The organism is Kitasatospora sp. NPDC004289, assembly GCF_053602875.1.
In genome coordinates, this window is the sequence record NZ_JBSGEL010000002.1 from 56,797 (window position 1) to 171,727 (window position 114,931).

Consider the following 114,931-nt stretch of genomic DNA (forward strand, 5'->3'; position numbering starts at 1 on the left):
GCCCCGCGCGGTGTCGGCGCGGCTCGCGCCGACCGGTCCGCCGCCCGGTCACTCCCTGCCCGCGTCAGGATACGGTGCGGGGGCAACGGCGGGTGCACCGGGAACACCGTGGGCGCCCGCCGCCGCACGTCTGTGACCAGCACGTACCGAGGAGTTGTATGTCCACCCGCAACAGGCTGCCCGGGACCGTCACCACCGACCACGTCTTCCAGCTCCCACTCGACCACCAGGCGCCCGAGGGAGAGCAGATCGAGGTGTACGCCCGCGAGGTGGTGGCCTCGGGCCGTGAGCACGACGAGCTTCCCTGGCTGCTCTTCCTCCAGGGAGGGCCGGGCGGCAAGGCCAACCGCCCGATCGGCCGGGACGGCTGGGTCGACCGCGCGCTGGACGACTACCGGGTGCTGCTGCTCGACCAGCGCGGCACCGGCCGGTCCACCCCCGCCACCCGCCAGACCCTGGCCCGACGCGGCGGCCCCCGCGAGCAGGCCGACTACCTGACCCTCTTCCGGGCCGACTCGATCGTCCGGGACGCCGAGCTGATCCGCCGTCAGCTGCTCGGCGAAGCCGGCCGGTGGAGCCTGCTGGGGCAGAGCTACGGCGGCTTCTGCATCCTCACCTACCTCTCGATCGCCCCCGAGGGCCTGCGCGAGGCCTTCGTGACCGGCGGACTGGCCGGGCTGCGCAGTTCCGCCGAGGACGTCTACCGGGCGGCCTACCCCCGGACCGCCCGGAAGAACAGGGCCTACTACGCGCGCTACCCGCAGGACGTGGCGGCGGTGCGGCGGATCGCCGCCCACCTGGTCGAGCGGCCGGCCGAGCTGCCGGACGGTGGACTGCTCACCGTGCAGGCCTTCCAGGGCCTCGGGATGCTGCTGGGCAGCGGCAGCGGTGCGCACGTGCTGCACTACCTGCTGGAAGAGGCCTGGGTGGAGGGTGCGGAGGGCCCGGTGCTCTCGGACACCTTCCTGGCCGGGGTGCAGTCCCACCTCTCCTTCGCGCAGGGGCCGCTCTACGCGGTCATGCACGAGTCGATCTACGGGCAGCGTTCCGTGGACACCGGTGGGACCGAGTGGGCGGCGGAACGGGTGCGCAAGGAGTTCCCCGAGTTCGACGCCGAGGCGGCGCTGAGTGCGGGCGAGGCCGTGTTCTTCACCGGGGAGATGATCTACCCCGCGCTGTTCGAGACCGATCCGGCGCTGCGGCCGCTGCGGGAGACCGCGCGGCTTCTCGCCGAGCGCACGGACTGGCCCGACCTCTACGACCCGTCCCGGCTGGCGGCCAATCAGGTGCCGGTGCTGGCGGCCGTCTACCACGACGACATGTACGTGGACACCGCCGACTCGCTGGCCACGGCGGACGCGGTGGCCGGGGCCCGGGTCTGGGTCACCAACGAGTGGGAGCACGACGGCCTCCGGGTGAGCGGCGGCGCGGTGCTCGACCGGCTGATCAAGATGGCGCGCGGGGAGGTCTAGCCCCCGCAGCGCGCCCCGGCCCGGCGTCCGGGGCGCCCGGCACGGCGACCACGGAGCCGCACCGGGCGGGTTGGCCCCGGTCGTCGAGGGGTGGTCCGGCGCCGTGGGCCGCCGTACGGCCGGGCCGTGGCGCCGGTGCCCGTGCCCGTGCCCGGCCGGAGCGGACCGGACCCGGCCGGCCCGGCCGCTCCACTGATGCTCCGTCATGCGGAGCGCCCCGACCGGCGGGCGCGGGCCGTCGGCTCCGGCTGGTGGTGGCCGGCCGCCCCGTCACCGGGCACCAGGGGTGGCACCGGAGCCGTCCCCAGGCTCCGGCCCCCGTTGCGGCGGCCCTTGCGGCGTGCGGTGCGCGGCGGTTGACGGGGCGTCCGGCTGGCTCCGGGCGGCTCGTCCCCCGGCTCCGGTGCCGTGGCCGCACCGCCCTGCCGACCGGCGCGGCCGCGGGGACCGCCTCTGGTCCGGCCCCGGCTCCGCCCGCCGGCCGCGGGCGGGGGCGCTCCGGGGCCACCGCTCTTCCGGCCACCCCCGTCCGACGGCCCCGCGCAGTCGGCCGGGGGCGGCCGCTCACCGCGCGGCTCGGACGGATCGTCAGGGCCGGACACGCCGTGGCCGGCCCACGGCTCCGCGTCCTCCCCGGGGGACGGTGCCCTGCGGTCCGCCGACGCGGAGGCCGCCGGACCGCCTCCGGCACGCACCCCCGGCACCGCTCCCGCGCTCGGCCCTGCCCCGGCCCTCGGGCCGCGCACCCCGTAGAGCCCCAGCCCGTCGCCGGCCGGGCGCTGGAGCCCGGCCAGCTGCTGCCGGGCCAGGCGCTCCCGGCGGACCCGGTCGAGCAGCTCCCCGGGATGGAGACCGCCGTTCAGCGATTCGTAGAGCAACTGGGCCAGCGTGTACGCCTGGTCGAGGTCGAGCACCCTGGCCAGCACCACCCTGGCCGTGGCGGTGTCTCCGGCCAGCCAGGACGTCCAGGCCAGCAGGGTGAGCGGCGGGGCCGCGTAGTGCTCGAACGGCGGGACGCAGCGGCGGGCGAGGTAGCGCCACAGGCGCTGGGCCGGGACCAGCTCGTCCGGCTCGGCGTACTCCGCGCCCCGGTCCCGGGCCAGCTTGTCCTGGAGGCCGACCAGCAGGCGGGCCGTCCTGGCCGGGTCGAGCTCGCGGGCTCCGGCGCCGAAGTCGGCCAGTGCTTCGGCCAGCAGCCCGGCGGTGCGCTCCAGGACCGCGAACCGGCCCCCGGGCCCCGCGAGTTCGCCGATCAGCTCGGGCCCGGCCAGCTCCAGGGCCTCCCTCTGCGCGTCATCGCCCGGCGGGCCGATCGGGGCGAGGCCGGCGGCGATCGCCTTGCGGCTGCCCCGCGGCGCCACGCCCGCGTAGGCGGCCGCCGCCGCGACGGGGCTGGGCAGCCGGATGGACCGGATCGCCACGCCGGCCGGATCGCAGCAGCCCGCCTCACCGCAGAGGAAGGACCACCACCTCCCGTCCGAGACGCACAGGGACTCCTTCACCACGACCCCCACGGCGCGGAACTCCTGTGCCAGCTGCTCGGCCAGCGGCCGCAGCAGTGCCACCACCCCCGGGCCGGCCACCGGCTCCGCCGACGGCCCGTCAGGAGGGCCCGGCTCCGTCGGCCCCTCGGCTCCGGGCGGCCAGACCCGGTCGAAGCCGGGTGCACCCCGGGAGAGCACCAGCGGGAGCGGCCCCGGGGCGGTCGGCGGTGCGGGGTCCGGCGGCGGTGCGGCGCCGGGCGGGTCCGCGGCGTCCCGGCAGAGGTAGAGGAGCACCTGCTCGGGCCGCCTGTCCCGCTGCTCGGAGAGCCCGACCAGCAGCCGGGCGGTGTCGGCGGCGACCGTCGGCCACGTCGCCGGGTCGGCCGGGATGTCGAGCCGGATGACGCCGCCCTGCTGGAGGGCCGGCCCCTGGAGACCGACCGCGACGATGCTGTCGTCGGGGAAGAAACCGAGGAGGTAGGGGAGCATCTCGGCCATGTCGGCCGGGCCGCGCATCCGGAGCGGGAACTGGCCGGAGAGCGGGGCGGAGGACTGGATGACGTGTTCCTCGTTCATGTCCGGAAGCGTGCCGCGCCGAGGGTGCCGGCCCCGGCGAACCGGCCGTTCCTGTGGATAACCCCGGGGGGTCAGCAATTGCTCACCCGTTCGGGTCAGCCGTATATCGACTCAAAAGTGGTCAAACAGCACCGACTTGGATGATGTGCTGATGAACCGACCACAGGGGTCTCGCCGCCGCTGTTCGCGGACTGTCGCTCCGAACCTGTATCCATGAGCCATGACCCAGCCGCCGCAGCACCCCGCCACCGCCACCGACCGCCCCGAGGCCCCGACGACGGACCGCGCCGCCGTCCGGGCGCGGGCCGAGGCCGTGCTCCGCGAGCTGGCCGGCCCGGCCGCCGTCCTGCGCGAGGACCAGTGGCTGGCGATCGAGGCCCTGGTGGTCGACCACCGCCGGGCCCTGGTGGTGCAGCGCACCGGCTGGGGGAAGTCGGCCGTCTACTTCATCTCCACGGCGCTGCTCCGGGCCCGGGGCGCCGGGCCGACGGTGATCGTCTCCCCGCTCCTCGCCCTGATGCGCAATCAGGTCGACTCCGCCGCCAAGGCCGGCATCCACGCCCGCACCATCAACTCGGCCAATCCGGAGGAGTGGGACGACATCCAGGCCGAGGTGGCGGCCGGTCAGGTGGACGTCCTGCTGGTCAGCCCCGAGCGGTTGAACAACCCCGACTTCCGTGACCAGGTGCTGCCCAAGCTGGCCGCCTCGACAGGCCTGCTGGTGGTCGACGAGGCGCACTGCATCTCCGACTGGGGCCACGACTTCCGCCCCGACTACCGCCGCCTCCGCACCATGCTGGCCGAGCTCTCCCCCGGCGTCCCGGTGCTGGCCACCACCGCGACCGCCAACGCCCGCGTCACCGCCGACGTCGCCGAGCAGCTCGGCACCGGCGGCGTCGGAGCCGCCCGCGGCTCCGACGGCACCGCCCTGGTGCTGCGCGGCCCGCTCGACCGCGAGAGCCTCGGCCTCGGCGTGCTCGACCTGCCCGACCCCGCCCACCGCCTCGCCTGGCTGGCCGACCACCTGGCCGAGCTCCCCGGCTCGGGCATCGTCTACACCCTCACGGTGGCCGCCGCCGACGAGCTGACCGCCTTCCTCCGCCAGCGCGGTTACCCGGTCGCGTCCTACTCCGGCCGCACCGAGGACGCCGAGCGCCGCACCGCCGAGGCCGACCTGCTGGCCAACAGGGTCAAGGCCCTGGTCGCGACCTCCGCCCTGGGCATGGGATTCGACAAGCCGGACCTCGGATTCGTGGTGCACCTCGGCTCGCCCGGCTCCCCGATCGCCTACTACCAGCAGGTCGGCCGCGCCGGGCGCGGGGTGGACCGGGCCGAGGTGCTGCTGCTGCCCGGCCGCGAGGACGAGGCGATCTGGCGCTACTTCGCCTCGCTCGGCTTCCCCGCCGAGGAGCAGGTGCGGCGCACCCTGGACGCCCTGGCCGAGGCCGGGCGTCCGCTCTCCACCGCCGCCCTCGAGCCGCGGGTCGACCTCCGCCGGGCCCGGCTCGAGACCATGCTCAAGGTGCTCGACGTGGACGGCGCGGTCCGCCGGGTGCGCGGTGGATGGACGTCCACCGGCCAGGAGTGGACGTACGACGCGGCCCGCTACGCGAAGGTCGCCGAGTCCCGCACCGCCGAGCAGCGGGCCATGCGGGAGTACGCCACCACCGGCGCCTGCCGGATGGAGTACCTGCGCCGTCAGCTGGACGACGAGCAGGCCGCCCCGTGCGGCCGGTGCGACAACTGCACCGGGGTGCGCCGCTCCCCCGAGGTGTCGGACGAGGCGATGGCCGCGGCCCGGGCCGCCCTCGGCCGACCCGGCGTCAGTTTCGAGCCGCGCCGCCTCTGGCCGACCGGCATGGAGGCGATCGGGGTGCCGCTCAAGGGCCGCATCCCGGCGGGCGAGCAGGCGGAGACCGGCCGGGCCCTCGGCCGGCTGTCGGACATCGGCTGGGGCACCCGGCTGCGGAGCCTGCTCGCCGACGACGCCCCCGACGGCCCCGTCCCGCCCGAGGTGCTGGACGCGATGGTCAGCGTGCTGGCCGACTGGGCGCGCGGCCCGGGCGGCTGGGCCGGCCCGGAGGACGCCGAGGGCGGGCGGGCGGCCCGCCCGGTCGGCGTGGTCACGATGGACTCGGCCCGCCGCCCCCGACTGGTGGCCTCGCTGGGCGCCCGGATCGCGGAGGTGGGGCGGCTGCAGCTGCTCGGCCGCGTCTCCTACGTCGACGGCCGCCCGCCGCACGGCCCGCGGAGCAACAGCGCCCAGCGCCTGCACTCGCTGGCCGGTGCCCTGGTGCTCCCCGACGAACTGCAGCAGGCGATCGCGGCCAACCCCGGTCCGGTCCTGCTGGTGGACGACCTGGTCGACTCGGGCTGGACGGTCACCGTGGCGGCCCGCCTGCTCCGCCGCGCCGGTACGGGCCCGGTCCTCCCCCTGACCCTCGCGGTCCAGGCCTGAGCACGCGGAGGACGCCCACGGAGAGGACCCACGGAAGGAGCCCAGCGGGACGAGTCGTCCGGAGCGAGCCGCACGGGGCCGAGCCGTACCGCCCCGACCGGCGGGACAGGGCGGTCGGACGGGAGCGGGCGGGAACGGAGGTGCGCGAGGAGCGGAAGGGGCCCGGCGAAGCCCTTGCCCGGCGGCCGACCTGACGCCCCGTGACCGCGAACCTGACAGATCCGATCCTCCGTCAGCCGAATGGCAGTCAGCCCGAGGTGGAATATATCCGGCAGACCATAGGCATTCGGGCGGCGTTCGTCATTTCATCGTTGCCGCTCGGCCGTTCTGACCTGAGAATTGGGAGGTACCCAGAGCCCGGTCCGGTGGACCCGGCCTTCGGCGTACGCAGATACCCGCCTGCCCCGCGACACGCGGGCGACGGGCCGGGAAGGAGGATCGTGATCAGCGGCAGCGACCGACCCCGGTTCTCCCGGAGACGCATGCTCGACCTCGAAGGCTGGGCGGAGGCCGACGTCCCGCTGCTCCGCGACCCGCGCGAGTTCGTCTCCGAGCTGCACCAGCGCCACCTCCCGCAGCCCGGCACCACGGTGGTCGCGGTGCTGGACCCCCTGCACCAGGTCACCGCCTCCGCCTCGTTCCCCTCCCGACTGCCCGTCCAGGACGGCTGGCAGTACCGGAACGAGATCCTCGCCCACCTCCGGATGGTCACCCCGCACGACCTCCGCTTGGCCCGGCCGAACCGGACGGCGGTCCTGCTGCGCTGCCGCGAGGGCTCACCGGGCTGGACGGAGCAGGACGGGGCGTGGATGTGGGCCCTGCGCGACGCGGCCGCGCTGCACGGGCTGCGCTGCGGCTCGTACATCGCGCTGACGCCGACCGGCTGGCAGTCGCTCGGGGACGGCCGCAACGGCCGGACCCCCAACTCGGCCTCCTGGACCGACGGCCCGGTGCACACCGTCACCGAGCTCGCTCCGCGCTCCACCCGCAGCCACCCGGGCCAGGTCGCCCCGGTCAGCCCGCTGCGCCGCACCGCGACCGGCTGACGCCGACCCCGAGCCGGTCATCCGGCGCGACGGTCAGCGCTGCCGGTGGACCATGGGCATCGGCACGGGAGAGCACACCGAACGGCGGTGGCCCCGGTATCACAGGACCACCGCCGTCGACCGAACGGGAACGGACGGCTCAGACGCCGACCGGGCTCTTCGCCCCCGGGAACAGCGGGCCGACCACGGCGGCCTCGCCACAGACCACCAGCAGCTCGCCGGCCAGCGCCTGCGCGCTGCGGGCGGCTGCGGTCAGCCGCTCCCCGTCGGCCGAGTTGGCCACCAGGACCACCACCGGACGGCCGACCGCCCGGGTCGCCGCGGCGTCGGCGTAGAAGACGTCGCCGCCTTCGGTGAGCTGCGCCCAGTAGCGCTCCTCGCCGAAGGTGAGTTCGTGCTGCTGCCAGGGGTGCGGGTCACCCACCGTCAGGACCAGGACCGTCTCCGGCCCGCGGCCCGACTCGAGCAGCCCGTCCACGGTCTCGTCGGCCCGATCGAGCGCGTCGTGCGCGGTGGCGGGCACCAACTGCACCGCGACGCCCGGCTTTCGGGACGCGGTGGCCGGCGGCGGGCCGGGTCGGGGCCCGGGCTTGGGAGCCGGACGCGGCCCGGGCAGCGGAACGGGTCGGATGGAAGCGGCGGAAGGGACACCAGCGGACTGGGCATCAGGCATACGGGGGGAAGACTCTCGCGGGAGGGGGACACCGGGGCCCGGGACACTCTCGTGGATCTCCGGCCCCACGCGCACGTGGTTTTCCGGATCCTCGGGGGAAACAGGCATGACCCGATGTCTATCAAATGGCGCCCGAACGCGCACGGGCACCCCACCAGTTGGGATCGAGTGGTCATCCGCCCGACACCGTGTCAGAAGCCCAGCGTCAGCTGCTCGTCCTGGGGCTCCGGCTCGCGCACCCGCTTGAGGTGGCTCCACCGGGGCAGCGCGTCCATGTAGGCCCAGGAGAGCCGGTGGTGACGGGTCGGTCCGTGCTCCTCCAGCGCGGCGCGGTGCACCGGTGAGGGGTAGCCCGCGTTCTCGGCGAAGGCGAACTCGGGGTACTCCACGCCGAGCTCGGCCATCATTGTGTCCCGCTCCACCTTGGCGAGGACCGAGGCGGCGGAGACGCAGATGCAGGACTGGTCGCCCTTGATCACGGTGCGGACCCGCCACGGGCCGCCGAGGTAGTCGTGCTTGCCGTCGAGGATCACCGCGTCCGGCGTGACCGGCAGGGCCTCCAGCGCGCGCACCGCCGCCAGCCGCAGGGCGGCGGTCATGCCGAGCTCGTCGCACTCCTCGGGCGAGGCGTGGCCGAGCGCGTAGGCGGTGACCCACTCGGCGAGCACGGGGGCGAGTTCGGCCCGGCGCTTCTCGGTGAGCAGCTTGGAGTCGGTGAGCCCGGCGGGTGGCTTGCGCAGCCCGGTGACCGCCGCGCCGACGGTGACCGGCCCGGCCCAGGCGCCCCGGCCGACCTCGTCCAGCCCGACCACCACCTGGGCGCCCGCCCGTCGCAGCGAGCGTTCGACCGAGTGGCTGGGCGGGTCGTACGGCATGGCGGGTCCTTCGGTTCCGGGGCGGCTCGACGGAGACCAGCCCCGTGCACCGTCCAGCCTAGGACACTCCCGACCGCCCCCGGGGACGGTCACGGAGACGGCACCGGACGAACGACCACCGGCGCGACGACCGACACGACGGCACCGGGCAGACCGCCGCGGACGTGCCCCCCGGCACGCCCACGGCGGTCTGCCCGACTCGGCACCACGGCCGAACCCGACGCCCCGGCCTCACCTCGCCCCGGCCCAGCCCCCGACCCCCAGCCCCAGCCCCAGCCCCCAGAACCCAGAACCCAGAGCCCAACCCCACCACCCGCTACGGCAGTTGCTCGCCGTCCGGGTAGCGGCTGCTGCCGCACCGCGCCAGCATGTCCACCGGCCGCTCCCGCAGCACCTCCTTGGCCCGGCCCTCCGAGAGGCTGGACGCGTACCAGGGGGTGTCCCGGCCTCCGAGCGACTCGGCGATGGCCTGGAGGGCGCAGGTGCGCCGGTCCGCCGGCAGCCGGTCGAGCGCCGGGACGGCGTCGGCGGAGAGGCTGCTGAGGTAGGCGAGGTCGATGGTGCCGAGGCGCTCGAAGCGGGCGACGTTCTGCTCGGCGATCAGCGCGTCCGGCCGCACCAGGCCGAAGACGGCCACCCCGGCGACCACGCTGAACGCCACGGCCCGGGGCAGCAGCCGCGCGACCGAGGCCCCGGCCAGGACCGCGGCCAGCACCAGCAGGAAGACCGCCCCTAGCCAGAGCTCCGCCGCCGTGACCGTCACCCGCAGCCGGGTCAGCCCGAAGACGTCGACGTAGCGCTGCATCCGGTAGTACGCGGAGGCGACCACGACCAGGGTGAGCACGCAGAGCAGGCCGACCAGACCCTTGGCCAGCAGCCGGTCGGAGGCGTTCTGCCGGGGCGCCCAGCGCTGCGCCAGCGCCACCACGGCGAGGGCCAGCACGGTGACCCAGAGCAGCTGCCAGAACCCCTGCCGGGCGTACTCGGCCGGAACGAGCCCGGGCTTGCTCATCACGGCCTCGTAGCCGCCGAAGAAGACCACCGCCTGGATGGCGACGAAGCCGCCGAAGAGCAGGTTGAGCGCGACCATCGGCAGGGCCCACTCGGTCCGGCCGCGCTCGCGGCCGGGCCCGACCGGGAGCCGGTCGAAGCGGCGGGGTGCGGCGGCCAGGTGGGCGGCGGCCAGGGCGATCGCCGCGCCGACACCGAACAGGATGACGCGCAACGGGAGTTCGCCCAGGTCGAAGGTGGGCACCAGGTCGTCGACCAGCTCGCCCACCGCCGCGTCGGCGCTGGCGAACAGCGCACCGAAGACCAGCACCAGCAGACCCGTCACCACCACCGACCCGGCCAGCGGCAGCGCCTTGGTCCGGGCCGAGGCCGGGACCGAGCGGCCCTTCAGGCCGCGGGCCGCCCACGGCAGGGCGGTGAAGAAGTGCGGCAGCAGCCAGATCGGGCCGAGCAGCACGGACGCCCACCGGGTCCCGCCGTGCAGGGCCAGGGTGGCCGTGCCGATCGCGGCCGTGACGGCCAGGAAGCTGGGCCAGCCCGCGTCGCTCAGCACCGGCACCAGCAGCAGCGCGAAGGCCGAGAGGCCCCAGACCAGCGTCCACGGCCTCGCCCGCCGTCCGCGCGCCACTGCGGCCGACCCGGCCGCCACGGCGGCGGCCAGCGCGACCAGCAGCAGGTTCACGCCCGCGCCGTCGCTGAGTACGGTGGCGGCGACCACCCCGCTCAGCAGGACTCCGAGCAGCACCCGCCCACCGGGCGGGGCCGGCCGCTCGGGCGCGGTGCCGGTGTCCCACAGCGGCTTCGGAGCGGGCTTCGGCGGTGCCCAGACGTTCCCCGCCGGAGGCCGCTGTCCCTGCGGAGGAACCGGCCCGGAGGCCCTCGGCGGAACCGCCTCGGACGCCGCCCCGGGAACCACCCCGGACGCTGCCCCGGGCGCCGTCGCGGAAGCCTTCGGAGGAACCGGCGCAGAGGCCGACTCCGGAGCCTTCGGAGGAACCGGTACGGAGGTCGACTCGGAAGCCTTCGGAGGAACCGGCGAACCGGGGCTGGAAGGTGTGGACATGACGCTCCCTCAGAGTTCGACGGGCACGGCGCAGCACCACTCAGGGATGCTGCGCCGTGCCCGAGACCCTTGGAGACTATCCACCTATCTGAACAGGTTCAAAACCCTGTCGGCTTCTGTCACGGAGCTGTGACGAAGCATCAAGCCCGCACCTCAGTACGTCCCGTACAGCGAGTACGACAGCGAGGTCCGGTTGGCCGGCCCGAAGCTGCCGGGCCAGGTGCCGAACGGCACCGCCGCGCCCTGGTACGCCCCGTCGCCGAAGCTGCCCGCGCTGTAGTGCATGTTGTTCAGCGCCGGCCCGGTGCCGTTGGTGTTGTAGACCAGCCAGTACGCCGTCCCCGCCGTCAGCGTGACGTCCACCGGCAGCGAGTTCCACGAGTCCGCCGTCAGCGTCCCGGTGCCGGTGCTGACCACCAGGTCGCCCGGCACGCCGCCGGCGTCGCTGTAGACCGCCATCTGGTACTGGTTGTTGGGTGCGGCGCTGATCGACCCGACGTGCACGCTGAGCTGCTTGAGGGTCACCGGCGAGGAGCCCGTGACGATCCGGCTGCCGTTCAGGTGGTTGGCGTCGTTGTCGTCGGTCTGGACGCCGATGCCGGCGTTGCCGATGGTCAGCGGCGGCGGCGCGGCCGTGGTGAAGGAGATGGTGTACGGCGCGGCCAGCGCGTTCCCGGCCACGTCCTTCACCCCCTGCACGGTGGCGGTGTAACCGGTCGTCACCTCCAGCGGCGCGGACGGGGTGAAGACCACCCCGCTGGTCGTGGAGTCGTACGACACCGTGCCGCTCACCGCCGCACCACCGGCGGTCGGGACCACCGTGACGTCACCGGAGCCCACCGAGGAGCCGTCCAGCGGCTCGCTGAAGGCGAAGCGCAGCGCGTTCTGCCCCGGCACGTTGACGGCGCCGTTGGCCGGGGTGGTGCCGGTGACGGTCGGCTTGGTGGTGTCCTGGCCGTAGGTGGCGGTGAAGGAGCCGACGTTGCCGTCGAAGAAGGCGTAGTTGACGCCCTTGACCGTCTCCACCCGGTAGGGCACCGACACCCCGCCCTGCTTGATCCCGACCAGCGTGCCGCTGGCGGCCTGCACCGGCAGCATGGACCGCAGGCCGTTGACCCCGCCGGTGATCGAGAAGGACAGCGTGGTGCCGTTCCAGCTGATCCCGCTGAAGGCCGAACCGTTGCGCCCGTCCAGCCAGTTGAGCAGCTGGCGGCTGGAGACCACCGGCGCGCCCTTGGCCTTGGCCGCCGCCACGATCTGGTCGGCGGTCTGCGAGGGGGCGAAGTCGGTGTGGATGTTGGCGGTCAGCGCGGCGTAGTAGCCCTGCGCGCCGTAGGCCGCGTTCAGCAGGGTGTTGACGGTGCCCGGCTCGGACTGGCCGGACTCGTCGGTGAGCTGGGTGGTGGCCTGGTAGACGTCGATGAGGCTGCCGTCGGTGTCGGCGAACTTCATCGGCAGCCCGGTGCCGTTGAAGTAGCCCGGCCGGTCGTTCACGAAGGAGGCCGGGTAGTAGTAGTAGTCGTGGTCCATCCGGATGCCGTTGGCCAGCTTGGTCTTGGCCTGGGTGGCCCAGTCGTCCCACTCCACGCAGTGCGTCCGGCTGCTCGAAGGCGTCGGCAGCGCCGGGTACTTGGCCTTCCAGGCGTTCAGCTGGGTGGTGTACATCGACTGCAGGTTGGCCGTGGTGCCCCACGGGCGGCAGTCGGTGGTGATGTGCGAGCCGATCTCGAAGCCCTCGTCGGAGTAGGCCTGCGCCTGTGCCGCCGTCAGCGGGCCGCCGCTGTAGAGGTACGAGGAGGCGCGCACGCACTCCCAGTCGGCCACCTTGCAGCCGGCCGGGCTCTGCGAGATGAAGCTGTCCCAGCGGCCGGAGGTGCCGCCCACGCCGTGGTCGTCACCGGTCATCACCACGACCGCCTTGACGTCCCGGGGGAAGTACCAGAACCGCGGCAGCGGGGCCTTGGAGAGGTTCATCCGGGTCACCAGGTTGGCGAGCAGGCGCTGCTGCTCGTCGGCGATCGGGATCAGCGCCTTGTCGAGGTTGTTCCAGTTCGCCTGGCCGGTCTGGCCGAAGAACATCTCGCTGGCCTCGTAGCCGTCCACGCCGTCGCGCTGCTGGCCGGCCCAGGCGACGTTGCCCTGCCGGGTCTGCACCACCGAGCGGGCCAGGTCGAAGGTGAACGCGGCCGCCTGGCCGCTGCCGGCCGCCCGGAGCGAGACCGCCGGGTTGGCGGTGGCGCTGGAGACGTCGCTGTAGAGCGTGGCGACGGCGGTGGCGCCGTTCAGGGCGTACCGGTCGGCGGTGCCGTGGAAGCCCATGGTGTCGGCGGTCAGCCCGGCGCCGGGGGCGGCCGAGGTGTCGATCTTCAGGTAGGTGTCGGCCAGCGTGTCCGGGGTGGCGGTCAGGCCCAGCAGCGGGGCCAGCTTCTTGTCCGGCCGCATCGCGATCAGCCGGCCACCCGTGTTGGTCCAGGAGGTGAACATCGAGACCTGGGCGTCCGTCAGGGCGGTCTCGCCGAGCAGCACCAGGCTCTGCTGGGTCAGCATCAGGCTGTTCACCTGCGAGAGGTCCACGGTCTTGAAGCTGTTCAGCCCCTCGGCCTTCAGGATCTCCGCGAGGTACTTGGAGTACGGGTTGGCCGCGGTGGTGACCAGCAGCACCGGACCGCTCGCGCCCGGCCCGGCGCCCGGGGTCCAGGCCGGCGGGTTGCCGGGCGTGTAGGTCGCGTTGATGGAGAAGTCCAGGCCGGTGTTGGTGGACGCCCCGAAGCTGGACGGCCAGCTCCCGTACGGGGACGAGGAGTTGCTGTACGCGCCCTTGCCGCCGGTGGAGTAGCGCAGGTTGTTCACGGCCTGGCTGGAGCCGTTGCTGTTGTAGGCCAGCCAGTACGCGGTGTTCGGGCTCAGGTTGGCCGAAACCGGCAGCGAGTTCCAGGAGTTGGCGGTCAGCGTGCCCGCCGCGCTGTTGGCCAGCAGGGTGCCCGGCTTGCCGCCGGCGTCACCGTAGACGGCCACCTGGTACTGGTTGTTCGGCGCCGCGTCGACCGCGCCGACGTACACCGAGATGCTGCTGACCTGTCCGCCCTTGCTGCCGATCACGTAGCGGGAGGCGTTCAGGTGGTTGGAGTCGCCGGAGTCGGTGGCGGTGCCCGTCGTGGTGTTGCCGAGCTTCGCCGTTGCGTCCAGGGCGGACGCGTTGGTCGGGGTGGCCAGGCTGGCCGCCGCGAGCAGGGCCACCAGTAGGCCCGAAAGTCGTTCTCTGTACCGCACGCACTGCCCCCAGGTCTGTCAACGGCGAAATGCCGCCACCCTGTGTACCTGGTGGAGCGGGCGCATGTCCGCAGAATCCACACATTCCTGCGCCATGACAGTTCGTCAGCCGGTCATCCCTTGACAGAACCGGCCAACAGACCTCGCACGAAGTACCGTTGCAGCGCAAAGAAGACGAGCAGCGGAACGATGAGCGACAGGAAGGCGCCGGCCGTCAGCAGCTCCCAGCGGCCGCCGAAACTTCCCGACAGCTGGGCCAGCCGCACCGTCATCGGGGCCACCTCGGCGAGGCCGCCGGAGAAGGTCAGCGCGACCAGCAGGTCGTTCCAGACCCAGAGGAACTCGAAGATGGCGAAGGAGGCCAGCGCGGGGGTGCAGAGCGGCAGCACGATGGAGCGGAAGATCTTGAAGTGCGAGGCGCCGTCCACGATCGCCGCCTCCATCAGGTCCCTGGGCAGCTGGGAGACGAAGTTGTGCAGCAGGAAGGTGGCCAGCGGCAGGGCGAACATGGTGTGCGCCAGCCAGACCGGGACGTAGGTGTCGCTCAGGTTCACCGCCGGGATGATGGTCACCGAGCCCAGGTGGGCGCCGCCGGAGAAGAGTTGGAGCAGCGGGATCAGCGCCATCTGCAGCGGGACCACCTGCAGCGCGAAGATCACGAAGAAGACCGTGTCGCTCCCCCGGAACCGCACCCAGGCCAGCGCGTAGGCCGCCATCGAGGCCAGTACCAGCGGGAAGACGGTGGCCGGGACGGCGATCGCCAGCGAGTTCACCAGGAAGGGCATCAGGCCGTTGCTGTTGCCGAAGCCGCCCTCGAACAGCACCGCGTGGTAGTTCCCGAAGCCGATCGACGGATCGGAGAACACCTCCCACCACCCCGTGGTCGCCACCTGCTGCTTGGGGCGCAGCGAGGTGACCAGCAGGCCGAGGGTGGGGATGGTCCAGAGCACCGTCACGGCGATCACGAAGACCGAGCCGAGCGGCCCGCCGAAGGCCTTGCGCACGGACTTCACCTGGTCTCACGCTCCTTGCGCAGCTGGACGATGTTGTAGGCCACCAGCGGCAGCACGGCCAGGAAGAGGATGACCGCCAGGGTCGAACCGCGGCCGACGTCGAACTGGACGAAGGACTGCGAGTACATCTCGTTGGCCAGCACCTGGGTGCCGAAGTTGCCGCCGGTCATGGTGCGGACGATGTCGAAGGCCTTCAGCGTGGTGATCATCACCGTGGTGAGCACCACCACCAGGGTGGTGCGGATCATCGGCACGGTGATGTCCTTGAACAGCCGGAAGCCCTGCGCGCCGTCCAGCCGGGCCGCCTCGGTGACCTCGTCCGGGATGGCCTTGATGGCGGCCGACAGCACCACCATGGCGAAGCCGGTCTGCACCCAGACCATGACCGCCATCAGCAGGAAGTTGTTCAGCGGCTGGCTGAGGATCCAGTTCGGCGGGTCCTCCCAGCCGAGCGAGACGGCGAGCTGGCTGAGCAGGCCGATCTGCGGCTGGCCGGCCCCGCGGGACTCGTAGACGAACTTCCAGATGATGCCCGCGCCGACCAGCGAGACGGCCATCGGCAGGAAGATCAGCGACTTGTAGACCGCCTGCCAGCGCATCCGCTCCACCAGCAGGGCCAGCACCAGGCCGAGCCCGGTGGCGGTCAGCGGGGCGACCAGGAGCCAGAGCGCGGTGTTCAGCAGCACGCTGTGGATGGACTCGGTGGTGAACGCCCAGGCGTAGTTGTCGAAGCCGGTGAACCGCGAGCTGTCCGAGCTGTAGAGGCTCAGGAAGAGCGTGCGGACCAGCGGGGCGACCAGGCCGACCACGAGCAGCAGCACGGCCGGGCCGAGCATCACCGCGATCGCCAGCGGTCTGCCGAAGCGGCCGCTCGCCCGGCCGGCGGCGAAGAAGACCACCAGCAGGATGCCCAGGAAGCCGGCCACGGCGCCCAGGCTGTTGCCGAACTTGATCCCGGCGTCGGTCCACGCGGAGGCGGCCAGGCCGACGGTCATTCAGGAGTCCTTCCCTCGGCGGTCCTTGGTCGGAGCGGACTGGGAGAGTGTCGGGCGGGCGGATGGGCGGGCAGGCGGGGGGACCGGCGGCGGTCGGAGCCGGACGGCGGGAGCGCGCGAAGGGTGAGGGCGGCGCGGGCGGGTGGACCCGCGCCGCCCGTGGCGACGGTCCTACTGCGGCCAGGCCGCGTCGATGTCCGCCGCCACCTTCGGGATGGCCTGTCCCTCGGCGAACCAGGCGGTGAGCGCCTTCCACTCGGCGCCCGCGCCGACGGCGGCGGGCATCAGGTCGGAGGCGTCGAACCGGAAGGTCGCCGCGGGGTCGGTCAGCGCGGCGGCCGAGAGCTGGTCGATCGGGTCGGTGTAGAGGCTCTTGTCCACGCCCTGGTTGGCGGAGACCCAGCCCTTGGAGACCTTGACCCGGCTGCTGGCCCACTCGCTGGTGGAGAGGTAGTTCTGCACCGCCTGCACCTCCGGGCGGTTGCTGAAGGCGGCCAGGAACTCGCCGCCGCCCTCCACCGGGCTCGCCACCGCCGGGTTCACCGCCGGGAAGCGGAAGGCGAAGACGTCGCCGTCCGGGCCGACCGCGGTGCCCTTGGGCCACTGGGCGGCGTAGAAGGACGCCTGCTGGAGCATGGCGCACTTGTTGGTGAGGATCGGCGCCCCGGCGTCCTGGAAGGTGGTGGTGGCGATCGACTTCACGTCGCCGATGCCGCCGTTGACCCACGCCGGGTTCTGCATCCAGCCGGCCACCGTCTGCATCGCGGCGGTGATCTTCGGGTCGCTGAACTTCACCTGGTGGCTGACCCACTGGTCGTAGACCTCGCCGCCGTGGGTGCCGAGCACGACCTCCTCCAGCCAGTCGGTGGCCGGCCAGCCGGTCGCGGTGCCGGAGCCGATGCCGCCGCACCAGGGCTTGGCGCCGTTGCCGGCCGCCGCGATCTTGTCGCTCAGCGCCGTCAACTCGGCCCAGCTCTTCGGCACTTCGTAGCCGGCCTGCTTGAAGTACTTGGGCGAGTACCAGACCAGCGACTTCATGTTGGCGCTCATCGGGGCCGCGTAGAAGGTGCCGTTGACCGAGCCGTAGGTCTTCCAGACCGGGCTCCACTTGGCCTGGTTGGCCTCGGTCTCGGCCGGTGGCTTCACGACCTTTCCGGTCTTCACCATCTGCGCCAGCAGCCCGGGCTGCGGGATGATCGCGAAGTCCGGGGCGTTGCCGCCGGTCACGCGCACCTGGAGCTGGGACTCGAAGTCGCTGGAGCCCTCGTAGGCGATCTTGATGCCCGTACAAGAACTGAACTCGGCCCAGGACTTCTCCAGCGAGTCCGACTCCGGGCTGAGGATCGAGGCGTACATGGTGACCTTGGTGCCCGAGTGACCGGCGTAGGCCTGGTACTTGGCGCAGTCACCGGTCAGCGGGGCGGCCGATCCGCCACCACCGCCGCCCGAGGAGGAGGAGTTGGAGCAGGCGGCCGTGAGCGCGAGCAGCAGGGCGGCCGGAACGGCCAACTGCCGGGGGCGGAGCGTCATCGGCGGCCTCCGGTCGCGGTCAGGGTGGTGGTCAACGAAGTCCTCCTAGCCAGGGCATGACATGCCAGCGGTGGGACGAACAACACTGCGCTGTACCGGAATCCGTGCGCCCGGGGGTCGGGCTGGCTCGAAGACGTTAACCCAACCGTCATCCCGCGCCAAGGTGTGCGTTCGACCTTCATCGGCCGGTGCCGCAGTCGTGACCCGGCCGTGTCACCCGGCCGGGTCAGGACCGACGCCCGGTCAGAGCACGACCGGCAGCTCCCGAAGGGAGTTGACCACCATCGACGGGCTCGGCCGCAGCTCCGCGTCGTCCACCGCCAGCCGGAGCCCGGGGAAGCGCGCGAAGAGCGCGGGCAGCGCGATGCCCGCCTCCAGGCGCGCCAGCGACGCCCCGGGGCAGACGTGCGGGCCGTGGCCGAAGGAGAGGATCCGGGACGGCTCCCGGGTCACGTCGAAGACCTCGGCGGTGACGCCGTGCTGCGCCGGGTCCCGCCCGATCGCGTTGTACGAGACCAGCACCGCCTCGCCGGCCGGTATCACCACGTCCCCGTACACCACCTCCTCGGTGGTGAAGCGGAACAGGAAGTTGGAGGTGGGCGGGGTCCAGCGCAGCGACTCCTCGACCACCGCGGCCCACTCGACCTCACCCTTGCGGACCAGCTCCAGCTGGTCCGGGTGGGTGAGCAGGGCCCGGACGGCGTTGGTGATCAGGTTGACGGTGGTCTCGTGCCCGGCCGCGATGATCACCCGGAGGGTGGCGGCCGCCTCCGCGTCGGTGAGCGCCCCGCCCTCCACGTCGGCGGCCAGCAGAGCGGTCGTCAGGTCGTCCCCCGGGGCCGAACGCCGCTTCGCCACCAGGTCGTTCACGAAGGCGTTCAGCGCGGCGATGATCGCGGGCACCTCGGCCGGGTCCTTCACGCTGCTGAAGAAGCGCTCGTACAGCTCCCGGATCCGGACGTGGTCCTCGACCGGGACGCCCAGCAGGGTGCCGATCACCGTCATCGGCAGCGGGAAGGCGAAGACCGTCTTCAGGTCCACCTCGGGCCCGAGCTCCGCGACCCGGTCCAGCAGTTCGGCGGTCATCCGCTCGATGCCCGGCCGCATCGCCTCCACCCGGCGCGGGGTGAAGGCCTGCGCCACGATCGAGCGCAGCCGCCGGTGCTCGGCCCCGTCCGTGGTGACCATGCTCGGCCCCGGCACCGCCAACCCGATCAGCGGCCAGGTCTTCGGCACCTCGCCGCGCTGGTACGCGGCCCAGTGCTGCGCGTTCTTCACCAGCCGGTCGTCGGTCAGCAGGGCCCGGGCGGCCTCGTGCGAGGTGACGGCCCAGCCGCGCACCCCGCCCATCAGCTCGACCGGCACCACCGGGCCGGCGGCGCGCAGCAGCGCGCCCTCGGTGGCGTTGTCGGTGGCCAGCGGGTCCATCGGGACCGGGATGACGGGGGTGGTCGCGGCGATCGGGGCGGTGGTCATGCTTCCTCCGGTGGTTCGGGGAACGGGGGACGACGGGGGACGGGTGGAGGGAGCCGGGCGGAGCGGGGCGGAGCGGGATCTGACGCGGGCTCAGCCCGCGTAGCCCGGGGTGAAGGCCACCGGCAGCGCGACCAGCGCGCGGACCCAGGCGGACGGACGCCAGACCAGCGCCGACTCGGTGACCGCCAGCCGCAGGTCGGGCAGCCGGTCGAGCAGCACCTCGATCGCCGTGGTGGCGATCACCTCGGCGGTCTCCTGGGCGGGGAAGGGGCAGCTGTGCGGCCCGTAGGAGTAGCTCAGGTAGGCGCGGTTGCCCTCGGCCGCGGCGCCGTCGGCCTGCCGCACCGAGGGGTCGGTGTTGGCCCCGGCGATGCCGAGCAGCAGCATGTCCCCGGCGGCGATCCGCTGGCCGCCGAGCTGGGTGTCCCGGGTGGCCCAGCGCCCGGCGAAGATCTGCGTCGGGGTGTCCTCCCAGAGCGCCTCGGACAGCGCCTGGCCGATCGACCGGCGGCCGCCGGAGAGCGAGGCGGCGAAGCGCTCGTCGGTGAGCATCAGCCGCAGCGCGTTGGAGATCCAGTAGGCGGAGGGCTGGTGACCGGCGATCAGGATCACCCGCATGTCGCGCATGACCTCCTCGTCGGTCAGCCCGGCCTCGTGGGCGACCAGCCGGGAGGTGATGTCCGGGCCCGGCTGCTCGCGCTTGCGCAGCACCAGCTTGAGCATCACGTCGAGCAGCCGCTGCGCACCCGCCTGGGCCTCGGCCCCGCCGTCCAGCATCGCGACCAGCCCGGCGATCAGCACCGGGGCCTCGTCCTCGTCCAGCCCGAACAGCCGGCAGAGCACCAGCAGCGGCAGCCGGTGCGCGTAGTCGGCGACCAGCTCGGCCTCGCCCTTCCCGGCGAAGCCGTCGATCAGCCGGTCCGCGACCTCCTCGCAGTACTGCTTGAGCTCGTACTGGTCCACCGCCGCCAGCGCCTCGGTGATCGCGGCCTTGCGGCGCTGGTGCTCGGCGCCCTCCGCGTACAGGATCGAGGGGACGGGCGCCATCATCGGCTTCAGCGGCCAGTCCGCCGGGATGTGCGGCCACTGGTTCCACCGGCTGGAGTCCCGGCCGTAGACCTTGGGCTGACTGGTCATCAGCTGGAGCTCGCGGTAGCCGATCACCAGCCAGGCCGGCACCCCGCCGGCCAGCTCGACCGGGGCCACCGGGCCGTGCTTCTCGCGCAGCTCCTGGTAGACCCCGCGCGGGTCGGTCTGGAACCGCGGGCCGTACAGCGGGGCGGCTTCGGTGTGGGCCGGGCAGCCCGGTGGCGGGGTCGGCGCGGGCTCGGTCACGGGGTCTCCTCGTACGCTCTGGGGGCCGGCTGCCGCGCGTGCGCCTGCTCGGCCAACTGCTGGATGTGGCGGACCAGTCCGATCAGCACCTGCTTGCCGGACTCCCGGTCGCGGGCGTCGCAGTCCACCAGCGGGACGTGCTCGGGCAGGTCGAGGGCGGCCCGGACCTCGGCCAGGCCGTGGCCGGGCGGGCCGAAGTTGTTGCGGGCCACGATGAACGGGGTGCCGTGCTGCTCCAGCCGGTCGATCGCGTACCAGGACTCCTCCAGGCGGCGGGTGTCGATCAGCACCACCGCGCCGAGCGCGCCGCTGAACAGCCGGTCCCAGAGGAACCAGAACCGCTCCTGGCCGGGCGCGCCGAACAGGTAGAGCACGTTGCGCTCGTCCAGGGTGATCCGGCCGAAGTCGAAGGCCACCGTGGTGGAGCGCTTGGAGCCGACCAGCGTGAGGTCGTCCACGCCCTCGCCGGCCCGGGTCATGGTCTCCTCGGTGTTCAGCGGACGGATCTCGCTCACCGAACCGACCAGGGTGGTCTTGCCGACGCCGAAGCCACCGACCACCACGATCTTCAGCCCGCTGGCGGCGGTGGAGCGCAGCGGGGCGACCGCCCGACCGCGCAGCAGGGCCCGGTCAGAGCCGTTGGAGTCCATTCAGCACCTGCTTCAACGTGTCGAGGTCGGGCAGCCGCGCCTTGCTGGGCGCGAACCGGGGGTGGCGGGCGGTGATCCGGCCGCCCTCCAGCAGGTCGCCGAGCAGGATCTTCACCACGCTGACCGGCAGGGCGAGTTCGGCCGCCAGCTCGACCACCGCGGTCGGCGAGGCGGCCAGCTCCAGGATCCGGGCCAGCTCGGACTGCATGCCCGGCACCGGGTCCTGCTCCGCGACGATCAGCGTCACCAGGTCGAAGGCGTCCTGGGACGGACGGCTGCGGCCCCCGGTCACGGTGTAGAGCCGGTCCGGCGAGTCGTCCGGCCCGGGGACGGCCCTCGCGGCGCTCATGCCGAGGAGGTCGCGCGGGCCGGGGAGGTCAGGTAGGTGCCGATCTGCTCGACCAGGCCGTGCATGTTGTGGCCGACCACGCCGACGTCGGCGCTCTCCTCGGTGACCACCGCCAGGTGGGCGCCCTCGCCCGCCGCGACGATGCACAGGATGCCGCCGTGGAACTCGGTCATCGACTGCCGAACCCCTCCGGTGCGGTCGCCGAACTCGATCGAGGCGCCGTGCGCCAGGCTCTGCATGCCGGAGGCTATCGCCGCCAGCTGGTCGGCCTGATCGACCGTCAGGCCCGCGCTGTGGCAGAGCTTGAGGCCGTCGGCCGAGAGCACCAGGGCGTGCCGGGCGCCGGGGGTGGAGGCCAGCAGGTTCTCCAACAGCCAGTCGAGGTCGCGGTCGGTGCTGCTGCTCATCGGGGGTCGTCCTTCGGGGAGGCGTCGTCGGAGGTGGCCGCTGTGGTGGCGGCCTCCGTCTCCCGGGCCGGTGTGGCGGCCGGACCGGGGGCGGTCTCAGGGGCGGTCTCGGGGTCGGCCGCCTCGGCGGCCTGCAGGGCCCGGCGGAAGGCGCCGAACCGGGAGGCCGCCACCGCCGCGTCGGCGCGCGGCGCGGGCACCACGGCGGGCGCGGAGGCGGGCGTCGGCCCGGCCTCGGACCTCGGCGAGCCGGTGGCGGCCCGGGCCGTGCTCAGCGTCTGGCCCCGGCGGCGCTGCGGCAGGCCGTGCTCGGTGGTCGCGGTGACCACCGGCTGGGCCGCCGGACGCTCGTGCACGGGGGTCGGCTCGACGGCCGGGACGACCTGGACGGGCGGCTGGGAGCGCTCGGGCGCCGGGTGGGTGATCAGCTGCTCGGGGATCAGCACCACCACGCCGGTGCCGCCCCGGGCGGACGGCCGGAAGGAGACCTGGAGCCCGTGCTTGCGGGCCAGCACGCCGACCACCGCGAGGCCCAGCCGGGTGCCGGAGGAGAGCGCGGCGAGGTCCAGCGGCTCGGCGGAGACGGCCTGTTCGGCCCGGCGCAGCCAGCTCTCGCCGAGGCCGAGGCCGCCGTCCTCGACGGTGATCACCAGGCCGGAGTGCACCTCCTCCACGTAGACGTGCACCTCGGCGGGCGGGGCGGAGAAGTTGGCCGCGTTGTCCAGGATCTCGGCCAGCGCGTGCATCACGCCCTCGGCCGCGAAGCCGGCCACCGCCGCCGTGCTGGCCGAGTGCAGCCGGACCCGCTGGTACCCGCCGATCCGGCCGAGCGCGCCGCGCAGGATCGACTCCACGCCGATCGGCCTGGTCCACCGGCGGCCGGTCCTCGCCCCGGTGAGCACCGCGATCGAGTCGGCCATCCGTCCGGCCTGGGCCGTGGAGTGATCGAGCGTCAGCAGGTCGCCGAGCACGTCCTCGCCGTGCCGGTGCTGCATCTCGCGCAGCTCCGCGTGCATGCTGGTGGCCAGCGCCTGGACCCGTCCGGCGGCGGTCGCGCAGACCGCCAGCGCGGCGGCCCGCTGCCGCTCGCCGCGGCCCACCTCGGTGGCCACGGTGCGCAGCAGCGCGGCGTGCGGGATCCCGGCGTGGCCGGCCAGCACCGTCTCCACCGAGCTGCCGGAGCGCAGCCGGCGGAGCACCCCGGGCAGCACCTCCCCGGTCAGCCGGTCGAGCGCGGTGCGCTCCTCGTGGGCCATCCGGGCCAGCCCGTGCAGCTCGTGGGCCTCGGCCCGGCTCTCGTGCAGCGCCTCGTTGGCGGCGTGCAGGTCGCCGCGCAGGGCGTCGGCCTCGGCCTGGGCGGTGGCCAGCGCGGCGCGCAGCTGGGCGGCCGCGGCGTGGGTGGCGCCGAGCTCGGCGTGCAGGGCCACGGCCCGGCCGGTCGCCTCGGTGAGCTCGTACCGGGTGGCGTCCAGGTCGGTCTCGGCGCGCTGCCGCCGGTCGAGCTGACGGCAGGTCAGCGCGAGCAGCGCGAACCAGAGCAGCAGGGCCCCGGCCACCGTGGCGGACACGGCGGCCCGGTGGCCGGAGGGGGCGGACGCGATCGCGGCGGCGCCTGCGGCGGCACCGGTCAGCAGGCCGACCGCGGCCCACCTGGCCGTGCTGCTGCGACCGCCGGTGGCACGGCGGGGCTGAGCTCTCATCAGACTGATCCTCGGGGGCGGACGGCTGCTGCTGGGCGGTCGACCAGCGCACCGCACCCGTCACGCTCCGGGTGGTTGATCAGTACACGCGGTCAGCAGATCATATCCATTCACCACTTGTACTCAAGACGGCATCTGACGCACCGTCCGTCTTTCGGACACCGTCCGTCACGTTCGGCGGACGGTGTCCGAACGACCCGTGGAATCAAGCCGTACGGGACTCCAACTCCCGGCGCAGCAGCGCCAGGTCGATCCCCCGGTCGGCGATCACCCGGGCCCCGAGGCCGCCGCCCTCGCGGAGCAGGCCGAGCAGCAGGTGACGCACCGCGATCTCCCGGTCCTTCAACCGCAGCGCCTCCCGCAGCGACAGCTCCAGCACCTTCTTGGCCCGCGGAGTGAACGGGCTGCGGTCGACCACCGCGCTGCGCAGCCAGCCGCGCCGCTTCGGCTCCGCCTGCCCGCCGTCCAGCGCCCCCGCGCCGAACTCCGCCTCCACGGCGGCCCGGACGGCGTCCAGGTCCACCCCGATCGAGGCCAGCGCCTCGGCGTCGCCGTCCGGGCCGCCGACCAGCCGGACCACCTCGGCCCGCGCCGCGGCGTGGTCCAGCCCCAGCTCCACCAGCAGCGCGGCCGCCGGGTCGGACGGATCGGCCAGCATCCCGAGCAGCAGGTGCTCGGTGCCGGTGTACGCGTGGCCCAGCTCCTCCGCCTCGGCCCGGGCCCGCACCACCACCTGACGGGCCGGCACCGTGAACCGTTCGAACATCCCTCAGCCTCCGTCCCGCTTGGCGTGCTTCTTGTGGACGGCCTGCCGGCTGACGCCGAGACAGACCGCGATCTCCTGCCAGGACCACCCCTGGCTCCGCGCGTTCCCGACCTGGAGGTCCTCCAGCCGGTCCGCCAGGTCCCGCAGGGCCCGCACCGCGCGCAGGCCGACCGCCGGGTCACGACTGCCCGCGGCTGCCGCGAGCTGCTTGGTGTCGCTCATGACGTCAACTTTGGTTGACGGCTCGGCATCTGTCAACCCTGGTTGACAAAGACCCCCGCCCGCGCGGCCACCAGTGCGGCCTCGGCCGCCCGGTCGGCGTCCCGCCCGTCCAGCGGCTCGCCGGTCAGGAACAGGCAGTGGTAGAGCGGCGCGGTGGCCGCCCGGACCACCGCCACCGGGTCGGTGCCGTCCGGGAGTTCGCCCCGGACCACGGCCCGCGAGACCAGCGCGGCCGCCTGGCGGTGGCGGGCGGCGAAGAAGGCGTGCAGCGCGGCGGCGCCGCGCTCCGAGCGGAGGGCGGCGGCGATCAGCGCCCTGGGCGTGGCCCCGGCCTCCGGATCGGCGAACACCCGCTGGACCTCACCGGCGAGCAGCCGCAGGTCGCGCTCCACCGAGCCGGCGTCGGGGACGGGCCACTCCCGCTCGGCGGAGCTCTCCAACGCCTGGGCGACCAGCCCGTCCACCCCGCCCCACCGGCGGTAGAGGGTCGCCTTGTGGACGCCGGCGCGGACGGCGACCGCCTCGGCCGTCAGCTGGTCGTAGGGCTTCTCGGTCACCTCCGCCAGGGTCGCGGCGACCACATCGGCCAGGACGCGGGCGCTCCGGCCGCCGGGGCGCTTCTCGGCGGGCTTCGGCTCAGGCTCGTCAGACAAAGTCGACTCCAGTCGCATTAAGGCTTGCCAGCCCTCGGCCGAGCTGGCAGGCTCAGATTAACGCGACGCCCGTCGCCTTAACGAGAGGCACTCTTTGACCGCCACCACCTCCACCACGACCGCCACCGCGACGACCGCCACCGCGACGACCGCCACCGCCGAGATCCATGTCGACGGCCCGGCCGGCCGCCTCGCCGTCCTCGACCACGGCGGCACCGGCCCCGACGTCCTCCTCCTGCACGGCGCCACCCGCACCGCCCTCGACTGGGAGCCGCTGCGCCCACACCTCCCGGGCCTGCGCCTGGCCGCCCCCGACCTGCGCGGCCACGGCCGCTCCGACGGCGACGGCGACCACGGCTGGCCCGCCCTGCTCGCTGACCTGGACGCCGTGATCGCCGCCCTCGGCCTGCACACCCCCTGGCTGGTCGGCCACTCGCTCGGCGGCATGCTCGCCGTCCGCTACGCGGCCACCCGCCCCGGCGCCGTCCGGGGCATCGTCGACCTGGACGGCTTCGGCCCCGGCGTGCCGTCCCTCTACCCCGGCCTCACCGCCGCCGAGGTGACCGAGCGCCGGGCCGAGCAGCTCGCCCTCTTCGCCGCCCTGCCCGCCGAACCCCTCACCGCCGAGGAGTGCGCGGCCCGCGCCCGGGCCCGTGCCGCCCTGCTCGGCACCGACCCCGGCGCCGAGGAGGCCACCGCCCTGCGGGCCCGGACCGCCGACGGCGGCGCCCGCCCCGCCCCGCCCCCGCCGAACTCCCCGCCCTGATGGCTCCCCTGGACGGCTGGGACATGTTCGCCGAGGCCCGCGCGCTGACCTGCCCGGCCCTCTTCGTCCGCGGCGCGGTGCCACCCGCCGTCGACCACCTGCCGCCCCGGCTGGCCGAGTTGACCACCGCCCTGGTCGCCGGGATCGACCGCGAGCTCGCCACCCTCCCGCACACCGCCGACGTGGCGGCCGGCCACCTGCTCCACCTGGAACGCCCCGTCGAGACGGCCCGGCTGATCAGGGAGTTCATCGGGTAGGTTGCCCGGCATGACTGGTACCGCGACCACCGACACGGGAACGGCCACCGGGGCGGGGGCCCTGCTGCGCGGCTGGCGCGAGCGCCGCGGCCTGAGCCAGCTCCAGCTCGCCCTGGGCGCCGACTCCTCCGCCCGGCACATCAGCTTCATCGAGACCGGCCGCTCCCGGCCCGGCCAGGAGCTGCTGCTCCGCCTCGCCGAGCACCTCGACGTCCCGGTCCGCGAGCGCAACTCCCTGCTGCTGGCCGCCGGTTACGCCCCGCACTACGCGGAGACCCCGCTGGACGACCCCGCCCTGGACGCCCTCCGCGAGGGCATGGAGCGCCTGCTGGCCGCCCACGAGCCCTACCCCGCACTGATCGTGGACGGCGGCTACCGGGTGCTGGCCGCCAACCGCGGGATCGGGCTGCTGCTCGACGGGGTCGACCCGGAGCTGCTCACCGAACCGCTGAACGCCATGCGGCTCACCCTGCACCCGCGCGGCATCGCCCCGCGGATCCGCAACCTGCGCCAGTGGCGCGCCCACCTGCTGGAGCAGATGGAGCGTCAGATCGCCCTGGTCCGCTCCGAGACGGTGCGCGCCCTCTTCGAGGAGGTCAGCGCGTACCCGCTGCCCGACACCGTCGACGAGCCCCAGGACGCCCACGAGGTCTTCCCCTTCGCCCTGCCGCTGCGGATCGAGCACGGCGGACGGGTGCTGTCCTTCCTCTCCACCATCGCCACCTTCAACACCCCCACCGACGTGACGGTCTCCGAGCTGGCCATGGAGACCTTCCTCCCGGCCGACCCGGAGACCGCCGCCCACCTGCACTCCCTCATGCCGAGGTAGCCCGCAGCGCCCTCCACTGCAGCACCGCGAAGCCGGCCACCGTGGCCGCCTGCACCGGGATCCACACCATCCCGGCGGTGGTCGGCTCCAGCCACAGCTCCATCGCCACCACGCTCAGCACCGGCCAGACCAGGTTCGCGTCGATCACCGCCTTCACGCCCAGCGGCGCGGGCCGCCGCTGCCCGGCCAGCACCGCGACCAGCGCCGCGTACCCGACCAGGAACACCCCGATCTCCCGGAGCACCCCCTCCGAGACCCCCAGCAGCTCCCCCAGCGGACCGGCGAACACCGCGTACGCCAGCCCGTTCCCACCCGTCACCACCGCGTCCAGCCCCAGCACCTGCCGCAGCCAGCGCTGCGGAGCAGCGACCGAACGGACCACACCGGCAACCGAGTTCACAGCCATGCCGAACCCACCCTCTCGGGACACGATCTCCTTGGAGCCGCTCCCCGGGAGACCCCCGGGGCGGCTGACACCAACTCTGCCGCGCGGCCGGACGGGGGTCGATTACGTCCGAGGTAATGCGGGCCCGCCCAGCTCAGCGGCCCGCCGGGCACCTCACCGGCCCGCCGGGTACCGCTCCCGGGAGACCACCCGGGCCAGGCTCCGCCGCCCCGGATGCGGCCGGTTCTCCGCCGGGTGCCCGAGCGCGACCAGCAGCGCCACCGCGATGTCCTCCCGGCCGCCGACCCCGACCGCGGCCTTCACCGCCTCCTCCTCCCAGCCGTTCATCGGCGAGGTGGCCAGGCCGAGTTCGGTCGCGGCCAGCAGCAGGAAGGAGGCCGCGATCACCGCGTCCTTCACCGCGTACTCCCTGGTCAACCCCCGCTCCTCCAGGTCCAGTTGGAACGCCGTGGACGCCTCCGCGAAGGCCGCCGCGAACTCCTCGTTCCACGCTCCGCTCGCCACCGCCCGGCGCCGCACGTCGGCCCGGTCCTCCCGCCAGGCCTGCGGCTCGGCCAGGAAGACCAGCAGCACCGGCGCCTCCAGCGCCTGCGGCTGCCCTCCGGTGGCGGCGGCCAGCGCCGCCCGGCCCTCCTCGGAGCTGACCACCACGATCGAACGGTCCTGCAGGTTCCAGCTGCTGGGCGCCTCGGCGGCCAGCTCCAGCAGCACGTCCAGATCTCGCTCGGAGACCGGATCGGGCCGGTAGTGACGGACGGTACGGCGGGTGCGGATGGCCTCGGCCACGGACAGCGTCTGCTGAGTGATCGTCATGCCGTCCACTCTCCGGGAGCCACTCTCCAACGGGAAGTAGGCACCTGAAAGTGCGTTACTCTCCGGGCATGACCACCTTCGTGGAAGCCTCCGGCCTGCCCGCCGACACGTACTCCGCCAAGTGCCCGACCCGCCAGGTCATCGACCACATCGCCGGCAAGTGGACGGTCCTGGTGGTGGACGCCCTGCTCGACGGCGGGACGATGCGCTACACCGAGCTCAGCCGCCGGATCGAGGGCGTCTCGCAGAAGATGCTCACCCAGACCCTGCGCACCCTGGAGACCGACGGCTTCGTCACCCGCACCGTCCACCCCACCGTCCCGCCCCGCGTGGAGTACAGACTCACCCCGCTCGGCCTGAGCCTGGCCGAACCGATCAGCGCACTGCGCCGGTGGACCGAGACCCACATCAACGAGATCCTCCGGGCCCGGGCCGGCCACCCGGAGGGGCACTGAGCCCGCGGTCAGAGCGCGGTGAGCCGGAAGGCCAGCCGCCCGAACCGCACCCGGTCACCAGCCCTGACCACCACCGCGCCGGCCACCCGCCGCTCGTTCACGAAGGTGCCGTTGCTGGAGCCGAGGTCGTGCAGCACCCACTCGTAGCCCTCCAGCCGCAGCTCCGCGTGGTGCCGGGACACGGTGGCGTCGCCCAGCCGCAGCCCGGAGCCGGAGATCCGGCCGATCCGCAGCACCGTCACCCCGGGCCCGGGCAGCCCCAGGCCCGGCAACTCCTCCGCCCGCCAGCTCCGCCGCAGCCCGACCCGCAGGGCCGAGGCCCGTGCCACGGTGCGCAGCAGGAACCGGGAGACCGGATCGTGCGCGTCCAAGTCGCCGACCACGTCGTCGAGTTCGGCCTTGGTCCGGGCGGTGAGCACCAGCTCCATCCGCCGGATGAAGGTGTCGTGGGAGAGCCGCCCCACGCCCACCCCTTCGCGCAGCACCTCCAGCGCACGGTCCCGCTCCGCTTCGGACGGCCGTACCAGCGCGGTGCGGAACTCGAGTGACGCCATGTCAGCGATTCTCCGCGCCGCCCACCGGCCCTGTCCAGCACCGGTCGGCACGACGGAGGCGGGCCCCGACCACCAGGTGGTCGGGGCCCGCCTCGACGGTCCGGCTCGGGGTCAGCTGCAGCCGCTGGTGGAGCCGCAGCCCTCGCAGAGGTAGCAGCTGCCGGCCCGGCGCATCTTGGTGCCGCAGGAGAAGCAGAGCGGCGCGTCGGCGTTGAGGCCGAGCTGGATCTCCATCAGTTCGGTGGAGTTGTGCGCCTGCTTCGGGGCGGCGGCGGCCGGGGCGACCGGGGCCGCCTGGATGACCACCGGGGCGGGGGCCGGGACGGACTGGGCCAGGCCCTCGACGTCCACGTCCTCCGAGTCAATCGGCTCGTAGGAGCCGGTCTCCAGGTGCCGGGTGCGCTCCTCGACGGAGTGGATGCCCAGCGCGGAGCGGGTCTCGAAGGGCAGGAAGTCCAGCGCCAGGCGGCGGAAGATGTAGTCGACGATCGACTGCGCCATCCGCACGTCCGGGTCGTCGGTCAGACCGGCCGGCTCGAAGCGCATGTTGGTGAACTTCGCGACGTAGGTCTCCAGCGGGACCCCGTACTGCATGCCGACCGAGACCGCGATCGAGAAGGCGTCCATCATGCCCGCGAGGGTCGAGCCCTGCTTGGACATCTTCAGGAAGACCTCGCCCAGACCGTCGTCCGGGTAGGAGTTGGCGGTCATGTAGCCCTCGGCGCCGCCCACCGTGAAGGAGGTGGTGATGCCGGGACGGCCCTTCGGGAGGCGCTTGCGGACCGGGCGGTACTCGACCACCGGAGCCGGAGCGGCCGCGGCGGCCGGGGCCTCGACGGCCGGGGCGTCCTTCTTCTTGGCCGAGAGCGGCTGGCCGACCTTGCAGTTGTCACGGTAGATGGCGAGTGCCTTGACGCCGAGCTTCCACGCCTCGAAGTAGATCTCCTCGATCTCCTCGACGGTGGCGGCCTCGGGCATGTTGACGGTCTTGGAGATGGCACCGGAGATCCACGGCTGGATCGCCGCCATCATCCGCACGTGGCCCATCGCGGAGATGACCCGCTCGCCCATCGCGCAGTCGAAGACCTCGTAGTCGGCCGGCTTCAGGCCGGGCGCGTCCACCACGTTGCCGTGCTCGGAGATGTGGGCGACGACCGCCTCGATCTGCTCCTGCTGGTAGCCGAGGCGCTTGAGGGCGCGCGGCACGGTGTTGTTCACGATCTGCATCGAGCCGCCGCCGACCAGCTTCTTGAACTTCACCAGCGCCAGGTCCGGCTCCACGCCGGTGGTGTCGCAGTCCATCATCAGGCCGATGGTGCCGGTCGGGGCCAGCACGGAGGCCTGCGCGTTACGGAAACCGTTCTGCGCGCCGAGGCGGAGCACGTCGGCCCAGGTCTCGGTGGCGGCGGCCCAGACGGGGGCGTCCAGGTCGTCGTAGGAGTGCGCGGCGGCGTTGGCGTCGGCGTGCTGCCGCATGACCTGCTGGTGCGGGGCCGCGTTGCGGGCGTAGCCGTCGTACGGGCCGACCACGCCGGCCAGCTCGGCGCCGCGGCGGTAGGCGGTGCCGGTCATCAGCGAGGTGATGGATCCGGCCAGCGCGCGGCCGCCCTCGGAGTCGTAGGCGTGGCCGGTGGCCATCAGCAGGGCGCCGAGGTTGGCGTAGCCGATTCCCAGCTGGCGGTAGGCGCGGGTGGTCTCGCCGATCTTCTCGGTCGGGAAGTCGGCGAAGCAGATGGAGATGTCCATCGCGGTGATGACCAGCTCGACCACCTTGGCGAAGGTGGTGGCGTCGAAGGAGTCGTCGTCGCGCAGGAACTTCATCAGGTTGAGCGAGGCGAGGTTGCAGCTGGAGTTGTCCAGGTGCATGTACTCGGAGCAGGGGTTGGACGCGTTGATCCGGCCCGACTCCGGGCAGGTGTGCCAGTGGTTGATCGTGGAGTCGTACTGGATGCCCGGGTCGGCGCAGGCCCAGGCCGCCTCGGCCATCTTGCGGAAGAGCTTCTTGGCGTCGACGGTCTCGATGACCTCGCCGGTCATCCGGGCCCGCAGGCCGAACTCGGTGCCGTTCTCGACCGCGGTCATGAACTCGTCGGAGACCCGGACGGAGTTGTTGGCGTTCTGGTACTGGACGGACGTGATGTCGTCGCCGCCCAGGTCCATGTCGAAGCCCGCGTCGCGCAGCGCGCGGATCTTCTCCTCCTCCTTCACCTTGGTGTCGATGAAGGCCTCGACGTCCGGGTGGTCCACGTCCAGGACGACCATCTTGGCCGCGCGGCGGGTGGCGCCACCGGACTTGATGGTGCCGGCCGAGGCGTCGGCGCCGCGCATGAAGGAGACCGGGCCGGAGGCGTTGCCGCCGGAGGAGAGCAGCTCCTTGGAGGAGCGGATGCGGGAGAGGTTCAGGCCGGCTCCGGAGCCGCCCTTGAAGATCATGCCCTCTTCCTTGTACCAGTCGAGGATCGACTCCATGGAGTCGTCGACGGCCAGGATGAAGCAGGCCGAGACCTGCTGGGGCTGCTTGGTGCCGACGTTGAACCAGACCGGCGAGTTGAAGCTGAAGACCTGGTGGAGCAGCGCGTGGGTGAGCTCGTGCTCGAACACCTCGGCGTCCTCGACCGTGGCGAAGTAGCCGTTCTTCTCGCCGGCGGCGCGGTAGGTGAGCACCACGCGGTCGATGATCTGCTTGAGGCTCCACTCGCGCTGCGGGCTGCCCACCGCGCCGCGGAAGTACTTCGAGGTCACGATGTTGACCGCGTTCACCGACCAGAAGTCGGGGAACTCGACGCCGCGCTGCTCGAAGTTGACCGACCCGTCACGCCAGTTGGTCATGACGACGTCGCGGCGCTCCCAGGTGACCTGGTCGTAGGGGTGCACGCCCGGAGTGGTGTAGATGCGTTCGATCCGCAGGCCGCCCTTGGGAGCCTTGCCGGCCCCCTTGGCAGCCTTCGACCCGCGTGCGGACCCGCTCGTGGTGTCGGTCACTTCTCGCTTCTCCTCTAGGGCAAATCCCCCAATGTCCCATTATCAGATGGGTCTGGGGGTGGACGGCAGTGTTCAGCGCACCGTTTTCGGGCACGCCTGACACCCGGGCCGACTGGCTAGGTCAGTAGGTCAGGGCGCGGTGGAGAGGACAGCGACGTCACCCTCCACGGGAAGAGGCTGCTCGGCGCGGAGCTCCGCGATGGCGGCCTCGAAGTCTTCGAGATCGTTGAAGGCCCGGTACACCGACGCGAAGCGCAGGTAAGCGACCAGGTCGAGTTCCTTGAGTGGGCCGAGTATGGCAAGCCCCACGTCGTGGGTCGAGAGTTCGGCGCTGCCGGATGCCCGGACGCACTCCTCGACCCGCTGCCCGAGCTGGGCCAGCGCGTCCTCCGTGACCGGACGACCCTGACAGGCCTTGCGGACACCGGTGATCACCTTCGACCGGGAGAACGGCTCGGTCACCCCGCTGCGCTTGACCACCATCAGCGTGGCGGTCTCGACGGTGGTGAAACGGCGGCCGCAGTCGGGACACTGGCGGCGACGGCGGATGGAACTCCCGTCGTCACTGGCTCTGCTGTCCACGACCCGGCTGTCCGGATGCCGACAGAAGGGGCAGTGCATCGGGAACTCCCTCGACGGCGACAGCGGACTGGACCAGCCTACACCGACCACAAGGGGTGGGCTCGACCGCGAACCTATGCCCTAGATGTTGTGGTCGCATCCCGACGCGCCGCTGTGTTCTAGACTTATCGAGTCGAACACTTAAGCGATGTACACCCAAGGCCTTGATCGAGTCAGCCCGACTCGAATAAATTCACTCGAACGTGTGTTTGGCGCAACCTTTCGATCGGTGCCCCTGTTGAGCTGGGAAAGAGGGCCAGCAGTCGGAAGGAACCGCCGTGAACACTCTCGAAGCCAAGACCTCCATCCCGGTGCAGGAGCGTTCCGCGCGCACCGCCGACCAGGAGAGCGTGGACCACACCATGAGCCGGAGCCAGCCGATCGAGCACTCCGCCGCCCAGGACGACGTCCTCGGCCAGCCCGCCCCGACCCGCGCGATGCCGGGCCGCCCGCCGGGCATCCGCACCGACGAGGCCGGGCTGACGGAGCGCCAGCGCCGGGTCATCGAGGTCATCCGGGACTCGGTCCAGCGGCGCGGCTACCCGCCGTCCATGCGGGAGATCGGCCAGGCCGTGGGGCTCTCCTCCACCTCCTCGGTCGCCCACCAGCTGATGGCCCTGGAGCGCAAGGGCTTCCTGCGGCGTGACCCGCACCGGCCCCGCGCCTACGAGGTCCGCGGCGTCGAGGTCGCCCGGCCGAACACCGCCGAGGCGGCGGGCCGGCCCTCCACCTCCTACGTCCCGCTGGTCGGCCGGATCGCCGCCGGCGGTCCGATCCTGGCCGAGCAGACGGTCGAGGACGTCTTCCCGCTGCCCCGTCAACTGGTCGGCGAGGGCGAGCTGTTCGCGCTCACCGTGCGGGGCGACTCGATGATCGAGGCCGCGATCTGCGACGGTGACTGGGTCACGGTGCGGCGCCAGCCGGTCGCCGAGAACGGGGACATCGTCGCGGCGATGATCGACGGCGAGGCCACCGTCAAGCGCCTCAAGCGCGAGGACGGCAAGATCTGGCTGATGCCCCACAACCCGGCCTACGAGCCCATCCCGGGCGACAACGCCACCATCCTCGGCAAGGTCGTCGCGGTCCTCCGCCGCCTCTGAGCTGCGCAGGCGGTAGTGGTTGCACCAGGGGCGCGGGACTCTGCTCATGTGCGGCTCCGCCGCGCGGGCGCGCAGAGGACCGGCAGCACCACCAAGCGGTAAGTGGTTACACCAGGGGCGCGGGGAACTGCGCGCGGTGGAAAGGCAGCACCTGCAACTGGCCGACGGTGGGTCAGTTGCAGGTGAGTTGCCTTCCGCCTCGCGCCGTTCCTCGCGCCCCTGGCGTAACCACGTACAGCCTCGCGCCCCTGGCGTGTGCCTACTGGCTGGTGCGCTTGGCCACCGGCTTGACCGGGGGTGCGGAGGCGTCGATGGCGGCGAGGGAGCGGCGGACCTGGTTGCGGTCGTCGGTGTACCAGAAGTCGGGCATCGAGGACTTGAAGAAGCCGCCGTAGCGCTTGGTCGCCACCCGCGGGTCGAGCACCGCGACCACGCCGCGGTCCTCCGCCGCACGGACCAGTCGGCCGGCGCCCTGCGCCATCAGCAGCGCCGCGTGGGTGGCGGCCACCGCCATGAAGCCGTTCCCGCCCCGTGCCTCGACGTCCTTCTGACGGGCGCTCATCAGCGGGTCGTCCGGCCGCGGGAACGGGATCCGGTCCATCACCACCAGCTGGCAGGCGGAGCCGGGCACGTCGACGCCCTGCCAGAGCGACAGCGTCCCGAACAGGCAGGTCGAGGAGTCCGAGGCGAACTCCCGGATCAGCTCGCCCAGGGTGTCCTCGCCCTGGAGCAGGATCCGGTGGTCCAGCCGCTCCCGGAGCGCCTCCGCCGCCGCCTTGGCGCCGCGCATGGAGGAGAACAGCCCGAGCGTGCGCCCGCCCGCCGCGTCGATCAGCTCGGCCAACTCGTCGAGCATCTGCGGGCGTTCGAGGTCCCGCCCGGGCTCGGGGAGGTGGCGGGCGACGTACAGGATGCCCTGCTTGGGGTAGCTGAACGGGGAGCCGACGTCCAGGCCCCGCCAGTACGGCGGGGTGGTCTCGTCCTGGACCAGCTCCGGCTCGTCCTCGCGCCGGACGTCCGGGAGGCGGCCCTCGGCCGGGAGGCCGAGCGAGGCGGCCACGCCGGTGAAGTCGCCGCCGAGCTTGAGGGTGGCGGAGGTGAGGACGACCGAGCGTTCCTTGTACAGGGCCTCCCGGAGCAGGCCGGAGACGCTCAGCGGGGCGACCCGCAGGGAGGCGGTGCCGGGGCCGAAGCGGTCGGTGCGCTCGATCCAGACGACGTCGTACTCGGAGCCCTCCAGCAGCCGGTCGGCGGTCTCGTGCAGGCTCTCCGCCGAGGCCATCGCCTGCTTGCGGACGGCGTCCTCGTCGGTGAGCGCCTTGTCCCTGGTCTCGCCCAGGGAGGTGATGATCTGGCGGGCGGCGTCGCGGATGGCGGTGACCGCGTAGCCGAGGTACTCGGGGAGCTCGCCCTCGACCCGGCCGGGCTGGGCGGTCTCCATCAGGCCGTGGTAGTTCTCGGCGGCGGCCTGGAGGGCGTCCACCGCCTTCTCGTTGGCCAGCCTGGCGGCGCGCTTGACGGCCCGGTTGACGGCGCCGACGGTGAGCTCGCCGGTGGCGGCGCCGGTCACCCGGTTCACCAGCTCGTGGGCCTCGTCGACGATCAGCAGGCCGTGCTCGGGGAGGACCGGGGCACCCTCGATGGCGTCGATGGCGAGCATCGCGTGGTTGGTGACCACCACGTCGGCCAGCTTGGCCCGCTCACGGGCCTGCTCGGCGAAGCACTCCTGGCCGTAGGCGCACTTGGTGGCGCCCAGGCACTCCCTGGAGGTCACCGACAGCTGGGCCCAGGCCTTGTCGGAGACGCCCGGCGACATGTCGTCGCGGTCCCCCGTCTCGGTCTCCTCGGCCCACTCGCGCAGCCGCAGCACGTCCTGGCCGAGCTTGCCGGTGGGGCCGCCGAGGGCCTCGACCGGATCGAAGAGGCCCTCGCCCTCGTCGCTCGGGGTGCCCTCGTGGACGCGGTGCAGGCAGACGTAGTTGGAGCGCCCCTTGAGCATGGCGAACTGCGGACGGCGCCGCAGCACCGGGTGCAGCGCCTCCACGGTGCGCGGCAAGTCCCGCTCCACCAGCTGGCGTTGGAGCGCCAGCGTGGCGGTGGCCACCACCACCTTGTCCCCGTGCGCGAGCGCGGGGACGAGGTAGGCGAGGGACTTTCCGGTGCCGGTGCCGGCCTGCACCAGGAGGTGCTCGCCGCTGCCCACCGCGTCGGCGACGGCGGAGGCCATCGCGACCTGACCCGGGCGCTCGACACCCCCGACGGCCTGGACGGCGGTGTGCAGCAGCTCCGGGAGCGCGGCGCGGGTGACGGGCGCCGGGGCCTCGGCGGTGCCGGGCAGGGCCTGGGGTGCGGAGTCGTTCGTCATGGCCCGCCCAGCCTACGGCGTGGGAGTGACAATCCGGTCCTGCCTGGCCGGGGCCGGAGCGGGGACCGAGCCGCCGAGGTGGAGCGGATTGGGCACCTGGCCGTGCACGGCGGCGTGCGGACGCTCCGGGCGGTCCCGGTAGCCGTCCAGCAGCAGCCGGTTCCGGTTCAGGCAGAGCCGGTCGATCCGCGGGGTGAAGAGGTCGAAGAGCCGGAAGCGGTCGCCGAGTTCGGGGAAGCGCCGCTGGTGGGCGGTGATCCGCTCGCGCAGCAGCTCCCAGAACTCGCTCTCCGGGACGCCGAGCTGACGCTCGAACAGCGGGGCCAGGTAGCGGAAGACCCCGATGAACAGGCCGGAGTGCAGGAACTGGCAGAGGAAGGCCGGGGGTTCGCGCAGCAGCACCCCTCCGACCTCCTCCGGCAGGCCGTCCAGTTCGGGCAGCGGCTGGTCGCTGATGTTGACGTCGTCGACGAAGTCCTTGACCGCGAGGCGGGCCGGGGCGTCGTGCTGGTCGAAGACGATGATGGCGTTCTCGCCGTGCGGGGAGAAGACGGTGCCGTACTTGTAGAGGAAGTGCAGCAGCGGCGGCAGCATCACGGCGAACAGCCGGCGCAGCCAGTCCCGGGCGGGCAGCCCGGAGCGGGCGACCAGCTCGGCCACCAGGGCGCGGCCGTCCGAGCCGGTCTGGAGCAGCGAGGCCAGGGTGCGGGCCCGCTCGTGCGGGGCCAGGTGCCGGCCGAGCGGCTCGCGCCAGATGGCGCCGAGCAACTCCTTGTACTGGTAGGGGACTTCCGGCAGGTCCCGGTAGAGCGGATGGTCCACGGTGACGGAGGCGATCTCGCCCAGCAGGATCACCCGGCACTCGTCGCGCAGGAACGGGTCGCCGTCCCGCAGGCCGTGGATCCAGGAGGTGACCGCGGGGGCGGCCAGCGTGCGCTCGGTCGGCAGGCCGCGCCAGACCAGGGTGTTGAGCACCGAGAGCGGGAGCTTGACGGTGCAGCGCTCGGGGTGGCTGAGGTTGAAGAAGCTGCGGATGGACTGCTGGGGCAGCCGCAGGTCCCCGTCGCTGGGCAGCGGGACGATCAGGCCCTCGGCGATCCAGGGGGCGAAGAGCGGCAGCAGCACCTCGTCCCACTGCCAGGGGTGGACCGGGAGCAGCAGGAAGTCCGGGCCCGCCAGCGCGCGGAACTCCGGGCTCAACTCCTGCTCGTAGAGCTCGTCCTGGCCGCGGTACTCGGCCAGGCTGCGGTGCACCGCCAGCCAGGGCAGCCGCTGCGGCTTCCGGGCCTCCGGGGTCCAGTCGGCGGAGTCCCGGGCGGAGAGGCCGAGCCGGCCCTTGTTCGGCACGATCCAGGGGTGACCGCCCTGCCGCCCCTCCAGGCCGACGTGGTCCAGGTCGGCCAACTCGGCGGCGGTGAGCTCCTCGGCCAGCAGCCCGGCGTCGGCCATCAGGGTGGCGGTCAGCTCGCGGACCAGGTGGCCGACGGTGTCCCCGGAGAGCCCGAGGGTGGTGCGGGCCAGCTGGAGCAGCCGCAGCGGGTCCCCCGCCGGGTCGGCCGCGCAGACCACCGACGCCGGGTCCACCAGCCAGCTCCCGTAGGCGCCCCGGCGGGCGGTGAACCGGTAGACGGCGCCCGGGAGTTCGAGCCGGTAGCCGTCGCCGTCCGGCTCGGGGACGAAGAGCTCCTCGTAGGCGAACTCGCCGATCATCTTGGCCAGCATCGCCCGGCGGGCCCGTTGCCAGAGCGCTGCGGTGAGCTGCGCTGGTCGGTGGAGCTCAGTGGGTGACAGCGGCACGGTTCGCCTCCTGCGGGCGTGGGAGCGCGGGGACGGGCACACCGCCGGGTCGGGCGGTGTGGACGGGCGGGGCGAAGCTGGTCCAGGCGGTGCGGTCGGGCAGCTGGTGCACGGTGCGGCCGGTGACGGCGTTCAGGATCACGGCGGCCCGGTGGGCGCCGAGCCCGAGGTCGGGTGTGCCGACCCCGTGAGTGTGCAGCTCCGCGTTCTGCACGTACAGACCGCCGGTCAGCCCGGGCCGGGTGGCGACCCGGTGGTCCAGGTCCACCTTGAACCGGCCCTGCTCGTCCCAGTCGATCAGCTCGGCCACCGGGTCCAGCGCGGCCGGGCGGACCGCCCGGTAGCCGGTGGCCAGCACCACGGCCTCGGTGCGGACCACGTGCGCGGCCCCCGAATCGCCCTGGCGGCAGACCAGTTCGAAGCCGCCGCAGGGCCCGGCCAGTGCCTCGGTGACGGCGGTGCCGGGGCGGATCTCCACCGGGTCGGCGTCCATCGGGCGGCCGATGGTCCGCTCGTAGAGCAGGTCGTGGATCTCGGCCAGGGTCTCCGCGCTGGCCGCCTTGTGCAGCTGCCACTGCTCGTGCACCAGCCGGTCGCGGACCTCACCGGGCAGGGTGTGGAAGTGCCGGGTGTAGTCGGGGGTGAAGTGCTCCAGGCCGAGCTTGGAGTACTCCATCGGGGCCAGTGCCCTGGTCCGGGTGAGCCAGCGCAGGCGGGTGCCGTCGGTGCCGCGGGTGCGCAGCAGGTCGAGGAAGACCTCGGCGCCGGACTGGCCGGAGCCGACCACGGTGACGTCCTTCGCCCCGTCGAGGCGGTGACGGTTGGTCAGGTAGCCGTCCGAGTGCCAGACCTGCGGGTGGCCGCGGAGCGCGGCGAAGGCCTCCGGGACCACCGGTTCGGTGCCGACGCCGAGCACCAGGTTGGCCGCCCGGTGCTCGGCGCCGCCGGCCGTCACCCGGTAGAACCCCTCCTCGGGCTCCCAGTGCACGGCGGTGACGGGAGCGCCGAAGCGGCAGTTGGGCAGCCGCTCGGCGGCCCAGCGGCAGTAGTGGTCGTACTCGCGGCGGGCCAGTTGGAAGCGCTCGGCGAAGTAGAACGGGAAGAGCCGCTGCTGCTCGCGCAGGTAGTTGAGGAAGGACCAGGGGTTGGTGGGGTCCACCAGCGAGACCAGGTCGGCCAGGAACGGCACCTGCATCCGGGCCCCGTCCACCAGCATCCCGTGGTGCCAGCGGAACTCCTCCCTGGCGTCGCAGAACAGCGTGCGCAGCCCGTCCACCCGGTCGGCCAGCGCGGCCAGCGAGAGGTTGAACGGGCCGATGCCGACGCCGAGCAGGTCGTACGGTTCGGGCTGCGGGTTGTCCATCTCGTCCTAGCCTCGGCAGGTCACGGGAGCGGGGTGCGGGGTCGTGGGGCAGCGGGTCGTGGAGCGCGCCGTCGCGGGGGCGCCGGTCACTGACGCAGCATCAGCGCGGCGCGCTTCTCGGGCAGCTCCAGCTCGGCGACGGCGGTGAAGCCGGCCCGCTCGAAGGCCCGCAGCGACGCGGTGTTGGTCAGGTCCGGTTCGGCCACCAGGCGGCTGTGGTCCGGGGCGGCCAGCAGCTCCTCGGCCAGCGCGGCCAGCAGCACCGCGCCCAGCCCCCGCCCCCGGTGCTCAGGCGGGCCGATCAGCAGGTGCAGGCCGGTGTCCCCGGGCTCGGCCGGGTAGTGGTCGGCCAGCCGGTCGGCCTCGGCCCGGTAGAGCTCCCAGTAGCTCATCGGGGTGCCGTCCAGCAGCCCCAGGTACGGGGTGCTGTGGCTGCCGGGGGCCAGCTGCGGGGCGAGGTGGGCCGCGGTGGTCTCCGGAGGTCCGGCCAGTTCCCAGTAGCGGCTGACCGCCGGATCGTTCATCCAGCCGGCCAGCAGCGCCAGGTCGCGCTCCAGGGCCACCGGGCGCAGCTCGAACTCCCCCGCCGGGGTGGACGTCACCAGGGTGGAGGTCCTCACCGGGCCGCCACCGGGTTGGGGATGTCCACGTAGACGGACTGGGTGGCGACCGGGCCGACCAGCTCGTCCATCCCGTTCAGCCGGGTGAGCAGGTTGGCCTTGCAGTGCAGCTGCTCGCTGCCGAGCAGCAGCGCGGGCAGCCCCGAGCCGGTGGCGGCGGCCTGCGGGCCGGCCAGGAAGCCGCGCAGCGCGGCCAGCAGCACGGGCTCCTCGGCCAGGCCCTGGGAGCCGAAGGCGCCGATCAGGCCGAGCACGTGGTTGATGCCGAGGTAGTAGGCGAAGTGCTTGTCGATCACCCGGTCCGGCAGGAAGGTGTCGCTCTCCCGTCCGATCCCCGGCAGCCTGGCCTCCAGCCGGGCGGCCGCGGACTCGCGGAAGTAGTAGCCCTGGTTGTCCCGGTAGCGGCCGCCGACCGGCCAGCCGGCCTGGTCCAGCAGCACCAGGCTGTTCTGCTGGTGCGCCTCCAGGGCGATGCCGCCCCGCCCGTCCAGCCAGAGCACCGGGAGCACCACGGCGTCCAGGTAGCGCAGGAACCACTCGGTGGCCACGGTCTGCACCGTCCGCCCGCTGACGGCGGCCAGACGCCGCACCACCGTGCCGAGCCGGGAGGAGACCCGCTCCCCGTACGGGCGCTCGGCGACCAGCCCGGCCACGCAGAGCGCCCGGTCCCGCAGTCCGAACGGCTGCTGACGGAGCACCACGTCCAGCCCGTTCGGGTCGGCGCCGCCGGGCAGGTCCACCCCGAGCCAGGCGGGGTCGCGGACGATGTCGAAGCCCGGGTGGGCGGCCTGCCACTCGGCGGCCAGGCCGGTCTCCAGCAGGCGGTGCACCTCCAGGCCGCGCAGCAGCTCCTTGCGGAGGTTCTCCCGGCGGGAGTTGGTGATCCGCAGGCCGAGCGAGAGCTTGAGCATCCACGGGGTGCCGGGGCGGCAGACGGTGCGCACCGAGGAGGTCGGGTGCCAGGGCTCGCCCTGCTCGCCCAGGTCGTGCAGGGCGCCGCTCGCCAGCAGCCCGGCGATCTCCGGCCGGAGCGCCAACTCGCTTGCCTGCCAAGGGTGCAGGGGAAGCGCGGCGGTACCATCCGGCAGCCGGACGCCGTCCCCGAGCAGCCGGGCGGTGAGCTGCTCGGCCGGGACGCCGACCGCCGAGCCGGAGGCCAGCAGCTCCTGGGAGACCGCGAACCAGTGCAGCCGGAAGGAGCCGCGCAGCTCCGGCGAGTACGCGGCGCTCTGGGCCGGCCCGAGACCGTCGCGGCTCTTCGGGGTCGGGTGCAGCGGATGCCCGAGCAGCAGCGCCTGCTCCGCCTCCAGGAAGGGCCAGGCCTCCTCGGCCGCGTCCGCGGCGCTCCCCCGGTGACCCAGGATCTCGGCGGTGCGCAGCACCGAGTCGGCCACCCGGGCCGCCAGATCGGTGAGTTGGCCGGCCTCGGGCCGTTCGGCGGTGGCGCCCGCCACCAGGGTCGCCACCGTGACCACGTCCACCGGCAGCCCGGCCAGGGTCACCTCGCCGAAGCGGTGCCACCCGGCCGGCGACCAGTACCGGACCGGCGCGGCCAGCTCGGCCGCCCCTCCCAGCACCGGCACCCGGAGCACCCCGTCCGGCCCCGGACGTGCGCCCGTCTCCCTGGTCCAGCAGCGCAGCAGGCTCTCCGTCCCGGCCTGCTCGGCGGCCACCGCGGGGTCGGCATCGAGCAGTCTGTCCCGGACCGGCCGCACGGCGGCGGACCCGGCGGATCGGACGGACGGGGCTCCGGCGGAGGCGGCAGTGCTCAGGACGGTGCTCAAGGCTGCTCCTTGGGGCGAGCGGAGGTGCGGGCGCCGGGAGTACGGGAGAACGGCTTCGGGGCGACGCCGGAAGCGGCGTCGGGGGAACGGCCGAGGCGCGTGGGGCCGAGGGCGCCGACGTGCCCAGCGAACTGCCCGCTGCCGGGTGATCACAAGATCAGCTCACTCGTTGTGGTGAACCTCAAGCGATCACTCACCCGTTGGAGTGGCCCGCTCCGGACCGACACGGTGCCGCACCGAGCCGCTCCGTACCCCGCTCCGTGACCTGGCGGTGGGAGAATCTCCCCGCAGTGTCCACGGGGGACGACGGGGGGACGGACAGTGGGATCGACGTCGATACGCACCGCGGTGACGGCAGTGGTGGTGGGGGCCGCCCTGCTCACCGGGTGCGGCAGCACGACCGGGGGGACGTCGCACGACTGGAAGCTGCCGGCCGCCGAGCGCAGCCGGTGGCAGGGTGAACTCTCGGAGCGCTGGGCCAAGTTGAAGGACTGGCGGCCGGAGGACTGGGACCGCTGGGCCCGCGAGCACGTCTTCCGCAACCCGGTGGTCCGCGACCTGTGGGAGCCGGAGCGGATGACCACCGCCGAGCCCCAGCAGCCCGGCCCGCCGCTCACCGAACCGGCCGCGGGCCGCGACCCGGCCGGACGCGACCTGAGCGACCCCGAGCCGACCGCCGTGCAGGCCGTCCCGGTGGAGCGCCCGTACACCCGCTACCCGGCCTCCGGGAAGGTCTTCTCCACCGCCCCGGGCGGCGGCACCGGCCAGTGCTCGGCCACCGTGGTCGCCGACCCGGCCCGGCCAGGGAAGAGCAACCTGGTCTGGACGGCGGGGCACTGCGTCCACGAGGGGGCGGGCGGCGGCTGGTTCCGCAACCTCATCTTCGTTCCGGCCTACAACAGTTCGGGGGCCGCGAGCAGCAAGAAGAAGCCCACCATGGCCGAGGTGGCACCGCTCGGACAGTGGTGGGCGGACCAGGTGATCAGCTCCCCGCAGTGGATCGCCGAGGGCGGCCACAGCGGCAGCGCGGCCAACCAGTACGACTTCGCCGTCCTGCGGGTGCACAACCCGGATGGCGACGGGCGCTCACTGGAGGAGACGGTCGGCACTGCGGTACCCGTCTGGTTCGACGCGCCGCGGGACCAGCTCTCCATCTCGGCCTGGGGCTACCCCTCGTCGAAGCCGTACGACGGGCGGGAGTTGAACCGCTGCGACGGCGGCCGTCCGGTCCGGCTGTCGTTCGATCCGGCGAGGCCGCCCATGCTCAGCATCGGCTGCACCATGACCGCCGGCTCCAGCGGCGGCGGCTGGTTCGCCACCATGCCGGACGGTCGCACCGCCCTGGTCAGCAACACCTCGATCGGCAACCTCGCCCACACCGCCCTCAACGGCCCGTACCTGGAGTCGGTCGCCCGCCAGGCCCTGGAGTACGTCTCGCGGAAAACGTGAAGCCGGGGGCGCAAGGAAGGTACGTGGTAATGCCGGGGGCGCGAGGAACTGCGCGGGCTGGAAAGGCAGCACCTGCAACTGGCCGATGATGGGTCAGTTGCAGGTGAGCTGCCTTCCACCCCGCGCAGTTCCTCGCGCCCCTGGTGTAACCACTACCCGGTGCGCTGCCGCGAACGTCAGCTGGTGACGACCGCGTAGCGCTCGAGCTCGGCGGCCAGTTCGGCCGCGACCTTGGCGTGCAGCAGGGTGCCGTCGGCGGTGTGCTCCGCGGAGATCGGCTCGCCCTCGGCGTGCACCCGGGAGACCAGGTCCCCACGGGTGTACGGGATCAGCGCGCGGACCTCGATGGCCGGCCGCGGCAGCTCCTTGTCGATGAGCTGGAGCAGCTCGTCCATGCCCTGCCCGCTGCGGGCCGACACCACGATGGCGTGCGGCTCGCGCCGCAGCAGCCGCTGGAGCACCAGCGGATCCGCCGCGTCGGCCTTGTTGATCACCACGATCTCCGGCACGTTCTGCGCGTCGACCGAGACGATCACCTCGCGGACGGCGGCCAGCTGGGTCTCCGGCTCGGGGTGCGAGCCGTCGACCACGTGCAGGATCAGGTCGGCCTCGGCGACCTCCTCCATGGTCGAGCGGAAGGCCTCGACCAGGTGGTGGGGCAGGTGCCGGACGAAGCCGACCGTGTCGGCCAGGGTGTAGATCCGGCCGCTCGGGGTCTGGGCCCGGCGGACGGTCGGGTCCAGGGTGGCGAACAGCGCGTTCTCCACCAGGACGCCGGCCCCGGTCAGGCGGTTGAGCAGCGAGGACTTGCCGGCGTTGGTGTAGCCGGCGATGGCCACCGAGGGGATCTGGTTGCGACGGCGCTCCTGGCGCTTGGTGTCGCGGCCCTTCTTCATGTCGGCGATCTCGCGGCGCAGCTTCGCCATCTTCTCCCGGATGCGGCGCCGGTCGGTCTCGATCTTGGTCTCACCGGGACCACGGGTGGCCATGCCGCCGCCGGAGGAGCCGGAGCCACCACCACCCATCTGCCGGGACAGCGACTGACCCCAGCCGCGCAGGCGGGGCAGCATGTACTGCATCTGGGCGAGCGAGACCTGGGCCTTGCCCTCCCGGCTCTTGGCGTGCTGGGCGAAGATGTCGAGGATCAGGGCCGTCCGGTCGACGACCTTCACCTTGACGACGTCCTCCAGCTGGATCAGCTGGCCCGGGGTCAGCTCACCGTCGCAGACCACGGTGTCGGCGCCGGTGGAGGCGACGATGTCGCGCAGCTCCTTGGCCTTGCCGGAGCCGATGTAGGTGGCGGGGTCGGGCTTGTCACGGCGCTGGATCACGCCGTCGAGCACCTCGGAGCCGGCCGTCTCGGCGAGGGCGGCGAGCTCGGCCAGCGAGTTCTCCGCCTCCTCGGCCGTGCCGTCGGTCCAGACCCCGACGAGCACCACGCGCTCCAGGCGGAGCTGGCGGTACTCGACCTCGGTGACGTCCTGGAGTTCGGTGGAGAGTCCGGCGACGCGGCGCAGCGCGGCGCGCTCGCTCCGGTCGTACTGCTCACCGTCGTACCGGTCGAAGGCCTCGTCGTTCGCCGCGAGGTCCTCGTCCATCAGGGCTTCCGCCCGGAGGTCCGCGATCCGGCTGGCGGAGTCGCGGTTTTCGTTGCGGCTGTCGAACGTGGAGGTCAATCTCATCCTTAGGTAGAGCGGGAGGGGCCGGTGCGGCCCGCGCACCGAGGAGTCTGCCCCGTATGTCGCCCCGATACCACGTGGCGAGTCGAGCTACCCCTCAAGGCCGTGACCGGCACCGGAACCACTTCGTCCGGTGAACGCCACGGACCGGCCGTGAATTCCCCCCGATGGTCGCACGCCCGCCGCCACCCGGTCACCCTCATTTCGCCGGGCCACTCCCACCCGGTACACGTCGTAGACCCCGGAGACCCGCAGCATCGCCCGCATCAGCACCGGCAGCACGGCGGCGTCCGGCAGCTCGACGGTGTAGGTGTGCCGGACCCGGAGCTGCTGCGGGGGCTCCACCTCGGCCGCCGTGATGCCGACGCCCTCGGCCGACATCGCCGCCGTCAGGTCGGCCAGCAGGCGGGGGCGGTTCAGCGCCTCGGCCCGCAGGGTGGCCCGGAAGCCCTCGGCCGGGCGGGCGCCCGGCACCCAGCGGGGCCGCACCGGCACCCGGCCCTCGGCCCGCAGCTGCTCGGCCGCCGGACAGCCCGTGCGGTGCACCGCCACGGTGCCTCCCCGGATCGGGTAGCCGGTCACCTCGTCCGGCGGCACCGGAGTGCAGCAGCGGGCCAGCCGGGCCTGCACCCGGGGCAGGCCGGGGACCGTGACCGCCGGCTCGCCCCGGTCGGCGGCGGGCGGCGCGGGCGGGACGGGGGGCTGCACCGGCTCCGGTGCCGGGTCCTCGGCCACGGCCGGGTGGCCGGCCAGCCAGCGCTCGATCGCCAACCGGGCGGCCGGGGTGCGGGCGTGCTCCAGCCACTCGGCCGCAGGGCCGGACGGCTCCCCGCTCTCCTCGGTCAGCACCGCGACCACGTCCCCGTCGGCCAGCGGGGTGCGCAGCGCCACCAGGCGTCCGTTCACCCGGGCGCCCAGACAGCGGTGGCCGGTCTCCTCGCCGAGCAGGTACGCGGCGTCCACGCAGGTGGCCCCGGCCGGCAGGTGCAGCGTCTCGCCCTGCTCGGTGACGGCGGTGATCTCCCGGTCGTCCGAGAGGTCGGAGGTGAGCGCCGACCAGAAGGTGTCCGGGTCCGGTGTCTCCTGCTGCCACTCCAGCAGCCTGGTCAGCCAGCCCGGGCGTCCCGGGTCGGTCTCCTCGCCGCCCTCCGCCGCCTGGTGCGGGTCGCCCAGCGCGACCACGCCCGTCTCCGCCACCCGGTGCATCCGCCGGGTGCGCACCAGCACCTCGGCCACCTCACCGCCCGGCAGGGCCACGGCGGTGTGCAGCGACTGGTAGAGGTTGAACTTGGGCGCGGCCACGAAGTCCTTGAACTCGCCCGGCAGCGGGGTCCAGCAGGTGTGCAGCTCGCCGAGCACCGCGTAGCAGTCGGCGTTCTCCTCCACCACCACCAACAGCCGCCCGAAGTCGGCCGGTTGGAGCTGCTGGGGCAGTCCGTCCGGGCCGGCCGCGGCGGTCCGCTTCAGCAGCACCCGGTGGACGGAGACCGCGTGCCGCGGCCGGACCGTCACCTCGGCGGCGACCTTGGCCTCGGCGAGCTGACGGGTCAACGCCTCGGCGAAGGGCTGCAGCAGCTCGTCCGGCCGCTCCTCGTAGGCGGTGATCAGCGCCCTGGTGCGGGCGTACTCCTCCGGGTGCAGGGTGGCGAAGACGATGTCCTCCAACTCCGCCTTCAGCACCTGGATCCCGAGCCGCTCGGCGAGCGGGATCAGCACGTCGCGGGTGACCTTGGCGATCCTGATCCGGCTGGCCGGCTTCATGTGACGGATCGTCCGCATGTTGTGCAGGCGGTCGGCCAGCTTGATGACCATCACCCGGACGTCGTCGCCGGTGGCCACCAGCATCTTCCGGAAGGTCTCCGCCTCGGCGGCGGCGCCGAAGTCCACCTTCTCCAACTTGGTGACGCCGTCCACCAGGTAGGCCACTTCCGGGCCGTACTCCTCGGCGACCTGATCCAGCGTCACCTCGGTGTCCTCGACCGTGTCGTGGAGGATGGACGCCACCAAGGTCGTCGTCCCGGCGCCGAGTTGGGCCAGGATCATGGTGACGGCGAGCGGGTGGGTGATGAACGGCTCACCGCTCTTGCGGGTCTGGCCGCGGTGGCTCTCCTCGGCGGTGCGGTAGGCCCGTCCGAGCAGGGCCAGATCGGCGTTGGGGTGGTGGCGGCGGTGGGCCTGCACGATCGGCTCGATCGCGTCCGGCAGCGGGGTCCGGTCGGTGGCCAGCAGCGCGGCCCGCCCCGCCCGTCCCAGGGCGACCCGGTTGAGGCGCACCAACGCGCGCCTCCCCACCTCGGCATCGACGGTCATCCGCACCTCCGGCAGCGATGGTCCATGCTACCGAGCACAGCACGTTCCGCACCCGCCCGCCCCCGTACCGTCACCTCCACCACCCGAACGGGCGGATTCACGACGCCGACAAACGGGAAGCGGGGCGCTCGCCGCCCGGCTCGCGAGGAACGTACGTGGCGATGCCGGGGGCGCGGGGAACTGCGCGCGGGGGAACGGCAGCACGTGCAACTGGCTGACGGTGGGTCAGTTGCCGGTGAGCCGCCTTCCGATTCGCGCAGTTCCTCGCGCCCCTGCGGGGCGCTCCCCGGCGGGTGCGGCCGGGACTCAGATGGCGAGCGTGCCGGAGGCGACGATCTCGGCGGGGCCGGTCATCTCGATGCGGGAGTCGGGGTGCTCGGTGATGCGGAGGGTGCCGCCGGGGAGGTCGACGGTGTAGGTGACGGGTGCGCCGGTCTCGGCCGGAGCGAGGTGGTGGCGGCGGGCGGCCGCGACGGCGACGGCACAGGCGCCGGTGCCGCAGGAGCGGGTCTCGCCGGAGCCGCGCTCGTGGACCCGCATCGCGACGTGCCGCGGTCCGCGCTCCACCACGAACTCGACGTTGACGCCCTCCGGGTAGACGCCCTCGGTGACGCCGGGGGCGTCGTACAGGGTGCCCGCGTCGGCGAGGTCGTCGACGAAGGCGACGGCGTGCGGGTTGCCCATGTTGACGTTGAGCGCGGGCCAGCTGTGGTCCCCGACCGTCACGTCGACCGGGCCGGAGTCGGGCAGGGCCGCGTACCCCATGTCGACGGTGACCTCACCCGATTCGGCCACCACGACCTCGCGGACTCCCGCCCGGGTGGCCACCGCGAAGGCGCCGGTTCCGGCCAGTCCGGCCTCGACCAGGTAACGGGCGAAGACCCGGACCCCGTTGCCGCACATCTCGGCGATCGAACCGTCGGAGTTGCGGTAGTCCATGAACCACTCGGCCCGGTCCGCCATGCCCTCCGCCGCCGGGTCGGCCGCCGAGCGGACCACCCGGAGCAGCCCGTCCCCGCCGACGCCGGCCCGGCGGTCGCAGAGCAGGGCGACCTCGTCCGCGCCGAGGTCGAGCTTGCCGTCCTGGTCGGGGATGATCACGAAGTCGTTCTGGGTGCCGTGCCCCTTGAGGAAGGGGAGGCCGAAGGTCTGGGAAACCGATGCCGATGCGCTCACAGCGCCGATGGTACTGACCCGGGCCGCTCAGGCGGCGAGCCGTACCACCCGCCAGACGGCGAGGCCGACCGCGACCACGGCGATCAGGGTGTAGATCAGGATGGAGCGCCGGCTGGCCCGCAGCCCGCTCCCCCGGCGCGGCACGCCGGGCCACTTGTACCCGGCCATCCGGGCGGCCATCGCGCCCCAGCCGACCGAGGCGGCGGTGAGCAGCATGCCGAGCATCCCGATCATGGCGGCGCCGCGGTCCCCGGAGCCGAAGGCGAGCGGGAAGGCGAACATCATCGAGCCGAAGGTGGCGACCGCCGCGATCGGCAGGGTCTGCCACCAGCGCAGCCGCTTGCGGGGCCGGATCTCGCGCTCGTGCACCACTCCGGGTGCGGCGAGGTCGGCGAGCACGGGGAGCGCCACGGCGTAGGAGGTCGGCTCGGGCAGGGCGAGCTCGGCGCTCAGACTGCTCAGCTCCTCCGTCTCCGGGCCGGTTCCCGTGGACACGCGGCCTCCCCTGACGGTGCGACACGGGCCCGCGGGCCCGCTGCTGGTGAGGCGGATCGAACGACCTGCCTCCGGATGCTCTCGATGATGGCATGTCCGATCCGGCCGACAGCCGGTTCGACGGGCCCCCGGGTGATCCGTGGCCAGGACGTGATGTGCCCGTAACCCTCAGTTCGTCGTGCACCCGCAGCTGCACCGGCAGCGTGGCCGGAAACCGCCCCGGCCTGGTCAGATCTGACGGGCGGTCAACTCCAGCGAGCGCTCCAGGAGCTCCACCGGGTCGGCCCCGGCGGGGCGGGAGAGCCAGTGGATCCGGTCGTCCCGGCGGAACCAGGACTCCTGGCGGCGGGCGAACCGGCGGGTGGCACGCACGGTCTCGGCCTTGGCCTCCTCCTCGGTGCACTCCCCCGCGAAGAAGGAGAGCACCTGCTGGTAGCCGAGCGCCCGGGAGGCGGTCAGCCCGTCCCGCAGGCCCCGGCCCTCCAGGGTCCGGACCTCGTCCAGCAGGCCGGCCTCCCACATCCGGTCCACCCGCAGCTCGATCCGCTGGTCCAGCTCCGGCCGGGGCACCTGGACGCCGATCTGGACCGTCTCGTAGACGGCGGTGTTGCTCGGCAGGTTGGCTGTGAACGGCTGCCCGGTGATCTCGATGACCTCCAGCGCCCGGACGATCCGCCGGCCGTTGCTGGTCAGCACCGCCTCGGCGGCGGCCGGGTCGAGCGCGGCCAGCCGCTGGTGCAGGACGTACGGGCCCTGTTCGGCCAGCTCGGCCTCCAGCCGGGCCCGGACCGCCGGGTCGGTGCCGGGGAAGTCCATCTCGTCGATGGCGGCCCGGACGTACAGGCCGGAGCCGCCGACCAGCACCGGGGTGCGGCCCTCGGCCAGCAGCCGGTCCATCTCGGCCCGCGCCAGCCGCTGGTACTCGGCCACGCTGGCGGTCTCGGTGACGTCCCAGACGTCCAGCAGGTGGTGCGGGATACCGCCGCGCTCCTCCTGGGTGAGCTTGGCGGTGCCGATGTCCATGCCCCGGTAGAGCTGCATCGAGTCGGTGTTGATCACCTCGCCGCCGAGGCTGCGGGCGATGGCCACCGCGAGGTCGGACTTGCCGGCGGCGGTGGCGCCGACCACCGAGACGACGCGGGGCTGGGGAGTGGAGGAGGAGCTGCTCACGGGCCAAGTCTCGCAAAGATCGGGAGTGGCGCCGTGTCGTCGGCGGTCACCCTGGGGAAGTATGAGTATGGAATGACCGATTTGCCCCGCCCCGAGTGGTGGGGCCCGCCGAAGGAGAGCGACTGACCATGGGCCTGATGGACAACCTCAAGGGCAAGGCCGAGGAGCTCAAGGGCAAGGCCAGCGAGCTCGCGGGCAAGCACGGCGACAAGATCGACCAGGTGGTGGAGAAGGCCGGGGCGGCCGCGGACAAGGCCACCAAGCACAAGTACACCGACAAGATCGAGACCGGCACCAGCAAGGCCAAGGGCGCGGTCGACCAGTTCGCCGCCAAGCCCAAGGACGACGGCCCGAGCCAGAACTGACCGCCCGTCAGCTCCAGGAGGCGACGAAGTACCCGACCCCGTACGGGGCCTCGTCGTACCGGAGCCGCCCGCTCAGCCCGGCGCCCTGCGCAGCTCCCGCGAGGACCTGCCAGGGCGCCCGGCCGTCCGCCTGCAGCTCGGCCGAGAGTGCCGGGTCCAGCGCATTGAGCGCCTCGGTGTCGGCCTCGGCCAGCGCCTTGGCGGCGTGCACGTCGTACGGCTCGGCCCGCTCGTCCAGGTAGCCGGGGGCCTTGACGGTGCGGCAGGCGCTGCCGCCGCCGAGCACCAGCAGCCCGACCCGGTCGGCCAGCTCGGCCAGGCCCTCGCCGAGGCCGGTCAGCCGCTCCACCGGGGCGTCCGCGGGGACGGCGCAGGCGTGCGTGGGCACCGTGATCCCGGCCTGCTCCAGCAGCCAGGCCCCGACGGTCAGCGAGGGCGCGAGCTCCGGACCCTCCGCCACCGGCCCGGGCAGCCGGACCACCCGGGGCACCCCGTAGCGGTGGAACGACCCGATCCCGCCCTCGGTCCACACCCCGGGCTCCGGCCCGGCGCCGACCACCACGACCAGGTCGACCTCGCCGAGCTCCCGGACCGCCTCCAGGCACTGCTCCCGGAGGACGTCGAGCTCGGACGCGGCACCGGCGGCCACCTCGGGCACGAGCAGCGGCGGGCAGGGGCAGACGGCGGCGGCGACAAGCATGTCGATCACTCTACGGCCAAGGCCCCGGGAGCACGGAGCTCCCGGGGCCTCGGAGGCGCGTCAGCGGTCAGGCGTCGCAGCAGCCGCCGGCCGGCGCGAGCGGCAGCGGGGCCGGGGCGCCGATCTTGGGGAGGCCGAGCAGCACGCCGGCCGGCTTGGCCGGCGGGGTGCCCTGGCGCTTCTCCCAGGCGTCGCCCGCGCGGGTGCGGCGGACCGACAGGGTCGGACCCTCCGCCAGCAGGTGGTGCGGGGCGGCGTAGGTGATCTCGACCGTCACCACGTCGCCCGGGCGGACCGGCTCGACGGGGCGGGTGAAGTGCACCAGCCGGTTGTCGGGCGCCCGGCCGGAGAGCCGGTCGGTCCTGTCGTCCTTCTTGCCCTCGCCCTCGGCGACCAGGACCTCCAGCACCCGGCCGACCTGCTTCTTGTTCTCCTCCCAGGAGATCTCCTCCTGGAGGGCGACCAGCCGCTCGTAGCGCTCCTGCACCACAGCCTTGGGGATCTGGCCCTCCATCTCGGCCGCCGGGGTCCCGGGGCGCTTGGAGTACTGGAAGGTGAAGGCGTTGGTGAAGCGGGCCTCGCGGACCACGTGCATGGTCTGCTCGAAGTCCTCCTCGGTCTCGCCCGGGAAGCCGACGATGATGTCGGTGGAGATCGCCGCGTCCGGCATCGCCTCGCGCACCTTGCGGATGATCCCGAGGAAGCGGTCCTGCCGGTACGAGCGGCGCATCGCCTTGAGCACGGTGTCCGAGCCCGACTGCAGCGGCATGTGCAGCTGGTGCATCACGTTCGGCGTCTCGGCCATCGCGGCGATCACGTCGTCGGTGAAGTCGCGCGGGTGCGGCGAGGTGAAGCGGATCCGCTCCAGGCCCTCGATCTGCCCGGCCGCCCGGAGCAGCTTGGAGAAGGCCTCCCGGTCGCCCAGGTCGGAGCCGTAGGCGTTGACGTTCTGCCCCAGCAGGGTGACCTCGATGACGCCCTCGCCGACCAGCGCCTCGATCTCGGAGAGCACGTCGCCGGGGCGGCGGTCCTCCTCCTTGCCGCGCAGCGCGGGGACGATGCAGAAGGTGCAGGTGTTGTTGCAGCCGACCGAGATCGCCACCCAGGCCGCGTACGCCGACTCGCGCCGGGTCGGCAGGGTGGACGGGAAGGTCTCCAGCGACTCCAGGATCTCCACCTGGGCCTGCTGCTCGATCCGGGCCCGCTCCAGCAGTGCGGGCAGGTGCCCGATGTTGTGGGTGCCGAACACCACGTCGACCCACGGGGCCTTCTTGACGATGGTGTCGCGGTCCTTCTGCGCCAGGCAGCCGCCGACGGCGATCTGCATCGCCTTGTGCTGCTGCTTGTCGGCGGCCAGGCGCCCGAGGTTGCCGTACAGCTTGTTGTCGGCGTTCTCGCGCACGGCGCAGGTGTTGAACACCACCAGGTCGGGCTGCTCGCCGTCCTGGTCGGCCTTCACGTACCCGGCGTCCTCCAGCAGCCCGGAGAGGCGCTCGGAGTCGTGCACGTTCATCTGGCAGCCGTACGTGACGACCTTGTAGCTCTTGGAATCCTGGCTCGTACCCACGGACCTAGGGTACGTGGAAGCGGATCGGGCTCCTCGCCCCTCTCCCCATCCGGCGCCCGGCCTGGCAGTATCCAACCCCATGACCTGGAGACCCCGTGCCGCCCTGCGCACGGCGGCCCGCAGCCGGCTCGGCCGGGTGGCCGCCGTGTTCCTGCTGGTCGTGGGCGCGGCCGGGGGCTGGTGGGCCACCGCCGCCGACCGGACCGACTACCCGCGCGGCGAGACCGGCTTCGCCACCGGAGTCCCCCGGGGCGTGTACGACCGGTACGGGATCCTGCTGCGCACCTACCTGCACGACAACCTCCCCGGGGTCGAACTGCGGCTCGACAACTCCCAGGGCTCCGTCGACAACCTCGACCGGGTCGCGGCCGGGCGGGACTCCTTCGCCATCGCCACCGCCGACGCGGTGGCCAGCTACCGGGGGGACGGCAAGGACCGGATCCGCGCGATAGCCCGGCTCTACGACGACTACCTCCAGCTGGTGGTCCCCGCCGACTCGCCGGTGCAGCGGACCGCCGACCTCAAGGGCAGGCGGGTCGGGGTCGGGCAGAGCCGGTCCGGCGTCCAGCTGGTGACCCGGCGCCTGCTGGCCTCGGCCGGGCTGGACCCGGACGTGGACGTGTCGGCCTCGATGCTCGGTGTCGGCGACGCCGCCGACCAGTTGAGGAACGGTCAGCTCGACGCCTTCTTCTGGTCCGGCGGGCTGCCGACCAACGCGCTCACCGACCTGTCCGAGCGCTTCCCGATCCGGATCGTCCCGCTCGGCGACCTGGCCGAGGCGGTCCAGCACGTCGAGGGCGGCGGGGCCGACGCGTACCGCGCCGCGACCATCCCGGCCGACGTCTACCCCAAGGCCCACCCGGCCGGCACCGCGGTCGCCACGCTGGCCGTCCCGAACCTGCTGATCACCCGCGAGGACGTCGACTCCGCCCTGGTCCAGCGGATGACCAAGGCCGTGATCGACAGCCGCGACCGGATCGGCTCCGAAGTCCACGCCGCCCAGGTCGTCGACCTCCGCACCGCCGTCTACACCGACCCGCTCCCCCTCCACGCCGGCGCCAGCGCGTACTACCGCTCCGTCAAGCCGTAGGCACCGCGGGGCTGGCGAAAGTGGTCACCCCGGGGGCGCGGGGAACTGCGCGAGTACGGAAGGCGGCCCAGCGCTGGGTCGGGGCAGGCGAGCCAGTTGCACGTGGTGCCGTTCCCCCGCGCGCAGTTCCTCGCGCCCCCGGGATTACCTGGGACGAGGCACTGTCAGGCGGACGGTGAGCCCCGTGGGGTCGACCGGGGTGAAGTCGAGGGAGCCGCCGCCGGCCAGGAGGAGGGTGCGGGCGATGGAGAGGCCGAGGCCTGAGCCGTCGACGTTCTGGTGGCGGGGGCTGCGCCAGAAGCGGTCGCCGATGCGGGCGAGCTCCTCCTCGGTGAGGCCGGGGCCGGCGTCGGAGACGGTGAGGGTGAGTTCGCGCTTGTCCTGTTCGAGGCCGAGGCGGACCGCCTCGCCGCCGGGCGTGAACTTGAGGGCGTTGTCGAGGACGGCGTCCAACGCGCTGCCGAGGCCGATCGGGTCCGCCAGCCCGACCGCCGTGGCGGGGCCCTCCCAGGCGAGGCGGATGCCGCGCTGGTCGGCGACCGGCCGCCAGGCGTCGATGCGGGCCAGGACGAGGGCGGTGAGGTCGACCCGCTCCGGTTCGGGGCGGGCGTGCTCGGCGGTGGCGAGGCCGAGCAGGTCGTCGAGGACGCGGGCCAGCCGGGTGCCCTCCTCGCGGACGGCGCCGAGCTCCTCCTCGTGGCCCTCGGGCAGCTCCAGGCCGAGGAGTTCGACCCGGAGCAGCAACGCGGCCAGCGGGTTGCGCAGTTGGTGGGAGGCGTCCGCGACGAAGGCCCGCTGCTGGTCGAGGGCGAGCAGCACGTTGTCCGCCATGTCGTTGAACGAGCGGGCCAGGCGCCGGAGTTCGGGCGGGCCGGAGCTGGGGGCGACCCGGGCGTTCATCCGTCCGGTGGCGATGTCGTGGGTGGCCCGGTCGAGGGTGCGCACGGGGCGCAGCACCCAGCGGGTGAGCCGGACGGCGAGCAGGACGGCGGCGACCATGGCGAGGGCCTCGCCGGCGCCGAGCCAGAGCCAGCGGTCCAGCACCCGGGAGCGGAGTTCGCCGGTGGGCGACTCGGTGATGACCACGGCGATGACGTCGCCGTCGCGGACCACCGGGGCGGCCACCGTGATGGTGCGCTCCGGGGTCCAGGGCCAGACCTGTGGCGGGTTCTTGCTGCGGCGGCCGTCCACCGCGTCCTGGAAGGCCCGGGCGCCGGGGCCGCCCTCGGGGACCTGCCAGCCGGCCGGGGCGACCGCGACGGCGCTGCCGTCGCGGTGGAAGACGCCGGCCCGGATGCCGTAGAGCTCGTGGTAGCGCTGGACCTCGGCGGCCAGCGAGCGCAGCCGTCCGCCGTCGCCGTCCTCGGGGACGGAGGAGCCCTTGACGGCGGTGCCGGCCGGGGGCAGGCCCTGGGTGGGGAGCTGCTGGGCGAAGCGGGCGGCGTCGTCCATCCGGTCGACCACCACCAGGCTCTGCTCGGCGGCGGCCTTGGCGGCGGCCAGCGGGACCCCGAGGGCGGCCAGGACGGCGGCCATCAGGGAGAGCAGGATGCCGAGCAGGCGGGTGCGCACGGGGGTTCAGCTCTCCCGGGCGGGGGCTGACGGACCGTCGGAGGCCGGCTGCTCGGGCATCAGGCGGTAGCCGACCCCGCGCACCGCCTCGACCAGGCCGGGCAGCGCGAGCTTGGTGCGCAGCGAGCCGATGTGCACCTCGAGGGTGCGGCCGTTGCCCTCCCAGCCGGAGCGCCAGACCTCGCTGAAGATCTGCTCCCGCCGGTAGACCACGCCGGGGCTCTGGGCGAGCAGCGCCAGCAGGTCGAACTCCTTGCGGGTGAGCGGGACGTCGCGCCCGTGGACGCTGACCCGGCGGCGCTCGCGGTCGATCAGCACGCCGCGGGCCTCCAGCGGACCGGGCTGGTCGACGGGCTCGGAGGGTTCGGCGGCCTGGCCGCGGCGGGCCACCGCGTGGATGCGGGCGAGCAGTTCGCCCATGTCGTAGGGCTTGGTGACGTAGTCGTCGGCGCCCAGGTTGAGGCCGTGGATGCGGGAGCGGATGTCGGCCCGGGCGGTCACCATGATCACCGGGACGCTGCTGTGGGCGCGGATCCGGCTGCACACCTCGAAGCCGTCCCGGTCGGGCAGGCCGAGGTCGAGCAGCACCACCCGGTACGGCTCGTTCCCGTCCGGCACCAGGGCGTCCAGCGCCTCGTGTCCGCTGCGGGCGTGCCGGACCTGGAAGCCGTGCCGGCCCAGCACCGCGACCAGGGCAGCGGCCACCCGGTCGTCGTCCTCGACGAGCAGCAGTCGCATGCGGGCCTCCCTCCGGTCCGGCTGTCACGCCTCTTCTGCGTGGGGTACCTGCGGAGTATCGTCCAGTCCGCCCGTTCTGTCACGGCCCGGCCGGCGCATGCCCCGGCGGCACTGCGACGGGTGACCGGGCGTGGCCGGATCGTGATGCTCAAGTTCCGCTCAGATCCGCTGACGTGACAATGTCAGCCGCCCTAGGGTCAGCCGGACCGGGGGCTGAGAGCTCCGCCGGCGACCAGCCCCCGGTACCAGTGCACGGACCCAAGCACCGCCCACGAGGGAGCCAGGCTCGATGACCGAGAACGCCGTGAGTGACTCCGCAGCCGCTCCCCTGGTGGTGCTGAGCGGTGTGAACAAGCACTTCGGCGCCCTGCACGTGCTCCAGGACATCGACCTGGAGATCAAGCAGGGCGAGGTGGTCGTGCTCATCGGCCCGTCCGGCTCCGGCAAGTCGACCCTCTGCCGCACCATCAACCGGCTGGAGACCATCGACTCGGGCGCCATCACCGTCGACGGGCAGCCGCTGCCCGCCGAGGGCCGCCAGCTGGCCAAGCTCCGTGCCGAGGTGGGCATGGTGTTCCAGTCCTTCAACCTCTTCGCGCACAAGACCGTGCTGGAGAACGTGGTGCTCGGCCAGGTGAAGGTGCGCAAGGTCGCGCGCCCCGAGGCCGAGAAGACCGCGCGGGCCCTGCTGGAGCGGGTCGGCCTGGCCGCGCACGCGGACAAGTTCCCGGCCCAGCTCTCCGGCGGCCAGCAGCAGCGCGTGGCGATCGCCCGCGCGCTGGCCATGAAGCCCAAGGTGATGCTCTTCGACGAGCCGACCTCGGCGCTGGACCCGGAGATGGTGAACGAGGTGCTCGAGGTCATGCGCGGCCTCGCGGCCGAGGGCATGACCATGGTCGTGGTCACCCACGAGATGGGCTTCGCCCGCTCCGCCGCCAACCGCGTGCTCTTCATGGCCGACGGCCGGATCGTCGAGGAGAACACCCCGGAGGCGTTCTTCACCGCGCCCCGCAGCGACCGGGCCAAGGACTTCCTTTCGAAGATCCTGCACCACTGACGCCCCGGCTGACCTACCGTCAGTCCCTGTCATGCCCAGAACTTCCCCGGCCCGGCTCCACCGTGCCCCCGATCGAGGAGACAGCTCCCGCATGAGGACCCGTCGTACCATCGCCGCCGCCCTGTCCGTGCTCGCGCTGACCGCCGTCGCCGCCTGCGGCAAGGAGGCCCCGAAGGCCGAAGACTCCGCGGCCAAGCTCCCCACCTACACGGTGAAGACCGACGCCAAGGTCGAGGGCTCGAAGGTCTTCGAGGAGGCCAAGAAGCGCGGCAAGCTGATCGTCGGCGCCAAGTCCGACCAGCCCTTCCTCGGCTTCGAGAACGTCACCACCAAGACCCGTGACGGCTTCGACATCGAGATCGCCAAGATGATCGCGGCCGACCTGGGCTTCGGCCCGGACAAGATCGAGTTCAAGACGATCGTCTCGGCCAACCGCGAGACCGCCCTCCAGGGCAGCCAGATCGACTACTACGTCGGCACCTACACCATCAACGCGGGCCGCAAGGAGAAGGTCGCCTTCGCGGGCCCGTACTACGTGGCCGGCCAGGACCTGCTGGTGAAGAAGGACAACACCGCGATCACCGGCCCCGAGTCCGTCGCGGGCAAGAAGGTCTGCTCGGCCACCGGTTCCACCTCGGTGAAGCAGATCAAGACGTACAACCCGGGCGAGACCATCGAGTACGAGACCTACGCCCAGTGCGTGGACAAGCTGCTCACCGACGAGGTCGACGCGGTCACCACCGACGACGCGATCCTCAAGGGCTTCGCGGCCAAGAACGCCGGCAAGCTCAAGGTCGTCGGCAAGCCGTTCTCCAAGGAGCCGTACGGCATCGGCGTCCAGAAGGAGGACCCGGCGTTCCAGCAGGCCGTCATCGCCGCGCTGAAGGCGCACGAGGACAACGGCGACTGGAAGAAGGCCTACGACGCCACCCTCGGCCTCTCGGGCTCCCCCGCCCCGGAGATCCCGGCGCTCACCAACTGACCCGTCTGGCAACGAAAGGAGGGCCGCCGGCATGGGCATACTCTTCGAGGACGGCAATTTCGAGCTGTTCCGGAACGGGTTCCTGCAGACGGTCGAACTCAGCGCGCTGAGCGCCCTGTTCGCCCTGCTGCTGGGTGTCCTGCTGGCGGCCTTCCGGGTCTCCCCGGTCCCGGTGCTGCGAGTCTTCGGCACCGTCTGGGTGAACATCTTCCGGAACACCCCGCTGACCGTCCTGTTCTTCGCGGTGGTCTTCGGACTCCCGCGCCTGGGCGTGCACTTCGAGCACTTCACCTTCGCGGTGATCGCGCTCTCCGCCTACACCGCCTCGTTCGTCTGCGAGGTGATCCGGTCCGGCATCAACACCGTGCCGGTCGGCCAGGCCGAGGCGGCCCGCAGCCTCGGGATGACGTTCGGTCAGACCCTGACCCAGATCGTGCTGCCGCAGGCCGGGCGGACCGTGCTCGGACCGCTCAGCAGCGTCTTCATCGCGCTCCCCCGCAACTCGGCGGTGGCCGGTGCGTTCAGCGTGGCCGAGCTGTTCAACTTCCAGGCCACGCTGACCGACAAGGGCGCCTCGATCCTCGCCATCTTCTTCTGGGTCGCGCTCGCCTACCTGTTCATCAGCGCCTGCGTCGGCCTGTTCTTCAAGTTCCTGGAATCCCGTCTGGCGGTGGCCCGTTGAGCGGCAAGAGCAGTGTCCTCTACGACGTCCCCGGGCCCCGGGCCCGGATCCGCAACCACGCCCTCGGGGTGGTGGCCGGCCTCGCCCTGCTGGGCGGCCTCTGGTACGTGTTCACCCAGCTGAACGAGGCGGGCCAGTTCTCCGCCGAGATGTGGGACGTGTTCGCCTACAAGAACACGCAGGAGACCATCCTCACCGCGCTGCTGGACACCCTGAAGGCGTTCGCCACCGCCGCGGTCCTCTCGCTGCTGCTGGGCGCCCTGCTGGCGATCGGCCGGCTCTCGGACCACAAGCCGGTGCGCGCCGTCTGCACCGCCGTGGTGCAGTTCTTCCGGGCGATGCCGCTGCTGGTCATGATCTTTGGGCTGTACGTGGCGGTCTTCACCTCCACCCCGTTCTGGGCCCTGGTGACCGGTCTGACCCTGTACAACGGCGCCGTCCAGGCCGAGATCATCCGCTCCGGCATGAACGCGGTGCCGCGCGGCCAGAGCGAGGCCGGCTACGCGCTCGGCCTGCGCAAGACCCAGGTCATGACGCTGATCCTGACTCCGCAGGCGGTCCGGGCCATGCTGCCCGCGATCATCGGCCAGCTGGTGGTCACGCTCAAGGACACCTCTCTCGGGTACGTGATCACCTACCCGGAGCTGCTGAACGTCGGCAAGAAGATCGCCGCCACCTGGGTCACCCCGGACGGCTACCCCTACATCCCGGTCACCATCGTGATCGGCACGATCTACGTCCTCTGCTGCCTGCTGCTGACGGCGCTCGCCAAGTGGCTGGAGGGCTGGAGCCGCCGCGGCGCGAACCGGCGCACAACGTCCGCTGCTTGACGGACACGCAGGTGATCTGTTGCATTGCTCTTCGTGACACCACCCGGGACCCCTGACGCTCCGTCGGCCGCCGCTGCCCAAGCCCGGACCGAACGGTCCGCGGAGGTCCCGTCGTGGATCCGGTGATCATCGTCGGGGCCGGGCCGGTCGGCCTGGCCCTGGCGCTCGCGCTCGCCCGGCACGAGGTGCCGTCCATCGTCCTGGACGAGGGCGCCGGGGTCTGCTCCGAGGGCCCGCGCAGCGTGGTGCTCACCCAGCAGACCACCGGCTTCCTGACCCGGCTCGGCTACCAGCGGGCCGGGTCCGACGCCGTGTACTGGGACGCCTTCACCGTCTACCGGCGCCGCACCGAGGTGCTCCGGCTCCCGCTCACCGGGATCAGCCACCTCCCCCAGCACCGCCTGCACCGCGGCCTGCGGGACGCTGCCACCGCCACCCCGCTGATCCAGCTCACCCCGCACACCCGGCTGGTCGAGCTGGAGCAGGACGGGGACGGTGTCTCCGCCCGCACCCAGCACGTCCAGAACGGCACCTCCACCTGGTGGCGCGGCAGCCACCTGGTCGGCTGCGACGGGGCCCGCTCGGCCGTCCGCAAGCTGCTCAAGGTCCGCTTCCCCGGCCGCCCCGCGGTGGACCGGCACGCCGTCGCCACCCTCCGGGTGGACCTGCCCTTCCCCGGCGAGGCCCGGCTGCACCGCGAGCCGCCGTGGCGCGGCGACCGCGAGGCCTCCGCCCGTCCGCTCCCCGACGGCCTCTGGCGGCTGGACTGGCGGCTGCCGCCGGGCCGCCCGGCCCCCGAAACCCCGGTCGACCCGCACGCCACCTGGCCCGGCATCGTCACCGGCGACACCCTGCTGGCCCGGGTCCGCTCCACCCTGACCGGCTGGTGCGGCGAGCTCCCGAAGTTCGAACTGCTGGCCGCCGCGGACCACACCGCCCAGCAGCGCCTGGCCGCCCGCTTCCGGGTCGGCCGCTGCTTCCTGGCCGGGGACGCCGCCCACCTGCACGGCGCGCTCGGCATGCAGAACCTCGCCGACGGCCTGCGGGACGTGGACAACCTCTCCTGGCGGCTCGCCCTCGCCTGGCACCTGCACTCCGCGGCCGGCGGCGCCGAGTCCAGCCTGCTGGACGGGTACGAGACCGAGCGGCGCGGCGCGGTCGGCGCCCGGCTGCGCGCGGTGGACCAGTCGATGCCGCTGCTGCGGCCGCTGCGCGGCTGGGCCCAGACCAGGCGCTCGCTGCTGACCGGCTCCTTCCGCAAGCACGCCCCGCTGCTGACCGACGGTCAGCTCGGCACCGGCCGGTTCGGCGGCGCCCCCGCCTACCCCGAGGCGCCCTCCGGCGTCCCGAGCCGGGTGCCGCCGCAGCGCGGACCCAAGGGCACCGCGCTCACCGAGCAGCTCCCGCCGACCGCCCCCGGGGTGCTGGCCCCCGACCTCCCGGTGATCACCACCGAGGGCGCCCCCGACCACCTGCACGCCCGGCTCGGCGGCGGCTTCCTGCTGCTGCTGGTCGCCCCCGGTGCGACCGTCTGGTCCTCCCGGCACTGGCTCTCGGCCGGCCTGATGCCCCGGCTGACCGCGCTGGCCGCCTCGCTGCCGATCCCCGCCGAGGTGCTGGTCACCGACCAGTACCCGGCCGCCGACCCGCACACCGTGCTGCTGATCCGCCCCGACGGCCACGTGGTCGGCACCACCCACGGCGCCGAGCCGGACGCCCTGCACGCCCTCGCTCAGCACGCCCGCGGCGGCCCGGCCCCGATCACCAGCCCGGACCTGACCGGCTCCTGACGACGGGTCACTGGTCCCGGCGGCGCACCGCCAGGACGGTCACCACGACCGAGCCGGCCGCCCAGCAGGCGAGGGTCAGCCAGGCTCCGCCCGGGGTGCCCGGGTAGGGCTGGTGGGCCAGCACGTCGGGGCGCTCGGCCAGGGTGGTCCAGGCCCGGTACGGGGTGGCGTTGCCGAGCAGCGCGGTCCAGTACCGGCGGGTGCTCAGGAAGACCGGGGCCACCAGCAGCAGGAGGGTGGTGGCGGTGACCGCCGAGGCCCCGTGCCGGAGCAGCGCGCCGACCGCCATCCCCGCCAGGGCGGAGACCGGCGCCAGCAGCGCCGAGGCCAGCAGCAGCTGGAGCGCCCGGGGGTGGTCGAGCGTCACGGCGGCGTCGTACCGGGCGAACTGTGCCTGGGTCAGCCAGAACGAGGCCGCCGCCAGCAGTACCCCGAAGACCGAGGTGACGGCCGCCAGCACCAGCGCCTTGGCCGCCATCACCGAGCCGCGGGCGGGCACCGCGACGAAGGTGGTGCGGATCAGGCCGGTGCCGTACTCGCCGGTGACCGCGACCGCGCCGAACGCGCCCAGGGCGATCATCAGCACCGTCGCGCCGTTCCCGGTGAAGGCCGACAGCAGGGCCATCCCGTCCGCGACGAAGTCCGCGCGGTCGGCGGGCGCGTGCTCGCCCCAGTAGCGGACCTGGTCCCAGGCGGTGCCGACGTTCAGTCCGAGCACGGCGAGCGCGGTCAGCAGCAAGGTCCCGGCGGTGGAGCGCAGCGACCAGAGCTTGATCCACTCGGCGGCGACCAGGTCGGCGAGGCGGGCCCGGGGTTCGGTGGTGAGGGCCCGGGGTTCGGCGGTGAGGGCGGCGGTGGTCATCGGATGCTCCCGGCGTGGTCGGAGGTGAGGTCCATGAAGGCCTGTTCGAGCGAGGCGGTGCGCGGGCTGAGCTCGTGCAGCGGCAGGCGGTGACGGAGCGCCAGTTCGCCGATCTCGGCGGCGGCCAGGCCGCCGACGGTGAGCACCTCGCCGTCGGTCCGCACCTGCGCGCCCCGCTCGGCCAGCAGGGCGGCCAGCTCGGCGTGGCCCGGGGTGCGGACGGTGACGGTGGCACCGCCCCGGGCGGCGAAGGCGGTCAGGCCCTCGGCGGCGATCAGCTCGCCCCGGCCGATGACCACCAACTCGTCGGCGGTGTGCTCCATCTCGGTCATCAGGTGGCTGGAGACGAAGACCGTGCGGCCCTCGGCGGCCAGGCGCCGGAACAGCCCGCGCACCCAGCGCACGCCCTCCGGGTCCAGCCCGTTCAGCGGCTCGTCGAAGAGCAGCACCGGCGGGTCGCCGAGCAGTGCGCCGGCGATGCCCAGGCGCTGGCGCATGCCGAGCGAGTACCCGCCGATCCGGCGGCGGGCCGCGTCGGCGAGGCCGACCTCGGCCAGCACCTCCTCCACCCGGGAGCGCGGGATGCGGTTGCTCCGGGCCAGCGCGGCCAGATGGGCCCGGCCGCTGCGGCCGCCGTGCACCTCGCCCGCGTCCAGCAGCGCGCCGACCTGCCGCAGCCCGCGCGGCCGGTCCCGGAACGGACGGCCGTCGATCAGCACCGAGCCGCTGGTGGGGGCGTGCAGGCCGAGCACCATCCGCAGGGTGGTGCTCTTGCCGGAGCCGTTCGGCCCCAGGAAGCCCGTCACCCGGCCCGGGCGGACGGTGAAGGTGAGTCCGTGCACGGCGGTCGTGGACCCGTAACGCTTCGTCAGTTCGTTGACCTCGATCATGGCTTCGAGCCTGCCGGGCGGGCCCGGTGCCGGGCGTCGGCCGGGCGGGGGCACCTGCGGGCGGCGGGTGTCCTCCACGGGTGTACGACCACGGGCCGATGACCGGGCCGTCCATGATCGCTAGCATCGGCGCCATGCGGATACCCCTGCTCGGGCGGTTCAGCCCGGCCACCTGGACGGTTCTCGCCTGGTGCGCGGGCGTGGTGAACACCGCGCTGATCCGGGTGCAACTGCCCGGCGAGAGCGGCGCGGCGGTCCTGCGCGGGGTGGTCTTCCTGCGCTGGGACGGCCTGACGATGCTGGCGCTGGCGGGCCTGCTCACGGTGCTCGGTGCCCGGAGGCTGACGACCCGTCCGGCCGCCGGGCTCGCCTGGGTCCTGGCCGGGGCGGCGCTCGGCGGTGTACCGCTCAGCGTGGGGGAGATCCCGCTCCAGCAGTACTACGCGGTGGACGCCGCAGTGTACTTCCTGGCCGTGGCACTTCCCCGGCACCGCTCGCTGCGGGCCCTCGGCGCGGCGCTCGGCGTGCTGGCCGGCTACCTGGGCATCCGGATCGCCTGCGGCTGGCCGGTCGGCATCTCGGTCGAACTCCCGGTGGCCATGCTGGTGGTGATCGCCTGGCTGCTCGGCTCCTCCAACCGGCAGACCCGGGAGCACCAGGAGGAGACCCAGGTCCGGGCCACCGAACAGGCCGTCACCGACGAGCGGCTGCGGATCGCCCGCGAGCTGCACGACATGGTGGCCCACAGCCTGGGCGTGATCGCCCTCCAGGCCGGCGCCGCCAGGCGGGTGATCGACCGTCGGCCGGAGGCCGCCCGGGAGGCGCTGGGCACCATCGAGACCACCGGACGGGAGACCCTGGCCGGGCTGCGCCGGATGCTGGTCGCGCTGCGCACCGAGGAGCCGCTCGCGCCCGACCTCGGGGTGGCCGACCTGTTCCGGCTGGCGGAGTCCACCACCGCCGCCGGCCTCCGGGTGGAGCTGCGGCGCACCGGCGAAACCGTACCGCTGCCGCCGGAGGTCGACGTCTCCGCCTACCGGATCGTGCAGGAGTCCCTGACCAACGTGCTCAAGCACGCCCGCACCGACCACTGCCTGGTGACGGTCGACCAGCTCCCGGACGCCCTGCTGCTGGAGGTCACCGACCACGGGGCCGGGCCCGGCCCCGGTCCGACCGGTTTCGGGCTGGTCGGCATGCGCGAGCGGGTCGCCCTGCTGCACGGCGGGTTCGCGGCCGGGCCGCTGCCCGGCGGCGGCTTCCGGGTCACCGTCCGTCTCCCCCTCTCCGACTCGCTCCTGGAAGGAGCCCGATGACCGTCCGGGTCCTGCTCGCCGACGACCAGCCGCTGGTCCGCGCCGCCCTGAGGATGGTGATCACCGACGCCCCCGACCTGGAGCTGGCCGGGGAGGCCGGGAACGGCGCCGAGGCCGTCGCGCTGGCCGAGGAGCTGCGCCCCGACGTGGTGGTGATGGACCTGCGGATGCCGGTGTTGGACGGCATCGAGGCCACCCGGCGGATCACCTCCGGCCCGGCCGGCCCGCAGGTGGTCGTGCTGACCACCTTCGACGAGGACGAGAACGTGCACGGCGCTCTGCGGGCCGGCGCCTCCGGCTTCCTGGTCAAGGACATGGCGCTGGACGAGATCCTTTCCGCCGTCCGGGTGGTGGCGGGCGGCGAGGCGCTGCTCGCCCCGAGCGTCACCCGCCGCCTGATCACCGAGTTCACCGCCCGCCCGGGCGCCACCGCCCGGCGCGAGCTGACCGGCATCACCGACCGCGAGCGCGAGGTGCTCACCCTGGTCGGCCGGGGCCTGTCCAACGCGGAGATCTCCGAGCAGCTGGTGATCAGCCCCGCCACCACCAAGACCTACCTCAGCCGCCTGCTCGCCAAGCTCGACGCCCGCGACCGGGTCCGGCTGGTGATCCTGGCGTACGAGGCGGGCCTGGTCGGCGCCTGACCGGCCCGGCTGGTGGCCGTCCCGGACTCAGACCGGGACGGCCACCAGCCGGGTGCCGTCGCTGGTGCGGACCTCGAAGTGGTCGATCTGTCCGGAGGGCAGGCCCACCCCGCCGTGGGTGATCAGGCTGTCCGGCTGGCCCGGCAGCCCGTAGCCGGCCGGCGGGACGGCCCAGCTGGTGACGGTCTGCTGCTCGCCGGAGCGGCCCACCGCGATCAGCGAGCAGCTCAGCGGCCCCCGGACGCCCGCCAGTTGGAGCGCGACGTGGGTGCCCCACTTGCGGTCTTCCAGCGCGACGGTGGCGACCGCCCCGGTCGACGCGTCGGTTGCCGAGTGACGGACCCCGTGGTCCATCAACTCCTGGGCCGGGCTGGTGGAGTGGGCCACCGGACGGGCCTCCTCCGAGCCGCCGAGCGAGGCGCCGAGCAGCGGCCCGCCGATCAGCACCGCCACGGCCGCCGCCACCAGGAACAGCCTCCTGGTGCGCGCCGACCGCCGGCCGGCCGTGACCTCGGCGGTCAGCCGTTCCAGCAGCCGGCCGTCGTCGGCCGTCGGCACGGCGGGGCCGACGGCCTCCGCGTACTCCGCCAGCAGCGGTTCCAGCCCGGAGAGTTCGTCCGCCTCGGCGGTGCACCGGGCACACCCCGCCAGATGCGTGGCGAACTGCGCCATCTCCTCCGGTTCGAGCAGCCCGAGGACGTAGGCACCCACGTCGAGGTGCTGCTCCTGCGGGGACGTCACGATGTCACCCCTCGTTCCTCGAGAGCGTTCTTGAGCGATTTCAGCGCGTAGAAGACCCGGGACCTGACGGTGCCCGCCGGGATCCCGAGCTCGACGGCCGTCTCGTTGACGGTACGCCCCTTCAGGTAGGTCTCGACGATCACCTGCCGGTGCGGCTCGGTCAACGCGTCCAGGGCCTCGGAGATGGCCATCAGTCGCAGCGCGCGCTCCAGTTCGTCCTCGGCCGGCATCACGTCGAGCACCGCGTCGCCGACCTCGGACGGCCGGGCGAGGCGGCTGCGGTGGCCGTCGATGACGATCCGGCGGGCCACCGTCACCAGCCAGGGGCGCAGCGAGTCGGCGGCCGGGTCGAGCCGGTGCAGGTTGCGCCAGGCCCGGACCAGCGTCTCCTGCACCACGTCCTCGGCCCGGTGCCGGTCGCCGCCGACCAGCCGGAGCACGAAGCTCATCAGGGCGGCGGCGTGCCGCTCGTGCAGGGCTCGGACCAACTCCTCTTCCCGGTCCGGCGGTTGGGCCGCCGGTCGGTGAGGCGGGCCGGAGGCCGTCCGATCGCGCCGCATGCGCCCCTCCTCCTCACGCAGCACCAGGGTCGGCGGGGTCATCAGTAGCCGCCGCCACCGCCGGACGTGGCGGCCGCCTTCTTCCCGTCCGGGGCGGCCGCGAACCAGGTGCCGCCGACGCCCTGCCCGTTGGTCTCGCCCGGCGCCTTGTCCCCGGCGAAGCGGTACAGCGGCCAGCCGCCCAGGGTGAGTTGCTGCGTGCCGTCCGCCCGGGTCACCGTACCGACCAGGGCCCTGTCCACTCCCTGGAGGGTGCCCTGCGCGTTGACCGGCACCGGCGGCCACTTGGCCGCGCAGTCGCCGTTGCAGTTCGAGGCCGAGGGCTTGGCGGTGTCCTTGTCGAAGCGGTAGAGCGTGTAGCCCAGTCCGTCCAGCACGGTCGGCCCGAAGCCGGCCGGGCGGCCGACGGCCAGCGAACCCTTGAGCACCGCCTTGTCCGCTGCGGGGGCGGAGGGCGCGGTGGTGGCTGCGGCGGGCGGGGCGGCGGGCGCCGCGGTCGAGGCCCCCTCCGAGCCGCAGGCGGTGAGCAGCAGCAGACCGGCCACGGCCGGGGCGGCGAGCAGGGCGGTGCGGCGAAGCGTGCGCATGAGTGGTCTCCCCCACGGAGTACGACGGGTGGTCACCCATCAGTACGGAGGGGAGCCGGGGAACACTCAAAGGCGGCCGAAGATTTTTCCGGCGCGGCCCCGGACGGCTACCGGGCCACCTCCACCGCCCGGGTCTCGCGGATCACCGTGACCCGGACCTGGCCGGGGAGGCTGACCTCCTCGGTGATCCGCTTGGCGATCTCCCGGGCCAGCACCTGGGCCGCGATGTCGTCCACCTGCTCCGGCTGGACCAGCACCCGGACCTCCCGGCCCGCCTGCATCGCATAGGCCTTGGTGACCCCGGGCTGGGCCACCGCGATCTCCTCCAGCCGGGCCAGCCGCCGGACGTAGTTCTCGGCCGACTCCTTGCGGGCGCCCGGCCGTCCGCCGGAGCAGGCGTCGGCGGCCTGCACCAGTACCGCCTCGACGGTCTGCGGGTCGACCTCGCCGTGGTGCGCGGCGATCGCGTGCACCACCTCGGCCTGCTCGCCCCAGCGGCGTGCGTAGTCGGCCCCGGCCAGGGCGTGGCTTCCGACCGCGTCCGAGGAGAGCGCCTTGCCGATGTCGTGCAGCAGCGCGGCCCGCCGCACCAGCGCCGCGTCCGCCCCCACCTCGGCCGCCAGCACCGCGCCCACCCGGGCCGACTCCACCAGGTGCGCCAGCACGTTCTGCCCGTAGGAGGTGCGGTAGCGCAGCTGGCCCAGGGTGCGGACCAACTCCGGCTCCATCTCGCCGACCTGGGCCGCCAGCAGGGCGTCCTCCCCGGCCCGCACGCAGAGCCGCTCCACCTCGCGCAGGCTGCGGGCGTGCACCGCCTCGATCCGGGCGGGCTGGATCCGGCCGTCCGAGACCAGGGTCTCCAGGGTGAGCCGGGCGGCCTCCCGGCGGACCGGGTCGAAGCTGGAGAGCTGGACCACGCCCGGGGTCTCGTCCACCAGCAGGTTGACCCCGGTGACGGCCTCGAAGGCGCGGATGTTGCGCCCCTCCTTGCCGATGATCCGGCCCTTCAAGTCCTCGGCGGGAAGCCGGAAGACCGAGAGCACCGTCTCCGCCGTCTGCTCGCTCGCCACCCGCTGCACGGCGTTCGCCACGATGTCCCTGGCCAGGTCCTCGCCGTCCCGCCGGGCCGCGCGCTCGATCTCCCGGACGGTCACCGCGGCCTCCCGGCGGGCCGCCGCCTCGGCCACCCGCAGCACCTCGGCCCTGGCCTCCTCGGCCGTCAGCCCCGCCAGCCGCTCCAGCTCACGGCGCTGCTCGCCCTCACGCTCGGCCACCGCCGCCTCCCGGGCAGCCAACTCCGCCCGACGACTGCCGAGTTCCGCCTCGACCAGCCCGACCGCGCCGACCGCCCGCCGCTCGGTGCCGCGCATCCACCGGAACGCCAGCAGCAGCAGCGCCGACAGCAGAACCCCGAGGCACCCCGTCACGATCCACATAGGGTCCGCTCCCGTCCCGCTCAACCGCATTTCTGTGAGGCTAAGCGGGGGTCACGAAACGGTCAAGATACGCTCTCGAACCGACAGGCCCGGAAGCTGACGTTCTGTCACGTCGGCAGCTGGGACGCGGGCGGGACGGGTTCGGTTCCCCGAGGCCGCTCCGCCACCGACGGCCGGTCCGGTCAGTGCCCGCCCGCCTCCCACAGGTGGTCGAACCTCCCGGCCAGCAGGGCGTCCCGCAGCGCGCGCAGCTCCTGCGGTTCGACCAGCAGCACCTGGTGCCGGTCCGCGACGTTCGCCACCGCGATGCGGCACGCACCCGCCCGCGCCAGCACGAAGCCGGCCACGTCGCCGTGCTCGTCCACCGGCGCGGTGGCCTCCCACGGCAGGCCGGGGTGGTCGACGGGGTAGTACTCGACCTCGCTCACCTCCGCCGCCCCCGCTCAGCCGCGCTCGGCGGTCCAGGCCCGGAACCCGCCCGGCTGGTCGTCCGGCGGGATCAGCTCGCCCGGGCGAAGCGTGCGCTCCACCCCGCCGCGCAGCGGGCGGACGTAGACCTCCCCCGCCAGGAAGTCCATCACCCGCACCGCCTCGCGGGTGGCGCGGAGGTAGGCGGTCTGCCCCGGTTCGGGCGTCCATGCGCCGCCGTTCTGACGCTCGCTCATGGTTTGGTGGCTCCCCTTCGATCGGTCTCCGGCTTTCCACCCTCAGATTCGACGGCCCGGCAGTAGCCTGACCAGGCCCTGCGACCGAACAACTACGGTGCGTGAGAACGGAGCTGACGGATGACCAACCCGAAGGACCTCGACCCGGCCGAGTCCCCGCGCGCCTTCTACGGCTCGGAGCTGCGCCGCCTCCGCGAGGCCAGGGGTCTGTCCCAGAGCGCCTTGGGCGAGCTGGTCTTCTGCTCCGGCAACTACATCGGCCAGATAGAGGCCGCCGTCCGACGCCCGCAGGAGGACCTGTCGGAACGCCTCGACACGGCGCTCGGCACCGACGGCCACTTCGCCCGGCTGTACCCGATGGTGACCCGGCCGCGCTTCGCGGAGTACTTCACGGCTGCGGCCGAACTCGAGCGTCAGGCGGTGACGATCAGCGCGTACGCCCCCCTTCTCGTACCTGGACTGCTTCAGACTCCGGACTACGCACGAGCGGTCTTCAGGTCTGCCCAACCGCTTCGCCACACGACTGAGAACGAGAAGCTGGTCAACCGCCGGATGGAACGAGCGGTGATCCTGGACGGCCCAACAAGGCCGCTGTTCTGGGTCGTCATCGAGGAGCACGCACTGCTCCGCCCCGTCGGCGGCCACGCGGCGATGCACGGACAGCTCGTCCACCTCGCTCAGCTGGTTGCCGACGGCCGGATCATCCTCCAAGTGATGCCGATCAGAAGCGGAGCACATGCTCTGCTCGAAGGGTCACTGAGTCTGATGACTTTTGCCGACTCTCCGCCCGCTGCCTACGTGGAAGGGCCCCACACGGGTGAACTGCTAGACGCCCCAAGCTCGTTCGCGGCCTGCAAGCTATCCTTCGATCTAGTCCGGGCCGACGCTCTGCCGCCGGAGGCGTCCTTGGCCCTGCTCGAAGCGGCGGCGGAGGAACACGCACATGGCCAGCACTGAGCAGTGGCGCAAGAGCACCCACAGCGGCGGCAACAACGGCGACTGCATCGAGCACGACGACGCCCACCCCGGCACCGTCCGCGACTCCAAGGACCCCCACGGCCCCCGCCTCCGCTTCACCCCCGACGCCTGGGCCACCTTCGTCACCGCCACCAAGACCGGCGAATTCCCCACCAACTGACGCGCTGTTGGGTTCAGCGCTCCGCTTCCAGCGCCTCCTTGGCGAGCCGGAAGGCCAGCCCCTCCGCGTAGCCGCGGCGGGCCAGGGCGCCTACCAGGCGGCGGAGTTTGGCCTGGTCGTCCAGGCCCCGCATGGTGCGCAGCCGCCGCTCGACGAAATCGCGGGCGGCGGCTTCCTCATCGTCCTCGTCCACCTGGGCGAGGGCCCGCTCGGCCAGCTCAGGGGCGACTCCGCGTTGGCGCAGCTCCTGGGAGAGCACCCGGCGACCGAGGCCGCGGGCGTTGTGGCGGGACTCCACCCAGGCCTCGGCGAAGGCGGCGTCGTCGATCAGGCCGACCTCCTGGAGGCGGTCGAGGACCTGCTCGGCCACCTCCTCCGGGATCTCCCGCTTGGCGAGTGCCTCGGCGAGCTGCTTGCGGGTCTTGGCGGCGCCGGTGAGCAGGCGCAGGCAGATCGCCCGGGCCCGCTCGGCCGGATCGGCCTCCTCGGCGGCGCGCTGCTCCTTGCGGGCCTTGCGCGCGGCCTTCCGCTCCTCCTTGGTCAACTCCGGCTCGGGGGCCGGGCCCTCGGTGGGCGGGGCCATCCAGTCAGGACCCCCGCCCGACTCTGCGGACTCGGCGGACTCGGCGGACTCGGCCGCCATCGCCGTCCGCCGGCGCCTCCGACCACCTGTCAGGTCCGAGGCGCGGAGCATCCCGTCGAACGCCGGGATGCCGGACTCGTCCTCCGAGTCCGGCATCCCGGTCGTGCTGTCGTGCGTCAAGACAGGCTCAGCTCTTCGCCGCCGCCGTCTTCTTGGCCGCGGTCTTCTTCGCCGCGGCGCCACCCGCCTCGTCCTCGGCGCCCGCGGCGGCCGCCGGGGCGGCCTCGCCCTCGGCCTCGGCCGGCTTCGGGCCGATGCCGAGCTTGCCCTTGATCTTGACCTCGATCTCGTCGGCCAGCTGCGGGTTGTCGCGCAGGAAGTTGCGGGCGTTCTCCTTGCCCTGGCCGAGCTGGTCGCCCTCGTAGGTGTACCAGGCGCCGGACTTGCGGATGAAGCCGTGCTCCACGCCCATGTCGATCAGGCCGCCCTCGCGGCTGATGCCGATGCCGTAGAGGATGTCGAACTCGGCCTGCTTGAACGGGGCGGCGACCTTGTTCTTCACCACCTTGACGCGGGTGCGGTTACCGACCGCCTCGGTGCCGTCCTTCAGGGTCTCGATCCGGCGGATGTCGAGGCGCACGGAGGCGTAGAACTTCAGCGCGCGGCCACCGGTGGTGGTCTCCGGCGAGCCGAACATGACGCCGATCTTCTCGCGCAGCTGGTTGATGAAGATCGCGGTGGTGTTCGACTGGTTCAGCGCACCGGCGATCTTGCGGAGGGCCTGGCTCATCAGACGGGCCTGGAGGCCGACGTGCGAGTCGCCCATCTCGCCCTCGATCTCGGCACGCGGCACCAGGGCGGCCACCGAGTCGATGATCACCAGGTCGATCGCGCCGGAGCGGATCAGCATGTCGGTGATCTCCAGCGCCTGCTCACCGGTGTCCGGCTGGCTGACCAGCAGGGCGTCGGTGTCCACGCCGAGCTTCTTGGCGTACTCCGGGTCGAGCGCGTGCTCCGCGTCGACGAAGGCCACCGTGCCGCCCTGGCGCTGGCAGTTGGCCGCCAGGTGCAGGGTCAGGGTGGTCTTGCCGGAGGACTCCGGGCCGTAGATCTCCACCACGCGGCCGCGCGGGATGCCGCCGACGCCGAGGGCGACGTCCAGCGCCGTCGAACCGGTCGGGATCACGTCGATCGGCTCGTTGGCCTTCTCGCCGAGCCGCATCACCGAGCCCTTGCCGAACTGCCGCTCGATCTGGGCGAGTGCGGTCTCAAGAGCCTTCTCGCGGTCCGTACCTGCCATGGCTTCCACCCTCGGGTTCTGTCCTGTGCGCTTCATCGTCCTCGACGCTAGCGCGTCCCACCGACAATCCGCCCCAAACGGGCTCGGCCTGTGGAAAACTCGCCGCGAGCCAGTATAGGGAACATCTGTTCGAATCAAGTCAACCGCCCCGCCGCCACGCCCTCGACCGCGTGAAACCACCAGGTCAGCGCCCTGAACCACTACCTGTGGACGCATGATCACCACCGTCGGACGGCGCCGCACCGCCGCCGTCCTCCTCGCCCTGGCCGCCTTCCTGGCCCCCGCGGCCACCCCCGCCGTGGCCGCCGTCCACACCCCCGCCGTCCACGCGAGGGCCCTCCCCGAGCCCTCCCCCGCCGAGCACGCCCGCGACGAACTGGCCGAGCTGACCGTCGCCGAGCCGCACTCCATGGCCGGCTACAGCCGCGCCAAGTTCCCGCACTGGGTGAAGCAGTACGGCGAGTGCGACACCCGCGAGGTGGTGCTGGCCCGGGACGGCGAGGGCGTCACCCAGGACGAGCTCTGCCGGGCGGGCACCGGCGTCTGGCTCAGCCCGTACGACGGCAAGGTGCTGACCGCCGCCGCCCAGGTCGACATCGACCACGTGGTCCCGCTGGCCAACGCCTGGCGCTCCGGCGCCGACGAGTGGACCACCGCCGCCCGCCGCGCCTTCGCCAACGACCTGGAGCACTCCCAGCTGATCGCGGTCTCGGCCGCCTCCAACCGCTCCAAGGCCGACAAGTCCCCCGACCAGTGGTCCCCGCCGGACCCGGCCTACTGGTGCACCTACTCCCGGGCCTGGATCGACGTGAAGCACCTGTACCGCCTCAACGTCACCGCACCCGAGGCCGCCAGGCTCACCGAGATGCTCGACACCTGCGCCTGACACGCCGACGGGCGGCCACCCGTCAGGTGACCGCCCGTCAACTCCGCTTCCTAGTCGTCCCGGTGCTCGTGCCCGTCCCGGTGCGAGTTCCGCTCGCCGCGCACCATCCGGTGCAGCCGCCGCGCCGCCTCCCGCCGCCGGGCCCGCCGGCCCTTGCGGTCGGCACCCCGGTCGATCCGCGGGTCGGTCTGCACCTCGTACCGCCGCACGTAGGTGCCGACGAAGCCCTGCAGGGTGGCCGCCACCGGGATGGCGATCAGCGCGCCGACCGCGCCGAGCAGCGCGGCCCCCGCGATCACCGAGCCGAAGGCCACCGCCGGGTGCACGTCCACCGTCTTCGCGGTGATCCTCGGGTGCAGCAGGTAGTTCTCGATCTGCTGGTAGACGATCACGAAGACCAGCACCCAGAGCGCGTCCATCGGGTCCACGGTGAGTGCGACCAGCACCGGCAGCGCGCCGGCGAGGTACGTCCCGATGGTCGGCACGAACTGCGACATGACGCCGACCCAGACCGCCAGCGCGGCCGCGTACGGCAGGCCCAGGACCGAGAACATGATCCAGTGCGCGATGGTCGAGGCGACCGCCAGCAGCGCCCGGGAGTAGAGGTAGCCGCCGGTCTTGGCCAGCGCGATCTCCCAGGCCCGCAGCACCTCGGCCTGCTTGGCCGGGGGCAGCAGCGAGCAGACCGTGCGCCGCACCCGGGGGCCGTCGGCGGTGAAGTAGAAGGTGAACAGGCCGACGGTGAACATCTGGAACAGTCCGCCGATCAGCGTGCTGGAGACGCCCCAGACGTTGTCGGCCGCCTGTTGGGCGTACTTCTCGATGTTGCCCGAGTCCTTCAGCAACTTCTCCTGGAGCTGGTCCAGCGAGAGGTTCTGGTTGAAGGTCCGGTTCACCCAGTCGATCAGGTTCTGCACCAGGTGCGGGAGGTCCCCGGCGATCTTGGCCACCTGGTCGACCAGCAGGGTGCCGAGCGCGGTCAGGAAGCCCGCGATGGCGACCCCCAGACCGATGAAGACCAGGAAGGTCCCGAGACCCCGGCGCACCCCGCGGGCGGCCATCCGGTCCACCGCCGGCTCCATCGCCAGCGAGAGGAAGAAGGCCACCAGCAGCATCACCAGCAGGTCGATGAGCTGGCGGAACGCCCAGTCGGCGAGCTGGAACAGCCCGACCAGGACCAGCGCCATCACCATCGCCCGCGGCAGCCACCGGGGCATCCCCTTCCCCCAGATCGAGTGCGCCACCGACTCGGCGGCGCCTCCGCCGGCCCCGCTGCCGGCGGGGTCGAGCGGCTCCCCGGCGTCGGGCGGGGGCGCCTCGCCGGCCACGGGTGCCGCTGGTTCGGTCAGGGTCTCCTGGGGTGGGTGCTGGTCTTCCCGGTTCTCGGCCACCCGCCCAGTCTTACCCAAAGCTCAACGGAGCAACGTCGACACCCCCTGCGTGCTGCACACCACGCGCCAGACCTCCTTCGCCTCCCAACCCGCGTCCAGCGCCTGACGGACCGTCCGCCCGCCCAGCTCGCTCATCAGGTGGTCCTGGGCGAACGACTCCGCGTACGCCTCGCCGAAGTGCTCGTACATCCGTCGCCAGAACTCGGTCAGCCTCATGGCCCCAGTATCCCGGAGCCGGCCGGCGCGCTCCGGGCCGCGGCCCCGGCCGGTCGGGGCCACGGCCCGGGTCCCCGGCTCAGCCGGCCGGCAGCGCGAGCACGCCCGCGCCGAAGAACTGCCGCTCCACGCAGGCACCCGGCGCGTACGGGCAGTTCCCGGCGGCCGCGTCGGCCAGCAGCGCGGTCAGCCGCTCCGGCCTCCACCCCGGGTGGGCCGCCGCCGCGACCGCCACCGCGCCGGTGACGTGGGCGGCCGCCATCGAGGTGCCGGCCAGCGCGGCGTACTGGCCGCCGGGCCAGGCCGAGACGATCGCGCCCTCGGCCCCGCCGTCCGGCTCCCCGCCGGGGGCCGCGATCGAGATCCGGCCGCGGCCGTAGTTGCTGTACCCGGAGGGGAGGCCGTTGCGGTCCACCGCGGCGACGGTCAGCACGCCCGGGAGCTCACCGGGGAGACGGACGCACTCCGGCCCGAGGAAACGATTCTGCCCAGGACCCGAGAGCCGGTCGTTGGGGCTGCGCTGGTCGTGCCGGACCGCGCCCAGGTCCTGCCCGTCGTTGCCCGCCGAGGCCACCACCACCGCGCCCTGCCGCTGCGCGTACGCCACCGCGCGGCCCACCGCCAGGATCAGCGCGGCCTGGTCCGGGTCCTGCGGGCAGTTGTACTTCCAGGGGTCGGCGAAGTAGCTGTCGTTGATCGCCCTGGCCCCGTGGTCGGCCGACCAGAGCATCCCGCAGACGATGTTCTCCGCGTAGTACTGCCCCAGCGGGCCCAGCAGCCGGACGGCGGCGATCCGCACGCCCGGCGCCACCCCCGTCACGCCCTTCCCGTCCCGGGACGCCCCGACGATCCCCGCCACGTGGGTCCCGTGCCCGCTCTCCCCCACCCCACGGTCCGGCCGCCACGCCCCGAACCGGGCGTCCGGGCGTCCGTCCGCGCAGGAGGCCGAGGCCGCCGGGTCCACCGCCGACCGCAGGTCCGGGTGGGTGTCGTCCACCCCCGAGTCCAGCACCGCGACCAGCACCCGGCGCAGCTCCTGACCGCCCGGTCGCGCACCGCCCGGGGTCCGGACCAGGGCCGCCGGGCGGGTGCCGGCCGCCGTCGCACGGTCGCCGCCGCCGATCATCGCCAGGTTCCAGTCCGCCGACTCGCCCGGATCCGGGGTCAGCGCCCCGTCGCCCTCCCCCTCCCCCTCCCCCGCGGCCTCCACCGCGTCCACCGCGTCCCCGCGCACCGCCGGGCCGAACTCCCCCTCCCCCTCCAGTGCCCCGGGAGGGCCCGGCACCCCCGTCGTCCTGGTCGCCCCCACCGCGGCTATGCCCTCCGCCCCGCGCAACCGCTCCGCGAAGCCGCCCGTCGCGTACGCCAGCACCACACCGATCTGCGGGTACTCCTGCACCACCCGGCCGCCGGCCTGCCGAGCGCGCTCGGCCGCGGTGCGGGCGCCGTCCGCGTCCTGACGGTCCGCCAGCACCAGGTAGCTCAGGTACGACCGGCCCGGCCCCGCCACGAACGGCACCGCCCCGCCGATCAGCAGGGCCACCATCAACACCCCCAACAGCACCCGGACCCGCACCTTCCGCGTCCGTACGGCGAGACCCAGCCGTTCCATCGCACGACCTCCGCTCGTCGGGTCCGATTCATCACGATATGACCCCATTTCGCATCACGCCCGGTCGCACTGGGGCACACGGGTGGTCACCTCCGGGGCGCGGGTGGGCGGTCACCCCGGGCGCGGGGAACTGCGCGAGTACGGAAGGCGGCCCAGTGTGAGGTCGGAGCAGGCGAGCCAGTTGCAGCACGTGCCGTTCCCCTGCGCGCAGTTCCCCGCGCCCCCGGGATCACCACCTGCGTTCCTCGCGCCCCGGATTCCCCCTCCCTGTCACAGGGGCCGTGCACCATGGGGGCATGGCGCGGACTGAGCTGAGCGATCCGTTGGAGGGGTTCGCCCCGGCGACCAGGGCGTGGTTCTCGGGGGCGTTCGACGCGCCCACGGCCGCGCAGGCGCAGGCCTGGGAGGCGATCCGCAGCGGATCGGACGTGCTGGTGGTGGCGCCGACGGGGTCGGGGAAGACGCTCGCCGCGTTCCTGTCCGCGCTGGACCACCTGAGCCACACCCCGCCCCCGGCGGACCCGAAGCGCCGCTGCCGGGTGCTCTACATCTCGCCGATCAAGGCCCTGGCCGTGGACGTCGAGCGCAACCTCCGCTCCCCGCTGGCCGGCCTGCGCCAGGCGGCCGTCCGCCTCGGCCTGCCCGAGCCCGAGGTCCAGGTCGGCATCCGCTCCGGTGACACCCCCGCCGCCGAGCGCCGCAGGATCGCGACGCACCCGCCGGACATCCTGATCACCACCCCCGAGTCGCTCTTCCTCCTGCTGACCTCCGCCTCCCGCGAGGCACTGCGCGGCGTCGACACGGTGATCCTGGACGAGGTGCACGCCGTCGCCGGCACCAAGCGCGGCGCGCACCTCGCGCTCAGCCTGGAGCGCCTCGACGAGCTGCTGGACCGGCCGGCCCGCCGGATCGGCCTGTCCGCCACCGTCCGCCCGGTCGACGAGGTGGCCCGCTTCCTCTCCCCGCAGCGCGGGGCGAGGGTGGTCCAGCCGCCCGCCGCCAAGGAGTTCGACCTCTCCGTGGTGGTCCCGGTCGCCGACCTGGACGAACTGCCCGCCGGCAAGGGCACTGACGACCCGTCACCCCAGGCCTCGATCTGGCCGCACGTGGAGGAGCGGATCGTCGACCTGGTCCAGGCCCACCGCTCCACCATCGTGTTCGCCAACTCCCGCCGCCTCGCCGAGCGCCTGTGCAACCGGCTGAACGAGATCGCCCACGAGCGGGCCACCGGCGAGCCGCTCCCCGAGGCACACGGCCCCGCCGCCCTGATGGGCGGCTCCGGAGCGGCGGCGGGGGCCCCACCGGTGATCGCGCGGGCGCACCACGGCTCGGTCTCCAAGGAGCAGCGCGCCCTGGTGGAGGAGGAGTTGAAGGCCGGCCGGCTGCCCGCCGTGGTGGCCACCTCCAGCCTGGAGCTGGGCATCGACATGGGTGCGGTGGACCTGGTGGTCCAGGTGGAGTCCCCGCCCTCGGTGGCCTCCGGGCTGCAGCGGGTCGGCCGGGCCGGGCACCAGGTGGGCGCGGTCTCCACCGGCGTGGTCTTCCCCAAGTACCGGGGCGACCTCGTCCAGTCGGCGGTGGTCACCGAGCGGATGCGCTCCGGCGGCATCGAGTCCCTGCGCGTGCCGCGCAACCCGCTCGACGTACTGGCCCAGCAGCTGGTCGCGATCACCGCGCTCGACACCTGGGACGTGGACGAGCTGCTGGCCCTGGTCCGCCGGGCCGCACCGTTCGCCACCCTCCCGCAGTCCGCCTTCGACGGGGTGCTGGACATGCTGGCGGGCCGTTACCCCTCGGACGCCTTCGCCGAGCTGAGGCCCCGTCTGGTCTGGGACAGGGTGGCGGGCACCGTCACCGGCCGCCCCGGCGCCCAGCGCCTGGCCGTCACCTCCGGCGGCACCATCCCCGACCGCGGCCTGTTCGGGGTCTTCATCGCGGGTGCGGACCCCAAGAAGGGCGGGGGACGGGTCGGCGAGCTGGACGAGGAGATGGTCTACGAGTCCCGGGTGGGCGACGTCTTCACCCTGGGCACCACCTCCTGGCGGATCCAGGAGATCACCCACGACAAGGTGCTGGTCACCCCGGCCCCCGGCGTGCCCGGCCGGCTGCCGTTCTGGAAGGGCGACAGCCTCGGCCGCCCGCTGGAGCTCGGCCGGGCCCTCGGCTCCTTCGTCCGCGAGCTGGGCACCCTGACACCCGATCGGGCCACCGCCCGCCTCAAGGCCGCCGGCCTGGACGACTGGGCCGCGCAGAACCTGCTCGGCTACCTGGCCGAGCAGCGCACCGCCACCGGTCACCTGCCCGACGACCGCACCATCGTGGTCGAGCGCTTCCGCGACGAGCTGGGCGACTGGCGGATCGTCGTCCACTCCCCGTTCGGCGCCCAGGTGCACGCCCCCTGGGCGCTGGCCATCGGCGCCCGCCTCCGCGAGAAGCACGGCCTGGACCCGCAGGTGATGCACGCCGACGACGGCATCGTGCTCCGCCTCCCCGACGCGGACCTCCTCGACTTCCCCTCCGACCGTCCGGTCACCGACGACGCCCCGGTCGGCGCCGACGCCACGCTGTTCGACAAGACCGAGATCGAGCAGCTGGTCACCGACCAGGTGGGCGGCTCCGCGCTGTTCGCCGCCCGCTTCCGGGAGTGCGCCGGCCGCGCCCTGCTGCTCCCCCGACGCAGCCCGGGCAAGCGCACCCCGCTCTGGCAGCAGCGCCAGCGCGCCTCCCAGCTGCTGGAGGTGGCCGCCGAGTACGGGTCCTTCCCGATCGTGCTGGAGGCCGTCCGCGAGTGCCTCCAGGACGTCTTCGACGTGCCGGGCCTGGTCGAGCTGATGGGCGATCTGGAGTCGCGCGCCGTCCGGCTGGTGGAGGTCACCACCCAGGAGCCGTCCCCGTTCGCCCGCTCCCTGCTCTTCGGCTACGTCGCCCAGTACCTCTACGAGGGCGACTCGCCGCTGGCCGAGCGCCGCGCCGCCGCCCTCGCGCTCGACTCCCGCCTGCTCTCCGAGCTGCTCGGCCAGGCCGAGCTGCGCGAGCTGCTGGACCCTCAGGTGCTGGCCGAGCTGGAGGCCGAGCTGCAGCGGCTCACCCCGGAGCGGCGGATCAAGGACGCCGAGGGCGTGGCCGACGCGCTGCGCCTGCTCGGCCCGCTCTCGGAGGCCGAGCTGACGGCCCGTGGGGCGCAGCCCAGCTGGGCGGCCGAGCTGCAGGCCGCCCGCCGGGCCGTCCTGGTGCGGATCGGCGGCGAGCAGCGCTGGGCCGCGATCGAGGACGCCGGGCGGCTGCGCGACGCGCTGGGCACCCCGCTGCCGGTCGGCGTCCCGGAGGCCTTCACCGAGCCGGTGAAGGACCCGCTGGGCGATCTGCTGGCCCGGTACGCCCGCACCCACGGTCCGTTCACCGCCGCCGAGGCCGGCGCCCGCTTCGGCCTGGGCACCGCCGTGGTCACCGGCACGCTGCACCGCCTGACCGCCGCCGGCCGTCTGGTCCAGGGCGAGTTCCGGCCCGGGGACGGCCACACCGGCACCGTCGAGTGGTGCGACGCCGAGGTGCTGCGCCGCCTGCGCCGGCGTTCGCTGGCCGCGCTGCGCCAGGAGGTGGAGGCCGTCCCGCCCCGGGCACTGGCCGCCTTCCTGCCGCAGTGGCAGCACCTGGCCGGGCACCGGCTGCGCGGGCCGGACGGGCTGCTCCGGGTGGTCGAGCAGCTCCAGGGCACCGCGCTGCCCGCCTCCGCACTGGAGAAGCTGATCCTGCCGGCCCGGCTGCTGGACTACTCCCCCGGGATGCTGGACGAGCTGATGGCGGCCGGCGAGGTCGGCTGGTCCGGTGCCGGCGCCCTGCCCGGCCAGGACGGCTGGCTGGCCCTGCACCTCCCGGAGACCGCCGACCTGCTCCGCCCCGAGCCGGTGCCGCCCGCCCTCACCCCGGTGCACGGCGCCCTGCTGGAGGCCCTGGCGGGCGGCTACGGCCTGTTCTTCCGTCAGCTGACCGACCGGGCCCGGGAGCTGACGGGCCAGGAGCTGCCCGAGGGCGAGCTGCTCGCCGCCCTCTGGGACCTGACCTGGGCCGGGTACGTCACCAACGACACCCTGGCCCCGCTCCGGGCGCTGCTCGGCTCCGGCCGCACCGCCGGGTCCACCGCGCACCGGGCGCCCCGGGCCGCCCCGCGCGGCCGCTACGGCGGCGGCTCCCGCGGCCTGGCCCGCCCGTCGGCCCGCTCCGGCCCGCCGACGGCGGCCGGGCGCTGGTCACTGCTGCCCGCGCTGGCCACCGAGCCCACGGTGCGGGCCACCGCCCAGGCCCAGGCCCTGCTGGACCGGCACGGCGTGCTCACCCGGGGCGCGGTGGCGGCCGAGCGGGTGCCCGGCGGCTTCGCCGGGGTCTACCGGGTGCTCGCGGCCTTCGAGGAGCGCGGCCGGGCCCGCCGGGGCTACTTCGTGGAGGGCCTGGGCGGCGCCCAGTTCGCCATGGAGGGCGCGGCGGACCGCGTGCGCTCGGTCAGCTCCCGGCTGGAGCGCCTGGGCGGCGGCGAGTGGACGGCTGCCCCGGCGGCCGAGGCCCCGCAGGCCCTGGTGCTGGCGGCGGCCGATCCGGCGAACGCCTTCGGCGCCGCACTGCCCTGGCCCGAGCCCCCGGCGGGCGAGGGCGAGAAGACGCACCGGCCGGGCCGGAAGGCGGGCGCCCTGGTGGTGCTGCTGGACGGTGAGCCCGCGCTGTACGTGGAGCGCGGCGGCAAGTCCCTGCTGGCCTGGGGCGAGCAGCCGGCCGCCTTCGCCGCACTGGCCGAGGCCGTCCGCGGCGGCGCCCTGGGCACCAGCGCCACCGTCGAGCGGATCAACGGCGCCCCGGCCCTCACGGCCCCCCTGGGCCACCTCCTGGAGGACGCGGGCTTCCACGCGTCCCCCCGCGGCTACCGCCTGCGGAGCTGAAGGTGGCGACCCCGGTTGCGCCCCGCAGGGGCGCGGGGAACTGCGCGCGGGGGAACGGCACCACGTGCAACTGGCTGACGGCGGTTCAGTTGCCGGTGAGCCGCCTTCCGATTCGCGCAGTTCCTCGCGCCCCTGGGTCACTGCACCTGGCTGCCCTGCCAGAACATCAGGCTCCGGGGGAGTTGACGGTTCCGGGGCCGTTGGGCGGATCCGGTCGTACTCCGTCAGGTGCGTGGCCGTCGGACGTGACGTCCTCACCCTTCCGGGGCAGTGACCGGTCGGCGTGGACCGGGATCAGGGCCAGGCCCCAGCCGCCCGCCAGTACGGCCAGGGCGGCCGGGCCGGCGTGCAGGACACCGCCGCCGACCACGGCGGCTCCGAGCAGCACTGCGGGCCACCACCTCACGGCAGTGGCCCGCAGGGACCGTACGCTTCGCATCACTGGCCTCCTCGGTGGGAGGCCGGTGTCATGCCGCCACCACGTCCACGGCGGCGGCCTTCGGCGAGATGGAGCTCATCCGGTCGACGCCGGGTGACGGCAGCGACACGGGTTCGAGCACCGGCCTCAGCAGTTCACCCTCGGAGAGGGTGGCCATCGCCGCAAGTTCGGCCAGCGAGAGCTCGTCGCTGACCTCGCGCATCACCTCGGACATCCGGACGTCGAGTGCGTCGCAGATGGCGGAGAGCAGCTCGGAGGAGGCCTCCTTCTGTCCCCGCTCGACCTCGGAGAGGTAGCCGAGCGAAACCCTGGCGGCCGCCGACACCTCTCGGAGTGTGCGGCCCTGGCGCTGGCGCTGCCGACGCAGTACATCGCCCAGTAGGCGACGGAGCAGGATCATCGGTGCCTCCCTCCTCGGACTGCGGATCGAGATGTCACGACCCCACCGTACCGCCTCGTCCGCATCGCGTGCGGGGACCGTGGTCGTGTTCACTCTGGGCTGCAAGGCTGCCCCCTCCCCTGTTGTTCCCCGCCCGACTACCTGACTAGTGCCCACTCGGGGTATCTGATGTAACACGATCCTGCTGTCAACGGAGCCTGTTCAGGTGCTTTTCCACGAAGCCGGTCCGTGGAGGCGCTCAACGCGCTAGGCGGTCCAGCAGGAGGTCGAGGGCGGCGACGACGGTGTCACGTCGAATTGTTTCACGTGTCCCTGACAACCCAAGCGAAGCCGTGCGTGCTCCGTCGGGTCCGGAAAGCCCGATGTGCACCGTTCCGACCGGGTTCCCGTCCTGCTCCTCCGGGCCCGCCACCCCCGTGGTGGCCAGTCCGTACGTCGCCCCCAGCAGCCGCCGCACCCCGTCGGCCATCTGACGGGCTACCACCGGGTGGACGGCGCCGTGCACCTCCAGCAGGCCCTCGTCCACGCCCAGCACCGAGGCCTTGATCTCGGTGGCGTACGCGGTGACCCCGCCGCGGTAGGTGGCGGAGGCCCCGGGCACGTCCACCAGGGCGGCGGAGAGCAGGCCGCCGGTCAGCGACTCGGCCACCGCCACGGTGGCGCCGTGCTCGCGCAGGGCCCGGTGCACCTCGGCGGCCGGCTGACGGTCCGTCATGACGGATTCCCCCCGCTGCGGCGCAGCACCACGGCCTGCCGGACGTAGTCGAGACCGGTGCCCAGGGTCAGCAGCACGGCCGCGGTCATCACCACGGCGCGGGCGGTGGCCAGCCAGCCGGTCAGCTCCAGGACGTACATGCCGACCGCGATGCCCTGGGTCAGCGTCTTCAGCTTGCCGCCCCGGCTGGCCGGGATGACGCCGTAGCGGATCACCCAGAAGCGCATCAGGGTGATGCCGAGCTCGCGGGCCAGGATCAGCGCGGTGACCCACCAGGGCAGGTCCCCGAGGACCGAGAGGCCGATCAGGGCGGAGCCCATGATGGCCTTGTCGGCGATCGGGTCGGCGATCTTGCCGAAGTCGGTGACCAGGCCCTTGCGACGGGCCAGCTCGCCGTCGAACACGTCGGTGATCATCGCGACCGCGAAGGCCGCCCAGGCCACCGCCCGCCACTTGGGGTCGTGCCCGCCGTCCGCGAACAGCAGCAGCACGAAGACCGGCACGATCGCCAGCCGGAGCATGGTCAGCACGTTCGCGATGTTCCACAGCGAGGGCACGGGCGGGGCGGAGCCGGCCGGCTTGGCCGGGGCGGCGCCCGCCCCTCTGCTCATGCGCCGGCTCCGGCGAGCACCTCGGCGACCAGGTCCACGCCCTCGGTGCCGACCACGGTCGCGCGGTAGTACTCGCCCACCTTGGCGTCGTCGGCGCCCAGCAGGGTGGTCAGACCGTCCGTCTCCGGCGCCTGGTGGGCCGAGCGGCCCTCCACCACGCCGTCCTCGACCGACTCGACCAGCACCTCGACCTCGGTGCCGATCCGCTGCTCGGCCCGCTGGGCGGTCATCTCCTCGGCCAGCTTGGTGAGCCGGGCCACCCGCTCGGCGACCAGGTCCTCGGGCAGCTTGCCGTCGAAGGTGGCCGCCTCGGTGCCGTCCTCGTCCGAGTAGCCGAAGACGCCGATCGCGTCCAGGCCGGCCTCGGTGACGAAGCGCTCCAGCTCGGCGAAGTCCTCCTCGGTCTCGCCGGGGAAGCCGACGATGAAGTTGGACCGGGCTCCGGCCTGCGGCGCCTTGGAGCGGATGGTGGAGAGCAGCTGGAGGAACTGCTCGGTGTTGCCGAAGCGGCGCATCTTCCGCAGCACCGCCGGGGCGGAGTGCTGGAAGGAGAGGTCGAAGTACGGGACCACGCCCGGGGTGGAGGTCATCACGTCGATCAGGCCGGGGCGCATCTCGGCGGGCTGCAGGTAGGAGACCCGGACCCGGCGCAGGCCCTCGACGGCCGCGATCTCGGTGAGCAGGGTCTCCAGCAGGCGGATGTCGCCCAGGTCCTTGCCGTAGGAGGTGTTGTTCTCGCTGACCAGGACGGCCTCGGTGACGCCCTGGCCGGCCAGCCAGACCGCCTCGTTCAGCACGTCGGAGGGGCGGCGGGAGATGAAGGAGCCGCGGAAGGCCGGGATGGCGCAGAACGAGCAGCGGCGGTCGCAGCCGGAGGCCAGCTTGACCGAGGCGACCGGGTTGGAGTCCAGGCGCTTGCGCAGGGTGCGCGGGCCGGAGGCCGGGGCCACGCCCTCGGGGAGGTCCTCGGGGGCGCCGTGGCCGGGCAGGGCCACCTCGGCGGCGGCCGCCTGGCGCTCGACCGGAGTGAGCGGGAGGAGGGTGCGGCGGTCGCGCGGCTTGTGGGCCTCCACGTGGCCGCCGGCCAGGATGGTCTGCAGGCGGCTGGAGATGTCGGTGTAGTCGTCGAAGCCGAGCACGCCGTCGGCCTCGGGGAGGGCGTCGGCCAGCTCCTTGCCGTAGCGCTCGGCCATGCAGCCGACCGCGACCACGGCCTGGGTCCGGCCGTGACCCTTGAGGTCGTTGGCCTCCAGCAGGGCGTCGACGGAGTCCTTCTTGGCGGCCTCCACGAAGCCGCAGGTGTTGACCACGGCGACATCGGCGTCGGAAGCGTCGTCGACCAGCTGCCAGCCGTCGGCCTCCAGTCGCCCGGCGAGTTCCTCGGAGTCCACCTCGTTGCGGGCGCATCCGAGCGTGACAAGGGCGACAGTACGGCGTTCAGGCATAGGGACAAGGTTAACGCGCGGCCCCCGGTGCCGTTCGCCCCGGAGGCCGCGTCGTGGGAACCGGCGTCCGGATCACCCGGCCTGCGGGTCGCCCGGGGTGTAGGTCAGGTGCTTGACCTGGCCTTCCGCACCGGCCGGGCCGAGGTCCTTGCCGTTGACGTACAGGTGCACGGCCCCTGCGTTGCCGATCACCAGCTTGATCTGCTTGGGATCGGTGAAGGTCTGCGAGCTGCTCTGCTCCAGGTTGTTCTGGAACAGCGACTTGCCCTTGCCGTCCAGCGCCGAGACCCAGCTCGTCCCGGACTCGGCGACCAGCTTGACCGTCACCCTGTCGGCCGGGGCGGCGGCGATCGCCTCCGCACTGGGCGCCGGGGCCGGGGGCTGCACGCTGGCGGTGGGCGAGGCGGGGGCGGTGGCGGAGAGCGGAGCGCTGGCCTCGCCGACGGCGGCCGGGGTGCGGTCGCCGGAGAACAGGTTGAAGCCGATCAGCCCGACCACCACGAAGATCGCGGCCACCATGGCGGCGGTCCAGTTCGGCCGCCGGTGGTCGGTGACCTTGATCGGGCCGGCGTCCGGCAGCGGGAGCGGGCGCTTGGCGGACGGGGCGCCGCCGTTCGCGGCGTCGTACGCGGCCACCAGGGCCTCGCCGTCCACCCCGACCGTCTTGGCGATGGCCCGGATGTGCCCGCGGGCGTAGACGTCGCCGCCGCAGCGGGAGAAGTCCTCGTCCTCGATGGCGTGCAGGATCGGCACCCGGACCCGGGTGTCGGCGCTGACCTGATCGACCGTCAGCCCCGCCTGCCGTCGGGCGTCCGAGAGCACCCGGCCGATCGCCACCGGCGGGGCGGCGGGGACGGCGGGCTCCGGCACGGCTGAGGGGTCGGAGGACCGGTGCGAGGACTTGCCGATGGTCACTGAGCGCGCCTTTCGAGCGTTGGCCACCTGCTGAGAGAACAGTCTAGGGGCGGGCCCGGAGGCTTTCTCAAGCGGAGTGGGCCCGAACGTGCGGTGCCCGGGCGCCGGGCTGACGGCGGGTCAGCCCGGCCCCGACGGCTGCACGGTGGGACGTACCCGGACGGCGCACGGTTCCCCTCCTCCGATCGGGTGAGGAGTCGGTGAATTCACCGTGACGTCAGCTGCGCAAGGTGATCAGCACCGCGTCCAGCTCGTCCGGCTTGATCAGGACGTCGCGGGCCTTGGAGCCCTCGCTGGGGCCGACGATGCCGCGGGACTCCATCAGGTCCATCAGCCGGCCCGCCTTGGCGAAGCCGACCCGGAGCTTGCGCTGGAGCATCGAGGTGGAGCCGAACTGGGTGGAGACCACCAGCTCGGCCGCCTGGATCAGCAGGTCCAGGTCGTCGCCGATCTCCTCGTCGATCTCCTTCTTGGGGCCGCCGCCGACCACCACGTCCTCGCGGTAACGGGCCGTCAGCTGGTCCTTGCAGTGCTGCACCACCTTGGCGATCTCCGCCTCGGTGACGAAGGCGCCCTGCATCCGGACCGGCTTGGAGGCGCCCATCGGCAGGAAGAGCGCGTCGCCCTTGCCGATCAGCTTCTCCGCACCGGGCTGGTCCAGGATGACCCGGGAGTCGGCCATCGCCGAGGTGGCGAAGGCCAGCCGGGACGGCACGTTGGCCTTGATCAGGCCGGTCACCACGTCCACCGAGGGCCGCTGGGTGGCCAGCACCAGGTGGATGCCGGCCGCGCGGGCCAGCTGGGTGATCCGGACCACCGAGTCCTCGACGTCGCGCGGGGCGACCATCATCAGGTCGGCCAGCTCGTCGACGATCACCAGCAGGTACGGATAGGGCGTCAGCTCCCGCTCGCTGCCCAGCGGGGGCTTCAGCGTCCCGCTGCGCACCGCGGCGTTGAAGTCGTCCACGTGCCGGAAGCCGAAGGCCGCCAGGTCGTCGTAGCGCATGTCCATCTCGCGCACGACCCACTGCAGCGCCTCGGCCGCCTTCTTCGGGTTGGTGATGATCGGGGTGATCAGGTGCGGGATGCCCTCGTACGCGGTCAGCTCGACCCGCTTGGGGTCGACCAGCACCATCCGCACCTCGTCCGGCGTGGCCCGCACCAGCACCGAGGTGATCAGGCAGTTGATGCAGGAGGACTTGCCCGCGCCGGTGGCGCCGGCCACCAGCACGTGCGGCATCTTCGCGAGGTTGGCCATCACGGTGTGGCCCTCGACGTCCTTGCCCATGCCGACCACCATCGGGTGGGTGTCCTCGGCGGCCGTGCGCGAGCGCAGCAGGTCCCCCAGGGTCACCATCTCGCGGTCCCGGTTGGGGATCTCCACGCCGACCGCGGACTTGCCCGGGATGGGCGAGATGATCCGCACGTCCGGGGTGGCCACCGCGTAGGCGATGTTCTTCGCCAGGGCGGTGATCCGCTCGACCTTCACCGCGGGGCCGAGCTCCACCTCGTAGCGGGTGACCGTCGGGCCGCGGGTGAAGCCGGTCACCCGGGCGTCCACCTTGAACTCGGTCATCACCCCGGTGAGCTGGGCCACCACCTCGTCGTTGAGCGCGCTGCGGGCCTTGGCCGGGCCGCCGCGCTCCAGCAGCTCCAGGGAGGGCAGCGCGTAGCTGATGTCCCCGGAGAGCTGGAGCTGCTCCATCCGGGCCGGGGCGGGTGAGTGGCCGTCAGGAGCGTCCGAGGCGCGGGCGGCCGGGACCCCGGGCTCCTCGGGCGGGGCGGTGTGGTCCTTGACCTGGTGCAGCATGCTGGCCACCGCCGGGGAGGCGGGCACGCCGTAGGTCAGGGCGCCGTCCAGGTCGGCGGCCACGCCGGCGGCGATGTCCCGGGTCTGGAACGGGTCCGGGACCGCGGCCTGGTGCTCGGGCTCGTCCAGCCGCTTGCGACGGCGCCGGCGGCGGGCGCCCACCTCGTCCCCGGCGTCCTCGACCGTGAACGGCATCGCGTCCGGGTCGGCGTCCTCCGGCGGGGCGGTGGAGTACTCGCGGTCCGGCGCGGCCTCGTCCTCCGGCAGCTCGGCCGGCTCCACCACGCCAAGCTTCTCGCCCAGCAGGCGCAGCCGCTCGGGGATCCGGTTGACCGGCGTGGCGGTCACCACCAGCAGCCCGAAGAAGCTCAGCAGGAGCAGCAGCGGCACCGCGAGCAGCGGCCCGGCCGCGGCCATCAGCGGCGTCGAGGAGGCCCAGCCGAGGATCCCGCCGGCGGCCCTGATCTTCGACGCCCCGCTGCCCATCGCCGGTGCCCCGCAGCCGATGTGCACCAGCCCGAGGACGCCCAGCGCCAGGGCGCTCAGGCCGACCGCGACCCGGCCGTTGGCGTCCTGGTCCGGCCCGCCGGGGTGGCGCATCAGGCGGACCGAGACGGCGAGGAGCAGGAACGGGACCAGCACGTCGAGGCGGCCGAAGAGCCCGGAGACGACGGCGGTCGCCGCCTCCCCGAGCCACCCCTGCGGGCTGAACCACGTCCCGGCCGCGGTCACCAGCGCGAGGGCCAGCAGGAGCAGCGCGACGCCGTCCTTGCGGTGCGCCGGGTCCAGGTTCTTCGCACCGTCGCCGAAGCCGCGGAAGACGGCCCCCACGGCGTGCGCGAGGCCCAGCCAGACGGCGCGGACGGCGCGGAAGAGTATCGGGCGGCGCGCGGGGGCCTGCGGGGGCGCGGGGCGGCTCGCGGCCGCCTTCTTGGCGGGCGCCTTCTTCGCCGCCGCGGCCTTCTTCGCGGGAGCCGCGGCCTTCTTCGCCGGTGCCTTCTTGGCCGGCCCGGACTTCGGGTTGCGCGCTGCCGCGCCGGGCGTACGTGTGGCCATGGGACAGCAGCCTACCGGCGCACCGAGGCACTGGACACGTGCTCGAGCCACCGTGTCGCACCGTCAGATCGCGGGCACGGCCGGGCCGGTGGCCGCGGTGCGAGGAACGTACGTGGTGATGCCGGGGGCGCGAGGAACTGCGCGAGGCGGGAGGCCACGAACGGCAACTGAACCACCGTCAGCCAGTTGCAGGTGCTGCCTTTCCACAGCGCGCAGTTCCCCGCGCCCCCGGCATGACCTAGTTCGAACCGGGGCGCAGCGCGTCGAGGGCCTTGCGCAGGCCGGCGAGCTTGCGTTCCAGGTGGGCGGCGGTGGCGGCGGCCGTGGTGTCGGAGGAGTCGCCGAGCTGCTTGCCGAGGGCCTCGGCCTGCTCCTCGACGGCGGCCAGGCGGGCGGAGAGCTCGCCGAGCACGGTGGCCTCGCCCTGCTCGACCTGCAGGCGCAGCAGCGCGGCCTGCTCCTTGAGCTGACAGTTCTTCACGTACAGGTCGACGAAGACCGAGACCTTGGCGCGCAGCACCCACGGGTCGAAGGGCTTGGAGATGTAGTCGACCGCGCCGGCCGCGTAGCCGCGGAAGGTGTGGTGCGGCCCGTGGTTGATCGCGGTCAGGAAGATGATCGGGATGTCCCGCGTCCGCTCCCGCCGCTTGATGTGGGAGGCGGTCTCGAAGCCGTCCATGCCGGGCATCTGGACGTCCAGCAGGATGACCGCGAAGTCGTCGGTGAGCAGCGCCTTGAGCGCCTCCTCGCCCGACGCGGCGCGGACCAGCGTCTGGTCCAGCGCGGAGAGGATGGCCTCCAGGGCCAGCAGGTTCTCCGGCCGGTCGTCGACCAGGAGGATCTTCGCCTTCTGCACCACGACCCGCCCTCCTGCCGCTTGTCTGCCGATCGCGGCCGTCTTGGTACCGCTCATCACCGCACCGGTCATGCTAGCCGCACCCCCTCGCCCGCCAGGCCGCTCCGAGCGATCCGGCACCGTGGCAGTGCCGAATCCCACAGCGGAGCAGGGCGGAGCCTGAGCACCACGTCACCATTCGGTCACTGTTCGCAACGATGCGCGACCTTACCCCGTTCCCGGCCGGACCCGCCAGTGCGGTGGGAGAGCGCGCCCCCGGCGGTTACTTGCCCGTGGCGGAAGAGAGCCAGTGGCGCATCACCGCCAACAGGTGGTCGGCCTCCACCGGCTTGGTCACGTGGTCGGTGGCGCCGGCCGCGAGGCTCTTCTCCTTGTCGCCCTTCATCGCCTTGGCGGTCAGCGCGATGATCGGCAGCCCGGCGAACTGCGGCATCCGCCGGATCGCCTCGGTGGTCGCGTAACCGTCCATCTCCGGCATCATGATGTCCATCAGCACCAGGGCCACGTCCTCGTGCTGCTCCAGCACCTCGATGCCCTCGCGGCCGTTCTCCGCGTACAGCACGGTCAGGCCGTACTGCTCCAGCACGCTGGTGAGCGCGAAGACGTTGCGGATGTCGTCGTCGACGATCAGCACCTGCTCGCCGGCGAAGCGGCCGGCGAACTGCGCGGGCACCGACACGGCCGGCTCCTGACGGACCGTCGGGGCGTCCTCGGCGGCCGCGCGGCGGCGTTCGGCGGCGCCCCGGCGGCGCACCTCGGCCAGTTCGCGGACCTCCTGGGCCCAGTGCTCGGCCGGGTTCTCGTTGACCGGGACGGGCGTGCCGACCGGGGTGACGGCGATGGTGGCCCGGATCGGGCCGGGCAGGGCGAGGCGCTCCTGGCCGGGGAGTTCGGGGGCCTCGCTGCGCAGCGGCAGGTAGAGGGTGAAGGTGGAGCCGGTGCCGAGCTCGCTCTCGGCGTGGATCTCGCCGCCGAGCAGGCGGGCGATCTCGCGGCTGATGGAGAGTCCGAGGCCGGTGCCGGCGTACTTGCGGCTGATGCCGCCGTCGGCCTGCTTGAAGGCCTCGAAGATCTCCCGGAGCTTGTTGCGCGGGATGCCGATGCCGGTGTCGGAGACCGAGAAGGCGATCAGCGGCTCGTCGGCGTCGCCGATCACGCCGTTCTCCAGCAGCTGCTCGCGGACGTGCTGCGGGACGTCGCGCTCCTCGGCCTTGCGGATGCGCAGTTCGACGGCGCCGCTGTCGGTGAACTTGACCGCGTTGGAGAGCAGGTTGCGCAGCACCTGCTGGAGGCGCTGCTCGTCGGTGTGCAGGGTGACCGGGAGGTCGGGCGAGACCACCACCGCGAAGTCCAGGTTCTTGTCCAGGGTCAGCGGGCGGAAGGCGGCCTCGACGTAGTCGACCAGCTGGACCAGGGCGATCTTGGCCGGGCGGACGTCCATCTTGCCGGCCTCGACCTTGGAGAGGTCGAGGATGTCGTTGATCAGCTGGAGCAGGTCGGAGCCCGCGCCGTGGATGGTCTCGGCGAACTCGACCTGCTTGGGCGAGAGGTTGCCCTCGTTGTTGTCGGAGAGCAGCTTGGCCAGGATCAGCAGCGAGTTGAGCGGGGTGCGCAGCTCGTGCGACATGTTGGCGAGGAACTCGCTCTTGTAGCGCGAGGCCAGCGCGAGCTGCTCGGCGCGCTCCTCCAGGATCTGCCGGGCCTCCTCGATCTCGCTGTTCTTGATCTCGATGTCGCGGTTCTGCTGGGCGAGCTGCTCGGCCTTCTCCTGGAGCTCCTCGTTGGTGCGCTCCAGTTCCTCCTGGCGGGCCTCCAACTCGGCGGATCGCATGGAGAGTTCGGCGGTCAGGCGCTGGGACTCCAGCAGCAGGCCCTCGGTCTTGGTGTTGACGCTGATGGTGTTGACGGTCACCCCGATCAGATCGGCGATCTGCTCCAGGAAGTCGAGCGCCACCGTGGTGAAGGAGGAGAAGGTGGCCAGCTCGATCACGCCGAGCAGCCGGCCCTCGAACATCACCGGGAGCACCACCACGTGCGCCGGGCTGGCCTCGCCGAGGCCGGAGGCGATCTTGAGGTAGCCGGGCGGGGTCTCCTTGAGGATGATCGAGCGCTTCTCCACCGCGGCCTGGCCGATCAGGCCCTCGCCGGGCCGGAAGGTGGTCGGCATCGAGCGGCGCTGGTAGCCGTAGGAGCCGATCAGGCGCAGCACGGTGTCGTTCTCGTCGTCGTCCTCGGCGATCAACTCGGCGTTGCGGCCCGCCGGTTGGGCCAGGAAGAAGGCGCCGTGCTGGGCCGAGACGGTCATCGTCAGCTCGGTCATGATGAGCGAGGCGACGGCTTCGAGGTCACGGCGGCCCTGCAGCAGACCGGAGATCCGGGCCAGGTTGGTCTTCAGCCAGTCCTGCTCCTGGTTGGTCCGGGTGGTCTCGCGCAGGTTGCCGATCATCTGGTTGATGTTGTCCTTGAGCTCGTCGAGCTCACCGGAGGCGTCCACGTCGATCCGCAGGGAGAGGTCGCCGCGGGTCACCGCGGTGGCGACCTGGGCGATGGCGCGCACCTGCCGGGTCAGGTTGTTGGCGAGTTCGTTCACCGACTCGGTCAGGTCCTGCCAGGTGCCGTCCACGCCCGGTACGCGGGCCTGGCCGCCGAGGCGGCCGTCGGTGCCCACCTCGCGGGCGACGCGGGTGACCTCGTCGGCGAAGCCGGAGAGCTGGTCGACCATGGTGTTGATGCTGGTCTTGAGCTCCAGGATCTCGCCCCGGGCGTCCACGTCGATCTTCTGCGAGAGGTCACCGCGGGCGGTGGCGGTGATGACCAGGGCGATGTTGCGGACCTGGCCGGTCAGGTTGTTGGCCATCAGGTTGACGTTGTCGGTCAGGTCCTTCCAGATCCCGGCGACGCCGGGCACGCCGGCCTGGCCGCCCAGGATGCCGTCGGTGCCGACCTCGCGGGCCACCCGGGTCACCTCGACGGCGAAGGCCGACAGCTGGTCGACCATCGTGTTCAGGGTGCCGGCCAGCGCCGCGACCTCGCCCTGGGCCTCGATGGTGATCTTCTTGGAGAGGTCACCGCGGGCCACCGCGGTGGCGACCTCGGCGATGTTGCGCACCTGCGAGGTCAGGTTGGAGGCCATGAAGTTCACGTTGTCGGTCAGGTCCCGCCAGATGCCGGAGACGCCGGAGACCCGGGCCTGACCGCCGAGGATCCCCTCGGTGCCGACCTCGCGGGCCACCCGGGTCACCTCGTCCGCGAAGGCGGACAGCTGGTCGACCATGGTGTTGACGGTGAGCACCAGCTCGCGGATCTCGCCGCGGGCGTCGACGGTGATCTTCTTGGAGACGTCGCCGCGCGCCACCGCCGTGGTGACCTCGGCGATGTTGCGGACCTGGCTGGTCAGGTTGTTGGCCATCAGGTTCACGCTGTTGGTGAGGTCCTTCCAGGTGCCCGAGACCCCGGGCACGCTGGCCTGGCCGCCGAGGATGCCCTCGGTGCCGACGTCCCGGGCGACCCGGGTGACCTCGTCGGCGAAGGCGCCGAGCTGGTCGACCATCGTGTTGATGGTGTTCTTCAGCTCCAGGATCTCGCCGCGCGCGTCCACCTGGATCTTCTGCGAGAGGTCGCCCTTGGCGACCGCGGTGGTCACCTGGGCGATGTTGCGCACCTGGGAGGTGAGGTTGTTGGCCATCGAGTTGACGTTCTCGGTCAGGTCCTTCCAGACCCCGGCCACGCCGGGGACCTGCGCCTGACCGCCCAGGATGCCCTCGGTGCCCACCGCGCGCGCCACCCTGGTCACCTGCTCGGCGAAGCCGGAGAGCTGGTCGACCATCGTGTTGATGGTGTTCTTCAACTCGAGGATCTCGCCGCGCGCGTCGACCTCGATCTTGCGGGACAGGTCGCCCTTGGCGACCGCGGTGGTCACCTCGGCGATGTTGCGCACCTGGTCGGTCAGGTTGTTGGCCATGAAGTTCACCGAGTCGGTGAGGTCGCGCCAGACACCGGCCACGCCCGGCACCTGGGCCTGGCCGCCGAGCCGGCCCTCGGTGCCCACGTCGCGGGCCACCCTGGTGACCTGCGCGGCGAAGGAGTTGAGCTGGTCCACCATGGTGTTCACGGTGTTCTTCAGCTCCAGCATCTCGCCGGCCACGTCCACCGTGACCTTGTGCGAGAGGTCGCCCTTGGCGACCGCGGTGGTCACCTCGGCGATGTTGCGGACCTGGGCGGTGAGGCGGCCGGCCATGGTGTTGACCGAGTCCGCCAGGTCCTTCCAACTCCCGGACATGCCGCGGACCCTGGCCTGGCCGCCGAGCTTGCCCTCGGTGCCCACCTCGACCGCGACCCTGGTCACCTCGGCGGTGAACTCGCCGAGCTGGTCCACCAGTCCGTTCACCGTCCGGCCGACCTTGAGGAACTCCCCGCGCAGCGGGTGGCTGGCCCCGTTGGTGTGGATCGAGCGCAGCTCCATCCGCTGGTCCAGGTCACCCTCGGAGATGGAGGTGAGCACCCGGCCGACCTCGGCCATCGGGCGGGCCAGGTCGTCGATCAGCGCGTTGCAGTTGTCGACCGCCGCCATCCAGGCGCCCTCGCCGACCCCGCTCTCCAGCCGCTCGGACAGCCTGCCCTCGCGGCCCACCGCCCGGCGGACCCGGGCCAGTTCGCCGGTCAGGTGCTGGTTGCGCTCGGCCACCTCGTTGAAGACCGCGGCGATCTCGGCCAGCGGGCCGTCGCCGGGCACGGTGAGGCGGCGGCGGAAGTTGCCGTCGCGCATCGCGGTGAGCGCGGCCAGCAGCTTGCGCAGGTCGGCCGGCTCGGCCCCCCGGTTGTGGTTCGGGCGCCTCCCGGGCACAGGGCGGGATGCCGGACGGCCACCGCTGCGGCCGGCGGCCGGGGTGGTGCCGGGTACGTCCTTGGTGGCCGAACTCACGTCGAGGTCCTCCCGCATCGTGACCGTCTCCGCGCCACCCCCCTTCCGGGGCGGCCACCGGCCCGCCGCACTCGGGGCGGACGCCGGCGCACCTCGACCGTAACCTGACGGCCGGGTGCTGCGGACCCCCCAGTCTGGCAGCACCGCCGCCGAGTGTCCGTACCGTTGCACAGGGTCTGCACCGAGGTGGTGCAAACCGGCCGCCTAAATCACCCTCTGGTGCTTCTTTCCGCGCCCGGGCCCCACACAGTGCCCACCGGTAAGTAGGGTGGGACGCTGCACCGGTCCCGGCTCCGCCCGAAGACGGGGACGGACCTGGCAGTCGGAGCTGATGGGAGACGTGGCACGTGGTCACCGCGCGCGCAGCCGCCGCCTTCGAGCCGGAGGGCCGCTCGGCCGGTGCCGCACGCGGTTTCGTCCGGGACGCCCTGCTCGGCTGGGGCCTGCCCGAGGTGGTCGACGACGCCGTGGTGCTGGTCTCCGAACTGGTCACCAACGCGGTGGTGCACGCCGGGACGGCCGCCGACGTGGCCGTGCTGCGCGAGGAGGAGACCGTCCGGATCGAGGTGACGGACCGTCACCCGGAGCGCGGCCTGCCCGCCTTCGCCAACGTCCCCGCGCACGGCTCCGAGCACTTCGGCGACCCGGACGGCGAGGGCGGCCGCGGCCTGCTGATGTGCTCCGCCATCTCCACCTGCTGGGGCGTCGAGTACTCGGCCGGGCGCAAGACCGTGTGGTTCCGCCTCGCGCTGCCCGAGCACCACGTCGGCACCCGCTTCGCGCTGCCCAGTCTGCCCGGCGGCGAACTGCCCGACACCGACGGCCCGGTGCTGGTCGGCGTGGTGCGGATCGACGAGCAGGGCGCCGTCCGCTCCTGCAACCCGGACGCCGAGCTGCTGCTGCGCCTGCCCGCCGACCAGCTGCTCGGCCGCGCCTGGGCCGAGCTGGTCGACTGGCCCGCGCCGGGCCTCGGCCTCGCCGAGACGCTCCGGCTGGCCCGCTGGGAGGGCGGCTTCAGCCTCCTCGCCGACGGGGCCGAGCTCTACGCCGTCCAGGTCCGGGTCCGCGACACCCACGGGGAGCCCTCCACCCTCGCCCTGCTGGTCCGCGAAGCCGACCGCGCGGTGCTGCGCTCACCCGTCACCGCCGTCGACGCCCCCGCCGGCGCCGAGCCGCTGGACCTGCTGGTCGGCCACCTCGGCCCGGACGACCTGGGCGGGCTGCTCCAGCGCATCGTCGAGCGGGCCCGGGACCTGCTGGACGCGGACGCCGCGTACCTGCTGCTGACCACCGACGACGAGACCGAGTTCGAGCTGCGCGCGGCCACCGGCCTGCCCGGCGGCCTGCGCCGGCACGCCCCGATCCCGGTGGAGTCCGGGGCCGGCCGGTACGACTCGGCCCGGCTGCCCGCCGTCCACGAGGACCTCGCGGTGCGCCCCAACGTCGTTCCGCTGCTGGCCGGTTCGGGCCTGCGCTCGCTGATCACCGTCCCGCTCAAGGTGGACGGCCGGCTGACCGGCTCGCTCGGCGTGGCCGCCACCGCCGCCGGCCGGTACGACAACGAGGACGCGCTGCGCCTGCAGTTCGCCGCCGACCGGGTCGCGCTCGCGCTGGAGAGCGCCCGGCTGACCGAGCTGGAGCGGCTGCGCCGGGGCTCGCTCTCCTTCCTGGTGGAGGCCTCCGACCTGCTCGCCGGCACCCTCGAACTCGGCCAGACCCTGGCCCTGATGGCGCAGATGGCGGTCCCCACGCTGGCCTCCTGGTGCGCCGTCTACACCAGCGCCGACGCCGGTGCCGACCTCGCCTTCGTGCTGCACCAGGACGAGGACCGGATCGACCGGCTGCGCGACCTGCTCGACAAGACGCCTCCGCCGGACGCCGCCCGGGACTCCGGGGTGACCTTCTGGTCCGCGCCCGCCGAGACCGCCCGGCAGGCCGGGCTGACGGACAGTCCGGAGCTGGCCGGGCTGCTCGGCGAGACCGTGGTGCTCCCGCTGGTGGCCCGCAACCGGGTGATCGGCCTGCTGGTGCTCGGCGTCTCCACCGGCCAGCGGTTCCGCCAGGAGATGCTGGAGCTGGCCGAGGACCTGTCCCGCCGGGCGGCCCTGGCACTGGACAACTCCCGGCTCTACTCCGAGCGCACCGCCACCAGCCAGGCCTTCCAACGCGCCCTGCTGCCACCCGAGTTGCCCACCATCCCGGGACTGGAGGTGGAGGTCTTCTACCAGGCCGCCGGAGAGGGCAACGAGGTCGGCGGCGACTTCTACGACATCTTCCCGATCCGCGAGGGCACCTACGGCTTCGCGATCGGCGACGTCTGCGGCACCGGCCCCGAGGCCGCCGCCGTCACCGGCCTGGCCCGGCACGCCCTGCGCCTGCTGGCCCGCGAGGGCCTCGACGGCCCGCAGCTGCTCTCCCGCCTCAACAGCGCCATCCTCGACGAGGGCAGCCGCTCGCGCTTCCTCACCCTGCTCTACGGCGAGCTGACCCCGCGCCAGGACGGCTGCACCGAGCTGTCCCTGGTCTGCGCCGGGCACCCGCTGCCGCTGCGCCTGCGCACCGACGGGCAGGTCAGTCCGGCCGCCACCCCGCAGCCGCTGCTCGGCGTGCTGGAGGAGCTGGAGCTGACCGCCGAGCAGGTGGTGCTGGAGCCCGGCGAGGTGCTGCTCTGCGTCACCGACGGCGTGACCGAACGCCGGGAGGGGCAGCGGATGCTGGGCGACGACGGCCTGGCCGCCGTGCTCACCGGCTGCACCGGGCTGACCGCCGGAGCGGTGGCCGCCCGGGTGCAGCGGGCGGTGGAGCGCTTCGCCCCCGAGCCGCCCTCGGACGACATGGCCATCCTCACCCTGCGCGTCCCGGAGCAGCGCACGAGCTGATCACGCTCGGACCGGAAACGGTCAAGGGTCGCCGCCCGACAGCTGACGACCCGACAAATTGTGGGATTCACAAGGGTACAAGCCGGTACCGGGTGGGTACACAGATCTCACCGGGGAAGACCCCGGTAGGGGACTCGCCGGCAGCTCCGACCTGCCGGTTCATCACTTCGCCGCCGCCGCCCGCACCGTGGGACAGCCCTGTCCCGTGCGCTCCCCGGCCCCGGCACGCGCACCCACTCCACGCACAGCTCCCTGCCGCCCTGAAGCGGCACGCCATGAGTGAAAGGAGCCTCCGGTGAGCAACGAAGCCTCCGGGGCGAACACCCGTTCCGCCGACGCCGGCAACCTCGGTTACCTGGCCCTCGGTCTGACCCTCCTCGCCTACGGGCTGCTCGGCACCGGCATCCTCTCCGGCGCGGGCGTCAAGGACGCCGCCGGACTGGCCCACCTGGTCGGCGGCCTCACCCTGTTCGTCGCCGGCCTCTGGCAGCTGCGCAGCGGCGACGGCTTCACCGGCACCGCCTTCACCTCCCTCGGCGCCTTCTGGGCCGTCTGGTCAGCGGGCGGCGGCGCGAGCAAGAACGCCACCGGCCTCTTCCTGCTGCTCTGGGCCCTGCTCGTGCTCAGCCTGGCGCTGGCCGCCTGGGGTTCGGGCCTGCTGGGGCGCGTCCTCTGGGGCCTGTTCTTCCTCTCCCTGGTGCTCAGCGCGCTCGGCGTGCTGAACGGCAGCAGCGGCCTCGGCAAGGCCGGTGCCTGGCTGGCGGCCGTCGCGGGCCTCGCGGCCTGGTACTCGGCCACCGCCGCCCTCGCCGAGAGCGGCTGGGGCCGGGCGCTCCTCCCCACCAAGTGACCCACCCCACTGGGTAGTCCGGGTCCTGCGGGCGCCCCACCGCCCGCAGGACCCACACCGCCCCCATCGAAGCCGGGCCACCCCACCACGGGGTGGTCCGGCTCCGTTTCACCCTCCTGAGGCCGGTCCGCGGAACCGCGGGCAACGGTTCGGCCCCCTCCCGGGCTCTGGGAGGGTGAGGAGGTGCTCATGAGAGAACCGGAGAACCGACGGGACGCCGAGTTCCGGTCGTTCATCGCCACGGCCTGGCCCCGGCTGCTGCGGACCGCGTTCCTGCTGTCCGGCGAGCAGCACGCGGGCGAGGACCTGGTCCAGCAGACCCTGGAGCGCGCGTACGTCGCCTGGCCCAAGGTCAGCCGCGCCGACGACCCGTACGCCTACGTCCGCCGCATCCTGGTCAACGAGCACGCCCGGCGCTTCCGCCGCCGGCTGTCCGAACGGTTGGTCACCAGCGTGCCCGAGACCGCCGCGCCCGACGGCTACGGGCGGCTCGACGAGCGCGCGGCGCTTCTCACCGCCCTGGCGGCCCTGCCGCCGCGCCAGCGCCAGGCCGTGGTGCTGCGGTACTGGGAGGACCTGAGCGAGGGTCAGGCCGCGCTCGCCATGGGCTGCTCGGTGGGCACGGTGAAGAGCCAGGCCTCGAAGGGCATCGCCCGGCTGCGCACCGCCTCCGTCCGATAGGTGCCGGTGGCCCAGAGCGGGACCCCGTCGGCGTCGTACAGCACCACGTTCCCATCGTTCTGCAGCACCAGCGCCGCACCCGGGTGGCCCCAGGTGGCGGTGGACCACACGGCGTGGCCGTCGGCGGCCTGGATCACCAGGTTGCCGTCCGGCTGCAGGACGGCCCGGCCCCCCGGGTTGCCCCAGGTGCGGGCGGACCAGACGGGGGCCGTGCCGCCGCCGACCCGCAGGACCAGGTTGCCGTCGTCCTGCATGGTGAGGACGACCGGATTCGGCGGGCCCATCACGTGGTGGGTGACCGATTCGCCGGCGCGCAGCACCCAGCCGGAGGTGAGTGCGGTGCCCAGCCGGACGCCGGCCTGGTTGCTGGTGCCCGACTCCCAGTAGACGAGGTCGTCCGTGCCGTACACGACGAGGTTGAGGTCGTCCTGCAGGACGGCGCGGGCGTTGCGCCGGGTCCAGGTGCCGGAGGCCCAGAGGGGGCGGCCGTCGGCGGCCTTGACCAGCAGGTTGCCGTCCGACTGCATGGTGACCGTGGCGCCCGCGTTGCCCCAGGTCTTGCTCGACCAGCGGGCGTTGCCGGTGGCCTTGGAGTACAGCACCAGGTTCCCGTCCGGCTGCATCACCAGCCGGCCCGCCTTCGACTCCACCGTCTCGCCCGACCGCACCGTCCGGCCCGAGGGGATCACGGTGCCGCGGGTGTCCACGCCGTCGAAGCGGGTGTTGGTCAGCCAGAGCCGCCGGCCGTCGGCGTCGTACATCGTCAGGTTGCCGTTCCACTCGAGCAGCAGCCGGGGGCTCGCGGCGCCCCAGGTCTCGCTCGACCAGAGCGGCGCGCCGGCCGCGTCGCGGATCACCAGGTTGCCGTCCGCCTGGAGGGTGGCGACCGCACCGGGGTGGCCCTCGGTGCCCGAGGTCCAGAGCACCTTGGCGGACTGACGGTCGGTCAGCACCAGGTTGCCGTCCGCGCCCATGGCCAGGGCGGTCCGGTCGACGGTGAACTGCTCGCCGGCCTTCAGCGAACGCCCCGCCAGGAACACGGCCCCGGCGGTCTCGTGGGCCGGGTCGTACGTCCGGGTCGACCAGAGCGCGGTGCCCTGGCCGTTGCGGAGCACCACGTTGCAGTCGTCCTGCACGGTCAGCACACTGCCCGATCCGCCGGCGGACACCCCCTGGGGCGACCAGTAGACCTGGCCGTCGGGGCTGCGCAGGGTGAGGACGCCGTCCGACCGGACGGCCATCCGCCCGCCGGCGTGGCCCGGGGTGTTGCTGGACCAGAGCACCCGGCCGTTGGCCAGCTCGGTGAGCACCAGGCTGCCGCCCGGCTCCACCTTCAGGCTCGCGCAGGCCGAGTAGAGCACGTCCCCGGGCCAGGCCCCGCCGCCCGCGGTGGCCGTGTTGCGGGGGGTGCGGAGGTCACCGAGCGACTCCGCCGCACCGAGCCGGTGCAGGCCGCCGACCGGGGCCGTCCCGCGGCGCACGAAGGTGAGCTCGCTCTGGGTGGACGTGAACTTCGTCAGCGCGCTGGTGAGCAGCTCCGGGTACCCGTCGCCGTCCAGGTCGCCGGGCGAGGAGACGAAGGTCAACTCGTTGTAGTAGTCGGCACCGGGATCGGCGATCCGCGGGACGGTGAGGAAGGTGAACGGGGCGGGCAGCGGCGCGGGCCCGGCGGCCGGGTCGGCGGTCAGCGCGCCCCAGACCTGCCGTGACGAGCCGTCACACGGTGCCGTCCCCGCCGCCGCCTGCGCGGCGAGCGCCGTCAGGCAGCTGCCGTCCGAGGCGGCCAGCCCGCCGTCGGGCCGGGGCTTCCACTGCTGCGCGGGCTCGCCGGTGCAGTCCTCCGCACCGGCCCGGCCGTCCCGCAGGGCCAGGCAGCGGCCCAGCTCCCGGAGCGTGCCGTCGGTCGCGACCCGCCAGCGGGTGACGCCGGATGCGCAGGCCTTCAGCTGTCCGTTGGCGAGGCACTGCTTGGCCCCGGCGGCGTCGCGCTCGGCGGTCTGCAGGGAGAAGAACGACCGCGGTGAGGGCAGGAGCTCCACCGGCAGGCCGTCGGGGCCGAACTCCAGGCGGTACACCGCGGTGGCCGGCTCGAGCTCGGGGCTGCGGGCCCAGAGGGTGGGGAGGCCACCGACCTTGCCCGGAGCCATCAGGGTGACGGAGGTCCAGGTGCCGGTGCCGAGCTGGACGGGGGCGCCGATCACCGCGCCGCCGGCCTTGCCCGGGTAGTACCAGAGCCGGCCGCCCTCGACCGTGACCAGGTCGGGCATCCCGTCCTGGTTGGCGATCCCGTCGGTGGCCACCACCTGGGAGGCCGAGTTCCAGGTCGGGTCGTAGCCCGTGCAGTCGGTGCCAGCCGCGCAAGTGGCCGGCTTGGCCACCTTGACGGCCTTGTCCTTCTTCGTGAAGTACCCCGCCTTGCCACCGGAGTTGGCGTCGTTCGGGTACAGGTACAGCACGTGCCCGTACCGGCTGAACGCGTACAGGTCGTCCGTCCCGGTCCCGGTGGCACTGCCCCGGTGGGTGACCTGGTACTCGCTCCAGATCCCGCTTTCCGGGTTGTCCGCCGAGGTGGCCGCCCGGTACGGCGCTCCGCCGGCCGGCAGCACGGTCAGGTTGTTGCCGGAATTCGTGAGGACGTCGGCCTTGCCGTCGCCCGTCAGGTCGTTGAGCACCCCGGCCGCCGCTCGCGGCGCGGCCGGTCCTTCGGCGTGCGCGGGCACGGCGAGGCCGCCGAGCACCGCCGCCGCCAGTGCGGCCACTGCCGCGAATCGTCTGCCGCCGCCTGCGCGGCGCGGGGCGCGAACGCGCTCCCCCATGTCCCAACCTCCCCGTGGTGCCGGGCACCGAGCACCGGCCGTCCGGCCCGTGAGCACGGGCCGGGGGGGCAGGTTATCGCCCGCCCGTTCGTATCCGCCAGGCGGTATCCGTGCGAACGAGGGCGGCCCCCCGGTCCGTGGAGGACCGGGGGGCCGCCGTGCGGGTGGGACGCCGGGGGAGCCGGGCCGGGAGCTACCGGCTGGTGCCGGTCGCCCAGAGCGGGACGCCGTCGGCGTCGTACAGCACCAGGTTCCCGTCGCCCTGCACCACCAGCACCGAGTACGGGTGGCCCCAGGTGCCGGTGGACCAGAGGCCCCGCCCGTCGGCCGCGTAGACCACCAGGTTGCCGTCCTGCTGGAGGGTGGCCCGGGCACCGGAGTTGCCCCAGGTGCGGGAGGACCAGACCGGGCCCCGGGTACCGGTGCTGAGCACCAGGTTGCCGTCGGACTGCATGGTGAGGGCGGTCCGGCTCATCCACTCGGTGGTCGCCTCACCGCTGCGCAGCACGTAGCCCGCCCGGACCGGGATGCCGCGCGAGACGCCCGCGGTGTTGCCGGTCCCGGAGGCCCAGGCCCCACGACCGTCGGTGGCACGGACCACCAGGTCGAGGTCGTCCTGCACCACCAGCCGGGCGTTGCGCTGGGTCCAGGTGCCGGAGGCCCACAGGGCCCGGCCGTCGGCGGCCTTCACCACCACGTTGCCGTCCGACTGCACGGTGGCCGTGGCGCCGTTGTTGCCCCACGTGCGGGACGACCAGCGGGCGTTGCCGGTGGCCTTGGAGTACAGCACCAGGTTCCCGTCCGGCTGCATCACCAGCCGGGCCGCCGCGGACTCCACCGTCTCGCCCGACCGCACCGTACGGCCCGAGGGGACCACGGTCCCCGGGTAGTTGTTCAGCGCGTCGAACCGGGTGCCGGTGGACCACCGGACCACGCCGTCGACGTCGTACAGCACCAGGTCGCCGTCGGTCTGGACCACCAGGTGCACACCCTCGGCGCCCCAGGTCCCGCTCGACCAGACCGGTGCGCCGGCCGCGTCCCGGATCACCACGTTCCCGTCCGGCTGGACGGTGGCGACCGCACCGGGGCGGCCCTCGGTGCCCGAAGTCCAGAGCACCTTCGCGGACTGACGGTCGGTCAGCACCAGGTTCCCGTCGGCACCCATGGCCAGGGCGGTCCGCTCGGTGGTCAGCTGCTCGCCGGCCTTGAGCGAACGCCCCGCCACCAGCGGCACGCCGCGGGTCTCGTGGGCCGGGTCGTAGGTCCGGGTCGACCACTCCGCCCTGCCCTGCAGGCCGCGGAGCACCACGTTGCAGTCGTCCTGGACCACGAGCGTGTTGGCGGGGGTGGGCGCCGACCAGTAGACGGTGCCGCGGGCGTCCTGGAGCTGGAAGGCGCCCTGCGACGGGAGGACCATCCGCCCGCCGGTGCGTCCCGGGGTGTTGCTGGACCAGAGCACCTTGCCGGTGGCCAGCTCGGTGACCACCAGGCTGCCGGACCGCTCCACCTTCAGGCTCACGCAGGCCGAGTAGTAGACGTCGTACACATCGGGCGCGGTCGGCCAGGCGACGGGCCCCGCCTCCCGCCCGATCCGCCCGTGGGCGGTCAGCCCGGCGAAGCCGGCGACCCCGGCGACCGGTGCGGCGCCCTGGTACACGACCAGCGGGTCGCTCAGGGTGGCGAGCTCCGGGTTGCCGTCCCCGTCGAGGTCGCCGGGCGCTCCGAGCGGCGGGGCGTACCCGGTGGCGATCTCGTCCGGCAGGGCGATCACGGGCAGCGGCGCCGGGAACGGCAGCGGATCGGCGGCCGGGCCGGCGCTCCACCGTCCCCAGCGCTGACGGGCCGAACCGTCGCAGGGCTCCAGGGCGACGCCGCTCATGCGCACCGCCAGGCAGGACCCGCCCGCGTTCACCAGAACGCCGCCGTCCCCCGCCTTCCAGACCCGCGCGTCGCTCTTGGTGCAGCTGACCCTGGCGGGGACCTCACCGCCGGAGAGGCAGTAGTCCCCCTGGCGCAGCGTCCCGTCTGCGAACAGCTGCCACTCGTTCGTGTCGGCCGTGGTGCAGGGGATCACCCCGCCGCGGTCCATGGCGAAGCACCTCGCGGCACCGCCGGCGTCCCGCTCGCCGTTCTGCAGGAGGAAGGTGTCGTCCGGGGAGCGGAGCGGACCGACCGGCAGGCCGTTCGCCCCGATCTCCAAGCGGTAGGAGGACACCACCGGCTGCCAGAGGCCGTACTGGGCCCAGAGGGTGGGCACCCCGCCGACCTTGCCCGGGGCCATCACCAGGACGTCCTCCCAGTGGCCGGTGCCGAGCTGGACGGGGGCGCCGATCACCGCGCCGCCGGCCTTGCCCGGGTAGTACCAGAGCCGGCCACCCTCGACCGTGACCAGGTCGGGCATCCCGTCCTGGTTGGCGATCCCGTCGGTGGCCACCACCTGGGAGGCCGAGTTCCAGGTCGGGTCGTAGCCCGTGCAGTCGGTGCCAGCCGCGCAGGTGGCCGGCTTGGCCACCTTGACGGCCTTGTCCTTCTTCGTGAAGTACCCCGCCTTGCCACCGGAGTTGGCGTCGTTCGGGTACAGGTACAGCACGTGGTCGTACCGGTCGAACGCGTACAGGTCGTCCGTCCCCGTCCCGGTGGCGCTCCCCCGCCGGGTGACCTGGTAGCTCCCCCAGTTCTTGCCGTCGGGGCTCTGCGCCGTCGTGGACGCCGCGTACGGCGCGCCACCGGCCGGAAGCACGTTCAGGTCCGAGTAGTTCGCGGAGATCAGATCCGTCCGGCCGTCCCCCGTCAGGTCCCCGGCCGCCTTCAACGACGGTGCGAAGCCCCTCTCGGCGTGCGACGCCGGCACGGCCACCCCGCCGACCAGCACCACCGCCAGTGCGGCCACCGCCGCGAATCCTCTGCCACCGAAGCGGCGCGGGGCGCGAAAGCGCTCCCCCATGTCCCAACCTCCCCTTGGAGCCGAGCCCGTGGCCCGGCCGTCCGGCCCGTGTTCACGGGCCGGGGCGGCAGGCTACTCCCCCCGGTTCGGCCCCGCCACGCGGTATCCGGGGCCACCCCCGCACGGTGCTGACCCGGCGCCGGCCCGAACACCGCCCACATGACCCGACCCGTCCCGGACGGTGCGGTTCGCACCGCTTCGCGGAGGCCAATTCGCCTGGTGGGACGCACTGGTGACGAAGTCTCGGAGCCGCGATTGCTCCCCGGATGCGGAGCGGAGGAGAGTCGGGGCGGCGGGTGACCCCTGAATTTGTTGATCTTGCCCCGGACCAGCCGTTCGCCCGGCCCAGTGCCGGAGTGCGGCGGGCTCGTCGTCGGCGGATCGTCAGGTCTCCGCCGACAACGAACTCACCGGCGGCACCCGCGTGCACACCGGTCCCCACGCCGACGATGGAAGCCTTCCCGTTTCCTCGCGCTCCGGCGGCCCGACGGGCCGTGTAGGCCCGATTGAAGGGCTTGCGCGCTCCGGGGGGGGTAAGCAGGCGGGCCGATTCCGTCACCTGCTCGTCGGCCCGCGGTCAAGGCCGCCCCACAGGGGAGTTGAGCCCCGCCGACCCCCGACGGGGCGCCCCCGGACAACGACGAAGCCCCGGATCGCTGACCCGGGGCTTCGGAAGTGGAGCGGACGACGAGAATCGAACTCGCGCTAGAAGCTTGGGAAGCTCCTGTTCTACCATTAAACTACGTCCGCACTGACGGTCCGTCAGGGACGGGCCGGTCGATCAACACTCTACCCCATCTGCGGAGTTGTCCGCGCCCCGCTCGGACGGGGCGGCGCGTTGCCGTGTGGAATGTCCGGTAGATCCCCTAATGTGACGCAGGTTCGGAGTGGGCCTGGGAAGGGGATCGCGATGGAGCAGCGTACCGTCGTCCGGTGTGCCGAGGGGCACCTGTTCAGCACGGCGGGTTTTCCGATGCGGACGCTCGGGGCGGGGCGGCTGGGCAACAGCAGGCTGATCCGCTGCCCGCAGTGCGGGCGGCTGCGCAGCTCGGTGCTGGCGGACCTGAGCGAGCTGACCGGGGCGCAGGTGGAGCGGGCGCTGCGCCGGGAGGCGGTGGAGTTCCTCGCCTGAGCCTTCGGGGCGTCCTTCCGCTCCGTGGGCTCGATGCGGCCCGCGGGGCGGATTCACGTAGTCTCGTGTCGTGCTTCTCTCCGACTCTGACATCCGCGCCGAGATCGACAAGGGCCGGGTCTCCATCGACCCGTTCGACCCCTCGATGATCCAGCCCTCCAGCATCGACGTCCGGCTGGACCGGTTCTTCCGGGTGTTCGAGAACCACCGGTACCCGCACATCGACCCGGCGGAGGAGCAGCCCGACCTGACCCGGCTGGTGGAGCCGGAGGGCGACGAGGCCTTCATCCTGCACCCCGGCGAGTTCGTGCTGGCCTCCACGTACGAGGTCATCACCCTGCCGGACGACGTGGCCTCCCGACTGGAGGGCAAGTCCAGCCTCGGCCGCCTCGGGCTGCTGACGCACTCCACGGCCGGCTTCATCGACCCGGGCTTCAGCGGTCACGTGACCCTGGAGCTGTCGAACGTGGCCACCCTGCCGATCAAGCTCTATCCCGGGATGAAGATCGGTCAGCTCTGCCTGTTCCGGCTCTCCTCCCCCGCCGAGCACCCGTACGGCTCCGAGCGCTACGGCTCGCGCTACCTGGGGCAGCGCGGCCCGACGGCCTCGCGCTCCTACCTGAACTTCCACCGCACCAAGGTCTGACGACAACGCCGAAGGGGCGGCCACCCACCGGGGTGGCCGCCCCTTCGGCGTTGGGTCAGGCCCGCTTCGGGCGGGTGACGGCGACCAGCTCGCTGCCGTCCTCCGAAAGGGTCAACTCGGTACGCAGTTCGGCCAGTTCACCCAGGTGGTGGAGGTGGGTGCCACCGCAGGCGATGGTGGCCGCGCCCTCGGGGAGCTCGGCGTGCCACTGGCGGCGGGCGGTCAGCTCGGGGCCGGGGACGTCGATCCGGACGGCGGCGTCGGCGGCCACCCAGGAGGCCAGCCGGGCGTTGACCGCCTCGGTGATCGCGGGCAGCGCCTCGGCCAGCGCGGGCAGCTCCTCGGCCGCCTCGGTGGTGAAGCCCTTCTTGCGCAGGGACTTGCCGAGCCGGTAGGTGTCGGTGGAGGCCTCGGTGTCCATCACCGAGGAGGCCATCGCCAGGCTGTCGAAGTCCGGGTGGCCGAGGGCGTCGGCGCGGCCCGGGTCCTTGCGCCAGCGCGGGGCCAGCGCCTCGTTCAGGGCCAGCGCCAGCAGGTGGCAGCCGCTGTGCGCGGAGGAGAGCAGGGCCCGCCGCTGCGGGTCGACCGCCAGCTCGACCGGGCGGCCGGTGACCGCGCCCGGGTCGGCGGCCAGCACGTGCAGCACCAGCCAGGACCAGGCCTCGTCCCCGCGCCGCACCGGGATCTCGGCACCGACCAGGAACTCGCCCTCGGGCCCGTACCCGCCGGTCAGGCAGTCCACCACCGGGTGGACCGCGCCGGCCACGGTCAGGGTGCCGAGGTCGGCGGGCTGGTCCGGCCAGGTGTGGTCCAGCGGGTGGAACGGGCTCTCCTCGGTGACCACCGCGTACCGGCCGTCGGCCAGCGGGTGGACGGCCAGCACGGTGGAGGAGCCGTTCACCTCCCCGGCCGGGAAGCTGACGCGGGTGGTGGGGAGGGTGGTCATGCGGTGGCTCCGTACGTCGCGGTGCAGGTCGTGCACAGAAGAGGGAGGGAGGGTCAGCCCAGCGTGGGGAGCTTGATGAGCACCAGCAGGGCGAGCAGTTGGATGGCGGCGGCGCCGGCGGCCTTGCCCCAGGGCAGGTCGTGCACCCGGCGGACCATGGTGGTGAGCAGCCCGGCGCAGAGCAGCCAGGTGGCCCAGCCGACCACCTGGACCACCGCGTTGTCGGCGGGCAGGAAGAGGGCCAGCAGCAGCCGGGGCACGTCGCTGGTCCAGGCGATCAGCACCGCCAGGCCGATGGTGGACGGCCACGGGCCGTCGCCGCCGAGCTGGCGGGCCAGCCCGTAGGTGACCGCGCCGAGCATCGCCCCCGCCAGGGTGAAGGCGACCGCCGAGCCGGCGATGGCCGACAGCGCCACCGAGAAAGTGGAGCCGAAGACGTCGTCCCTGGTCGACCCCAGGCCGAGCACGGCTAGCGCGCCGTACAGCGCCGAGACGGTCAGCGCGGGCAGCCAGACCTGGTGGTCGCGGACCCGGTCGAAGGTGGCCACCGGGGCCCGGTAGAGCCCGGTCAGCAGCTCCTTCCAGGCCGGGCGCGGGCCGCCCGCCCGCGGGGTGGACTGGCCGCCGGCCCGGTAGGTGGCGACGTTGTCGCCCTGCGGGGCGGAGGCGTAGTGCTGCTCCTCGTCGACCGAGAAGACCCGGGTGTGCCCGGGCAGGTCCGTCCCGTAGCCACCCTCCGGGTACCCGGGCGGCGGGTACTCCGCCTGCGGGTGGTCCGACTGCGGGTACTCGGGCTGCGGGTAGTCCGGGTAGGCCTGCGGAGGACCCTGCTGCGGGTAGCCCTGCTGCGGGTACGCCGGATGCGGAGCCGTGAAGAACTCGGGCTCCCCCGTCGGCGCGTGCCCCTGCGGTCCCGGCGCTCCCTGAGCACCCTGCCCGCCGGGCGCCGCCCCCCAGCCCTGCCGGGGGTCGACGGCGCCCTCACCGTTGTCGTATGCGTTGCCAGCCACGGCACGAAGGTACCCGCTGGAGCTGACCACACGTCGGTTGATCATGGCTTCGGCGCGGGATTGCAGCAGTGCTGTGACCCCGCGCCGGACCGACGGACCGTCAGCGACGGGTCAGCGCGCCGCGGCCTTGTGGCCGTGCACCACGGCGGCCGGGGTCTCACCGGCCGGGCAGCCGCCCGGGCCGGCGGTGGTGCGCACGGCACCGACCGGCAGGAGGGTGCCGCAGGCGATCCGGATGCCGTTCGGCAGCTCGTTGTCGGCCTCGACGGTGGCGCCGTCGCCGATCACCGCGCCGTCCAGCGAGCAGCGCTCCCCGACGCTCGCGTACGCGCCGACGATGGAGTCCTTGACGTGGGCGTCGGCGGCGATCACCGCACCGGGCAGGACCACGCTGCCCTCGACGATCGCACCGCCCTTGATCACCGCGCCCTCGGAGACCACGGTGCCGTTGCTCAGCACCGCGCCCGGGGCCACCTCGGCGCCCGGGAGCAGCAGTGCCTCACCGGTCTCGCCGGGGACGGCCGGGGAGTCCACCTTGCCGAGCACCAGGTCCGCCGACCCGCGCACGAAGGCGCCCGGGGTGCCCAGGTCCAGCCAGTACGAGGTGTCCACCACGCCGCGCACCAGCGCGCCGGTGGCCAGCAGCTCCGGGAAGGTCTCGCGCTCGACCGAGACCTCGCGGCCGGCCGGGATGCGATCGATCACCGATCGGGTGAACACGTAGCACCCGGCGTTGATCTGGTCGGTGACGATCTGCTCCGGGGTCTCCGGCTTCTCCAGGAACTCCAGCACCCGGCCCTGCTCGTCGGTCGGCACCAGACCGAAGGCGCGCGGGTCCTCGACCCGGGTCAGGTGCAGGGTGACGTCGGCGCCGGCGGCCACGTGCCCGTCCCGCAACGCGGCGATGTCCAGGCCGGAGAGGATGTCGCCGTTGAAGATCAGGACCGGCTCGTCCGGGCCGCAGGTCAGACCCGAGGCGGCGTTGCGGATCGCGCCGCCGGTGCCCAGCGGCACCTCCTCGGTCAGGTAGACCAGCTCCAGCCCGTACGGGCTGCCGTCCTTGAAGTGCTCCTCGAAGACCTCGGCCAGGTAGGAGGTGGCCAGCACCACGCGGGTGACCCCGGCGGCGGCGGCCCGCGCCAGCTGGTGGGCGATGAAGGGGACGCCCGCGACGGGCAGCATCGGCTTAGGGGTGTGGGTGGTCAGCGGGCGCAGCCGTGTGCCCTTGCCACCGACCAGCATGATCGCCTCGGTCATGGTCGCGCTTCTCCCCTTGCTCCGTTGCCGCCGGCCCCGCCAGGTCGCGAGGTGACGTTGTCGCCGTCGTCCGCTCGTGGTCCACGAGTTCGACGCCTACTGTATTTCGTTCCAAACCGCCCCCGTTCCAACGGGGGTCCGATACGTACCACCCGACACCCCGCGGACGCCACCGGACCTCGCGGTCCCGCCCCGGGGGCCGAGGAAGCGGCACCAAACCTCCCCCAGGTGTTCACCACCGCGGCCGAGGGCCCACACGTCCCCCGCGGGCCCGGGCGCCGGGCCGTCGGAACGGACCGGGAGCACCCCGGCCCCGGCCGCCCGGGAGGGGCGGTCGGGGCCGGGGTCGGGTGCCGGGTCACGGCCGGGTTCAGGCCTCGACCGGCTCCGGGTCGGCGGGCTGCGCCTTGACGGAGTCGAGCAGCAGCTGGGCCACGTCGACCACCTTCAGGTGCTCCTTGGCCGCGCCGTCGTTCTTCTTGCCGTTGACCGAGTCGGAGAGCATCACCAGGCAGAACGGGCAGGCGGTGGAGACGATGTCCGGGTTGAGGGACAGCGCCTCGTCCACGCGCTCGGTGTTGATGCGCTTGCCGATCCGCTCCTCCATCCACATCCGGGCGCCGCCGGCGCCGCAGCAGAAGCCGCGCTCCTTGTGACGGTGCATCTCCTGCTGGCGCAGACCGGGGACCTTGTCCATGATCTCGCGCGGCGGGGTGTAGACCTTGTTGTGGCGGCCCAGGTAGCAGGGGTCGTGATAGGTGATCAGACCCTCGACCGGGTTGACCGGGAGGAGCCTGCCCTCGTCGATCAGGTGCTGCAGCAGCTGGGTGTGGTGGATCACCTCGAAGTGACCGCCGAGCTGCGGGTACTCGTTGGCGATGGTGTTGAAGCAGTGCGGGCAGGTGGCCACGATCCGCTTGGCCGGGGCGTCCTCCAGCGCGGCGTTCAGGGTCTCGACGTTCTGCGCGCCGAGCATCTGGAACAGGAACTCGTTGCCCAGGCGGCGCGGGGAGTCGCCGGAGCAGGTCTCCTCCTTGCCGAGGATCGCGAACTTCACGCCCGCGGTGTGCAGCAGCTCGGCGAAGGCCTTGGTGGTCTTCTTCGCCCGGTCCTCCAGGGCGCCGGCGCAGCCGACCCAGTAGAGGTACTCGACCTCGGCCGGGTCGATGTCCTCACCGATCACCGGCACCTCGATGCCGGTCTCCTTCTTGAGCTCCTTCACCCAGTCCAGGCGCGCCTTGGTGGCCATGCCCCACGGGTTGCCCTTGTTCTCCAGGTTCTTGAGCATCGTCCCGGCCTCGGTCGGGAAGGAGCTCTCGATCATCACCTGGTAGCGGCGCATGTCGACGATGTGGTCGATGTGCTCGATGTCGACCGGGCACTGCTCGACGCAGGCCCCGCAGGTGGTGCAGGACCAGAGGACGTCCGGGTCGATGACCCCGTTCTCCTCGGCGGTGCCGATCAGCGGGCGCTCGGCCTCGGCCAGCGCGGCCGCCGGGACGTCCTTGAGCTGCTCGGGAGTGGCCTGCTCGTTGCCCTCCATGTCCTTGCCACCGCCGGCGAGCAGGTACGGCGCCTTGGCGAAGGCGTGCTCCCGCAGGCTCATGATCAGCAGCTTCGGGGAGAGCGGCTTGCCGGTGTTCCAGGCCGGGCACTGCGACTGGCAGCGGCCGCACTCGGTGCAGGTGGAGAAGTCGAGGATGCCCTTCCAGGCGAAGTGCTCGACCTGGGAGACGCCGAAGACGGCGTCGTCGGCCGGGTCCTCGAAGTCGATCGGCTGACCGCCGCTGGTCATCGGACGGAGCGCGCCGAGGGCGGTGCCGCCGTCCTCCTCGCGCTTGAAGTAGATGTTGAAGAAGGCCAGGAAGCGGTGCCAGGCCACGCCCATCGAGGGGTTGACGCCGATGGTGGTCGCCCACGCGAACGAGATGCAGATCTTCAGCATCGCGAACAGGTAGACCAGGTTCTCCAGGGTGCCGGTGGCGACGCCGCGGAAGGCCGCGACGATCGGGTACGAGACCAGGTACGCCGGATCGAAGGAGTCGACGCCCTCGAGGGCGCCCTCCAGGCCGCGCAGCATCATGATGCACAGGCCGATGCCGAGGATCGTGTACTCGACGTAGAAGGCCTGCCAGGCGATCGAGCCGGCGAACCGGGACTTGCGGCCGGCCCGGGAGGGCAGGCTGAGCAGCCGGATCACCATCAGGGTGAGGATGCCCAGCGTGGTCAGGGTGCCGATCAGCTCGACGAAGACGTTCCACACCAGCCAGTGGCCGATGACCGGCAGGACGAACTCGGCGTCGAAGAGCTGCCCGAAGGCGTTCACCAGGGTGAGCACCAGCGAGAAGAAGCCGACCGCGACGAACCAGTGCGCGATGCCGACGACGCCCCACTGGTTCATCCTGGTATGGCCGAAGAACTCCTTGGCCACGGTGGCGACGCGCTGGGCGGGCTGCCCGAAGCGGGTGCCGTCGGCGGCGCCGGTGCGCACCACCTTGTAGATGTACAACGCCGCCCGGGCGGCGAGCGCGGTGCCGATCACGAAGGTGACCAGCGAGATGACGATCGCTGCTAGCTGCATCGGCTCTCCGTCTCCAGCGGCTGGAATGTGTGCAGGTTCCCCCTGAGTGTACTCATCAGTAACTTTCAGGGCCGACGGCCCGGAGACTACCGCGCGTTAACACCCGTTCAGAAGACGCACCGGGTATGGCGGCTGTCACTAAGGGCGGACTCACCCGCTCGGAGCAGGGGACGACATAAGCGCGCAGTAAAGTTGAGCCGGATCCACTCATGGCAGTTGACTCTCCCCGGAGGGCCGTGCATCCTTGAGCCTGTAAAGCTCAACTTCTTCCCGGAGGTATTCACGATGGCACGCGCGGTCGGCATCGACCTCGGTACGACGAACTCGGTCGTCAGCGTTCTCGAAGGCGGTGAGCCCACCGTCATCACCAACGCCGAGGGCGCCCGGACCACGCCGTCCGTCGTCGCCTTCGCCAAGAACGGCGAGATCCTGGTCGGCGAGGTGGCGAAGCGTCAGGCGGTCACCAACGTCGACCGCACCATCCGCTCGGTCAAGCGCCACATGGGCACCGGGTGGAAGATCAACCTGGACGGCAAGGACTTCAACCCCCAGCAGATCTCGGCCTTCATCCTGCAGAAGCTGAAGCGGGACGCCGAGTCGTACCTGGGCGAGACGGTCACCGACGCCGTCATCACCGTCCCGGCCTACTTCTCCGACTCCGAGCGCCAGGCCACCAAGGAGGCCGGTGAGATCGCGGGCCTCAACGTCCTGCGCATCGTCAACGAGCCGACCGCCGCCGCCCTGGCCTACGGCCTGGACAAGGACGACCAGACCATCCTGGTCTTCGACCTCGGCGGTGGCACCTTCGACGTCTCCCTGCTGGAGATCGGCGACGGCGTCGTCGAGGTGAAGGCCACCAACGGTGACAACCACCTCGGTGGTGACGACTGGGACCAGAAGGTCGTGGACCACCTGGTCAAGGTCTTCCAGGCCGGCCACGGCGTGGACCTCTCCAAGGACAAGATGGCCCTCCAGCGCCTGCGCGAGGCGGCCGAGAAGGCCAAGATCGAGCTGTCCTCGTCCTCCGAGACCTCGATCAACCTGCCCTACATCACCGCCTCGGCCGAGGGCCCGCTGCACCTGGACGAGAAGCTCACCCGGGCCCAGTTCCAGCAGCTGACCGCGGACCTGCTGGAGCGCTGCAAGACCCCGTTCCAGAACGTCATCAAGGACGCCGGCATCAGCCTGTCCGAGATCGACCACGTGGTCCTGGTCGGCGGCTCCACCCGCATGCCGGCCGTCGCCGAGCTCGTCCGCGAGCTGACCGGCGGCAAGGAGGCCAACAAGGGCGTCAACCCGGACGAGGTCGTCGCCATCGGCGCCTCGCTCCAGGCCGGTGTCCTCAAGGGCGAGGTCAAGGACGTCCTGCTGCTCGACGTCACCCCGCTGTCCCTCGGCATCGAGACCAAGGGCGGCATCATGACCAAGCTGATCGAGCGCAACACCACGATCCCGACCAAGCGCTCCGAGATCTTCACCACGGCCGAGGACAACCAGCCGTCGGTCCAGATCCAGGTCTACCAGGGCGAGCGCGAGATCGCGGCGTACAACAAGAAGCTCGGCATGTTCGAGCTGACCGGCCTGCCGCCGGCCCCCCGCGGCCTGCCCCAGATCGAGGTCACCTTCGACATCGACGCCAACGGCATCATGCACGTCGGTGCCAAGGACCTGGGCACCGGCAAGGAGCAGAAGATGACCGTCACCGGCGGCTCCGCGCTGCCGAAGGACGACATCGAGCGCATGATGCGCGAAGCCGAGCAGTACGCGGAGGAGGACACCAAGCGCCGCGAGGCCGTGGAGACGCGGAACCAGGGCGAGCAGCTCGTCTACTCCACCGAGAAGTTCATCGCGGACAACACCGACAAGCTCCCGGCCGACGTCAAGACCGAGGTCGAGACCGCCATCGGCGAGCTCAAGGAAGCCCTCAAGGGCGAGGACATCGCGGCCATCCGCGAGGCGACCGAGAAGGTCTCCACCACCGCCCAGAAGCTCGGCGCCGCGCTGTACGCGCAGAACGACGCCGCGGGTGCCGCTCCGGCCGGTGACGCCGGTGCGGCCGGCGCCAAGGACGACGACGTCGTCGACGCCGAGATCGTGGACGACGAGAAGCCCAAGGGCGGTGCGTCGGCATGACGGAGAAGCCGCAGGGCACCGAGCCCGGCGACGACTCCGCCGCCGCCGAGGAGGCCGTCCTGAAGGCGGCCGAGGAGGCCGTCGCGGGTGGTGACGAACTCGCCACCGCGAAGCGGGAGTTGGCCGAGCGCACCGGCGACCTCCAGCGCCTCCAGGCGGAGTACCAGAACTACCGCAAGCGGGTCGAGCGCGACCGTCTGACGGTCCGTGAGATCGCGGTCTCCAACATCCTGGAGGCCCTGATCCCGGTGCTGGACGACATCGGCCGGGCCCGCGAGCACGGTGAGGTCACCGGCGGGTTCAAGTCCGTCTCCGACAGCCTGGAGACGGTCGTGGCCAAGCTCGGGCTGCAGCAGTTCGGCAAGGAGGGCGAGCCCTTCGACCCGACGCTGCACGAGGCGCTGATGCACAGCTACTCCTCGGACGTCACCGAGGACACCTGCGTGCAGATCCTCCAGCCCGGCTACCGGATCGGCGAGCGGATCATCCGCCCGGCGATGGTGGCCGTGGCGGAGCCCCAGCCGGGCACCCAGACCACCGCCGCCGCGGATGCCGACTCGTCGGACTCCGACAAGGCCGACGGTGCCTCGGAGAGCTGACACGGCACGCACTGCGGAGTCGTCCGTCGTCCTGGACGACGGGCGGCTCCGCAGTGCCGTATCCCCGACCGACCCAGTACGGAACAGCCACGGGAGGTGGCGGCAGCCATGAGCGCGAAGGACTACGTGGAGAAGGACTACTACAAGGT

Annotated in this window: 92 protein-coding genes, 1 tRNA gene and 2 pseudogenes (1 of these 95 cut by a window edge); 30 read left to right on the top strand and 65 right to left on the bottom strand. The window is 73.0% G+C overall.

The window, feature by feature from the left end:
• Positions 1-158 precede the first annotated feature (158 nt).
• Positions 159-1,472, top strand: a complete 1,314-nt coding sequence (locus tag ACWEPF_RS01785) for an alpha/beta fold hydrolase (RefSeq protein WP_452170974.1) — start codon at positions 159-161, stop codon at positions 1,470-1,472.
• A 203-nt stretch (positions 1,473-1,675) separates the two neighbouring features.
• Here the strand turns inward: ACWEPF_RS01785 and ACWEPF_RS01790 are convergent, their stop codons facing one another.
• Positions 1,676-3,532, bottom strand: a complete 1,857-nt coding sequence (locus ACWEPF_RS01790) for a DUF4192 domain-containing protein (RefSeq protein WP_452170975.1) — start codon at positions 3,530-3,532, stop codon at positions 1,676-1,678.
• Between the two features lie 220 nt (positions 3,533-3,752).
• Here ACWEPF_RS01790 and ACWEPF_RS01795 point away from each other — a divergent pair, with 220 nt between their 5' ends.
• Together ACWEPF_RS01795 and ACWEPF_RS01800 are read left to right on the top strand one after the other, a co-directional pair.
• Positions 3,753-5,990, top strand: a complete 2,238-nt coding sequence (locus ACWEPF_RS01795; protein WP_452170976.1) for a DEAD/DEAH box helicase — start codon at positions 3,753-3,755, stop codon at positions 5,988-5,990.
• 482 nt (positions 5,991-6,472) lie between these two features.
• The gene (locus ACWEPF_RS01800; RefSeq protein ID WP_452170977.1) at positions 6,473-7,036 is read left to right on the top strand and encodes a hypothetical protein; all 564 of its coding nucleotides are present in this window, start codon (positions 6,473-6,475) and stop codon (positions 7,034-7,036) included.
• Positions 7,037-7,175: 139 nt separating this feature from the next.
• Here the strand turns inward: ACWEPF_RS01800 and ACWEPF_RS01805 are convergent, their stop codons facing one another.
• The 16 genes from ACWEPF_RS01805 to ACWEPF_RS01880 form a co-directional block, all read right to left on the bottom strand.
• A complete protein-coding gene (locus ACWEPF_RS01805; RefSeq protein WP_345286474.1) occupies positions 7,176-7,559 on the bottom strand; it encodes a hypothetical protein in 384 nt (127 codons plus the stop codon).
• Positions 7,560-7,900: 341 nt separating this feature from the next.
• Entirely contained in the window at positions 7,901-8,584 is a 684-nt protein-coding gene (locus ACWEPF_RS01810; protein ID WP_452170978.1) for a ribonuclease HII, read from the bottom strand.
• A 316-nt stretch (positions 8,585-8,900) separates the two neighbouring features.
• A complete protein-coding gene (locus ACWEPF_RS01815; protein ID WP_452170979.1) occupies positions 8,901-10,340 on the bottom strand; it encodes a DUF4153 domain-containing protein in 1,440 nt (479 codons plus the stop codon).
• A 471-nt stretch (positions 10,341-10,811) separates the two neighbouring features.
• A complete protein-coding gene (locus tag ACWEPF_RS01820; RefSeq protein ID WP_452170980.1) occupies positions 10,812-13,928 on the bottom strand; it encodes an Ig-like domain-containing protein in 3,117 nt (1,038 codons plus the stop codon).
• Positions 13,929-14,041: 113 nt separating this feature from the next.
• Complete coding sequence (locus tag ACWEPF_RS01825; protein ID WP_345286466.1) at positions 14,042-14,941, bottom strand: carbohydrate ABC transporter permease; 900 nt, start codon at positions 14,939-14,941, stop codon at positions 14,042-14,044.
• Positions 14,938-15,936 carry a carbohydrate ABC transporter permease gene (locus ACWEPF_RS01830; RefSeq protein ID WP_345286464.1) on the bottom strand — a complete coding sequence of 333 codons (999 nt, stop codon included), beginning with the start codon at positions 15,934-15,936 and terminating at the stop codon, positions 14,938-14,940. The genes ACWEPF_RS01825 and ACWEPF_RS01830 overlap by 4 nt, the downstream gene beginning before the upstream one ends.
• Before the next feature lie 171 nt (positions 15,937-16,107).
• Positions 16,108-17,466: an ABC transporter substrate-binding protein gene (locus ACWEPF_RS01835; RefSeq protein ID WP_452170981.1), complete on the bottom strand. Its 1,359-nt coding sequence runs from the start codon at positions 17,464-17,466 to the stop codon at positions 16,108-16,110.
• Between the two features lie 243 nt (positions 17,467-17,709).
• The gene (locus ACWEPF_RS01840) at positions 17,710-18,942 is read right to left on the bottom strand and encodes a cytochrome P450 family protein (RefSeq protein ID WP_452170982.1); all 1,233 of its coding nucleotides are present in this window, start codon (positions 18,940-18,942) and stop codon (positions 17,710-17,712) included.
• Between the two features lie 90 nt (positions 18,943-19,032).
• Entirely contained in the window at positions 19,033-20,277 is a 1,245-nt protein-coding gene (locus ACWEPF_RS01845; protein ID WP_452170983.1) for a cytochrome P450, read from the bottom strand.
• Positions 20,274-20,927, bottom strand: a complete 654-nt coding sequence (locus ACWEPF_RS01850; RefSeq protein WP_452170984.1) for a GTP-binding protein — start codon at positions 20,925-20,927, stop codon at positions 20,274-20,276. Before ACWEPF_RS01850 ends, ACWEPF_RS01845 begins: the two co-directional genes overlap by 4 nt.
• Positions 20,908-21,276 carry a DUF742 domain-containing protein gene (locus ACWEPF_RS01855; RefSeq protein WP_345286453.1) on the bottom strand — a complete coding sequence of 123 codons (369 nt, stop codon included), beginning with the start codon at positions 21,274-21,276 and terminating at the stop codon, positions 20,908-20,910. Before ACWEPF_RS01855 ends, ACWEPF_RS01850 begins: the two co-directional genes overlap by 20 nt.
• The gene (locus tag ACWEPF_RS01860) at positions 21,273-21,683 is read right to left on the bottom strand and encodes a roadblock/LC7 domain-containing protein (RefSeq protein ID WP_345286451.1); all 411 of its coding nucleotides are present in this window, start codon (positions 21,681-21,683) and stop codon (positions 21,273-21,275) included. Before ACWEPF_RS01860 ends, ACWEPF_RS01855 begins: the two co-directional genes overlap by 4 nt.
• The gene (locus ACWEPF_RS01865) at positions 21,680-23,383 is read right to left on the bottom strand and encodes an ATP-binding protein (protein ID WP_452170985.1); all 1,704 of its coding nucleotides are present in this window, start codon (positions 23,381-23,383) and stop codon (positions 21,680-21,682) included. Before ACWEPF_RS01865 ends, ACWEPF_RS01860 begins: the two co-directional genes overlap by 4 nt.
• 205 nt (positions 23,384-23,588) lie before the next feature.
• Positions 23,589-24,149, bottom strand: a complete 561-nt coding sequence (locus ACWEPF_RS01870) for a Clp protease N-terminal domain-containing protein (protein ID WP_452170986.1) — start codon at positions 24,147-24,149, stop codon at positions 23,589-23,591.
• 3 nt (positions 24,150-24,152) lie between these two features.
• Positions 24,153-24,371 (bottom strand): RNA polymerase subunit sigma-70, encoded by a 219-nt coding sequence (locus tag ACWEPF_RS01875; protein WP_345286444.1) that lies wholly within the window; start codon positions 24,369-24,371, stop codon positions 24,153-24,155.
• A 32-nt stretch (positions 24,372-24,403) separates the two neighbouring features.
• On the bottom strand, positions 24,404-25,024 hold the full coding sequence (locus ACWEPF_RS01880) for a TetR/AcrR family transcriptional regulator (protein ID WP_452170987.1): 621 nt from the start codon (positions 25,022-25,024) through the stop codon (positions 24,404-24,406).
• A 94-nt stretch (positions 25,025-25,118) separates the two neighbouring features.
• On the opposite strand from ACWEPF_RS01880, the gene ACWEPF_RS01885 reads away from it, so the two are divergent.
• The 3 genes from ACWEPF_RS01885 to ACWEPF_RS01895 are packed head-to-tail and all read left to right on the top strand — an operon-like array spanning position 25,119 to position 26,876.
• Complete coding sequence (locus tag ACWEPF_RS01885; protein WP_452170988.1) at positions 25,119-25,790, top strand: alpha/beta fold hydrolase; 672 nt, start codon at positions 25,119-25,121, stop codon at positions 25,788-25,790.
• Positions 25,790-26,047, top strand: a complete 258-nt coding sequence (locus ACWEPF_RS01890) for an alpha/beta fold hydrolase (RefSeq protein WP_452170989.1) — start codon at positions 25,790-25,792, stop codon at positions 26,045-26,047. Before ACWEPF_RS01885 ends, ACWEPF_RS01890 begins: the two co-directional genes overlap by 1 nt.
• Positions 26,048-26,057: 10 nt before the next feature.
• Positions 26,058-26,876 (top strand): helix-turn-helix domain-containing protein, encoded by an 819-nt coding sequence (locus tag ACWEPF_RS01895; RefSeq protein ID WP_452170990.1) that lies wholly within the window; start codon positions 26,058-26,060, stop codon positions 26,874-26,876.
• Here the strand turns inward: ACWEPF_RS01895 and ACWEPF_RS01900 are convergent.
• The gene (locus ACWEPF_RS01900; RefSeq protein WP_452170991.1) at positions 26,863-27,282 is read right to left on the bottom strand and encodes a hypothetical protein; all 420 of its coding nucleotides are present in this window, start codon (positions 27,280-27,282) and stop codon (positions 26,863-26,865) included. The genes ACWEPF_RS01895 and ACWEPF_RS01900 overlap by 14 nt on opposite strands.
• 153 nt (positions 27,283-27,435) lie before the next feature.
• Complete coding sequence (locus ACWEPF_RS01905; protein WP_452170992.1) at positions 27,436-28,095, bottom strand: nitroreductase family protein; 660 nt, start codon at positions 28,093-28,095, stop codon at positions 27,436-27,438.
• A gap of 68 nt (positions 28,096-28,163) precedes the next feature.
• On the opposite strand from ACWEPF_RS01905, the gene ACWEPF_RS01910 reads away from it, so the two are divergent.
• Positions 28,164-28,550 carry a winged helix-turn-helix transcriptional regulator gene (locus ACWEPF_RS01910; protein WP_452170993.1) on the top strand — a complete coding sequence of 129 codons (387 nt, stop codon included), beginning with the start codon at positions 28,164-28,166 and terminating at the stop codon, positions 28,548-28,550.
• A gap of 8 nt (positions 28,551-28,558) precedes the next feature.
• Here ACWEPF_RS01910 and ACWEPF_RS01915 read toward each other — a convergent pair whose 3' ends face one another.
• The 3 genes from ACWEPF_RS01915 to nrdR form a co-directional block, all read right to left on the bottom strand.
• Positions 28,559-29,104 (bottom strand): FHA domain-containing protein, encoded by a 546-nt coding sequence (locus ACWEPF_RS01915; protein ID WP_345286430.1) that lies wholly within the window; start codon positions 29,102-29,104, stop codon positions 28,559-28,561.
• 111 nt (positions 29,105-29,215) lie between these two features.
• Positions 29,216-32,086, bottom strand: a complete 2,871-nt coding sequence (locus tag ACWEPF_RS01920) for a vitamin B12-dependent ribonucleotide reductase (RefSeq protein ID WP_452170994.1) — start codon at positions 32,084-32,086, stop codon at positions 29,216-29,218.
• A gap of 129 nt (positions 32,087-32,215) precedes the next feature.
• Positions 32,216-32,707, bottom strand: a complete 492-nt coding sequence (gene nrdR, locus ACWEPF_RS01925; RefSeq protein WP_380149847.1) for a transcriptional regulator NrdR — start codon at positions 32,705-32,707, stop codon at positions 32,216-32,218.
• Positions 32,708-33,138: 431 nt separating this feature from the next.
• Between nrdR and lexA the strand changes: the two are divergent.
• Positions 33,139-33,807: pseudogene (gene lexA / locus ACWEPF_RS01930) on the top strand (transcriptional repressor LexA); the annotation flags it as partial.
• A gap of 259 nt (positions 33,808-34,066) precedes the next feature.
• On the opposite strand, the gene ACWEPF_RS01935 reads toward lexA, so the two are convergent.
• The 5 genes from ACWEPF_RS01935 to ACWEPF_RS01955 form a co-directional block, all read right to left on the bottom strand.
• Positions 34,067-36,172, bottom strand: a complete 2,106-nt coding sequence (locus ACWEPF_RS01935) for an ATP-dependent DNA helicase (RefSeq protein WP_452170995.1) — start codon at positions 36,170-36,172, stop codon at positions 34,067-34,069.
• Positions 36,173-36,184: 12 nt separating this feature from the next.
• Positions 36,185-37,894, bottom strand: coding sequence for an IucA/IucC family protein (locus ACWEPF_RS01940; protein ID WP_452171077.1), 1,710 nt, complete (start codon positions 37,892-37,894; stop codon positions 36,185-36,187).
• A gap of 55 nt (positions 37,895-37,949) precedes the next feature.
• On the bottom strand, positions 37,950-39,332 hold the full coding sequence (locus tag ACWEPF_RS01945) for a lysine N(6)-hydroxylase/L-ornithine N(5)-oxygenase family protein (protein ID WP_452170996.1): 1,383 nt from the start codon (positions 39,330-39,332) through the stop codon (positions 37,950-37,952).
• A gap of 86 nt (positions 39,333-39,418) precedes the next feature.
• Positions 39,419-39,934, bottom strand: coding sequence for a GNAT family N-acetyltransferase (locus tag ACWEPF_RS01950; protein ID WP_452170997.1), 516 nt, complete (start codon positions 39,932-39,934; stop codon positions 39,419-39,421).
• Between the two features lie 14 nt (positions 39,935-39,948).
• Positions 39,949-41,667 (bottom strand): IucA/IucC family protein, encoded by a 1,719-nt coding sequence (locus ACWEPF_RS01955; protein ID WP_452171079.1) that lies wholly within the window; start codon positions 41,665-41,667, stop codon positions 39,949-39,951.
• Positions 41,668-42,084: 417 nt separating this feature from the next.
• Between ACWEPF_RS01955 and ACWEPF_RS01960 the strand changes: the two genes are divergently transcribed.
• Positions 42,085-43,185 (top strand): trypsin-like serine peptidase, encoded by a 1,101-nt coding sequence (locus tag ACWEPF_RS01960; protein ID WP_452170998.1) that lies wholly within the window; start codon positions 42,085-42,087, stop codon positions 43,183-43,185.
• A 176-nt stretch (positions 43,186-43,361) separates the two neighbouring features.
• Here the strand turns inward: ACWEPF_RS01960 and hflX are convergent, their stop codons facing one another.
• The 5 genes from hflX to miaA all read right to left on the bottom strand — a co-directional run bounded on the left by hflX (position 43,362) and on the right by miaA (position 50,015).
• Entirely contained in the window at positions 43,362-44,861 is a 1,500-nt protein-coding gene (gene hflX, locus ACWEPF_RS01965) for a GTPase HflX (protein WP_452170999.1), read from the bottom strand.
• 93 nt (positions 44,862-44,954) lie between these two features.
• On the bottom strand, positions 44,955-47,174 hold the full coding sequence (locus ACWEPF_RS01970; protein WP_452171000.1) for a RelA/SpoT family protein: 2,220 nt from the start codon (positions 47,172-47,174) through the stop codon (positions 44,955-44,957).
• Between the two features lie 306 nt (positions 47,175-47,480).
• Positions 47,481-48,350, bottom strand: a complete 870-nt coding sequence (gene dapF / locus ACWEPF_RS01975; RefSeq protein ID WP_345288831.1) for a diaminopimelate epimerase — start codon at positions 48,348-48,350, stop codon at positions 47,481-47,483.
• A gap of 27 nt (positions 48,351-48,377) precedes the next feature.
• The gene (locus tag ACWEPF_RS01980) at positions 48,378-48,845 is read right to left on the bottom strand and encodes a hypothetical protein (RefSeq protein WP_345288830.1); all 468 of its coding nucleotides are present in this window, start codon (positions 48,843-48,845) and stop codon (positions 48,378-48,380) included.
• 228 nt (positions 48,846-49,073) lie between these two features.
• Positions 49,074-50,015 carry a tRNA (adenosine(37)-N6)-dimethylallyltransferase MiaA gene (gene miaA, locus ACWEPF_RS01985; RefSeq protein ID WP_452171001.1) on the bottom strand — a complete coding sequence of 314 codons (942 nt, stop codon included), beginning with the start codon at positions 50,013-50,015 and terminating at the stop codon, positions 49,074-49,076.
• A 128-nt stretch (positions 50,016-50,143) separates the two neighbouring features.
• Between miaA and ACWEPF_RS01990 the strand changes: the two genes are divergently transcribed.
• Positions 50,144-50,380, top strand: a complete 237-nt coding sequence (locus ACWEPF_RS01990; protein ID WP_345288828.1) for an antitoxin — start codon at positions 50,144-50,146, stop codon at positions 50,378-50,380.
• Between the two features lie 7 nt (positions 50,381-50,387).
• On the opposite strand, the gene ACWEPF_RS01995 is transcribed toward ACWEPF_RS01990, so the two are convergent.
• Positions 50,388-51,080, bottom strand: a complete 693-nt coding sequence (locus ACWEPF_RS01995; protein ID WP_452171002.1) for a class III extradiol dioxygenase subunit B-like domain-containing protein — start codon at positions 51,078-51,080, stop codon at positions 50,388-50,390.
• Positions 51,081-51,147: 67 nt separating this feature from the next.
• Complete coding sequence (gene miaB / locus ACWEPF_RS02000; RefSeq protein ID WP_452171003.1) at positions 51,148-52,647, bottom strand: tRNA (N6-isopentenyl adenosine(37)-C2)-methylthiotransferase MiaB; 1,500 nt, start codon at positions 52,645-52,647, stop codon at positions 51,148-51,150.
• A 79-nt stretch (positions 52,648-52,726) separates the two neighbouring features.
• Between miaB and ACWEPF_RS02005 the strand changes: the two genes are divergently transcribed.
• Positions 52,727-53,737, top strand: coding sequence for a TAXI family TRAP transporter solute-binding subunit (locus tag ACWEPF_RS02005; RefSeq protein ID WP_452171004.1), 1,011 nt, complete (start codon positions 52,727-52,729; stop codon positions 53,735-53,737).
• A gap of 144 nt (positions 53,738-53,881) precedes the next feature.
• Here the strand turns inward: ACWEPF_RS02005 and ACWEPF_RS02010 are convergent, their stop codons facing one another.
• Complete coding sequence (locus tag ACWEPF_RS02010) at positions 53,882-55,309, bottom strand: sensor histidine kinase (protein ID WP_452171005.1); 1,428 nt, start codon at positions 55,307-55,309, stop codon at positions 53,882-53,884.
• Positions 55,310-55,315: 6 nt separating this feature from the next.
• On the bottom strand, positions 55,316-56,047 hold the full coding sequence (locus ACWEPF_RS02015) for a response regulator transcription factor (protein ID WP_345288823.1): 732 nt from the start codon (positions 56,045-56,047) through the stop codon (positions 55,316-55,318).
• Between the two features lie 289 nt (positions 56,048-56,336).
• Here ACWEPF_RS02015 and ACWEPF_RS02020 point away from each other — a divergent pair, with 289 nt between their 5' ends.
• The 5 genes from ACWEPF_RS02020 (at position 56,337) to ACWEPF_RS02040 (ending at position 61,388) form a co-directional block, all read left to right on the top strand.
• Complete coding sequence (locus tag ACWEPF_RS02020; RefSeq protein WP_380149841.1) at positions 56,337-57,104, top strand: amino acid ABC transporter ATP-binding protein; 768 nt, start codon at positions 56,337-56,339, stop codon at positions 57,102-57,104.
• Positions 57,105-57,195: 91 nt separating this feature from the next.
• The gene (locus ACWEPF_RS02025) at positions 57,196-58,086 is read left to right on the top strand and encodes a glutamate ABC transporter substrate-binding protein (RefSeq protein ID WP_345288822.1); all 891 of its coding nucleotides are present in this window, start codon (positions 57,196-57,198) and stop codon (positions 58,084-58,086) included.
• Between the two features lie 31 nt (positions 58,087-58,117).
• Positions 58,118-58,768 (top strand): amino acid ABC transporter permease, encoded by a 651-nt coding sequence (locus tag ACWEPF_RS02030; RefSeq protein ID WP_452171006.1) that lies wholly within the window; start codon positions 58,118-58,120, stop codon positions 58,766-58,768.
• A complete protein-coding gene (locus tag ACWEPF_RS02035; RefSeq protein ID WP_452171007.1) occupies positions 58,765-59,598 on the top strand; it encodes an amino acid ABC transporter permease in 834 nt (277 codons plus the stop codon). Before ACWEPF_RS02030 ends, ACWEPF_RS02035 begins: the two co-directional genes overlap by 4 nt.
• A 113-nt stretch (positions 59,599-59,711) precedes the next feature.
• On the top strand, positions 59,712-61,388 hold the full coding sequence (locus ACWEPF_RS02040) for an FAD-dependent monooxygenase (protein WP_452171008.1): 1,677 nt from the start codon (positions 59,712-59,714) through the stop codon (positions 61,386-61,388).
• Positions 61,389-61,395: 7 nt separating this feature from the next.
• On the opposite strand, the gene ACWEPF_RS02045 is transcribed toward ACWEPF_RS02040, so the two are convergent.
• The gene (locus tag ACWEPF_RS02045; protein ID WP_452171009.1) at positions 61,396-62,250 is read right to left on the bottom strand and encodes an ABC transporter permease; all 855 of its coding nucleotides are present in this window, start codon (positions 62,248-62,250) and stop codon (positions 61,396-61,398) included.
• Positions 62,247-63,140 (bottom strand): ABC transporter ATP-binding protein, encoded by an 894-nt coding sequence (locus ACWEPF_RS02050; RefSeq protein WP_452171010.1) that lies wholly within the window; start codon positions 63,138-63,140, stop codon positions 62,247-62,249. The genes ACWEPF_RS02045 and ACWEPF_RS02050 overlap by 4 nt, the downstream gene beginning before the upstream one ends.
• A 134-nt stretch (positions 63,141-63,274) precedes the next feature.
• Here ACWEPF_RS02050 and ACWEPF_RS02055 point away from each other — a divergent pair, with 134 nt between their 5' ends.
• Both ACWEPF_RS02055 and ACWEPF_RS02060 read left to right on the top strand, forming a co-directional pair.
• Positions 63,275-64,453 (top strand): sensor histidine kinase, encoded by a 1,179-nt coding sequence (locus tag ACWEPF_RS02055; protein ID WP_452171011.1) that lies wholly within the window; start codon positions 63,275-63,277, stop codon positions 64,451-64,453.
• Positions 64,450-65,097 carry a response regulator gene (locus ACWEPF_RS02060; protein WP_452171012.1) on the top strand — a complete coding sequence of 216 codons (648 nt, stop codon included), beginning with the start codon at positions 64,450-64,452 and terminating at the stop codon, positions 65,095-65,097. Before ACWEPF_RS02055 ends, ACWEPF_RS02060 begins: the two co-directional genes overlap by 4 nt.
• 27 nt (positions 65,098-65,124) lie before the next feature.
• On the opposite strand, the gene ACWEPF_RS02065 is transcribed toward ACWEPF_RS02060, so the two are convergent.
• The 6 genes from ACWEPF_RS02065 to ACWEPF_RS02090 all read right to left on the bottom strand — a co-directional run bounded on the left by ACWEPF_RS02065 (position 65,125) and on the right by ACWEPF_RS02090 (position 69,086).
• Positions 65,125-65,838 (bottom strand): anti-sigma factor family protein, encoded by a 714-nt coding sequence (locus ACWEPF_RS02065; protein ID WP_452171013.1) that lies wholly within the window; start codon positions 65,836-65,838, stop codon positions 65,125-65,127.
• Positions 65,835-66,398 (bottom strand): sigma-70 family RNA polymerase sigma factor, encoded by a 564-nt coding sequence (locus tag ACWEPF_RS02070; RefSeq protein WP_452171014.1) that lies wholly within the window; start codon positions 66,396-66,398, stop codon positions 65,835-65,837. Before ACWEPF_RS02070 ends, ACWEPF_RS02065 begins: the two co-directional genes overlap by 4 nt.
• A gap of 41 nt (positions 66,399-66,439) precedes the next feature.
• A complete protein-coding gene (locus ACWEPF_RS02075; protein WP_452171015.1) occupies positions 66,440-66,985 on the bottom strand; it encodes a hypothetical protein in 546 nt (181 codons plus the stop codon).
• A 107-nt stretch (positions 66,986-67,092) separates the two neighbouring features.
• Positions 67,093-68,421, bottom strand: a complete 1,329-nt coding sequence (rny, locus tag ACWEPF_RS02080; protein WP_452171016.1) for a ribonuclease Y — start codon at positions 68,419-68,421, stop codon at positions 67,093-67,095.
• A gap of 182 nt (positions 68,422-68,603) precedes the next feature.
• Positions 68,604-68,849: a hypothetical protein gene (locus ACWEPF_RS02085; protein ID WP_449797584.1), complete on the bottom strand. Its 246-nt coding sequence runs from the start codon at positions 68,847-68,849 to the stop codon at positions 68,604-68,606.
• A gap of 15 nt (positions 68,850-68,864) precedes the next feature.
• Positions 68,865-69,086, bottom strand: a complete 222-nt coding sequence (locus ACWEPF_RS02090) for a hypothetical protein (RefSeq protein ID WP_452171017.1) — start codon at positions 69,084-69,086, stop codon at positions 68,865-68,867.
• 120 nt (positions 69,087-69,206) lie between these two features.
• On the opposite strand from ACWEPF_RS02090, the gene ACWEPF_RS02095 reads away from it, so the two are divergent.
• A complete protein-coding gene (locus tag ACWEPF_RS02095) occupies positions 69,207-70,043 on the top strand; it encodes a helix-turn-helix domain-containing protein (RefSeq protein ID WP_452171018.1) in 837 nt (278 codons plus the stop codon).
• Positions 70,030-70,224 (top strand): DUF397 domain-containing protein, encoded by a 195-nt coding sequence (locus ACWEPF_RS02100; protein ID WP_452171019.1) that lies wholly within the window; start codon positions 70,030-70,032, stop codon positions 70,222-70,224. The genes ACWEPF_RS02095 and ACWEPF_RS02100 overlap by 14 nt, the downstream gene beginning before the upstream one ends.
• Before the next feature lie 13 nt (positions 70,225-70,237).
• On the opposite strand, the gene ACWEPF_RS02105 is transcribed toward ACWEPF_RS02100, so the two are convergent.
• Positions 70,238-70,807 (bottom strand): regulatory protein RecX, encoded by a 570-nt coding sequence (locus tag ACWEPF_RS02105; protein ID WP_452171080.1) that lies wholly within the window; start codon positions 70,805-70,807, stop codon positions 70,238-70,240.
• 187 nt (positions 70,808-70,994) lie between these two features.
• Positions 70,995-72,107 (bottom strand): recombinase RecA, encoded by a 1,113-nt coding sequence (recA, locus tag ACWEPF_RS02110; RefSeq protein ID WP_345288805.1) that lies wholly within the window; start codon positions 72,105-72,107, stop codon positions 70,995-70,997.
• 214 nt (positions 72,108-72,321) lie between these two features.
• On the opposite strand from recA, the gene ACWEPF_RS02115 reads away from it, so the two are divergent.
• Positions 72,322-72,993, top strand: coding sequence for an HNH endonuclease family protein (locus tag ACWEPF_RS02115; RefSeq protein WP_452171020.1), 672 nt, complete (start codon positions 72,322-72,324; stop codon positions 72,991-72,993).
• A gap of 50 nt (positions 72,994-73,043) precedes the next feature.
• Here ACWEPF_RS02115 and ACWEPF_RS02120 read toward each other — a convergent pair whose 3' ends face one another.
• The 3 genes from ACWEPF_RS02120 to ACWEPF_RS02130 form a co-directional block, all read right to left on the bottom strand.
• Complete coding sequence (locus ACWEPF_RS02120) at positions 73,044-74,384, bottom strand: AI-2E family transporter (RefSeq protein ID WP_452171021.1); 1,341 nt, start codon at positions 74,382-74,384, stop codon at positions 73,044-73,046.
• Between the two features lie 21 nt (positions 74,385-74,405).
• On the bottom strand, positions 74,406-74,600 hold the full coding sequence (locus tag ACWEPF_RS02125; protein WP_345288803.1) for a DUF3046 domain-containing protein: 195 nt from the start codon (positions 74,598-74,600) through the stop codon (positions 74,406-74,408).
• A gap of 79 nt (positions 74,601-74,679) precedes the next feature.
• The gene (locus ACWEPF_RS02130) at positions 74,680-76,212 is read right to left on the bottom strand and encodes a S8 family serine peptidase (protein ID WP_452171022.1); all 1,533 of its coding nucleotides are present in this window, start codon (positions 76,210-76,212) and stop codon (positions 74,680-74,682) included.
• 296 nt (positions 76,213-76,508) lie between these two features.
• Here ACWEPF_RS02130 and ACWEPF_RS02135 point away from each other — a divergent pair, with 296 nt between their 5' ends.
• Positions 76,509-81,140 (top strand): ATP-dependent helicase, encoded by a 4,632-nt coding sequence (locus ACWEPF_RS02135; RefSeq protein ID WP_452171023.1) that lies wholly within the window; start codon positions 76,509-76,511, stop codon positions 81,138-81,140.
• 166 nt (positions 81,141-81,306) lie between these two features.
• On the opposite strand, the gene ACWEPF_RS02140 is transcribed toward ACWEPF_RS02135, so the two are convergent.
• The 9 genes from ACWEPF_RS02140 to ACWEPF_RS02180 form a co-directional block, all read right to left on the bottom strand.
• Positions 81,307-81,579 (bottom strand): hypothetical protein, encoded by a 273-nt coding sequence (locus ACWEPF_RS02140; RefSeq protein WP_452171024.1) that lies wholly within the window; start codon positions 81,577-81,579, stop codon positions 81,307-81,309.
• A 28-nt stretch (positions 81,580-81,607) separates the two neighbouring features.
• Positions 81,608-81,979: a helix-turn-helix domain-containing protein gene (locus tag ACWEPF_RS02145; protein ID WP_345288800.1), complete on the bottom strand. Its 372-nt coding sequence runs from the start codon at positions 81,977-81,979 to the stop codon at positions 81,608-81,610.
• Positions 81,980-82,217: 238 nt separating this feature from the next.
• The gene (locus ACWEPF_RS02150) at positions 82,218-82,694 is read right to left on the bottom strand and encodes a CinA family protein (RefSeq protein WP_452171025.1); all 477 of its coding nucleotides are present in this window, start codon (positions 82,692-82,694) and stop codon (positions 82,218-82,220) included.
• Positions 82,691-83,305, bottom strand: a complete 615-nt coding sequence (gene pgsA / locus ACWEPF_RS02155) for a CDP-diacylglycerol--glycerol-3-phosphate 3-phosphatidyltransferase (protein WP_452171026.1) — start codon at positions 83,303-83,305, stop codon at positions 82,691-82,693. Before pgsA ends, ACWEPF_RS02150 begins: the two co-directional genes overlap by 4 nt.
• Positions 83,302-84,750, bottom strand: a complete 1,449-nt coding sequence (rimO, locus tag ACWEPF_RS02160; RefSeq protein WP_345288797.1) for a 30S ribosomal protein S12 methylthiotransferase RimO — start codon at positions 84,748-84,750, stop codon at positions 83,302-83,304. The genes pgsA and rimO overlap by 4 nt, the downstream gene beginning before the upstream one ends.
• 72 nt (positions 84,751-84,822) lie before the next feature.
• Positions 84,823-85,665 (bottom strand): helix-turn-helix domain-containing protein, encoded by an 843-nt coding sequence (locus tag ACWEPF_RS02165; protein ID WP_449797577.1) that lies wholly within the window; start codon positions 85,663-85,665, stop codon positions 84,823-84,825.
• A 217-nt stretch (positions 85,666-85,882) separates the two neighbouring features.
• Complete coding sequence (locus ACWEPF_RS02170) at positions 85,883-88,531, bottom strand: DNA translocase FtsK (RefSeq protein ID WP_449797576.1); 2,649 nt, start codon at positions 88,529-88,531, stop codon at positions 85,883-85,885.
• A gap of 238 nt (positions 88,532-88,769) precedes the next feature.
• Positions 88,770-89,390, bottom strand: coding sequence for a response regulator (locus ACWEPF_RS02175; RefSeq protein ID WP_452171027.1), 621 nt, complete (start codon positions 89,388-89,390; stop codon positions 88,770-88,772).
• A gap of 259 nt (positions 89,391-89,649) precedes the next feature.
• The gene (locus ACWEPF_RS02180) at positions 89,650-94,152 is read right to left on the bottom strand and encodes a HAMP domain-containing protein (protein ID WP_380149865.1); all 4,503 of its coding nucleotides are present in this window, start codon (positions 94,150-94,152) and stop codon (positions 89,650-89,652) included.
• Between the two features lie 503 nt (positions 94,153-94,655).
• Here ACWEPF_RS02180 and ACWEPF_RS02185 point away from each other — a divergent pair.
• The 3 genes from ACWEPF_RS02185 to ACWEPF_RS02195 all read left to right on the top strand — a co-directional run bounded on the left by ACWEPF_RS02185 (position 94,656) and on the right by ACWEPF_RS02195 (position 98,718).
• On the top strand, positions 94,656-97,187 hold the full coding sequence (locus tag ACWEPF_RS02185) for a SpoIIE family protein phosphatase (protein ID WP_452171028.1): 2,532 nt from the start codon (positions 94,656-94,658) through the stop codon (positions 97,185-97,187).
• A 295-nt stretch (positions 97,188-97,482) separates the two neighbouring features.
• Positions 97,483-98,037 carry a GPR1/FUN34/YaaH family transporter gene (locus tag ACWEPF_RS02190; RefSeq protein WP_449797574.1) on the top strand — a complete coding sequence of 185 codons (555 nt, stop codon included), beginning with the start codon at positions 97,483-97,485 and terminating at the stop codon, positions 98,035-98,037.
• A 189-nt stretch (positions 98,038-98,226) separates the two neighbouring features.
• Positions 98,227-98,718: a SigE family RNA polymerase sigma factor gene (locus tag ACWEPF_RS02195; protein WP_452171029.1), complete on the top strand. Its 492-nt coding sequence runs from the start codon at positions 98,227-98,229 to the stop codon at positions 98,716-98,718.
• On the opposite strand, the gene ACWEPF_RS02200 is transcribed toward ACWEPF_RS02195, so the two are convergent.
• The 3 genes from ACWEPF_RS02200 to ACWEPF_RS02210 form a co-directional block, all read right to left on the bottom strand.
• Entirely contained in the window at positions 98,625-101,534 is a 2,910-nt protein-coding gene (locus ACWEPF_RS02200; RefSeq protein WP_452171030.1) for a hypothetical protein, read from the bottom strand. The two genes, ACWEPF_RS02195 and ACWEPF_RS02200, sit on opposite strands and share 94 nt — an antisense overlap.
• Positions 101,535-101,727: 193 nt before the next feature.
• On the bottom strand, positions 101,728-104,478 hold the full coding sequence (locus ACWEPF_RS02205) for a hypothetical protein (protein WP_452171031.1): 2,751 nt from the start codon (positions 104,476-104,478) through the stop codon (positions 101,728-101,730).
• 676 nt (positions 104,479-105,154) lie between these two features.
• Positions 105,155-105,228 (bottom strand) — tRNA-Gly (locus ACWEPF_RS02210).
• Positions 105,229-105,388: 160 nt separating this feature from the next.
• On the opposite strand from ACWEPF_RS02210, the gene ACWEPF_RS02215 reads away from it, so the two are divergent.
• Together ACWEPF_RS02215 and dcd are read left to right on the top strand one after the other, a co-directional pair.
• Positions 105,389-105,610 (top strand): hypothetical protein, encoded by a 222-nt coding sequence (locus ACWEPF_RS02215; RefSeq protein ID WP_380149833.1) that lies wholly within the window; start codon positions 105,389-105,391, stop codon positions 105,608-105,610.
• Positions 105,611-105,680: 70 nt separating this feature from the next.
• On the top strand, positions 105,681-106,256 hold the full coding sequence (gene dcd, locus ACWEPF_RS02220) for a dCTP deaminase (RefSeq protein WP_345289942.1): 576 nt from the start codon (positions 105,681-105,683) through the stop codon (positions 106,254-106,256).
• Positions 106,257-106,311: 55 nt separating this feature from the next.
• Here dcd and ACWEPF_RS02225 read toward each other — a convergent pair whose 3' ends face one another.
• The 4 genes and pseudogenes from ACWEPF_RS02225 to ACWEPF_RS02240 all read right to left on the bottom strand — a co-directional run bounded on the left by ACWEPF_RS02225 (position 106,312) and on the right by ACWEPF_RS02240 (position 112,050).
• Positions 106,312-107,202 (bottom strand): metal-dependent hydrolase, encoded by an 891-nt coding sequence (locus tag ACWEPF_RS02225; RefSeq protein ID WP_452171032.1) that lies wholly within the window; start codon positions 107,200-107,202, stop codon positions 106,312-106,314.
• Between the two features lie 53 nt (positions 107,203-107,255).
• The gene (locus ACWEPF_RS02230; RefSeq protein ID WP_345289944.1) at positions 107,256-108,212 is read right to left on the bottom strand and encodes a YIP1 family protein; all 957 of its coding nucleotides are present in this window, start codon (positions 108,210-108,212) and stop codon (positions 107,256-107,258) included.
• A 192-nt stretch (positions 108,213-108,404) separates the two neighbouring features.
• A pseudogene (locus tag ACWEPF_RS02235) lies at positions 108,405-109,469 on the bottom strand (sugar phosphate nucleotidyltransferase); the annotation flags it as partial.
• A 370-nt stretch (positions 109,470-109,839) separates the two neighbouring features.
• A complete protein-coding gene (locus tag ACWEPF_RS02240) occupies positions 109,840-112,050 on the bottom strand; it encodes a (Fe-S)-binding protein (RefSeq protein ID WP_452171033.1) in 2,211 nt (736 codons plus the stop codon).
• Between the two features lie 285 nt (positions 112,051-112,335).
• Here ACWEPF_RS02240 and dnaK point away from each other — a divergent pair, with 285 nt between their 5' ends.
• From dnaK to dnaJ, 3 genes are all read left to right on the top strand, one after another.
• Complete coding sequence (gene dnaK / locus ACWEPF_RS02245) at positions 112,336-114,183, top strand: molecular chaperone DnaK (RefSeq protein ID WP_345289947.1); 1,848 nt, start codon at positions 112,336-112,338, stop codon at positions 114,181-114,183.
• Positions 114,180-114,782, top strand: coding sequence for a nucleotide exchange factor GrpE (gene grpE / locus ACWEPF_RS02250; protein WP_345289948.1), 603 nt, complete (start codon positions 114,180-114,182; stop codon positions 114,780-114,782). Before dnaK ends, grpE begins: the two co-directional genes overlap by 4 nt.
• 108 nt (positions 114,783-114,890) lie before the next feature.
• Positions 114,891-114,931 carry the 5' end (the start) of a molecular chaperone DnaJ gene (gene dnaJ / locus ACWEPF_RS02255; RefSeq protein WP_345289949.1) on the top strand. It continues 1,102 nt past the right edge of the window, so the window shows 41 of its 1,143 coding nt (coding positions 1-41); the start codon lies at positions 114,891-114,893; its stop codon lies beyond the right edge, outside the window.

Bases quoted from the DNA above. Each gene is read 5' to 3' on its own strand.
- ACWEPF_RS02005 (WP_452171004.1), top strand. From the start codon at position 52,727: ATGACCTGGAGACCCCGTGCCGCCCTGCGCACGGCGGCCCGCAGCCGG.
- grpE (WP_345289948.1), top strand. From the start codon at position 114,180: ATGACGGAGAAGCCGCAGGGCACCGAGCCCGGCGACGACTCCGCCGCC.
- ACWEPF_RS02150 (WP_452171025.1), bottom strand. From the start codon at position 82,694: ATGACGGACCGTCAGCCGGCCGCCGAGGTGCACCGGGCCCTGCGCGAG.
- ACWEPF_RS01870 (WP_452170986.1), bottom strand. From the start codon at position 24,149: ATGTTCGAACGGTTCACGGTGCCGGCCCGTCAGGTGGTGGTGCGGGCC.
- dnaK (WP_345289947.1), top strand. From the start codon at position 112,336: ATGGCACGCGCGGTCGGCATCGACCTCGGTACGACGAACTCGGTCGTC.
- ACWEPF_RS02100 (WP_452171019.1), top strand. From the start codon at position 70,030: ATGGCCAGCACTGAGCAGTGGCGCAAGAGCACCCACAGCGGCGGCAAC.
- ACWEPF_RS02140 (WP_452171024.1), bottom strand. From the start codon at position 81,579: ATGCGAAGCGTACGGTCCCTGCGGGCCACTGCCGTGAGGTGGTGGCCC.
- ACWEPF_RS02075 (WP_452171015.1), bottom strand. From the start codon at position 66,985: ATGCGCACGCTTCGCCGCACCGCCCTGCTCGCCGCCCCGGCCGTGGCC.
- ACWEPF_RS02125 (WP_345288803.1), bottom strand. From the start codon at position 74,600: ATGAGGCTGACCGAGTTCTGGCGACGGATGTACGAGCACTTCGGCGAG.
- ACWEPF_RS01990 (WP_345288828.1), top strand. From the start codon at position 50,144: ATGGGCCTGATGGACAACCTCAAGGGCAAGGCCGAGGAGCTCAAGGGC.
- ACWEPF_RS01915 (WP_345286430.1), bottom strand. From the start codon at position 29,104: ATGGCGTCACTCGAGTTCCGCACCGCGCTGGTACGGCCGTCCGAAGCG.
- rny (WP_452171016.1), bottom strand. From the start codon at position 68,421: ATGTGGATCGTGACGGGGTGCCTCGGGGTTCTGCTGTCGGCGCTGCTG.
- ACWEPF_RS01860 (WP_345286451.1), bottom strand. From the start codon at position 21,683: ATGAGCAGCAGCACCGACCGCGACCTCGACTGGCTGTTGGAGAACCTG.
- ACWEPF_RS02200 (WP_452171030.1), bottom strand. From the start codon at position 101,534: ATGGGGGAGCGCGTTCGCGCCCCGCGCCGCGCAGGCGGCGGCAGACGA.
- ACWEPF_RS02060 (WP_452171012.1), top strand. From the start codon at position 64,450: ATGACCGTCCGGGTCCTGCTCGCCGACGACCAGCCGCTGGTCCGCGCC.
- ACWEPF_RS02130 (WP_452171022.1), bottom strand. From the start codon at position 76,212: ATGGAACGGCTGGGTCTCGCCGTACGGACGCGGAAGGTGCGGGTCCGG.
- ACWEPF_RS02195 (WP_452171029.1), top strand. From the start codon at position 98,227: ATGAGAGAACCGGAGAACCGACGGGACGCCGAGTTCCGGTCGTTCATC.
- ACWEPF_RS01800 (WP_452170977.1), top strand. From the start codon at position 6,473: ATGCTCGACCTCGAAGGCTGGGCGGAGGCCGACGTCCCGCTGCTCCGC.
- ACWEPF_RS01840 (WP_452170982.1), bottom strand. From the start codon at position 18,942: ATGACCACCGCCCCGATCGCCGCGACCACCCCCGTCATCCCGGTCCCG.
- ACWEPF_RS02135 (WP_452171023.1), top strand. From the start codon at position 76,509: ATGGCGCGGACTGAGCTGAGCGATCCGTTGGAGGGGTTCGCCCCGGCG.
- ACWEPF_RS02215 (WP_380149833.1), top strand. From the start codon at position 105,389: ATGGAGCAGCGTACCGTCGTCCGGTGTGCCGAGGGGCACCTGTTCAGC.
- ACWEPF_RS02030 (WP_452171006.1), top strand. From the start codon at position 58,118: ATGGGCATACTCTTCGAGGACGGCAATTTCGAGCTGTTCCGGAACGGG.
- ACWEPF_RS01875 (WP_345286444.1), bottom strand. From the start codon at position 24,371: ATGAGCGACACCAAGCAGCTCGCGGCAGCCGCGGGCAGTCGTGACCCG.
- ACWEPF_RS02090 (WP_452171017.1), bottom strand. From the start codon at position 69,086: ATGAGCGAGCGTCAGAACGGCGGCGCATGGACGCCCGAACCGGGGCAG.
- ACWEPF_RS02045 (WP_452171009.1), bottom strand. From the start codon at position 62,250: ATGACCACCGCCGCCCTCACCGCCGAACCCCGGGCCCTCACCACCGAA.
- nrdR (WP_380149847.1), bottom strand. From the start codon at position 32,707: ATGCACTGCCCCTTCTGTCGGCATCCGGACAGCCGGGTCGTGGACAGC.
- ACWEPF_RS02115 (WP_452171020.1), top strand. From the start codon at position 72,322: ATGATCACCACCGTCGGACGGCGCCGCACCGCCGCCGTCCTCCTCGCC.
- ACWEPF_RS01945 (WP_452170996.1), bottom strand. From the start codon at position 39,332: ATGGACAACCCGCAGCCCGAACCGTACGACCTGCTCGGCGTCGGCATC.
- ACWEPF_RS02055 (WP_452171011.1), top strand. From the start codon at position 63,275: ATGCGGATACCCCTGCTCGGGCGGTTCAGCCCGGCCACCTGGACGGTT.
- ACWEPF_RS01855 (WP_345286453.1), bottom strand. From the start codon at position 21,276: ATGAGCGCCGCGAGGGCCGTCCCCGGGCCGGACGACTCGCCGGACCGG.
- ACWEPF_RS02070 (WP_452171014.1), bottom strand. From the start codon at position 66,398: ATGCGGCGCGATCGGACGGCCTCCGGCCCGCCTCACCGACCGGCGGCC.
- ACWEPF_RS02180 (WP_380149865.1), bottom strand. From the start codon at position 94,152: ATGCGCGACGGCAACTTCCGCCGCCGCCTCACCGTGCCCGGCGACGGC.
- ACWEPF_RS01970 (WP_452171000.1), bottom strand. From the start codon at position 47,174: ATGACCGTCGATGCCGAGGTGGGGAGGCGCGCGTTGGTGCGCCTCAAC.
- ACWEPF_RS02170 (WP_449797576.1), bottom strand. From the start codon at position 88,531: ATGGCCACACGTACGCCCGGCGCGGCAGCGCGCAACCCGAAGTCCGGG.
- ACWEPF_RS01865 (WP_452170985.1), bottom strand. From the start codon at position 23,383: ATGAGAGCTCAGCCCCGCCGTGCCACCGGCGGTCGCAGCAGCACGGCC.
- ACWEPF_RS01830 (WP_345286464.1), bottom strand. From the start codon at position 15,936: ATGACCGTCGGCCTGGCCGCCTCCGCGTGGACCGACGCCGGGATCAAG.
- ACWEPF_RS01795 (WP_452170976.1), top strand. From the start codon at position 3,753: ATGACCCAGCCGCCGCAGCACCCCGCCACCGCCACCGACCGCCCCGAG.
- ACWEPF_RS01895 (WP_452170990.1), top strand. From the start codon at position 26,058: ATGACTGGTACCGCGACCACCGACACGGGAACGGCCACCGGGGCGGGG.
- ACWEPF_RS02050 (WP_452171010.1), bottom strand. From the start codon at position 63,140: ATGATCGAGGTCAACGAACTGACGAAGCGTTACGGGTCCACGACCGCC.
- ACWEPF_RS02025 (WP_345288822.1), top strand. From the start codon at position 57,196: ATGAGGACCCGTCGTACCATCGCCGCCGCCCTGTCCGTGCTCGCGCTG.
- ACWEPF_RS01790 (WP_452170975.1), bottom strand. From the start codon at position 3,532: ATGAACGAGGAACACGTCATCCAGTCCTCCGCCCCGCTCTCCGGCCAG.
- ACWEPF_RS01910 (WP_452170993.1), top strand. From the start codon at position 28,164: ATGACCACCTTCGTGGAAGCCTCCGGCCTGCCCGCCGACACGTACTCC.
- recA (WP_345288805.1), bottom strand. From the start codon at position 72,107: ATGGCAGGTACGGACCGCGAGAAGGCTCTTGAGACCGCACTCGCCCAG.
- ACWEPF_RS02240 (WP_452171033.1), bottom strand. From the start codon at position 112,050: ATGCAGCTAGCAGCGATCGTCATCTCGCTGGTCACCTTCGTGATCGGC.
- ACWEPF_RS02095 (WP_452171018.1), top strand. From the start codon at position 69,207: ATGACCAACCCGAAGGACCTCGACCCGGCCGAGTCCCCGCGCGCCTTC.
- ACWEPF_RS01850 (WP_452170984.1), bottom strand. From the start codon at position 20,927: ATGGACTCCAACGGCTCTGACCGGGCCCTGCTGCGCGGTCGGGCGGTC.
- ACWEPF_RS02015 (WP_345288823.1), bottom strand. From the start codon at position 56,047: ATGCGACTGCTGCTCGTCGAGGACGACGACCGGGTGGCCGCTGCCCTG.
- ACWEPF_RS02145 (WP_345288800.1), bottom strand. From the start codon at position 81,979: ATGATCCTGCTCCGTCGCCTACTGGGCGATGTACTGCGTCGGCAGCGC.
- ACWEPF_RS02020 (WP_380149841.1), top strand. From the start codon at position 56,337: ATGACCGAGAACGCCGTGAGTGACTCCGCAGCCGCTCCCCTGGTGGTG.
- rimO (WP_345288797.1), bottom strand. From the start codon at position 84,750: ATGCCTGAACGCCGTACTGTCGCCCTTGTCACGCTCGGATGCGCCCGC.
- ACWEPF_RS01890 (WP_452170989.1), top strand. From the start codon at position 25,790: ATGGCTCCCCTGGACGGCTGGGACATGTTCGCCGAGGCCCGCGCGCTG.
- ACWEPF_RS01940 (WP_452171077.1), bottom strand. From the start codon at position 37,894: ATGCTGGCCAAGATGATCGGCGAGTTCGCCTACGAGGAGCTCTTCGTC.
- ACWEPF_RS02105 (WP_452171080.1), bottom strand. From the start codon at position 70,807: ATGGCCCCGCCCACCGAGGGCCCGGCCCCCGAGCCGGAGTTGACCAAG.
- ACWEPF_RS01785 (WP_452170974.1), top strand. From the start codon at position 159: ATGTCCACCCGCAACAGGCTGCCCGGGACCGTCACCACCGACCACGTC.
- ACWEPF_RS01835 (WP_452170981.1), bottom strand. From the start codon at position 17,466: ATGACGCTCCGCCCCCGGCAGTTGGCCGTTCCGGCCGCCCTGCTGCTC.
- ACWEPF_RS01810 (WP_452170978.1), bottom strand. From the start codon at position 8,584: ATGCCGTACGACCCGCCCAGCCACTCGGTCGAACGCTCGCTGCGACGG.
- ACWEPF_RS02205 (WP_452171031.1), bottom strand. From the start codon at position 104,478: ATGGGGGAGCGCTTTCGCGCCCCGCGCCGCTTCGGTGGCAGAGGATTC.
- ACWEPF_RS01995 (WP_452171002.1), bottom strand. From the start codon at position 51,080: ATGCTTGTCGCCGCCGCCGTCTGCCCCTGCCCGCCGCTGCTCGTGCCC.
- pgsA (WP_452171026.1), bottom strand. From the start codon at position 83,305: ATGAGCAGAGGGGCGGGCGCCGCCCCGGCCAAGCCGGCCGGCTCCGCC.
- ACWEPF_RS01905 (WP_452170992.1), bottom strand. From the start codon at position 28,095: ATGACGATCACTCAGCAGACGCTGTCCGTGGCCGAGGCCATCCGCACC.
- ACWEPF_RS02225 (WP_452171032.1), bottom strand. From the start codon at position 107,202: ATGACCACCCTCCCCACCACCCGCGTCAGCTTCCCGGCCGGGGAGGTG.
- ACWEPF_RS01935 (WP_452170995.1), bottom strand. From the start codon at position 36,172: ATGACGAACGACTCCGCACCCCAGGCCCTGCCCGGCACCGCCGAGGCC.
- ACWEPF_RS01900 (WP_452170991.1), bottom strand. From the start codon at position 27,282: ATGGCTGTGAACTCGGTTGCCGGTGTGGTCCGTTCGGTCGCTGCTCCG.